Below are 115,343 nucleotides of genomic sequence, written 5' to 3'. Positions count from 1 at the left end.
GCTATTTCAAGCGTCCGGAGCTGACGGATCAGAAATTCGTGACCATAGACACGAAAGACGGCCGGACGCGCTTCTATCTGACAGGCGATGTGGCCTGCCTGAAACCCGACGGCACCGTTACCTTCAAGGGACGGCGCGACAGACAGGTCAAGATCAATGGCAAGCGCATCGAGCTCGACGAGATCGAAGCCGCGCTCAGGCGTGATCCGCGCCTTGCCGACGGCATCGTCCTTTGCCACATACAGGGCGAAAACCTGAAGCGCATCGTCGCCTATCTCTGCCCGAAGGAAAGTCATATCGGAGCGGGCGCCGATCTGGTGCAGGGCGTCATCGCCACGCTGCGCGAAACCCTTCCGACCTACATGATCCCGAGCGCCGCCGTGATCGTCGATGCCCTGCCGCTGACGGCGGCCGGCAAGGTCGACCGTTCGAAGCTGCCGCCGCCGCCGATCGAAGCACAGGTAAGGCCGTCCGACCCGAGGAGCCGGACCGAAGAGCTGCTGACGGGTCTGTGGCAAGAGGCGTTGGGACTGGCCAGCATCGATCTCGACAGGAATTTCTTCGACCTCGGCGGCACCTCCCTTCAACTGATGGAAATTCATGCCGGTCTCGAAGACGCGCTCGGTCGGCCGATCGATGTGGTTGCATTGCTGCGTCACACGACGATCCGGGAACTGGCGCTTTATCTCGACGGCCGGGCGCCTGGCCCGACACGCATCGCCGCCGCCGCTCAGCGCGCGGCGCTGCAGAAAAAGGCAATCTCTCACATCCGCAGGAGCTCCTTATGAAACGGAATCACCCGGAGAATGACGAAGAGCGTGATTTCGAGGACAATGAAGATCAGAGCGAGCAGAATTCCGGTCATATCGCCATTATCGGCATGTCCGGCCGCTTTCCAGGCGCCCCCTCGGTGGGTGAGCTGTGGCAACTGATCCTTGAGGGGAAGAACGCCTTTTCGCGGTTCTCGCCGGATGAGATCGAAGACGCCTTCACCGACGAAGAGCGGGCGCAACCCAACTACGTCGCCGCAAGGCCGCATCTCGAAGGCGCCGATATGTTCGACGCCGAGTTTTTCGGCATGTTTCCGCGCGAGGCTGCCATCACCGATCCGCAACATCGGATCTTCCTGGAAATATGCTGGGAGGCGCTCGAGGACGGCGGTTACGATCCGCAACGCTATGCCGGCCCGATCGGGGTCTTCGCCGGCTCCTCGATGCCGACCTACCTGATCAACAACGTCCTGCACGACCGCGCAAAGGCGGAGGAGTTCACCTCGAACTACCAGATCGGAAGCTTCCATGAACTCGTCGGCGCGCTCAACGACACGCTGTCCACGCGCGTCGCCTATAAGTTCAACTTGAGCGGCCCCGCCTTTACGCTGCAGTCGGCATGCTCAACTTCCCTCCTGGCCGTTTCGCAAGCATGTCAGAACCTGCTCACCTACAGCTGCGACATGGCTCTCGCGGGCGGCGTCTCGATCACGATCCCGCAAAAGAGGGGTTACCTCTATCAGGAAGGCGGAATGGCATCGCCCGATGGCGCCTGCCGGCCGTTCGACGCCGACGCCGCGGGAACGGTCTTTGCCAGCGGAGCCGGTGTCGTTCTCCTGAAGCGCTATGAAGATGCGCTTCAGGATGGCGATCACATCTACGCGATCATTCGCGGCTACGGCATCAACAACGACGGCAGCGACAAGGTGGGCTTCACCGCGCCGAGCGTGGAGGGGCAGGCGGAAGCGATTGCGGCGGCGATTGCCAATGCCGACATCGACCCTTCGTCGATCGGCTATATCGAATGCCACGGCACCGCCACGCCGCTCGGCGATCCCATCGAGTTCAACGGACTGACGAGAGCATTCACACATGATGCGCCGGGAACGGCAAGCTGTGCGCTTGGATCGGTCAAGGGCACCATCGGCCATACCGACTGCGCCGCCGGCGTCACAGGTCTCATCAAGACGGCGCTGGCGCTGAGTAGCGCAAAGATTCCGCCGATGCCGAACTATCGCCAACCCAATCCACACATCGTGCTTGAAGGCAGTCCCTTCTACATTCCGACAACAACGATCGACTGGCCGAAGGGCCCGGCACCACGAAGAGCCGGTGTCAGCGCTTTCGGCGTAGGCGGCACGAATGTCCATATCGTTTTGGAGGAACCTCCTCGTCCCTCGACTACGTCGAAAGAGGTAAAGGGTCATTACATCCTCCCCCTTTCGGCGCGCAGCAGGCCCGCCCTTGAGAGGATGCGGGTCAATCTGAGTGATTATCTCACCTGGAACCCGAAGCTCTCGGTCGCTGAGCTCGCCCATACGCTTCAAACGGGACGACGCGAATTCGGCCATCGGCTGGCAGTTGCCGCGGGAAGCCTCGATGAGGCGGTCGTCAAGCTGACGACGGACAACTATCAACCGTTCGCCGCCGCCGATCAGCCACCCGTCGCATTCATGTTTCCCGGCCAGGGCGCGCAATATGTCGGCATGGGCGCCGGCCTCTACAGCTCCGAACCGGAATTTGCCCGCTGGATCGACCGTGGCGCCGAGCTCCTGAAAATGACCCTTGGGCTCGATCTGCGTGACTACATCTGCCACACCGGCTCCGCCACGCAGGCCATTGCCGATGAGCAGCGCGAAACCCGGATTGCCCAGCCCTGTCTCTACCTGGTCGAATATGCGCTTGCCCGGCTCTGGCTCAGCCGCGGCGTGAAGCCGTATGCCATGATCGGTCATAGCGTCGGCGAGTTTGTTGCCGCCACGCTCGCCAATGTCATTTCATTCGAAGACGGCCTGCGTCTCGTCGCCAATCGCGGGCGACTGATGCAGCATCAGCCACAGGGCGCGATGGTATCGGTACGCGCCGACGCGAGCACGACGGCTTCCTATCTGCAAGGCGAGGTCGAGATTGCCGCGATCAACGCCCCGAAGCTCTGCGTCATCTCCGGCCCGTTTGGCGACATCGACAAGGTTTGCGCGGCGCTGTCCGCTGCCGATATCGCCTTCAGCCGGCTGCATACGTCACACGCCTTCCATTCCGCGATGATGACGGATGCCGCTCTGGCGCTGCGCCAGGAGACGGAGAAAGTCACCTACGGCACGGCTACCATACCCTTCATCTCGAGCGTCACCGGCGATTGGCAGACCAACGAGCTGGCGACCTCTCCCGGCTATTGGGCCATGCATTGCCGCGATACCGTCCGTTTTGCCGATGGGCTCGCCACGCTGTGTCGCGATCGCAAACCCGTTCTTCTGGAAGTCGGGCCGGGGCGCACCTTGTCGGTCTTCGCCGCTCAAACCATCGCCCGCGACAATCTTGCGGCTGTCATACAATCCCTGCCCGAACACGACCGGGCCTCTGCTGCCGCCGAAACTCTGGCGGAAGCCCACGGCAAGCTGTGGATGACGGGCTGCCGGCTTGGTTGGCCGGCTCTCCCGGCCGCAGCCCGGCAGCGATTGTCCCTGCCGACCTATCCATTCCAGAGACAGCGCCACTGGATCGATGCCCCCCCTTCCGCACGTCGCGCATCGACGCGGAACGGCGGCATCAACGCGGAGAGTCGCCCGGCAAGCGATTCCCTAGTCTCTGACGTCAACCTCACCGAGGAGAATCGAGCGATGAACGTTGCAGCACCAATTCTCATATCCAGCCGCCTGCCGCAGTTGGAAACCGCCCTTCTGACCTTGCTGAGCGACATGTCGGGCGAAACGCTGGGACCGGACGAGCGGACGGCGACATTCCTGGAACTTGGCTTCGACTCGCTTTTCGTCGGTCAGTTTGCCCAGCGCATCGAGAAGGACTTCAAGGTCAAGATCTCCTTCCGGGAGCTGCTGAGTGACATCCCTTCCGTTGCCGATCTGGCTGTTTATCTCGATCGGCAAATGCCACCCGAAGCGGTCAAGGCGGTTGAGCCCATGCCGGCCGCCTCTCCCGTCGCTGCCGCGCCGATGCCGGCTATGCCCATGCAGATAGCGCCCGCAACCATGCCGCCGGCCGCCCAGATCGCATCGATGCCGGCTGCGGCATCGGATCTCGCCACGGTGATGCAATCCCAGATCCAGATGGCGCAAGCCCTGTTTGCCCAACAGCTGGTGATGCTGCAGACCATGCAGGGCAACCCCCAGGCTGCATTGACCCCGGCGGCCCCGGGCGCGACGCCGACAGCGGCCACTGTGCCGCCGCCGCAGGCCGCGGCAAGCGCACCGGCTCCCGTTGCAGCCGCCGAAAGCGATTTCGGCACCGAACGCATCAAGCTCTACCGCCCGAATGCGAAGAGCGTGGCATCGGAGATTTCCACAGCCAAGCAGGATTTCATAGCCAGCCTCACCAAGGCCTATGAAACCAAGAACGCCAGGTCCAAGAGCTTTACACAGGAGCATCGCGGGCATCTCGCCGACCCCCGTTCCGCGTCGGGCTTCCGGGTGGATTGGAAGGAGATGGTCTTCCCGATCGTCTGCGACCATTCCAAGGGCGCCTATATCTGGGATGTCGACGGCAATAAATATGTCGACCTGGTCAATGGCTTCGGGCAGACCGCCTTCGGCCACGCACCCGATTTCGTCATCGACGCCGTCAAGGCTCAGGCCGACCGTGGATTTGCCATCGGCCCGCAGACGCCGCTTGCCGGCGACGTTGCAAGGATGATCGCCCAAATCACCGGTCATGAGCGCGTCACCTTCTGCAATACCGGCTCGGAGGCTGTCATGGCGGCGATGCGGCTTGCCCGCGCAGTCACCGGCCGCGACCGCGTCGTGGTCTTTGCCAACGACTATCATGGCCAGTTCGACGAGGTTCTGGTCAAGGGCCGCAACCGCGCCGACAAGCCGATCGCGCTTCCGGTCGCATCCGGCATCCCGATGGCATCCGTGTCCAACATGACGGTGTTGCGCTACGGCGCTCCGGAAAGTCTCGATTTCATCCGCGCCAACGCCGAAGATATCGCCGCGGTCATCATCGAGCCGATCCAGAGCCGGCATCCGGAACTGCAGCCGCGAGACTTCGTGCTGGAACTGCGCGACATCGCCACCAGATCCGAATTCGCGCTGGTCTTCGACGAGGTCGTCACCGGCTTCCGCGTCGATCCGGGCGGCATGCAGGCGATCTGGGGCATCAAGGGCGACATGGCGACCTATGGCAAGGTCGTCGGCGGCGGAATGCCGATCGGCGTGCTTGTCGGCAGCCCGCGCTTCATGGACGCGCTCGACGGCGGCCACTGGGCCTATGGCGACAGTTCCGTTCCGATGACGGCCCCGACATTCTTTGCCGGCACCTTCGTCCGCCATCCGCTGACGCTTGCCGCCGCAAACGCCGTGCTGCACCACATCAAGGGAGAGGGATCCGCTCTCTACGACCGTGTCGCCGAGCGGACGCAGGCGATGGTTGCCGAGATCAAGGCCGATCTTGCCCGGCGCGGCATTGCCGATGTCGTTCACGGCTACAAGAGCTGGTTCGCGACCGACTTTTCCAGCCAGGATCCGCTCGGAGCCCTGTTCTATGCCCAGATGCGGCTGAATGGGGTCCATATCCAGGACGGTTATCCCTGCTTCCTGACGACAGCCCACAGCGAGGATGACTTCGACTTCATTGCGAAAGCATTCCGCGACAGCCTCGATGCCATGCAGGCCGTGGGGATATTCACGGCAAGAGAGGAGCTATCCGCCCCTCCGAAGCAGGCGTTGGCATCCGTTGCAAAGCCTCTGTCCGCGCCGTTGACGGAAGCCCAGACAGAAATATGGCTTGCGGCGCAGGCGGGTGACGAGGCGTCCTGCTCATTCAACGAGTCCTTCTCGCTGACGCTGGAAGGGATCCTGAACGAGGCGGCCATCAAGAGCGCCTTCGACACGGTCATTGCGCGCCACGACGCCTTTCATATTCGTTTCGACCGCGGTGGCGAGCATTTCCAGTTCATTCCGGACTTCAAGCTCGATCTGCCGATCCTCGAAGGCTTCGACATGAAGGACCTGGCCGACTTCGTGGACGACGAGGCCCATACGCCATTCGATCTCATCAACGGCCCGCTTGTTCGCGCGAGCATCGCCAAGCTGGCGCCTGAAAAACATGTGCTGGTCTTCACGGCCCATCACATCATCTGCGACGGCTGGTCGATCAACACGTTCGTCGAAGAGCTGTCGGCGGCTTATGAAGCCTTCAAGGCGGGCAATGCTCCGCACTTTGAGCCGGCGCTCTCCTTCGCGACCTATTCGACGGATCTTTCTCCCAGGCCGGAAAAATCCCAGGCAACCGAGCAGTTCTGGCTGGATCAGTTCAAGACCGTTCCGGACCTGCCCGACCTGCCGCTCGACCGGCCGCGTCCGGAATATCGCAGCTTCGCAGGCGGAACCTGCACCGGCTATATCGACGCGGACGTCTACAAGGCTCTGAAGAAGAAAGGCGCCAAATCGGGGGCCACGCTGTTTTCGACCCTGCTGGCCACGCTGCAGGTAATGATATCGCGCTTGTCCGGTCAGGACGATATCGTCATCGCCATTCCATCGGCCGGACAAAGCCTGCTGGATGGCCGGACCCTGGTCGGGCATTGCGTCAATCTGCTGCCGCTGCGTCAATCGGTATTGCGGGCAGAGGCGTTCGCCGCCCATCTGAAGGCAACGCAGCAACTGGTCTTCCAGGCCTTCGAGCATCAGGACTACACATACGGCACCCTGGTGCGCAAGCTGGATACAAAACGCGATCCAAGGCGGCTGCCGCTCACTGAAATCCAGTTCAACCTCGAACGCGTGGCCGGCGGCTCGACGTTCGGCGACCTGAAATCGACGATGGAGCCGAACGCGAAAGCCTTCTCCAACTTCGATCTCTTCTTCAACATGATCGAGGCGTCCGACCATATCCGCATCGACGTCGACTACAACGCCGATGTCTTCGATCGCGCGACGGTCGAACGATGGATTGGCCACTTCTCGACGCTGGCCGCCGCACTGGCAAACGACATGGAGCGCAAGGTCGGCGAACTGCCGTTGCTGTCCGCGCAGGAGAAGTCATGGCTGATCGACGATCTCAATCGGACAGCCGCGCCTTACGATCATGATCAGTTCGTCTTCTCGCTCTTCACCAAGCGGGCGGCCGAACATCCGAATGCCGTCGCTGCGCAGCATGATGGCGAGACGATCAGCTACGGTGAGCTGGAAATGCGCTCAAACCAGCTCGCCCTCTACCTCCAGATGGCAATTCCCGATCCTGGTCAGCGCATCGCCATACTGGTCGAACGCTCGCTGAACATGATCGTCGCGCTCCTCGCGGTCATGAAGGCAGGGCATACCTATGTGCCGATGGATCCGGCTCATCCAGAGCCACGCCTGCGGCAGACGCTGGATGTCGCGCGCATCGGCGGCCTGCTTTGCGACAGCGACGACACGGCCCGGCTCGCCGCCGCGCAGACTCCCGTCATCCGGCTCGACAAGGACGCCAAGGCGATCAGCTCGATGACCGGCCTTCCCCTGAAGACCTTGCCGGTGGATACGACGGCATCCGCCTATATCATCTTCACCTCGGGTTCGACCGGCATGCCGAAAGGCGTCGAGGTCTCGCATCGGTCCCTGACGAACTTCCTTCTCTCCATGGCCAGGGAGCCTGGATTCGATGCGAGCGATACGCTCGTCGCGGTCACGACCATTTCCTTCGATATCGCCGGCCTGGAACTTTACCTGCCGCTGATCACGGGCGGGAAAGTCGTCATCGCCAGCCGTAGCCAGGTTCAGGACGGGTTTGCTCTGGTCAAGCTCATTGGCGAACACGAAGCCACGGTGCTGCAGGCTACGCCGACGCTATGGCAGATGCTGGTCGAGGCTGGCCTGAAGGAGCGGCGGACGCTGAAGATGCTGTGCGGCGGGGAGCCCCTGCCCAAGGAACTGGCGCGCTCCCTGCTGGCGATCGGCGGCGAACTCTGGAACATGTACGGGCCGACGGAAACGACGATCTGGTCGTCGTTGCAACGCGTCACGGATGCCGATCAGCCGATCACGATCGGCCATCCGATAGCAAACACGCAGCTCTACATCCTCGATCAGAGCGAGAATATCGCGCCCATCGGCGTCATCGGCGAGCTGCACATCGGCGGCGACGGGCTGGCGGAAGGCTATTTCGATCGCCTCGATCTGACCGAAAAGGCCTTCATCCCGCATTGCTTTGCCGTCGGCAGGCCGATGCGCCTCTACAAGACCGGCGACGTCGGGCGGCGGCTTGCGGACGGTTCGTTGCAATTGCTCGGGCGCCGCGACCAGCAGATCAAGTTGCGCGGCTTCCGCATCGAACTCGGCGACATAGAGGCCGTCATTTCCAAGGCCGAAGGTGTACGCCAATGCGCCGTCGTGGTCGCAGAAAACGCCAAGGGCGATCGCTCTCTGGTCTGCTACATCGTGCCGAACGCAAATGGCAACGAGACGTCCGCGGCCAATATCGCGGCCCACGCCAAAGCCAACCTGCCGGCGCATATGGTGCCGAGCTTCTGGGTGATGGAAGAGGAGCTGCCGCATACCGCCAACGGAAAGCTCGATCGCAAAACCTTGCAGCAACGCGGCATACCGCAGCGTGAGGCCGCACCGGTCAAGGTCCAGGCGAAAACCGAGATGGAACAGCGGCTGCTGACGATATGGCAGGATGTTCTGAACCTCAGCGATATCGGCATCGACGACAATCTCTATGCGCTCGGTGCGGATTCGCTGACCATCTTCCGTATCGCCGCCCGCATGCGCGACAACGGCTTGCCGCTGGAAGCAAAACATCTGCTGCGCCATCCGACGGTTGCCGCGCTGGCGGCCTTCGCCGACAGCCAGGGGGAGGTTCTGTCCGATCCCGTCCAGCTACACACACCATCCTTGCGTGATTTTCGTAACGGCGCACGCCGCGGCCTGGGGGCAGCTCTATGAGTACGGTTGACAATAGTCCAAGCGGTTCGGTTGCCGCACCAAGCATCATCGGTGAATTTCCGTGCACGCAGACGCAGTTGCGCTGCTGGATCCTCGATCAGCTCAATCCCGGCAATCCGGCGCTGAATGTCGCGGTTCGGTGGGAGATCCGCGGCTCCTTCAAGGTTGCGACCCTTGAAGCGGCCTTTCGAAAGGTCATTCAACGCCACGAAATACTGAGAACGCGGTTCATCGAAAAGGGAGGCCAGCCCTTCCAGCAGGCCTTCAGCGACGTCAACTTCAAGATGTCGGTGATCGATCTCCGCGGCATGCCGCCGGAACAGCGCCAGTCAAGAATCCTGTCGATCGGCGAGGAGACGGCGCAAGCGCCCTTCGACCTTTCCATACCGGGTCTATTGCGCGTGACCCTGCTGATGGCTGAAAACGAGCGCGGCTTTCTGCTGATTACCGCGCATCAAAGCTGCTTCGACGGCTGGTCCATCCGCGTTCTCGGGCGCGAAGTCGGTGAAATAGCGGCGGCGATCGACGCAGGGCGGCCGCCGGTCCTGCCCGAGCTACCGTTGCAGTATGGCGATTACGCCCTCTGGCAGCAGGAATACCTGCAAAGCTACGGCTTCGAGACGGAGAAGACCTTCTGGCGCGAGACGCTGCTGGGTGCCCCCTATTTCGAAGTCGCACCCGATCTGCCGCGCGGGCAGGTCAAAACCAATCGCGGCGATATTCTTTCCATCGCGCAGCCGCCGGCATTCACGGATCGCATGGACGCGGCCGCGCGCGCGCACCGCGTCTCGCAATACAGCTTCGGAGCGGCCGTTTTGAGCGCAGCCCTCCATCGGTTGACGCAGGCCCCGACGGTCCTGTTCGGTTCGCAGATCGCCGGGCGCGAACATAGCGATCTGGAAGACATGATCGGCGTCTTCATCAACAATCTGGTCCTGCGTTTCGATTTCAGTTCCGACGTCAGCTTTGCCGACCATATTCGTCGCGTCAGCACCACGATCGAAGGCGCGCTGAACCATCAGCGCATGCCGTTCAACAAGCTCGTCGAACTCATCAACCCGGTGCGCGATCCGGCCCGCAACCCGCTGATCTCCGTCAACTTCAACCTGCAGAAGGCCTTTCTCGAGGATCGCCGCTATGGCGGTTTCGAGCTGATCAGCTCGCCCTCGCAGTCACCCGGCGTCATCTACGATCTTAGCTTCATCATGATCGGCCGGCCGACCGGCTGGCGCATGTCGATCGAGTACAATGCCGACCTGTTCGAAGCCGCCACGATCGAAAGCCTCCTGCAGCTATGGAAGGACGCTTATGAAATCGCTCTCGAACACCCTGAGGCGCCGCTTTCTTCGCTCGTTGCGCCGGAACGGGGGACGCCGGCTTCCGCCAAGGCTGCGCCGATGGATGGCGCCATCGCAAGCGCGACGCCGGTCGATACGCGAATGGACGCGCTTGCTGGGCTTTGGAAAGAGGTCCTACAGGTTCCGCAAATACGCCCGGATGATGATTTCTTCGCACTCGGCGGCCACTCGCTTCTCGCGCTACGGCTCCTATCGGAAATACGCGCAAGATTCGATGCTGCACCGACATTGCAGCTTCTATTCAAGCAGCCGACGTTTGCAGGCTTTGCAGCTGCGATCTTTGATGTCGGTGAAGCGTCGGCACCCCCGGCGAAAGCGGTAAATCCGTGGGAGCTGATCGCCTGCAAGCATGGCACGGGGATCGGCGCGGTCTATACGCTCAACCATCCGTTTCTGTATTACCGCCTAGCCAATGCGATGCCGGACGAGGTTTCGGTACATAACGTCAACATGTTCCACGCGGATCTGGCAAAGGGGCTGGATCGGCTGCGCATCGAGGATATCGCCAGCCAGGCGATAGATGCCATGCAGATCGGCAAGACCGTTGGGCGTGTCGCCATCGTCGGGCTCTGCGTCAATGGCGTCCTTGCGATGGAGGTCAGCCGGCAATTGCGGGAAAGAGGCACGGACGTCGGCGTGACGGCAATCATCGATGCATGGGCTCCGGGATATTTCGCCTCCCTGCCGAAGCGTGAGCAGAAGCAGTGGAACCGGGAGCGGCGGCGCAAGCGCCTTGCCTACTTCACCAGAAAGCTCCTGTCCCGCCGCATACGGCTGATCGACTATCTCAAGGAGTTCGAGGTTTCGCTGTCGCTTCTGCGGATATTCGGCGTCAAGGCCGGGCAGTATTCGCCTGAGGAGGAAGCGAACGAAGCCGTGACCAAGCTGCTGGTCGCGGCAGCACGTCACTACAAGCCGCCGCAAACAAAGGATCCCAGCGTCGTCCTGCTGCGAAGCAGCGCAACGCATGCGCGCGCGCGCCAGTTGCGGTTCGGCTGGGGCGATGCGATCGGCGACGATTGCCCGGTGGTCGATATCGATGGCTGGCATGAGGATTCGCTCACCAGCACCGGTATCCGTGACCTGGCGTCGGCCCTCTCCGGAAAACTTGCCGGCGGCTAGATCGATGCAATGGCCTGTGACCAAGCCATAAGGGGAAGCAGTCATGAACGAGACCAAGCCATTGAGGGTCGGCATTCTCGTCGCTCGCGGACGCGCGCTCGAGAATTGGGAACTTATGATCCTGGACCGGATTCTGGCGGCTCCCTGGCTGGAGCTCGCCGCGGTCTTCACCCATCCCCATCCGTTCGAGGAAGACAGGACCTCGAGGCTGTTGTCCTGGAGCTCGCGGCTGGAGGCCCGGGCACTTGCCCGTCAACCCGCCTATTCGCCGAAGTATTTCAACAGCCACCGCCATTTCATCGATTGCTATGATATCGAGGCGGACGCCTCGTCCACCGCCGACAGCATCACCGGATCGTTCCTGAGCCGCCTGAAGCTCGATCTCGTCATCCGCACGACGCCGAAGGGCATAGCGGACGATGCGATCGCCGCATTGCCTTTTGGAGAATGGGCTTTCAATTTCTCCGACCGGCGCTCGGCCGAGGCGGACTGGTTCGGATATGCGGAGGTGCTTGCTCACGCTCCGACCGCCGATCTGGTCCTCTATGCGAAATGCGGCGGCACGGGCAGGGTGGAGATCGCAAGAGCGGCATTCAATATCAAGCCAAGCGCAACGAGATTGAGCGCTTTCGTGCGGGAACGAAGCGTTACGCTTCTGATGCGTGAACTGGCGCGACTGGCGGACACGCGGCGGTTCGACCTGCCCGCCAGCGCCGATGCCGCACATGGGCACGCGCCGTCTTTCGGCGAGCTTCTGCGCTACGGCTGCATTGTCGCGGGCTCGGTTTCGGCCGTAGCGCTCAAGGCGATCAAGTCGAGGCTCCACGCCGATTCCGCCATATGGACCCTTTATACGGGACACGGCGAGATCGACGACTTCGATCCGAGCGAGGCGACTGAGATCCCTCCCTCCAGCAGCAGCATCAAGGCCGATCCGTTTCTCTTCCAGCACGATGGCAAATGCTATCTGTTCTACGAGGCCTATGCCCGTGGCGACCGCAAGGCGCATATCGCCGTCGGCTGTTTTGACGGCGATGCACTCCAGCCTGTCGGGGTGGCGCTGGAGCGCCCCTATCATCTGTCCTATCCATTCGTGTTTCGTGACGGCGACCAAATCTTCATGATACCGGAAACGCATCAGGCCCGACGATTGGAGATCTGGCGCTGCTGCGAGTTTCCGCTGAAATGGGAGCTTCATGCCACCGCCTTCGAGGGTCAGTCGCCCGCCGACAGCATTCTGATCCGCCATGACGGCAGATGGTGGCTGTTCACCAACCTTTCGGATTTCCACGCTTACGAAGATCACTGCAGCGAGCTCTATCTGTTCGAGGTCGATGGCCCGGCGCTGACCGGGATCAAGCCGCACAAGCGAAATCCGGTTGTCATCGGCAGCACAGGGGCCAGAGGCGCCGGACGCATCTTCGCGCAAGGAGGGCGGCTCCTGCGGCCCTCGCAGCACAATTCCCACGGCGTCTATGGTTACGGACTCAACATCATGGAGATCGAGACGCTGACGCACGACGATTATCGCGAGCGCTGTATCCGGACGATAACACCCTCCTTCAAGGCGGGGCTTCGCGGTTGCCACCATTTCGACGCCACGGACGGGCGCTATATCGTGGATGCCAGGCTGACCATCTGACCGAAGTCGTCGTCGCGATAGCGCAGGCGTACATCGTGCCCTCCGGTCGCGGCAACGACCGCGCCGGCGAAGTTGACCGGCGTCGCAAGATCCAGAACGATCCAGTGCCCGGATGGGTCAGGATCTCCCTCCAACCGCTCCAATCGCGATTCGCCCGCCTTGTCGAAGGCGACGTCGAAGCTGTCCAGCGGTAGCGACAGCCCCGCCCCATGCGCCTTGATGAACGCCTCCTTGCGTGTCCAGCAACGATAGAAGCCATCCAGATAGCAATCGGCCGGCAGGGATCGCAGCGTTTCATATTCCCTGCGGGAGAAGAACCACTTTGCAATATCTTCCTTCAGGAAGCGTATTTCCTCTATATCGATGCCGAGTTCGTAGCGATCGGAAATGGCAAGCACGGCAAGATCGGCGCTGTGGCTGAGATTGAAGCGGATCGAACAGGCGCCGCATGCCGCTACGGAGGGTTTTCCGTTGGCCCCATAGTCGAAAGAGATCGATTGCGGTGACAGCCCGAGATAGCCTGCCAGGATCAGGCGCAACCCGCTCCTTGCGGCGACAAAGCGATACCGGTCCCGGTCGTAAACGAAGCGGCTTGCCCGGGCGCGTTCGTCGGCGGACAGAAATTCCGTGGAGGCGCCGAGATCCGGCGGCGGCATATCGAGCTTCCAGCTCCAGACATCGATGACGTCAGGGCCGATCGTCTCCATGCTAGATCGTGGCGTAGAAGAGGCCGGTGGGCTTGGATTTGGCCTGCCGTGACATTTTCCGGGCGATATGGGCAACCAGCGCGACGGGATAGTTCTCGCCAAGGCTGATGCGGCAGGTGCGCTTCAGGATATCCAACGTTTGCGCGCAGAGTTCCGGCGTGTATTCGATCTTGCGATCCGTCCAGTGAAACGGATTCATCGCCGGATGGCCGGTGCGCTGCTGCAGTATCGGCTGCCAGTTGGTATAGACATGGCGGCTGGAATCGAAGAGCCGGTAGACGCCACGCCTGTTTTCCTCGGCAAATCTCTTAGCCTCTTCCGACGTCTCGAAAATGACGTGAAGGCCGGCGGCATTGGCGACATCGTTGTGAGGCCCCACCATGAGCCGGCCGTTCTTGGAGAAGATCTCGCTTATCACATCGTAGCGTTCGCGCATGCGGGCAATCATCGGGTCCAGCTTCTTCAACTGGACGTTCAGCATTGCGCCCTGGATCTGGTTCGCCTTGAAGTTCACTCCCAGCATGGGCGGCTCGTTGGCATTGTCGAGGTGACCGCGAAACATGGAGCCGATATCGTGGTACATGCGGGCGCGTGCGAAAAGCCGCGCATCGTTGGTCGCGATCGCGCCGCCTTCGCCGCAATTTATGTTCTTGAACTGGTTGAAGCTGAACGCCCCGAAATCGCCGATCGTGCCGACCCGCTTGGTCTTGTAGCGCAATCCGACGGCCTGACAAGCGTCCTCGATGACCACCAGGTTGTTCTCGCGGGCGATGCGCATGATACTATCCATGTCGCACACCATGTTCGACATATGGACGGGAATGATTGCCCTTGTCTGCGGGGTGATCTTGCGCAGTATGTCCTGCGGATCCATGGTGAGCGTATCGTCTATATCGACGAGAACCGGTACGGCGCCGGCCGCCAGAGGCGCGGCTGCGGTCGCGATCCAGGTGTAGGCCGGCACCAGCACTTCATCGCCCGGCCCGACGCCGGCGGCGACCAGTGCCGAAACCAGGGCGCCTGTTCCGCTACTCATGGTAAGCGCGTGCCTGACGCCGAACTTAGCACAGAAATCGGCCTCGAAACGCCCCAGCGGGCCGCCGGTCTCGTCGCTGTATCGCGCCAGCTTTCCAGAGGCAAACACCGGCGCGAGCGCCAACCACTCCCGTAACCCCACTTTGGCCATACTCTTTGCTCCCCAGGAAATGCGGCATTTGCGTAGGAGCCTAACGTGTGGACACGCGATTTTCAGCATGGCCATCCGACTGAAAACAATATCGGAACGATCACAACACCTATCCGAAATCGGTAGATATCGAGCCCGCCTATGCCAATCGAACAGTTATCCGCGCGCACGCGATGCTGGTAAAAATGCGGAAAAGCGGATGGAAAACGACCATGATGAACCACGACTTGAGATCGATGCCGGAAGCCATTGAAATGCATCCCGATATTGCCATCATCGGGGGTGGCCCCGCAGGAATTGCGATTGCGCGCGAACTCGCGGGTACGCAGATGCGCGTTCTGGTCATCGAAAGCGGCGGCAGCGATTACGAGGCCGAGATTCAGGCATTGAATTCCGTCGAAAGCATCGGGCAACCTTTCGTCTCGACAGCGGCCACGCCTGAAGGACGGGGCTATACCGGCGCCTTGGCATGGCTGAACGATATCCCGGCATTCGAGCTGCGAAATCGCATGCTGGGCGGCAGCAGCCATACCTGGATCGGCAAATGCGCCGCCTTTGCCGAAATCGATTTTCTGAGCCGGCCGTGGCTGCCGCTTTCCGGTTGGCCGATCGAGCGTAGCCAGCTGCTACCGGCCATTGATCGCGCTGGCAAACTGCTCAACCTCGGGCCTAATCTTTACGACGAAAGCCTCTTTACACTCTTGCATTCGCCGCCGGAGGATCTCGGTTTGAACAAGCGGCTCCTGCAGCCGTTCTTCTGGCAGTTCAGTCACATGCGTCATCCGCGTGCCGAACCGACACGGTTCAGCCGCCTCGCGCGCGATATCACGGCCGGGAACATAGACTTTCTGACCCATGCCACGGTGACCCGGATCAATGTCGACGGAGAGGGCCGGACGGTAACCTCGCTGGAACTCAAGGGGCCGGACGGCCGCAGCGCAAGCGTCCACGCAAACACGGTCGTTCTTTGCGGCGGCGGCATCGAAAATGCACGCCTTCTGCTTGCATCGAATTCCGTGCAGCCGGTAGGTCTCGGCAACGGTCATGACATCGTGGGGCGCTACCTCTGCGACCATCCGCGCACCTCGCTCTGCCGCTTTACCGGTCGCGATATCGATGCCGTTGCAAAACACTTCAACTTCTATGGCGTGAACCATGGCGGACGGACGCATTTCTATCTTCGAGGACTGTCCCTGAGCCCGGAGATCCAGGCGTGGGAAAGCCTCACGAACTGCGCCGCCTATCCCGTCCAGATCCATGCCCAGGACGACCCCTGGGCGGCGCTCAAGCGCTTGACGAAGGGAGCGAGCAAGACGGTGAAGGAAGACCTTCTGGCCGTCGCGAAATCGACGGACATGGTTACGTCAGGACTTTATGACCGCATCATCCGTAAGCGAGGACTTCCCCACCGCTCGATCGAACTGCGTTTCGACGTGATGGCGGAACAGCAACTCGATTCCGAAAGCCGCGTCACGCTCACGGATCGACGCGACAGGTTCGGCCAGCCATTGCCGCGCATCAACTGGAAGATCGGCAGGCGTGAAACAGACAGCGTCAAACGGCTTGCGCTGACCATCGCCGACGAGTTTGCGCGCATCGGCCTGCCGAAACCACAACTTCCGGATTGGATCGCCGCTGACGACAATACCGGCGCCACGTTCATGGACATGGCTCACCCGTCCTGCACCACCCGCATGGGCACAGATCCGCGAACGAGCGTCGTCGATACCAATGCCATGGTTCATGGCATCGATGGGCTGTTCGTTGCCGGCAGTTCCGTATTTCCGACGCCGGGTCATGCCAATCCGACATTGATGCTGCTTGCCTTGTCGATCCGGCTCGCCGACCACCTCAAGCAGCGGCACGCGACCGCACGGTCGCACACGCTACAGGCGAGCGAACCGGACCTGTTGCTTCACCGAGGCTAGCCGAGCCGGAAATAGAAGCCGGCGCTCTCGCTGCGGCCCAGTTCGGGGTGGGTGTCGATGACGTGCGACAGGGACGGGATGGACCAGCGATCGACCTGCGTGTAGCCGAGCCTTGCAATATCGCCGATGAATTCGGCCTCGTTACGCATCTGGTAAGGGACATATGACTTGCCGATACGTTCAAGCGTGACGATTGCGCCATCCTTGCGGAGAGCGACCTTGTTGAGGATCAGATGTCGCGGCAGGTGCGGCATGCGCGCCAGAAGACCGGACAGGGGCATATCGAGATATTGCATCAGCCCCGATCCAAGGAAGAGCGGCATCGCGCCGGCATCCTCGATCCGTTCGACGAAGCTCAGCCCCGTCAAGCCTTCCTTTTCCGCAAGGCTTTGCCCGGCGCGGACGATGGCCGATAGATCATACACGGTCCAGCGAAACGAATCGTCCAACTGCAACAATGGACGAAAGGCGCGATATTTCGTTCCCATATGCCCACCCGCATCGACGAGGCCGTCGACCTCGGGCAGCAGGCTGCGCATCCAGAACAGCACGGAATAATCCCACGGCGCCACCTCGCACATCTTGGTGAAGGCGACGCTTGCGATCTCCGCATGGTCGTAGCCGGCCATTGTCCGCCTGCGGGCAGCCGCCATGGCGGCGTCATAGGAGGCATAGGCACCGGTAAATCGTCGCGGAAACGGGGAAAGATAGTTCAGCCGCCCTCCGGCCAGACGCAGAGGCGAGAAGCCCTGCGCGGCGGCTTGCACCGCGCCCTTTAGAGCTGATCGCGCATGACTGGACCACGGCGAACCGGACCACAACGAGGCTGTCATCTTCTATCTCCTTATCCATGCACGCCGGCGGCCGCCATCAGTGCCTGACCGACAGGACCGCGGCCGTATCTCCAATCATCTTCTCCAGCGCGAGAAGCGTGCAGATGTAGATCGCTCCCCCCGTGACGACCTGAAGCAGGACCGTCGGCACGCGCTGCATGCTGAATGTTTCGGCGAAATGGCCGAGCCCGTAGACAGCGATGGCCATCAAGGCGATGGCGACCGCAACATAGCCGCTCTTGCGTATGACCTGGCCCCACCCGAGGCCACCGTAGTTTTGCTGCAAATGCATCGAGGTCAGGAAAGAGATCAGCGATGCAACACATTGGCCCCAGGCCGCAGCTGCGACACCGAAGGGCGCGGTGACCAGGACGAGCGACACCGAAACCAACGCGTTGAGCAACAGGGTTCGCGGCATGCGCCTGATATTGCCCGACAGGGACAGAAGCGCCTCGGTGACGTAACCCGGGGTCAAAAGGACCTGCTTCATGGACAGGATAGCCACAAGGGCTGCGGCAGGCGCCCATTTTTCACCGAGCACGATACCGATCAGCTCGGACGATATCAGCGACAAACCGAGATAGATCGGCGCGGAAATCGCCATGAGGACGGTCATGAAGACGGTCGCGGATGAACCGGCGTCGCGAACCGACCTCCCGTCGGCGCCGATCACCATGGCCGACCGGCGAAACAGCGTCCAGGCAAGCATGCGCGCCGGCTCGCCGATGAGTTCGGAAAATGCCGCCACGATGCGTTCCGCGACGCGATAATACCCCGCCTCCGTAAGACCGAGAAAACTGCCGATCGCCAACGTTCCCGAATAGGAACGCAGAAAGAGGATCAGCCGGTTCGACAGGATATGACGCGAAAATTCGAGAACCTCGCGTGCAAAGGGCCAGGTCAGGTACAGATTGGGAAACCAGCCGAGCAGGATTGCAGAAGCCCCAAGACAGACCAGCTGCGATACGAGCCTGCCGGCCACAAGCGAAAACACATTCCACCCGAGCCACAGTCCCAGAAGGGTCGCGCAAAGTCCCGCTACCTCGCTCGCTATGCGGATGGCGGCCTGCTTGCGCAGAAGGCCACGGGCAACCAATAGCCCGTCATAAACGGCATAAAGAGACGATGGCAGGAACCAGCAGCTGAAGAGAACCAGAAGCAGCGCCTCGTGCGACCGGCCGAAATGGAGCCAGGCGACGGCGGCTGCAAGCAGGCCAGCGACGGTCACGAGCATGCCGGCAATAATCGAAATCGTGCCGATCTGGTCGAGCTCGCGCTCGCCGCATTCGGCCTTCATGACGAACTCGCCCCACCCGCCTTCCGCAATCACGACCAGCATGACCACGATGGCGGAGCTGAAGGCATAGAGACCGAATTCGGCCGATTCCAGCACACGGGCCGCAACGAGGAATATCAGAAGCTGAACGGCCTGCGAGACGATTTTCGAAACCAGCGTCGACGCTCCGTCGCCGACGACCGACGGCATGCGGGAGCGAAGCCAATGTCTCAGCGCGGCCCAACGGGTCCTTTTGGGATGAAGCGGGAGGCTGTCCATCAGCGCACCATCACGACAGGCTGAGGTGGGCGAAAACCAGAATTCACGATGCCTTGTCGGGTAGTCCTGGCGAAATATGCTGTGAACTTGGACAATGGCTTCAAGCTTTGCACCAGATAAAATGTATAGTGTTCCCATTCAGGACATGATTCCGTGCAATGAAGCGCTGCCTGTAAGCGGGAAAAGCTGGAAATATACGATATCATTTCACAAAGACTTCTCCCTTGGACACCGGGGTCCGATCGAAATTCTCGGCAACAGAAGAGGAGCTTGCCGGCCATCGTCATGAAACACCACGCAGAGCCGCTTATGAAAGACGACAACCATGACCATATCGCCTCAGGACAAACGGGCAGGTCGACCCAGAAATACCTCCTTCGATGGATGCTGGTGATCTTTTGCCTTGTCGTATGGGTCGCTGTAGCCGCGTTCTTCATTTGGTAAGACGTTCTTTTTCATTGCGCGCGAGCAGCACGACACCGACGGTTTTGACGAGAATGGCAAGATCGGCACGCATCGAACGGCTGTGGAAGTAATCCAGGTCGAATTGAATGCGCTCTTCATAGGTGGTGTCGGCCCGACGATTGACCTGCCAGAGGCCCGTGATGCCCGGCCGTAGCCCCAGATAGCAATAGAGGTTGGATCCGTAGCGCTCGAGTTCGGAGGCGACGACGGGACGAGGCCCGACAAGGCTCATCTCGCCGCGCTGGACGTTCAGCAGCTGCGGCAGCTCGTCGGCACTGCTCATGCGCAGATATTTTCCGAGCCAATGCACGCGTGGATCATTCGTCAGTTTCTGCGTCGACAGCCATTCCAGCTTTCGCTTCTCGTCGCGGGCAAGCAGCTCCGCCAGATACCGATCCGCATCCTTGCGCATCGTGCGGAACTTGAGGCATTCGAACGGCCGTCCGTCACGGCCGATGCGGGTATGGCGGTAGATGATGGGGCGGCCATCGACCAGAAGCAACGCGATCGCGATGACAAGCAGCGCCGGCGCCATGAACAACAATCCTGCACCGGAAAGAAGTAGGTCGACAACGCGTTTCGAGCGGCCGAACCGTTCCGCCCTTTTCACTTCGCGGCGAGTTCGCTCGCGGTGGGCAACGTCGTCAAAAGTCGATAACATATCTCAGACCCCTCACCACTCTTAGCTTCTCCCAAGAGGCTGCCAGCTGCCCCCATCCTTGACAATTGACCCTGCGGGCATCGGGCTAGTCCCATTGGCGTAGGGGGTCGAACAGGCGTCTAACCACAAGCGTCAGCTCCTCTCATCGATCAGCCGACCCACGACCGAAAAGTCGCCGATTGTCGTTGTCTTCGCGGCCAGGCTACCCGCATTTGCGCGTTCCAGAACGTCATCGTAGAACGCCAGCAACGCGTCCAGCCATGATGCCGGCGTGTGTGCGAGGTCACCCGATCGGCGGATGCAGTTCACGCTCATCGTCCGCAGCAGCATATCGTCGCCGGCAAGCCGGCGCATTCCGCTCGCCAGCGTTTCCACCTTGCCGCTTTGAAACGTCAGCCCGCATCCAAGGGTCACGAGCTCGTCGCTCAGGAGCGCCGTATCCGGTAAAATCACGGGTATGCCGCTTGTCACGGCCTCGAGCGCCGCCAGCCCGAACGGTTCGGGCACGCGCGACGAAACGACGAGGGCGCGCGCGTGGCAAAGTATGCTTCGCATCTCTTCCTTGGATTTCCATCCGTGGATGGCGACATCCGGAAAATCCCGCTCCAGGCGAGCCCGGCCTGCGCCGTCGCCTATGACGGAAAGCTTCACGCCGGCAAGCCGCGCCGCCATCGCGGCATCTTCAAATCCCTTTTCCGGTTCAAGCCGGCCGACAAAGAAGAAATCGCGGTTTTTCCACGGATCGGAAGGACCGCTAAGAAAAGGTTCGACCGGATTGCGGATGATTTCGATATTGGCCGGCTGGATCTGCCCTCGCGCGAAATAATCGAGCATGCGATGATGTACGACCACAATGTTGGCCGCAACCTGCCGGATGGGATAGTAGTGCTCCCGCAGCAGGTGGCGCGCCGAACGCCAGAGCTTCTCGTGATAGCCGCGTTTGTCGCAATTCGTCGTCAGACAACCGATCGACATTGGCGTAAGGGGGCAGACCTGGTTCTTGCGATAATTGGCAAATCCCCCGTTGGGACAGGAGAGAAAATAGTCGTGGGCGTGCAGGACGACCCGTTCGCGCACCGGCCATAGGGCGCGGAAGATCGAAGGGGACAGGATCTTCGACCAGCCATGGACGTGATAGACGGTGCCCTCCGTATCGGCTTCCGAAATAAGATCGCTCAGGCAAGTGTAGGCTTGGCGATTGTAGAGACCGTTGGCAAATGCATTCAGACGGCTCTGCTGCATCAATGGTTGTGCTGCCAGATTGATGGTTTCGGACGCTGGCCGATCGGAGCCGGCGGTATCGCCGGCAAAATAGGTTACGGCGATCCCCGCATCCTGCAGCAGGGCGGCCGAAAGGATGGCCAGATTCGATGCGCCGCCTATTCTCGCGGAACGATCGTTGATGACGACGACACGATCAAGACCTGATGAGCGCGCCACTGGACTATTCCAACGCTTCGATATTTTGCGGCGCCAGCCTGCCCTTCAGCAGATCGCGAAACGCGATGACGTTGCCTTTGAGCCGCCCCTTGCGGTCGACCCATGGCTCCGGCCGCCAGACCTTGACGAGATTGGCCGCGAGATTGCGGACGATCTGCATCGTGGCCTGCGGCACGCTCATGGTCCGTTTGCGCATGAGATAGAGCGGGTTTGCAATCTGCGAGTAGCCAAGGCGGAGACCACCCGATCGGCCGCCTTTGGTCCCGAGGTGAACGCCCTCGAGCTGCCTGGCGCTGACGACCTGACCGTAATGGGCGACCAGCCGGCTGAAATCGACGTCCTCGAGCCATCCGTAGAACGGCAGGTTCTCGTCGAAGCGCAAGGCGGCGGCCCTGACGATCGCCATACGGATCGCCATGTTGCAGCCATAGGCATTGTAGATCGGCCGAATCTGCATGGCATGCTCCGATCTGCGGCCTCGCTTGACATTGACCAAACGTAAGCCGTCGCGAACGGAGATACCCGGCCCGGTGATGCCATCGGCCAATACCGTGCCGGTGCACATGGCGACATCGGGCTGAAGCTGAAACAGCCGCTCCGCCTCTTCGACATAGGTCGGCGTCATCAGGAAGTCGTCATCGAGGAAAAGAACGACGTCGGCATCCTGAACGCTATCGAGGATCCGATTGCGCTGGCGGCAAAGTCCACGCTCGGAAATGAGCACTCGGACAGGAAAGTCGAGATTTCGCAGGCAGCTTGGATCGATATCTTCCGGCGACGAAAGGCAGACGATAACCTCGTCCGGCTTGCGGGTCTGGCTGGCGATATGCGGTAGCATGGACGACAGGATATCGCGCCGGCCGGTGCTTGCGACACCGACGATGACCTTCAGGCGACGCCCTGCGGCATGGCCCGTGAGGCGCCTTGCGGATGCCCGTATCTGGCGATTTTCCGATCTGCGTCGCAAAAAGCGGGTGTGCTGGCGCTGGCGCTTCTCGTGGCTGCGATTGGCAATGATGCCGAGGATATTGATGGTCGTCGTGCCGAAGCTGGCAAGCGCGTCCGACAATCGCTCGACGGTCATCTTGTTCGTTTGCCCGACGACGACGACGATGCCTTCGAGATAGGTGCAGATAACACGCGTATCGGCCGAGTCTTCGAACGCCGACATGTCGACGATGACGACCTTGTATTGCCGCCTCAGCAGGTCGATCTCGGCCTTCAGCGCAGGGAGATGCCCATAGCGCTGGAAAGTGGCGACGGATTTTTCCGTCTCGTCGACGGTGACGACCGGAACACCACCATGGGCCTGCCCGATCTCGGCCGAAGGCTCGTGATCGGCCTTCGCGACCAGCTGGCCGGCCTCATGAGCGACGGCGTAGCGGCGCGGCACGTCATTGATGCTCAGCGCCTCCATGCCGAATTCCGTGCCGGACTCCGTCACCACGCAGCTCAGCCTTGCATTGAGGAAGTCGGCATCGACCAGCACGACCGAGGCGCCCTCGTGCTGGTAGAGCTGCGCGAGATTGGTCGCGATCGTCGTCTTGCCCTCGCCGGTGCCGACCGAGGTGATGCCGACCACCATGGGGGCGTTCGGCGGGAACGCGGAGTCGATCGAATGCTTGACGCCGCGCAGCGCCTCGGAAAACTGCGAGTAAGGCGTGTCGAGAACGGATCTCAATGGCAGCATGGTTCGTCGCCAGGTGGAATTTGCCACCACCATGTTCCCAGGCAGGAACGACGGGCTGGAATAGACGGGGACATGACCCAGCGAGGTGATCCCCAGTTCCCGCCGCAGCTTTTCGCTGGAACTGACGCGGCGATCCAGGCCATCCCTCAAAAGGGCGGCCATCACCCCGGCGGCAAGGCCGAGCATGGCGGTGAACGGCACTACGAACGAGGATTTCGGCCATGTCTTTGCCAGCGGCACCGCTGCGGCCGTGACGACGCGGACGTTGCCGAGCGGGAACGATTCCTTTTGCAGTGCCCCTATCAACTGCTGCAGGATGCTTTCATACATCCGGCGATAGGTTGTTGCCCGGCTTTCCATCTCCGACAGCTCCACCCGTGCCAGATTCTTGTCCGCTCCGGCTTCCTTCAGCGAGGACAGTTCATCCCCGAGAAGTTTTTCGCGGGTCTGGGCGACCTCAAGATTTGACTTGTAGACGGCCTGGATGCGGTCGAATTCCTTGCGCATGTCACCCTTCAGCCGATCGATTTCCTGCTGCGCGGCGACGATGGCGGGATTATCGGCATCATATCTGCCGGCAAGATTGTTGAGCTTGATGGTAGCGGCTCCGAGATCCTCCTGCAGCTTCTGGATGCGCGGGTTGTTCATCGTCTCGTCGACATCGCCTTCGACCTTGCCACCTGCCATCAACTGGTTGAGGGTGGCAAGCTTGGCTGTCTCTGCCGCGGTTTGCGCCTTTGCAGCAACTGCCTGACTGCTGATCTCCGACAATTGCTGCTGATCGAGAGACGAGGACGTGCTGATTTCCATGATACCGTTCTTGGCACGGAACGCTTCGACGTTCATGGCTGCCTCGCGAGCCTGCCGGCCGACTTCGATCAGCCGCGTTTCCAGCCAATTGGCGCCGCTCTGCGCTGCGGAGGCGCGCTCGGAGAGACCTGTGCTGATATAGGCTTCCGCAATCGCGTTGGCTGCCTGCGCCGCCTTGTACGGATCGACCGAACTATAGCCGATCTCGAGGATATAGGATTGGCCGACGCGATTGACCGAAACCCGGGAGAGGAAGGAGGCCATGGTGCGGCGCATCAGGTCGTCCTCGCTGACCTCGGCCTTGGCGCCATCGCTCTCTTCATGCTTGAAGTGGCTGATGATCGCGCGCAGCTTGTCGTGCAACGCGGCCTGCCACGACACGCCCCCGACGATTTCAGGATCTTCGGTGAGGTTGAGCTTCTCGACGACGGCGCGCGCTATCGCCTCGGATTTGACGATTTCGACCTGGCTTGCAATTTCGGCGGCTTCAATGATGACCGTGCCGGTGAATGCATCCTGCGAGACGATGCGTCCCTGGTCGGGATCCATGACGAGCCGTGTGGTCGCCAGATAAACCGGCTGCGTCGTCGCCATATACAGGCCGCCGATGCCGATACCTGCGCCGGTGAACAGAGTGAAGATCAACCAGTGACGCTGCAGGAAGCGCCAGACATCGCGAAACGAGATATATTCGCTGTCCCCCGCGCCTTTGCTATCCGATGGAGTGCCCCGCAAACTATTGCCGATTTCGTGAATTGCCATGTTCGTCGCCCCACTCTTGCTCGCTTATCGTTATTGGGATTGACCGGCATCGGCTGACGAGAGCGTCGCACCGTCCAGACTTCCGGAAATGTCGTAGCGCACATCGAGAACATCTCCCGGCTGCAGCTCGGTCGCCTCCGATGCCTTGATGGCGTCGGCTTCGCTGCCGCTTCGGGTAATCCAGTATTCAAGCGGCTGAAGGTCGAGCGCCTTCGTGGTTTGGCTCCGCGAAAGTGACGCTCCGGAAATCTGCAGCAGTTGCAGCGTCGTGTTTCGCTTCAGCTTCGTATCTTCGATTTCCGCCTCGGTGGTCTGCAGCTGTTGCCCGGCCTCCGTCTTGCGCTGCCCCTGGAGATTGAGAGCGTCGCGCTCGGTCTCGCTCAGCTTCTGTTTTGCCTGCATCGATGCGACGACAAGGTCCAGCTTGCCGGCCTGCATCTCGGCGACGATCCTTTCCAGCGAGGTCTTGCGCGACGTCGTCAAGATCTTGGTGTCGACCAGCTTGGAAATGTCGCTCAATTCGTCCTGCGCGATCTTCACCTGCTCGTCCTGCGACGACATCTTCTCATCGAGGATGTTGATTTCGTTGCGCAGCAGCGTTTCAAGATCGCCGGCGGCGTCTAGCTGCTGGCGCAATGCCGCTGCTCTCGCATTGAACAGATCGACCTCGCTCGTCATGATCAAAGCCACCGCCGATCCTTCGGGAGCGGCCTTGATCTCCGGCGGGAAGACGATCGCCGTCTGATCGTTGAGTTCGGCCATCAGACGCGCCTTGCGGGCGCCGAGCTGTTTCAGCTGCAGCTCCATGCGGCTGACTTCGCCGGCGTAGCTGATCTGCTGGGCCTCCGAAGAGTCGCCCGTCTGATTGGCGCGGCGCTCCCGCCCGCCGGCCATGGCGATTGCCTGCTTCACGGTCAGGCCGGGCTTGAATTCCAGCTCGCTCGGCTTCTCGACCGCGCCGGACACATAGATCATCGGATACTTGACGACTTCGACCGACGCCGTCGGCGCCACGGCCAGGCCGGTAATCTGCTTCAGCTTTTCGCCGATATCGGCGCTGATATCGTCGACCGTCTTGTCGCCGACCTGCATCTCCCCGATCATCGGGATCGAGATGGAGCCCGATTGCGACACGACATATTCGCCGTTCAGGGCGGTCCATTCCTTGTATTCGCCTGTCGCGGCAATCCATTCGACGATGGCGACCTTGATCCGGGTCTGAGGCACGACATGATACACGCCGCCCGTTGCCGCATGGACGTTGCCGGACAAACCTGTCCCGGCAAGCAGCAATGCCAGGACGCAAGGCACGAGAAGCCGAGACGGCCTCGAGGCAGGATGGTGAGGCAAAGCGGAAACTCCCAACATGAACCAAACTCTCGCTTCTGTGTCGCTTGCGCGATCAAACTGGCGAAGACGCCATCGGACGAGATCAGCAGCTGAACGCATAGCGTGTAAATCCCCTGCCGCAGCAACAGGGATTATCATTTGTGAGAGGGGGGTAGGCGATCCTGCGATCTCTTGGTCGTGCGGGCATATCCTTGTGTGCAGGCCGCGATCGGCAGCTAAATCTTTTGGTTACTCCCTTCGACCATTTGGATGCCGTGGTGAACCGATGTGGGCCCTGTCGCAAAAGTTGCCACCTGCCCAATGTTGTTTGAACCCATGGAGGGAAGAGCAATGCGGGTAGCGATCGTGCATTACTGGCTGGTGTCGATGCGGGGCGGCGAAAAAGTGGTCGAGGCCCTCTGCGACATGTATCCGGACGCCGACATCTTCACTCTTGTCTACGATGAAAACCGCGTCTCGGAAAAAATCCGCAAGCACAAGATCTACACATCCTTTCTGCAGCGCATTCCCGGCGCCGTCAGATCCTATCAATCGCTTCTGCCGCTCATGCCGTTTGCGCTGGAGAGCTTCGATCTCAGCGATTACGATCTGATCATTTCCAGTGAGTCCGGTCCGGCCAAAGGCATCATTCCGTCGCCGCGGGCGACGCATGTCTGCTACTGTCACTCGCCCATGCGCTATCTTTGGGATCACTACCACGTCTACCGCTCCCACGCGGGCCTGGCATCGCGGCTGATGATGCCGATGCTGGCGCCGCTGCTGCGCTCCTGGGACGTCAATACGAGCCTGCGCGTCGATCGTTTCGTGGCCAATTCGCATCATGTTTGCGATCGGATCAGCAAATATTACCGGCGTTCCGCAACCGTCCTATATCCGCCGGTCAATGTCGACGATTTCACGCCGGCGACGTCGATCGAGGACTTCTACCTCTGCGCCGGCCAATTGGTTCCCTACAAGCGGGTCGATTTGGCGGTGGCGGCCTTTACGCGGATGAATCGCAAATTGCTTGTTATCGGCGAAGGCAAGCAAATGGAGGAGCTGAAGCGCGCAGCCGGCCCCACCGTCACCTTCCTGGGCAGGGTTCCGTTTCCGGTGCTCAAGGAGAAGCTGGCCCGTTGTCGCGCCCTGATATTTCCCGGCGAGGAAGATTTCGGCATCGTTCCGGTGGAAGCCATGGCAAGCGGCAGGCCAGTCATCGCCTATGGCAGCGGCGGCGCGCTGGAGACGGTCATTCCGGACCTGAGCGGGGTCCTCTTCGGCAAGCAGTCGGTAGACTCGCTCATCGAGGCCGTGCTCGATTTCGAGGCCACGGAACATCGCTTCCATTCCGACGAACTGCAGGCACACGCGGAGCAATTCAGTCTTCATAAGTTCACGGCGGGCATGCAGACCATCATCAACGAGGAGCTGCTGATCCGCAGGACCGACCGGTCTCGCAGCCATCGTCCCATCGCGGCCATGCAACGCGGGCTCGAAACGCAATTGCCCGTGCTTGCCACAAAGCCGCACAGCACCACGCTCCAATAGGCCGGACCGACATCTGAACCCAAAGCACACTGGCGATGGCCACGCGGGAAAAAGCGGGGCCACGTCTTGGAGCCATGAAACGTGAGGGACGATCACTTTCCTGCGGAGCAACCTGGGACGCTCTTGGCAGCAGGCGGGCGGCCTCTCATCCTGTGTCGACGCAAAATATCCCGCGTTTCACCCGTCCAAGCATGACCAATCGGCAACCGCAGCTTTCACCCGGCCGCCGCCCACCACTTCTCTTTGCCTGAAACGAAACAAGTCGTAACCGGAACGCGTCTTTTAGTCAGCATATGTCCCGACAATCATTGCTAAATCATGATCCAGTAATATATTCGCTTATAGCGGTTGCCACGTTCTGGTAAGTTATGTCCTGCGCCTGCACGCTCGATCAGACCTGCGACTTTCGATCCGCAGGGTCCGATGCGAACGGGCCAGTTCAAACTGAACACGGCCAGATATTGCGCAGCCGGGTTGGGAGGACTAGGCCTTATGCCCGAAAACCGAGTGGATCGGTCGCAGAAAATTCCCGAACCTGACAACGGCTTTGAGGCGGCGATCTCACTTTGGAACCTCGATCTCAAGCTGATCGATTCCTCCGAAGCATTTAACGACCATATCGGTGTTGCATCTCGGAAAGACATGGCACTGTGGGAGGCCTATCCCATGCTTGCGGAGCCGGCGCTTGCCGCGCTCGTCCGGCAGGTGATCGATACCGGTGAACCCCGGACGATCGCGCTCGCCGCGCGCAAGCCCGGAAATCGCGACCTGCTGCTATCCCGCATTCAGAAAGGGCTCCTGATCGTTGAGAGCAGGAGAAAAGCCGATGAGAGCCTGTCGTCAGAAGACAGCGAAAGAGAAAGGCTCATCCATCAGGCGACGCATGACGTCCTGACCGGATTGCCCAACCGCCGCCAGTTCAGCGCAGCGCTGGCGCAACTGCTCCCGGCCAACGGGAAGCTGGGGCCTGCGCTCATGCAGCTCGATCTCGATGACTTCAAGCCCGTCAACGATACCCTCGGCCACGGCGCTGGCGATGTCGTATTGCAGCTGGCCGCCGCCCGGATCAAGGAAACGCTTGGCCGGGCCGGGACGGTCTACCGGCTTGCCGGCGACGAGTTCGCCATCATCCAGGTGGGATCGCAAAGGGCGTTCGAGCCCGAAAGGCTGGCAGACGAGCTGATCGCCGAATTCAGGAAGCCTTTCACGGTCAATGGAATTTCCCTCTTCGTCGGCGTCAGCGTGGGAATTGCGATTGCTCCGCGCGACGGCAACGAAGGAGAGCAGTTGATGAAAGCTGCCGACGTCGCCCTTTACGCAGCGAAGAAAGAGGGACGACGCCGGGCGCGAACCTTCGACCCCGGCATGCTCATCGTGGTCGAACAGCGGGAATTGCTGCGGCGCAGCCTGCGCGTGGCGCTCCAGCGCGATGAATTCTTCATCGAATATCAGCCTCTGGTGAAGCCGCCCTCCAGCGTGGTGGGCTTCGAGGCGCTGCTGCGCTGGCGGCATCCCACCCTGGGGATCATTCCGCCGGCAGCCTTCATTCCCATGGCGGAGGCCGATGGCCTCATGCGTGAAATCGGCCAATGGATGCTCGAGGAGGCTTGCCGCGAAGCCCTTGCGTGGCCGGCGCATTATACGCTCGCCGTCAATCTTTCGCCGGCCGAATTCCTGACGCCGGGTCTTACCGATCGTATCTCGCAAACGCTCGACGTCGTCGGCTTTCCGGCGGAGCGTCTGGAACTGGAAATCACGGAAGGGGTGCTGCTGGAGCGCACCATCAACAATCTGGATACGCTGAACACCCTCAACGTGCTCGGCATACAGATTTCGCTCGACGACTTCGGCACCGAGTATTCCTCCCTCAGCTACCTCAAGAACTTCCCCTTCGATACCATCAAAATCGACCGCTATTTTATCAAGGATCTCTTGCAGGATACGAAGAGCCAAACGATAGTTCGCTCGGTGATCAGCCTGGCCCACGGTCTGGATATGCGCGTAACCGCCGAGGGTGTCGAGACACCGCAGCAGGCGGCGTGGCTCCAGCAAGAGGGCTGCGACCGGTTGCAGGGCTTTTGCATCAGTGCGCCGCTTCGCGCCGACAGACTTGAGGAGTTCATAAAGCAGGGCACACGTATCCAATCGACTGCACCTTTTGACGAATTTCGCGCCGGCCCCTGACTTTCTTGAAACGCGTTTCATCCAGGAGTTTCTCAAGTGGATACCATGGGAATGCAAGCGGACGCGGCCTCGGAGCCATTGCTTGAGCTGAAGATGGAAATGACGATCTTCGTAGCGGATTGGCTGCATTGCGATCAATGCGCTGCGTATGTGGCCCGCATGGTCAGCCACGACCGCCCCGATCCCATCCGCCATGCCAATCTGCTTTCGGCCGCCCTGAACGAGCTCTTCGAGATGTCGTTCCATGCGAGAGAGTGCAACGGCGCGCTGACGTGCCGCTTCTATCGAAGAGGGCCGACCGAGCGGATCGAACTGATCTTCCCTTGCTCGGCAGACCAGCGCGTCTTCTACGAGACAATCCTTCATCACATAAAAAGCGGCCGGGCACTTGCGGACTATCTGGATGTCATCACCAACGACGACGTTCGTGCCGAGCACGCGATCCTTCTCGGCCTGGCGCTCAACTATGACGCCGACATAACCCTGGACGAACAGGAGGCGGGAATGCTGACTCTTGTGGTGGATCTTGCACTCGAAAGGCTACTCAATTGAGCGACCCTTCGTCCGACCGTTTCACGGCGCAATTCGATGTCAACAACCAGGAATTTTCCCTGTCCGGGGTGATCCGGCCACATTCCGTTTCAGAGCTTGCCGATGACCTGGCGCTGCTGCGCAGCGGCATCGAAACGGTGAACGGCATCTGCTACATCAATCTGAAGCGCGTCACCCACATGAACAACACGGCGTTCCGCGCTCTGACCCATGTCCTTCTCGACGCTACCCGCTCGCGGCCGGATCTCAAGCTGACGGTCGTCGCTTCGAGCGTCGTTGCATGGGCATCCCGGCTGTTTCGCCATTTGAGCGATCTCTCGCCCAACATCACCGTCGATATCTACGATTCCGCCTTTTATCCGGGCCAGACCTTCGTGGAGAACCAGAGCTTCATACCGATCCTCAGGACGCAGACGAAAATGACGTGGCGGCACGAGCGTGAGATATTGCCGCGCCACGGACTTCGCGAGGGAATGCACCTCGCCGATATCTGCTGCGGCATCGGCGATTTTGCGATGCTGTTGCGGAAGGATTTCAAGCCTGCGCGGATCGTCGCGCTCGATCACTCGATCCCGAGCCTGGACTATGCCCGCAAGGTCGCGGACGACTTCGACGTCCGGGACATCGAATATACCTATGGCGACGCCTCTCAAATGCTGTTCGAGAGCGATCAGTTCGATTTCGTGACCTGCAGGCATTCTTTGCAGATCTTCGACCGCCCGGACGTCCTGCTGCGGGAACTCTATCGCATATGCAAGCCAGGCGGCAGGGTCTACATCACCAACGAGAAGAACTCCCATTGTCTCGGGGAGCCCAGGGCCGACAGCATCCAATGGACCTACACCGAGGTAGCCAAATTGTTCGCGCATTTCGATATGGATGTCGAGATGGGGCCGAAGGGTCGCCGCATGCTGCTCGACGCCGGCTTCACGGATGTGAGAATGGAAAGCTTCATGGTCACCAATCTCGATGGCGATCCCCAGGATTTCGCCGATATCATCACCGCATGGCAGAATGTCTATGCCGATGAAATGGCGGTCAGAAGAGGCGATCCGCCTGAATTCATAGAGCGCTTCAAGCAGGGCTTTGCCGATCATATTTTCGCGGCGCTCCACCCGAGAGGCTATGCCGGCTGGCCGATCTGGGCCTCATCGGGGCAGAAACCGCTATGACGGAAACAGCGATTGCCAGGAAAAGGCTCGGACTGCGCTCCTTTCGCGCCAAATTTCTGCTCGTTGTCGGAGGCGCCGTTCTTTTCGACCTGCTGGTCAGCGGTGGTCTTGCCCTGTGGAACGTGCAGCGCCTGTCGCGCAACGCCACGACCGAGGTCGGCCAGGGCCTGGAAAAGGCAAGCCAGGACTATATCCGCTCCTATGCGGATTCCACCGCCGCGCAGGTTGGCCTCCTTATCGATCAGGTCCATTCCGATGTGAAGGCGCTCGCCGGCGTGCTGCAGGGGCAGATCGACAATCCCACCCGGAACGGAAACGTCGGGGAAGCCATGGCCAAGGCGTCGCCGGGCGCCGTAACGGTAACCTACGACCCGGCCGGCCAGTGGGCGCAAAATCCACCCGGAACGCCCTCGGTCGTCAGCGTCTGGGGCTATCTGCTGGACAAGGACCACCGTCCGCTGCCGCAGGTGCAGGCCGACATAGAATGGAGTGCCGTGCTGGATCTGGTGGCTCCTTCGTTGCTCCACAACGGCGCGTCGAAGCTGCAGATGTACTATATCGGCCCGAGAGAGCGCCCGATCTTCCGGACCGCGCCCTACACGACGCAGGCCCAGACATTCGACCGGCTCTACCCCGGCCACAACAGCTCCGACTTCTGGACCTTCTTCTTCCCAGGCCTCTACGAGTCCTGGCAGCAATGGGCCGCGACCCCTTCGTCCCGGCCGGTTGCGGATTACATCACCCAGACCGCCCCCTATACCGATGCGATCACCGGGAAGCTGATCGTCAGCTTCTTCCACCCGCTCTGGACGCCCGACCGGCATGGCGTCGCAGGTGCGGCCGGAACCGATATTACCCTTACCCAGCTTGCCGAGATCGTCGAGAACGTGAAAGTCGCGCAAAGCGGCTTCGGTTTCCTGGCGATGTCGAATGGAAACGTCGTCGCGATCAATCCCGTCGGCGAAAACATCATTGGCCTGCGCGCCTCGAACGACGCTGCCGCCAAGGGTGTCACCGGCCTTGACCGATCGCTACGCAACAGCGTGCAAAAGGCCATCACAACGCTGCCGCTCGACGCGGACGGCGTGATCCAGCACATATCGCTGAGCGAACAGGGGGAAGACGTTCCCTATCTTGCAGTCGTCAAGCAACTGCGCCCGACCAATCTGTGGGTGGATGGCCCGGTGCGGCGCGAAGTCATGTCGCTTGGAATAGTGGTACCCGAACGCGAGATCTATGCGTCGCTCATTGCCGCCAAGGAGGAGATTTCGCGCGCCACCAACCGCATCCTGCTCTATCAGATCATGGCGGTTCTGGTTTCGCTGATGATCGTCACGGCCGCGGTCTTTGCCGCTTCGAAGCGCGTGACGAGCGGCATCAGCGCGCTGGCGAGCGCCGCCAAGCGCATACAGGCGAAGGACTACTCCGTCAGGGTCGATATCCCGACGAAGGACGAGGTCGGGGAAGCCGGCGTCGCCTTCAACAGGATGGCCGAAGACATCAGCTTCCACACCGAGAACCTCGAAAAACTCGTTTCGGACCGGACAAAGGAAATCGAAGACGCCAAGGAGGAGATTTCCGCTCTCAACGGCCAGTTGAAAAGCGAAAACCTACGGCTGGGCGCCGAGCTCAACGTCGCTCGGCAAATCCAGCTCATGGTCCTGCCGCGCGCCAAGGAGCTTACGGCGATCAAGCATCTCGAAATCGCCGCCTACATGCGGCCGGCCGACGAAGTGGGCGGCGACTATTACGATGTGCTGCAGAACGGAAACAATCTGAAGATCGGCATCGGCGACGTGACCGGACACGGGCTGGAAAGCGGCGTGCTGATGCTGATGGTGCAATCGATCGCGCGCGCGTTGCAGGAAGCCGGTGAAATGGACCCTGCAAAATTCCTGACCGATCTCAATCGCACGATCTTCAAGAACATCGAACGGACGAGGACGGACAAGCATCTGACCCTGTCGTTTCTCGATTATGACGGCAAGCGATTGACGATATCCGGCCAGCACGAAGACATGATCATCATCCGCCAGGATGGCCAGGTAGAGCGGATTGACACCGGAGATCTCGGTCTGCCGGTCGGTCTGGAACCCGATATAGCTCCCTTCATCGATACGCGGGAAGTCTCCTTCGAAAAGGGCGACATGGTCGTCCTGCATACGGACGGCGTGACCGAGGCGGAGAATTCGAAGGGGGAACTGTTCGGCTTCGAAAGGCTTCTGGAAGATGCGCGCCGGCTACACGGCGGAACCGCGGAAGAGGTGGTCAAGGGCATCCTCGACGACCTGATGGCCTATATCGGTACACAGAAGATCCATGACGATATCACCCTCGTGGTAATGCGGCACAGGTGAGAGCATGACAACTGCAATATACGGCACGGAACATCTGGTTTCCTTCAACGCACCCAATGCCCTGCGGATCTGCCTGTTCGATGGGCCGCTTCATCTCGCCTGGCGCCATTCGGCCATGACCTCGGATTTCATCGCCGAGACGATGGCTCTCAGCTTCCGCTCGTCCGAGCGCCACTATAAGACAGCGCGGCATGACATCGGCTACCTGACGAACGAGCTCATCGAAAACGCCATCAAGTTTCGCGTCGCCGGCGAGATCGTCATCGAAGCCGTGATGGACACTCATGATTTCAGGATGCGGATCGTCAATCTGATCGACCACGAGGCGACGACACGCTTTCAGCAGCTATTGCTGAAGGTGACGGATGGCGACCCCGGCGATCTCCTCATAGAACAGATCGAAGCAAGCGTTCTTGCGGGCGGCAATGCATCCGGGTTAGGACTGTTGACTCTGATGAGCGACTATCAGGTACAATTGGCCTGGCGTTTCGATGAAGACGGTCCGCATAAGCGGACGAAACTGCAAACCTATGCCGCGATGGCAATTTCACCGTCGTGAACCCCGCAAGAGGCCTCCCTATGGAAATTAAAGAAGAAGCGTTCCGCGTCTGGTCCGAAGGGAGCATCTTGTATTTTGATGGAACCATGCGGCTCGCCGGTCCCGACGCCTATGCGCCGGTCTATGATCTCGCAAGGTCGGTCCTTCATGGAGACGGCGGCAAGGCGACTTTCGATCTGACCGGCCTTCAGTTCCTGAACTCTTCAGGCATCAACCTGCTCGCCAAACTGACGATCGAGGCACGCAAGCATCCCGATATCCACCTCACCGTATGCGGTTCCTCGCAGATCCCCTGGCAAATGAAGTCGCTGCCGAATCTGAAGAAGCTCCATCCGCGCCTGGATTTACGATTGACGTGACGATAGCCGCTCATGGCCCGCATGGATGAAAGATCGATGCTGGATGACACGCGGCCATATCCCGCGTGAGTAAGACTCACGCGGCCGATCAAGACAGGCGGATGCCGAAAGGATCCGTCTCTTCATCGCAGAGCCGATGATCGAACTACCGAAAGCGCCCGGGCTTCCAAACAGGAATGCGAAAAGCCGGGTAGGTTGGCGGCACTGCGGGGCGCCATCTCTTCGTTCGGGCTTATTCCGTCAGTCTTGACTTACGATATCTATCCTCGTCCCGCGACCCTGCGTCGAAAGTTCCAGCATATATGTCTGTACGCGATAGAGATCGAAGTAAGCCCAATCGATATATTTCGCCATCGGCGCCACATTCGCGCCATTGCAGTATAAATCTTGAAAAGCGATTTCACTGCACTTCAGTCCAAAAAATGGACAGAAGGTAAAATTTCCGCACACGCTGATAACGACAGCATAGTTAAATATTAGTAAACTGTAATCAGAAATTGCAGCAATAATTCACAGTTGTATACGCCACATCGGAGGGGTGAAACATAGTTTCTCTCTGCCTATGCGGTTGCGTTCCCGAATTCCTGGAGGGTTTGATGGGCATTGCGTTCAAATCTACGAGCATATCTCCGAAAAATACTAGAAAAAACACAGTTCTTGTTGCGGGAGGGGCGGGATTTCTCGGTTCACATCTTTGCGACCGGCTCTTGCAGGAAGGTCAGGAGGTTATCTGCGTGGATGATTTCTCCACCGGGCGGATGGAAAACCTATGGCATCTGCTCCGCTATGATACATTCAGCTTTATCCGTCACGACATCATCGCCTCGCTCGATATACCCGTCCACGAGATCTACAATCTGGCCTGTCCGGCCTCTCCGCCGCATTACCAGGCCGATCCGATCCATACGATGAAGACATGTGTCTTCGGGTCGCTCAATCTTCTGGAACTTGCCACGCATCATCAGGCACGCATCTTCCAGGCGTCCACCTCGGAGATCTACGGCGATCCCCAGGTGCATCCGCAGCCGGAGACCTATTGGGGCAACGTCAACTCCTTCGGCCCCCGCTCGTGCTATGATGAAGGCAAGCGCTCCGCCGAAACGCTTTTCCGCGATTTCCACATCCAGCACGGCGTCGACATCAGGATTGCCCGCATCTTCAATACCTATGGCCCGCGCATGCGCCCCGATGACGGCCGTGTCGTTTCCAATTTCATCGTCCAGGCCCTCAAGGGACATGACATTACGGTCTATGGCGACGGTTCCCAGACCCGCTCCTTCTGTTACGTCGCCGATTTGATCGAAGGTTTCATCCGCCTGATGGGCAGCCAATCGGCAGTCCACACGCCGATCAATCTCGGCAATCCGGCCGAATTTACCGTGCGCGAGCTTGCCGAGCAGGTCGTCGCCCTGACCGGGTCGTCGTCAAAAATCGTCTACAAGCCGCTGCCGGTCGACGATCCCCGCCAGCGCCGACCCGATATCACGGTCGCAAAGCGAGAGCTGGGATGGGAGCCGTCGGTCGCCCTGACGGACGGTCTGAAGTCCACGATCGCCTATTTCGAACGCCAGCTGGTTCGGGCAAGCAGCGAGCTTTTCGAGGTTGCGTGATGGCCGGGCGAACAATACTCGTCGTGGGTGGCGCCGGTTTCATCGGCAGCCACACCGCGAAACTCCTCCACAAACAGGGCTTCGTGCCGGTCGTCTATGACAACCTGTCGACCGGTCACCGGACGTCCGTGCGCTGGGGGCCGTTGGTGGAAGGGGATATCCTCGATACGCAGCGCCTTGCCGAAGCGATCGAAAACCACAAGCCAGCGGCGATCATCCATTTCGCCGCCTCGGCCTATGTCGGCGAATCGGTCGGGAATCCGGCAAAATACTATGCCAACAACGTAAATGGCACACTGTCGGTATTGGAAGCATCGCGCCGGACGGGAGCGGACAAGCTCATCTTTTCGTCAAGCTGCGCCATCTATGGAATTCCCTCTCACCTGCCGATCCGCGAATCCGAGACGCCGCATCCGATCAATCCCTACGGCAGGACGAAGCTGATCGCCGAACATATGCTCGCCGACTATTCGGCCGCCTACGGGCTCACTTATGCGGCGCTGCGCTATTTCAATGCCTCGGGGGCCGATCCGGAGCGCGAACTCGGCGAATGGCACGATCCGGAAACGCATCTCATTCCGCGGGCGTTGCTGGCGACCGGAGGTTCGATCGAGACGCTCGACGTCTATGGTGACGATTACGACACGCCGGACGGAACATGCGTCCGCGACTATATTCATGTGATGGACCTTGCCCGGGCACATGTTCTGGCGGTGGAATATCTGCTGGCGGGCGGCGACAATCTTGCCGTCAATCTCGGCACCGGACGCGGCACCTCCATCAAGGAGATCGTGAATGCGATCGAGCGCGTCTGCGGCCGTCCCGTTCCTGTCGCCATGCGTACGCGTCGGCCCGGCGACCCGCCTGCCCTCTATGCGGCCTCGGACCTTGCCGCCGAAAAACTGGGCTTCCGTGCCCTTCATTCGGACATCGATACGATCATACGCACTGCCGCTCCGTTTTTCGGGCTGGAGGTGCGGGGATGAGTTCGATCCGGACACAGTCCCAGGTCGTGCAGGACGAGCCTTTGATGACGCCGGTTCTGCAGAGTCGCCAGCGCGCCGAATATATCGCCTGTGCCGCCTTGTGGCTTGCCGCGCTCGCCTATTTCTGGAGCTGGTGGTTCACACCCTCGCATCATGTCGATCCCATGGGGTCCGTGCTGCTGACCCTGGTGCTGGCATGGGTGACGATCATTCCGGCCTATTTCATAATCGTCTTCTTTCGCGCGCAAAGACCGGCCGGGCGGCTGCGGCTGCCGGCGGGCAGCCGCGTCGCGATGGTGGTCACGAAGGCGCCGCCGGAGCCCTTTGCGGTGGTGTCCAGGACTTTGAGCGCCATGCTCGCGCAGGACGTTCCGCACGATACCTGGCTTGCAGACGAGGATCCGTCGCCCTCGACGCTGGATTGGTGCCGCATACATGGCGTCCAGGTGTCCACCCGCAAGGGGCGTGAAGATTATCATCGCCAGACCTGGCCGCGGCGCACGCGCTGCAAGGAAGGCAACCTTGCCTTCTTCTACGATCATTACGGCTATGAAGCCTATGATTTCGTCGTGCAGCTCGACGCCGATCATGTGCCCGAACAAGGATATCTTTTCCAGATGCTCCGCCCCTTCGCCGACCCGGCGGTCGGCTATGTATCCGCGCCAAGCATCTGCGATCAGAATGCGAGAGAGAGCTGGTCGGCGCGCGGCCGACTTTACGCGGAAGCCAGCATGCACGGGTCGCTTCAGGCGGGATTCAATCGCGGACTGGCGCCGCTTTGCATCGGCTCGCACTATGCCGTTCGCACCACGGCCCTCAGGAGCATCCGCGGGCTGGGCCCCGAGTTGGCGGAGGATCACTCTACGACCCTCATGATGAACGCGCACGGCTGGCGCGGCATTCATGCGCTCGATGCCATCGCCCATGGCGACGGTCCCCGCACGTTTGCCGATCTCATCACGCAGGAATTCCAATGGTCGCGCAGCCTGATGATGATCCTGCTGCGGTATTCGCCCGGTTTGATCAGACGATTGCCGTGGCGTCTCAAGATGCAGTTCCTGTTTTCGCAGGTCTGGTACTCGCTCTTCTCGCTCTTCATGGCCGTGATGTTCATCTTGCCTGTGATCGCGCTTAGCCGGGGAAAGACCTTTGTTGACGTCTCCTATCCGGACTTTCTGCTTCATTTCCTGCCGCAATCGATCCTGCTAGTTCTGTTTGCCTATCGGTGGCGCAGCACACATACGTTCAGGCCGTTCGATGCCGGGATCTTGAGCTGGGAGATGACCTTGTTCCTGTTTGCCCGGTGGCCATGGGCGCTCGTTGGGGCATTGGCGGCTGTTCGCGATTGGGCGACTGGATCCTTCGTGGATTTCCGCGTTACCCCGAAAGGGACGTCGGACGTCGATCCGATACCGTTTCGAGTGCTTGCGCCCTATGCCATGCTCTCTCTGGTTTCCATCCTGCCGGTGCTGTTTGTCACTGCCGGCGAAGAAACCGGCGGCTTCTACATCTTTGCAATCATGAATGCCGCCATCTACACGACATTGCTGCTGGTCATCCTCCTCCAGCACGCTCGCGAGAACACGGTCAGCACCAACAAGCGCTTTTACCGTCCGGCGCTCGCCAGCGGCCTGCTCGCGCTCACTGCCCTGCCCTTTGCCGGCATCATCGAGCACGGCCGCGAAGGTGTTCAATCGCTGGCCTGGAACACCAACGGCTACGCGTTGTTCGACGATCGCTTTTCGGTGGCGGGAGCCGGCATCGGCGGACGCGGCTTGCATAGGCTGGTGCTCAATCCGCACTGGCGCGCGAGCAACACGAGCAACTAGGGGCTCATGACGGAAAGGGCGCTACTGGCGGGAACGCACATGAAAATAGCTGTTATCGGAACCGGATATGTCGATCTGGTGGTCAGCGGCGCAAACTTTGCCGAATGGGACAGCCATGTCGTTTGCGTGGATAAGAACGCCCATGGCGACCCAAAAGAATGCGCAGCGCAGCGAAACCGACGGCGAGCCGTGAAAGCAACAACGGCAAGGCACGCCTCAATCACCATGCGGGAGAGATAAGATGACGCCATCAGGGAACACGACCTCCTTTGTCGCTGCCGGGGCAATAGCACTCACGCTCGTCCTCGGGTTTGCCACGCAGGGCAATGCGGCCATTGCCGCGGCGACCACCAAAGTGCCCGATGGCGCAAGGCCGATGACGGCCGCCGAGCTCTACATGCTTTATCATGGCAAGAGCTGGCGCTGGCCCGATGGCGCGGGGCGGATGCAGAACAACGACCGGCGGTTTTCCGCCTGGGTCGATGGAACGGGCGGGCAATCCTGGGCCGAGGGTCGCTGGACCGTGTCCGACGCGGGGCGTCTCTGTTTCGATGCGACCTGGCACGCGACGAACGGCCAGTTTCCGGCCAAGACCTGCTTCGTCCACCGCATCTATGACGGAACGATCTATCAGAAGCGCGAAACAGGCGGAGAGTGGTTCGTATTCCGCCATCCCGTGACCAAGGAAACCGACGAGGCGGCCAAGTTGATCGCCGACGATCTGGTCTCGCAGCGACTGGAGGCCATGAAAGCCTCCCTGAGCGTCCGCAAGACCGAATAGGGGAAGGAGACAATCCGATGAAAACCCTGTCAAAGCTGACGAGCGCTTTGCTTGCGACATGCATCCTGTGCGGCGGTGTATACGCAGCCAGCAGCGGCCTGGACGCGAAGGCCGAAAACCGACCTCTCTTTCATGACAAGCGGCCGATCATCACCGCGGAATCGCTACCGGCCGGTGCCTACGATCCGAACGGAGACTTTTCCAACGACCCCAATCCGAAGATCGAGCATCTCTTCCTGCCGTGGGAGGACGTCGATCTGTCGACCTTGAGTACGGCAAACGACTATGCCCGCAAGCGTGGACGGTCTCTGCTGATTACGATCGAGCCCTGGTCGTGGGCCCGCGACTGGCGCGTCACGCCGACCGATCTTCTGAGCGGAATTCTCGCCGGCCATTACGATTCCAACATGACTGCGATCTGTTCTGCGGCAGCCAAGCTCGACAGGCCGGTCACCATTCGCTGGGCCCAGGAAATGGACGAGAAAAACGGGCAGTTCACATGGGCCTACTGGAAGCCGGAGGACTACGTGAAAGCGTACAGGCACGCCATCACCGTATGCCGCAAGAGCCTGCCCTCGGCGAAATACATGTGGTCGCCGATGGGGAAGGAAGGGCTCGAGGCCTACTATCCCGGCGATCAGTTTGTGGATGTGATCGGGCTGTCGGTCTTCGGCTACCAGCCTTTCGATCAACGCAAACTGGGACGGGACTCGACCTTTGTGGAAGCGACCAAGCCCGGCTACGACCGCGTCAAGCGCTTCAAGAAGCCCATCGTCATCGCCGAATTGGGTTATCAGGGAAATGAGGCCTATGTTCACGCATGGGCCGAGGAGGCCAACAAACCCCATGCAGAATTTCCCGATCTGACGGCAGTCGTCTATTTCAACGACCGTGAGATCTATCCCTGGCCGGACGGTCTGGGCCGACCGGACTGGCGCGTTGCCAGCCCGCTGTTGAACTGACTGCCGTCACGGAAGTTCGAGGAGAAACACATGCCTTCGTTCCGCTTCACTATCTTGAGCGCCATGGTCCTGATGCTGGCCCTGGCCGGCACCGCGAGCGCGGCGACGCAGCATCAACTCGACCGAACGACGGCGCGCGCAGCCCATCAAGCCGCTCCGATGAGCGCCGCGGCGCTTAAAAAGCTCTACGCGGGTCGTTCCTGGATATGGAAGGACGGTGCTGGCTTTTTCTCGCGTCATCATGGCCGCTTTACCGCCTGGTCGCATACGGGCGCTCAGAGATCCTATGCAAGGGGTACCTGGTACGCGACCGATCGGGGGAAGCTCTGCATGAGCGCCATCTGGTACAGCCGGAAGAGCGCGGCACCCAACGTTTCCTGCTTTCTGCATCGTCAGCGAAGCGGGATCATCTATCAGAAGCGCGCATCAGGCGGAAAATGGTATATATTCCGTCATAATCCGATCAAGCATGATGACGAGGTTCTGAAGCTCCGGCCGGGCGACTATGTCCGCAAACACCTGCCCGGTTGAAGTCGAATACCTATAGGGGCCAATGCGAGGATGACGGCGAGATTTTCGTCCCACCTGTTCGTCGAACCGCCATCCGAGAAATGCCCCTATTTTTCATCGGGAGCAACGGGCGACAATCGCCGGCTCAATCAAAATATCCCGCGGTTGTGGCAATGCGACGTTCTTCCGAACCCGCTTGGCGTACAGATATAGGGCGACCCCTTGAAATAGGCTTCGGAAGAGACCTTCGTCGTCCTGGCAAGCGACCTGCCGCTATAGAAGACGACATTGTTCTTCTCATACTTCTTCATATACAGCTGAATGGTCTTGCCCCTGGTGCCCGCACTCTCGGCGGCATTGGCATTTGTATATGCGACGGAAGACGATGCAATCACGAGTATTGCCGATACAAGGGTCCGAAACCGCCGAACAGGGAGACCGCGATCCCGAGAGTTTCCATCAAACCCCATAAGCCTATTCTCCTCGAGAAAACTACTTTTCGATTCTATCGGGAAAATATTTAAGCTGTTCCTAAAGGCATCTTGAAAACATTAACGAAACCGCTTGCTTCCGGCTCGGCTTTGCAGCGATGCCGTTCGTAGGAGCATTCAGGTGGCGCGAGACCCGACAGCAGCCCGGAACTTTCGATCAGGCATCCATAGCCCTCTTTCGTTCGTCCACAGAGGTGCTGTTGCCGGTTGGGATCCTTTTCCGAAGAGATTAAGAATCGCGCACGCGCCGAGGCCATACCTCTCTGGTTCCACCAGCCTCGCGCCACAGCGAGGGCCTCCCGCATGACTACGCCATAGCCCGAGTGAGGTGCGCAAGATGATTCTCCCCGCCGCAAGGGCGGAGGCGACAGCCTTCGCTGGCTGGCTCAACACGGCCCAGCCTTTGATTGTCGAAGGAGTCTTCTAGGGAGACTGCTTTGTCACCTGGCGCTATCGGAAAATCGATGGGACGCTTCAGTTCCGCAGGTTTGAAGCAACTTTGGCGCCCACGGAAAAATTGCCGCGCTGCGCCTCTTTCAGCTCACTCCGTCATCCGCCGGCGTAAGCGGCCTGCTGGTCGGACTCGGGAACTCCGGCAAGCGGCGAAATGCTGTCATCGGCGGTTTTGCGGATCGTAATTTCAACACCTCCGATGCTCACGCCATCGTCGGTGATATCCGGGACACGAATGTAAAGAATCTCCGAATACTCACGAAACGTGCGGGCTATCAGCTCATAGACCGCGAGTGCTGTATTCTCCGGCAATTCGTCAATCGACACGGTTTTGCTCGGCTGCATAGGAATCCCTTTGCACAAATCGAACGCCTTGAACTGGTTCAACGATCGGCTGCATTATAGCCGGTATGTGTCGCAAAGATACCCCAGAAAGTTCACCAGATTGTCGCAAACTGTCACAAGCCCGATCGTGGATCTTCGGCTATCGATAGCTCAATTCGGATAACCAGGACTATGGCGCGGCTTCTCGCATGGGACAATGTCGGACCACGGCCGGGAAAAGCGTCATGACGGCTTCATTCGCTGTTCCCGGGTGCCGGCAGCGCGGTGGGTCGCCGCAATACGCGCGGCCTGGTCATAGATGCCCGTCAATAGTTCGAGGGTGTGAGCCGCGTCCTGAAGCCGGGTCATCAGATCCGGCACCCGCTTGACAGCCTCGATCAGCAAATCCGAGCGCACGTCGGCATAGGCGTCGGTCACCTCGCGGCCATAAGCCGTCACCTCGTAAACGACACCCGAACGCCCGCTGCCGCTTTTGCGGACGAGCCCCCCCTTGATCAGCTTTCGCAGGCTGTACTGGATGTTGGGAATGTCGTCGCGATTGCCCATATGCGCGAGGTCCCTGATGCTTTTGGGCCGGTCGTTCATGCGGATCATGTGCAGCAGCGCGTTTTCGGGGCCGCTGGCTGCGAAATCGGCAACGGCCGAAAGGCACTGCATCTGCCAGTGACCGAACCCCTCGAAACTGCGGATCAAGGCATATTCCAGCTCGGCGACGTCGAGTTCGTCCGGGGTGCGGGCCAGATGCCAGGAACGATTGACCGCTGGCCGCGAATGCTTCGCCGACACCGTTGGATGCTTGGACATTTTCCCCCTCCCATTTCGAACAGAACGAGCTGTTGTTTTCAGATTGAATTTATAATAGACTTTCTATCATAAAATCGAAAGCGTATCCATACCAGGAGGAGGAACCTGCAATGAAAACGCCACCAAATTCCATGTTCGATGGGGATAATTTCCTGCTCGGAACATTCGCTTCCAACTGTTCGGGAGGGATGTCGGTCACCAAGATTCCGGAGCGCTGGGATGCGTCCTGGGCGAACAATCTCAAGCTCGCCGAATTGCTCGACGACGCCGGCATCGACTTCATGCTGCCGATCGCCCGCTGGATCGGTTATGGCGGCAAGACCAATTTCCACGGCGGCGTTCTGGAGACGATGACCTGGGCGGCCGGCCTGCTGGCGAGAACGAAGAACATCACCGTTTTCGCGACGACGCACACCGCCGCTAATCATCCGGTCGTCGTTGCAAAGCAGCTCGCGACCATAGACCAGATCAGCAACGGCCGGATCGGCCTCAATATCGTCGCCGGCTGGAACAAGCCCGAATACGAGGCGCTCGGCCTGAGCCTGCCGGATGACCATGAAACGCGCTACGGCTATGCCCAGGAATGGTACGACATCGTCAGGATGCTTTGGACGAGCGAAGAGGCATTCGACTGGGATGGCAAATATTTCAAGCTGAAGAACGTTCTCGGCGACCCGCGGCCGGCCCGTCCGATGCCGGTCCTCAACGCCGCCGGCTCGGATCAGGGGCGCAAGTTCGCCATCCGCAACGCGGACTTTCTCTTCACGCCGGCGATCGATCTGGAAAGGTCCAAGGATGAGATCGCCGCCCTCAAGGAGCTGGGGCGGCAGGCGGGTCGCGACGTCAATGTCCTGACATTCTCGCATGTGGTCTGCCGCCCCACGGAGAAGGAAGCGACGGATTATTGGGACTACTTCGTTCGGCAGAACGGCGACTGGGGTGCGGTCGATAATCTCGTCCGCCTCCAGTTCGCCCATGCGCAATCCTTCCCGCATGATCTCCTGGCCATGATCCGCGACCGCATGGCGGCCGGCCACGGCGGCTATCCGCTGACGGGCACGCCCGAACAGGTCGCGGACGGCATAGCGGCACTCCATGCGGCGGGCTTCAAGGGAACGACATTGTCCTTCGTCGATTATGTCGAGGAGTTCCCCTACTTCCGCGACAACGTCCTGCCGCTTCTGGCACAGCGCGGCGTTCCGACAAACGCCGTGCGCACCATGGCAGCGTCGGGCTAAGCCCGGCGCCGCCGAAGACCGGTCACTTCGGGGTTACGTCGAAGCCGAACCATTTCTGTGACAGCTTTGCGATCGTGCCGTCAGCCTTTGCCGCCGCGATCGCATCGTTGAACATGGCCTTCAACTGCGTATCGTCCTTGCGCAGGCCGACGGAGCTGCCGCGCCCGAGAAGACCGCCCTGGAAACGCGGGCCGGTGACGGTCATATCCTCGTTGCCCGGCTTTGCCGCTGCCGTCGACAGATAGGCCATGGACGCCATGATGAGATCGACACGGCCGGCCTTCAGATCGAGATCGTGCTGCTCGGTCGTCTTGTATTCGCGAATGTCGGCGACACCCTTCAGATATTTGTCGAGGAAGGTTGCGGCGATCGACGCCGTCTGCACGCCGATCGTCTTGCCCTTGAGCATCGGCTCGAGCTCCTTCACCGCCTTGGCGGCGCCGGCCTCGTCCGTTGCCAGCGAAAACACCTCGCCCTTCAAGGGAAGGCCGGCGAGCGGAGAATCCTTGAGCGTCGCGAAGGTCTGGCCGGTCGTGCCGTAGGAATCGCTGAAGGCAATGACTTCCTCGCGCTTGGCCGTTGCCGACATGCCGGAAATGATCGCATCGAACTTGCCGGCATTCAGCGCCGGGATCATGCCGTCGAACGGCTGAATGACGGTCGTGCATTCGACCTTCATATGGTCGCAGAGATATTTGATCAGCTCGATTTCATAGCCGTCCAGACTTCCGTCCGCCTTGGTGAAATTCCATGGGCGGAACGCACCCTCGGTTGCGATCGTCACATGCGTCCATTTCTTCTCTTCAGCACGCACGACGCTCGCCGTGGCGAGCGCGGCGACCATCATGATCGCGGTCAAAAATCCGGTCAGGTATTTCATGATCGAGTTCCCCATTTTGATTGAGCTTGAGATTATTGGCTGATGAACTGGCGGAAGCGTTCGGAGCGCGATCCGGCAAAGACCTCCTGCGGCTTGCCGTCTTCCTCGACGACGCCCTTGTGCAGGAAGATCACGCGGCTGGAGACGTCGCGGGCAAAGCCCATCTCATGCGTCACGACGAGCATGGTGCGCCCTTCTTCGGCAAGGGCCCGCATGACCCGCAGCACCTCGCCGACAAGTTCGGGGTCGAGCGCCGATGTCGGCTCATCGAACAGCATGACCTTCGGATGCATGGCGAGCGCCCGCGCGATGGCGGCTCGCTGTTGCTGTCCGCCGGAAAGGTGAGCCGGGTAAAAATTACGCTTGTCGGCGATGCCGACCTTGGCGAGCAGGGCTTCCGCCTCTTCGATGCATTCGGCCCGCCCACGACCCTGAACATAGACGGGCGCCTCGATGACGTTTTCGAGCACGGTCTTATGGGACCAGAGATTGAAGCTCTGAAACACCATGCCGAGCTGCGAGCGGATACGATCCACCTGTCTTCCATCTGCAGGCCGGTGTGCCCCGCGGGCGTTGCGCTGCATGCGGATCGTTTCACCCGCAACCGTCACCTCTCCGGAATCGGGCATTTCGAGCAGATTGATGCAGCGCAGGAACGTCGATTTCCCCGAGCCGGACGAACCGAGAATCGAGACGACGTCACCTTCGAGAGCGTCGAGCGATATCCCCTTGAGCACTTCGACCGGACCGAAGCTTTTGTGCATGTCACGCACGCTGAGTGCGACTGGCGTGGCCGTCATTGCGGTTCTCCTGCTGGGGCCGCTGCAGCGGCAATGTCGCGCGTCACCGGGAGAGGCGGGCGCAAATGCGGGCTCAGCCTGTATTCGGCAAGCTGGATGAGGCGTGTCAGCACGAAGTTGATCGCGAGATAGATCGCGCCCGAAACAGCAAAGACCTCGATGGCGCGGTAGGTCTCCGAAATGATCTTGGCGGCGACACCCGTCACCTCCATCAGCGTGATGATCGAGGCAAGGGATGTCGCCTTGACCATCGAGATCATCTCATTGCCATAGCCCGGCAGGGCCTGGCGGATGGCAAGCGGCAGCACGATGCGCCGAAACATCATGAGCCGATGCATGCCGCAGGCCCGCGCCGCCTCCACCTGCCCATGCGGCACGGAGAGCAGGCCGCCGCGAATGATCTCGCTGGCATAGGCGGCCGTGTTCAAGGTCAGCGCCAGGACGGCGCACCAATAGGGATCGCGCAGGAGCGGCCAGAAAATGCTGTGGCGTATGGCGGGAAACTGGCCAAGTCCGTAATAGATCAGGAAGATCTGGACGAGGAGCGGCGTGCCGCGGAAGACGAAGACATAGAGCCGAGCGAACCAGTCCAGCACGATGACGCCGGAAAGGCGTGCAAGCGCCAGCAGCAAGGCGAGGATGGCGCCGAGGCAGATCGAGGTCACGGCAAGCTCGATCGTCAGCGGGATGGCGGCGACGAGGCTTACGAAGGTCTCTTCCAGGAATTGCCAATCCATCAGCGTTGCCTCACACCGCGCGACAGTTGCCGCTCGGCCTGCTGGATGATGAAGCTGGAAAGGGTCGATATCATCAGATAGATCACCCCGGCGATCAGGTAGAAATCGAATGGAAGTCCCGTCGAGCCGGCGCCGACCTGCGCCTGCCGCAAGAGTTCGGCGACGCCGGTGATCGATACCAGAGCGGACTCCTTCAGCACGACCTGCCAGACATTGCCGAGACCCGGCAGCGCGTGGCGCAAGGTCAGCGGCGCGATAATCCGGCGCAGCCGCAGCCAGCGCGGCATTCCGCAGGCGATGGCGGCCTCGATCTCGCCGGGATGCACGGCCTTGAAACCGCCCCGGAGCACCTCGGTAAACTGCGCGCCGGAGGTGACGCCGACCGCAAGGGAACCGGCAAGGAAGCCCGGAAAGCCGAGGAAGCCGTCCGCCCCGAAGAGCTTGCCGATGGCCGTGACGACGGCGCTGCCGCCGAAGTAGAAGAGATAGATGACCAGCAGATCGGGGATGCCGCGAAGAACCGTCGTATAGGCATCCGCCGTTGCGCGTGCGAAGCGGTTGCCGGCGATCTTTCCCCATGCGCCAAGGGTTCCGATGCAGGCGCCGACCGCATAGCCGGCGATCGCGACAAGAATGGTCATCCACGCCCCTGCCAAGAGAGCATGTCCCCAGCCGTCCGGCCCGAAGCCGGCAAGCTCGAATAGCGTAGGCTGGTTCATGCGCTAGACCCCGAAGAGCGGATTTTGGCAACTGGTGTCATGGTCTTGGCCCCGGCTGGACACGATGCGCCATCATGACGATCAGTTGGTATCGAAGGTCGGCGTCAGGTCGATCTTGCTCCATTTTTCCGAGAGCTGTTTGATCGTCCCGTCCTTGGCGGCCTGCTTGATGGCGTCGTCGAACTTCGCTTTCAGATCGATCTCGCCCTTGCGCATGCCGAGCGCGACTTCGGTTGCCAGCATCGCGCCCTTCACCAGCGGGCCGGACATCGTCAGATCGTCGTTGCCGGGCTTGCCGAGCACGGAAGTCTCATAGACGCCGCTATCGAAAGCTGCGTCGATACGGCCTGCCTTCAGGTCGAGATCGCGTTCGCCGGAACTCTTGTAGGCGCGCACCGTAACGTCGGAGCCGAAATAGCCGGTGATCAACTGCTCCTGGCTGGTCGACTGGACGACGCCAATGGTCTTGCCCTTGATTGCCTTGCCGATTTCCGCCATCACCGGATCGGCCTTGGCCTTGTCGTTGAGGTTCAGCCGCTCGCCCGACATCGGCAACGGCGGCACCGTTCCATCCTTCAGAAGCAGGAAGCTTGCGACACCGCTCGCATAGGGCACGGTGAAATCGACCACCTGCTTGCGCTTCTCGTTGATGCCGAGCGTCATGACCAGATCGAACTTGCCGGCATTGAGGCTCGGGATCATGGCGTTCCATTCGCCGGCGATCAGCTCGCAATCGACCTTGGCGCGCTTGCAGAGGTCATTGATGAGATCGACATCGAAGCCGGCGAGCTTGCCGCTCGAATCCATGAGATTCCAAGGCGGGAAAGCCCCCTCGATGCCGACCTTGACATGCGTCCAGTCCTTGGCGCCGGCGGTCAGGGGCGCGAGGAAGGCAATCGCGCCGAATACGGCGGCAAGCAGATGTCTGTTTTTCATTTTCGTTCCCTTTTTTCAGCCGCTTGGGCGGCCTGTTGTCATATTCGGTTTTCGCCGCGTCAGTCCTCCAGCGCCGCTCGCAAGGCCGCATTGGCCTCCCTCAGCGCATGGGCAACGCGATTTCTCGTCTGACGCGCGTGAACAGCGCAGAACGCCGTGTCCGGCGACCCGGCAGGCAGCGCCGCCAGGGCGCGCAAACCCTCCAGCGATGGCCAGGCCGGGTGGGGAAGTGCGCTGTCATGGTGGAAGCGCTCGCCGCTCGTGTAGTTGAGCGGCACGAGATGGCGGCCGGCTCGCATCAGCGACGCATTGATGCGCCCTGCCTTCTCCGGCGATGAATCTCCCGTTTCCAGTATCGCTTGCGCGCAGACCCTCAATTCCTCAACGGCCCGGGAAAGGCCGGAAATGTCGAGGCGGCCGGCAAGCTCCTCCTGCAGCCTTGCGATCTGTTCGCCAAGGGCGGCCGCATAGACAGAGTAGTCGAGCGGCAGGACGGGCGACGTCAGCAGCCGCCACAGAACCTCAAGAACGATCGCCGTGTCGCGGCTCAGATTGCCCGGATCGATATGGTCTGCCGTGTCGTGCGGCGTGTGCCACCACCAGCCGAGCGCCGTCAGCATCTTGACCGGCCCCGGCGGCTGATGGCTGAGGCTGCCGAACATCGAGGGGATGCCGACACCCCAGAAGGACTGGTCCGCCGCGCGGCCATGCCGCCTGCCGGCATGCTTCTGTCCGGCAACGCGTTCAATCACCTCCGCGGCCAGAGGCCTGAGTTCATCGATGACGCCGGAATTGGTGAGAATGGTCGCACCTTCGCCGCCGGTGGAATCGACATTGACATGGACGGCGCAGCGGCGATCGAGTTCGTCGAAATATTCGTCCGCATACCAGGCAGAGCCGGAATAGCGGCCATGCGAGTGCCCGGACCAGAAGCAGATGCGCAAGCCCCGGCGCCATTCGGCGGCACGAAGAGCAAGCAGGCGCGCAGCCTCCAGCATCGTCGCATTGGCGCCGCCATTGTCCATCACACCGAAATGCCAGGTATCGTGATGGCCGGAAAACAACACGAACGGCGCGTCGTCCCCTGCCGGCTGGAGTTCGGCGACCAGCAGCGGCGTCTTGCGCCAGCCGGTATCGACTTCCGCCGAAAGCGTTGCCGCCACCGCCTCGCCGCGTGCTAGTCTCCCGCGCAACCGATCGCCATCGTCCTTGGCGATCGAGCAGATGACCGTCGCCGGCAGCTTGCCGCGCGTATGTTGCGACGGACTGCCCCAGACCGGCGACACGCACATTTCATAGAGATGCTCGTTCGGGCTGATATGAAGTTCGCCGAGCGCACCGGCGGCACTTGCCAAGGCTGCGACTTCCTCGGTTGCGATGCCATCGACCAGAACGATCTTGCCGGCAACGTCCTTGCCGGCGAAATCCGCTTCGCTGCCCTCACCGACATGGATGAGGTCGCCGATTACGCCTGTTTGCGATGTGGCGGCCGACATGGAATGGGTGATGCAGCGAAGGCTCTCGCCGTCGACCTCGACCCTGGCCGCGCCCGGAAGACTGATGAAGGCGTCGTGGGACAGAAGCGTCGTGCGATAGCCATAGGCATCCATCCGCGCCTGAAGATAGCGGAAGCTTTCCAGCTCCTCGGCCGTTCCCGACAGCTTTACGCGGCGCGCAAACTCGCCGATATGCGCCATCAGGCGCTCGCGGTCGGGCTTTGGAAGCGCCTCAGCCATGGACCTTCTCCGGAAGCGGCGGCTCGACGTCGTCGGGAATCGGATTGACGAAAGGCGTACCCTCGAGGCGTGCCCTGTGGTCCGTCTTGGCCGCCTCGATAAGCGCGGGATTGCGGATCAGTTCGGCGGCCGTGCTCGCCATGACCTTGGCGGCATGTTCGGTTCCCTTGTGGGCGGCAGGCAGCTTGCCTTGCGCGACCAGCTGCCAGGAGTGGCCGGGCGTGCCGATGGCGTAGGTGGCGCCGCGCATCTGCACGGTCGGAACGACCCAGCTGACCGTTCCGACATCGGTGGAGCCGACCAGCGTGCCGTCGCCGGCATTCAGCGGAAAGATCTCTTCGCAGAGCGCCTGCCCCTTTTTCGGCTTCAGGGCAAAGCGGCCATAGGAGGCGGCTATGTCCTCGGCATTGAACGTCTGCTGAAACTTGCGCGCCGTCTCGCGGTCCGCATCATCGAATACGGGAGGCCCGAGCCGTTCCAGCTGGGCGAACATGCATTCCTCGAGGGTCGTGTTGCCGACAAGATTGGCATCGCCGCTGATGATCTCGCTGCGAACGGTGGTCTCGGTCATCAGCGCAGCGCCTTCGGCAACCTTCTTGACGCGGGCGACCAGCAAAAGAAGTTCCGGCAGGGTGCGGGCGCGCACGAGATAGCGCACCGTGGCGCGTGCCTGCACCACGTTGGGCGCTGCACCGCCGGCATCGGTGATGGCGTAGTGGATGCGCGCCGTCGAGGGCATGTGCTCGCGCATGTAGTTGACCCCGACATTCATCAGCTCGACCGCATCGAGCGCGCTGCGCCCGAGATGAGGCGTCGCGGACGCATGTGACGCACGGCCGGAGAAGTGAAAGTTGATCTCGTTGCAGGCAAGCGAGATGGGGTTGTTGACGCCGGCAAAGGCAGCCGGATGCCAGGAAATCGCGATATCGACATCGTCGAAAACGCCCGCGCGAACCATGAAGCCCTTGGAGGAACCGCCCTCCTCGGCCGGGCAGCCATAATAGCGAACCCTGCCCTTCAACCCGTTTTCGGCGAGGAAGTCCTTGACCGCGGCAGCGGCCAGCATCGAGCCGGCGCCCAGCATGTTGTGGCCGCAGCCGTGGCCATTGCCGCCATCGACGAGCGGCCGCTCTTCGGCAATGCCGGCCTCCTGGCTCAGCCCCGGCAGCGCATCGAACTCGCCCAGGATGGCGATGACCGGACCGCCCTCGCCGGCCTCGCCCATGACCGCCGTCGGCAGTCCGGCAATGCCGCGCTCGACCCGAAAGCCCTGGTCTTCCAGCATTTGGGCATGTTCTTCCGAGGACCGGTACTCAAGGTAATTCGTTTCCGGAATCTCCCAGATCCGGTCGCTGAGCGCGAAGAATTCGGCGCGTTTTTTCTCGACGATATCCCAGACCGCATCGGAATTTTGCATGGGCTTGCTATCTGCCTCGCATAATGGATACTAAATTGGTACCAATTTATGTGCCAATTAAAATGGATGCGCAAGAGATGAGCATGAATATTTTTTCGGCAACGATAACGAGCGTCGTTGTTGAAAAATGCGGACCTATGATAGTCATCGCCAAATTGGGAAGGTCTGGGAGAGCTGCATGAACTCGCTGGAAGCTGAAGCGACAGCGCGGACACACGAGGGGGAAACGCCCGACGTGACCGAGCTCATTCTCCAGGACATTCTGGCCGGCAGGCTTCCGCCCGGAACATGGCTGAAGCAGATCGACCTCGAACGACGTTATAACTGTACGCGCCCGCAAGTGCGGCGGGCGCTCGACAGGCTGGTGCAGAAGCGGCTCGTCGAGCATATTCCGAACCGCGGCTATCATGTCCACGAGCAGGACGGACGCCGCGCCCAGGAAGTCAGCGACATCCGCGTCATTCTCGAAGTGGCGGTCAGCGACCGCATCGTCGCAAACGCCGGCAAGGCCGATATTGCGCATTTACGCGCACTTGCCCTGCACTTCGACGATCTCGTGCTCAATGGCACCATGCTCGAGCTTTACGAAGCCAACCTCGCCTTTCATCGACATCTGCTGGCGCTTGCCGGCAATCAGGAGCTCGTCGAGCTGATCACCGAAATCCGGCAGCGCACCTCGTCGGCGCCGGTGTCGCAATGGCGCACGCGCGCCCGCGTCGAGCAGTCCGGCCGCGAGCATCAGCAGATGGTCGATGCGATCGAAAAGCGCGACGTGACCATGCTGCAGGAGCTGACGCGCAAACACATCCTGCAGTCTTAGGGAAGATCAGCCATAAGATACGGTGCGATCGAACCGAGGCCCGCATGACGCAATTGTCCCTGCCAACCTCAGGGATTTGCCGTTGCCGCGACGCGGCCTTGCAGGCGGAGATATCCGGCCGAACCTTGCCGAGAACATGCTTCTTGCCTGTGACGCTGCAGTCGCGGCCGCGCATTTCTCTGCGAGGAAGCCCCGACTCACCTCGCGCCATGCGGCGATTCTCGCCGATGGAATCATGGCAAAGTTAGCCGGATATAGGTCTATCGATTGGCGGTTGCCGAACGATGCTGTTAAATAGTGTGAGTCATTGCGTCGGCCGTTAGCGGCGGCATCTCCGAGAAAAGTCAGAAAAAGCAGTGTATTGAGCGCTGCAACAGAGAGTCCTGACTGTCACACGTTAACCGGGCGTTAACCGTTAATCTCTGGACGCCCTGACAGAATCGTGTTCTATCTTCTGGCGGGCAAAGGTCGGCAAACCGGCGACAGGCCGCCAAGAGGGACAAATGGCGATAGCAAACCGCACGGAGACAATAGCTCCTTCCAAGGAAAACGCAGGCAGCAAAATTGCGCGCCATGCGACGATATTGTCGGGCCAGCTCCAGCAGCTCAGAACGCGCATGTATCCGCCGAAGTCTGAAAAGATGCTCCGTCAGTTCCTGACCAACGAAGTGTCCAAGCTGACGTCCATTCCGGATTCGACCTTGAAGCTGATGTCGAGCGAAGGCAGAGGGCCTGCGCCCAGCCGGCTGGAGAACAACCACCGGGTCTACACCCTCGCCCAGATCAACGAATTGCGGGAGCTGTTTGCCAAACAGAAGCCCGCCGAGGCCCTGCGTTTCCTGCCGCGTCGCCGCCCTGGTGAACATCTTCAAGTTCTCGCCGTCGCCAACTTCAAGGGCGGAAGCGCCAAGACGACCAGTTGCGTTCATCTCGCGCACTATCTCGCCCTACATGGCTACCGCGTCCTTGCCCTCGATCTCGATCCGCAGGCATCGCTTTCGGCGATGTTCGGCGCACAACCGGAAATCGATGTCGGCGCCAACGAGACCATCTATGCGGCATTGCGATATGAGGAGGCCGAACGGCGTCCAATTCGCGACATCATCCGCAAGACCTATTTCGACGGTATCGACCTTATTCCGGGCAATCTGGAAGTGATGGAGTACGAGCACGAGACCCCTCGCGTTCTCGCCCAGAAGTCAGCTTCCGGCGCCATCTTTTTCGAGCGGCTGAAGCTCGTTCTGGCCGAGATAGAAGCAGACTACGACGTCGTCATACTGGACACGCCTCCGTCGCTCGGTTTCCTGACGCTCAGTGCGATCTATGCAGCCACGAGCATGATCATCACGGTCCACCCCGCCATGCTCGACGTGGCGTCGATGAGCCAGTTCCTGCTCATGATGGGCGACCTGATCAGCGTGCTCAACGAGAGCGGCGCCCAGCTCGACCAGGATTTCATTCGCTATCTCGTCACGCGCCACGATCCGAACGATGCGCCTCAGTCGCAAGTCGTGGCGTTGCTGCGCCATCTGTTCGGCTCCGACGTCCTCTTGCCGACGGCGATCGAAAGCACGGCCGTCGAAGCGGCGGGGCTTGCCAAGCGTTCGATTTACGAACTCGAAATGGGGCAGATCGGTCGCGATACGCACAAGCGTGCACGCGAGTCGGTCGACGCTGTCAATGAAGCGATCGTGCAACTCATCAATGCAAGCTGGGGGCGAGGATGAGCAAGAGCCCGAGAAAATCCATCGTTGCCAGTTTTGGTCTGCTTTCAGCCGAACTGGAAAGTGAAGAAGCTACGACCAGCCAACCTTCGCCCGCCCCTGCCCCGGCTCAGCCGGCCCGCGTTGGAGCGGGCGTCATCGGTGCTGCGCACCGTGCGATTGGCGACATTCGTGCCGAGCGCGATCGACTGCGTGCCATCGTCGAAGCCGGCGGCGGCTGGATTGAGGATCTCGATCCAAATCTCATCGATCCCTCCCCCTATCCGGATCGCCTGCCGGACGACAACCCGCATGACTTCGAGCTGTTCAAGCGCTCGATCGAGGAGGAGGGCCAGAAGGTTCCGATCCAGGTTCGGCGGCATCCATCCGCGGGCGATCGATATCAGGTTATCTACGGCCACCGGAGATGGCGCGCCGCACTTGAGCTCGGGCGCACCGTACGCGCTATAGAGGTGCAGATTTCCGATCTCGACCTCGTTTTGGCGCAGGGGATAGAGAACGCCAGCAGGCAGGATCTGACCTGGATCGAACGCGCGCTGTTCGCCGCCCGTATGGACGACGCCGGCATTAAGGCGCGGCATATCTATGCTGCTCTTTCGATCGAGGATGCGGAACTTGCCCGCATGCGCAGCGTCTATCGCGCGATCCCCGCAGATGTGATCGCATCGATCGGCAGGGCCCCGAAGATCGGTCGCCCGCGCTGGCTGGAGCTGGCTAAAATGATTTCAGCCGCGCCGGATGCATTGCAGGCTGTGCGTGCGATCCTGTCAGGCACCCGTGAAGGACAGGAAACATCGGATGAGCGATTCCAGCTGGCGCTGAACGCGATCAAGCCGCGCTCCGGTCCGAACGGCACCACCCAGATCCCGATTGCCGATTCGTCGGGAACGCGGCTTGGTGCCTGTGTGGTCTTACCGAAAGAGGTTCGAATCCTGGGCGAGGGAGCGCGGGGCGTGGACTTCATAAAATTTGTCGAAGGAGAGCTGCCCGGCTTGATCGAGCGCTTCTCCCGTCAGCGAGATAACCGTAACTCCTGACAGCTGTCAGGTTTTTTTGATTGGAAAGGAAGCCAAGCAAAAGAAAAAGGCCCCCAAACGTTGCCGTCGTGGAAGCCTTCTCTTCAATGTAGCAACTGAAGAATCGCATTTCCCCGAATCCTAGTCAAGAGTCTTTAGGCACTGTTTTTGGTGAGCGGATTTCTTTTGCCTTCTTGAAGGTGAGGAAAATGCAGGAAGGACATATAACGACGCCATTCGGGCGGCGATCGTTGGCGCTTGCCTTGGTGCGGCGGCAGATTGCCGCTGCCGAAACGGGCCGAATCAGATCAGCCGACAAATGGAAAATCTTTCGAGATGTCTCCGAGGCAAGAGAACGATTGGGATTACAGGATCGCAGCCTGGCGGTGCTCAGCGCCTTGCTGAGTTTCTATCCCGAGAACGAACTTCGTCGGGATGCTCAGCTTGTCGTCTTTCCCTCGAACGCGCAATTGACGTTGCGTGCCCATGGTATTGCGGGCGCAACGCTCCGCCGGCATCTCGCTCTTCTTATCGAAGCCGGCCTGATCCTTCGAAGGGATAGCGCCAATGGCAAGCGCTATGCCAGGAAAGACCGGGCCGGTGAGATTGAAAGCGCATTCGGCTTCGATATTTCCCCACTTCTCTGGCGCGCCGAGGAATTGGCTTCCGTGGCACAGCAGGTCGTTGCCGATCGTCTTGCCCTTCGTCGCGCAAGGGAGAACCTCACCATATGCCGGCGCGATATTCGCAAGCTGATTGCAGCAGCGATCGAGGAAGGTGCGGCCGGTGATTGGGTCTTCATCGAAGAGTGCTTCTCGCACCTCATCGGGCGCATTCCACGCTCTCCCGCGATGATGGAAATCGCCTCGATCCTCCATGACATGGAGCGTTTGCGGAGCGAAATCGTCAAGCTTCTGGAAACACAGCAAAAAACGCAGAATTATAGCACCAATGATGCTCATGGTGAGCGCCACATACAGAATTCAAATCCAGAATCCATCTCTGAATCTGAAGTCAGTTTTGAAAACGAGCAGGAAGCAAAACCTGAAAACCGAAAGCCGTCCTTTGACGGCGCGATGAAAGTATTTCCACTCGACCTGGTGCTGAAAGCCTGCCCCGAGATAAACGCCTATGGTCCGACGGGCACGATCAACAGCTGGCGAGATATGATGTCCGCCGCCGTTGTGGTGCGATCGATGCTTGGTATCAGCCCGAGAGCCTACCAGGATGCCTGTGACATGATGGGGCCGGAAAACGCGGCCGCGACGATGGCCTGCATCCTCGAACGATCCGGGCATATCAACTCAGCCGGAGCCTACCTGCGAGATCTCTCGACAAAGGCAAAGCGGGGGGCGTTTTCGCTTGGCCCTGTCCTGACCGCGCTGCTTCGAGCCAGTAGCGGAAGAGGTGCTGTTCCAGGCAAAGGTTTTGTCATGAGGTCGTGAGACGACTAACCAAAAGGCACCGATTTCAGCGAGACCGGTATTTCAGGCGGCTGTTCCCAAGATCGAGCTTCCGAGGTTCGGCCAGATCGCATGACGCTATGAAGTTTGCTGCCCTTGAAACGATACGGCCACAGCCGATCCACTCAGCTATGGCCGTCCAGTTTATCGCCGATCACTACCGACGACAGGAATGCGATAATTAACGGCAAACGCGTTCCTTGCGAACGACCCAATGGCCGTGAACCTTGTGCTTTACATTCTTGACGACGCAATCATGGTGATGACGATGGAACGGAGCAGCCTGGGACGGGGCGCTGACGGCGACAACGGATACCAGGGCGATGGCGGAAGCAAGAAACAGGTTTTTCATGTGAGCCTCGTAAGCATTGGGGGTTGATGCTGCGTGTTTACGCATGACTTTGATGCCCCATCGAGACTTAACCGAAAATGAATAGCACCCTTACAATTTCGTAATGCTCCGGTGACATTCGAGACCCAAAGGGCCGGTTGTGCTTCGGGTAAGCGCCGCATTTTCAGGGAGAGGGCAAGAGGTGGCATTTCTGACAAACTCCCTCTGCCTTCGCTTCAAAACGTGGCTGCATCACTAGGCGGAAATCAGGCCGCTATCCCGGATGCGGTTTGCATCCCCTTCGAAAGCTTTTCAGTCAGGAATGGGCCTTTCGGGAGAATAAAGCACGTCGCGGCACTTGCGATCTGCCCGTTTCGAGCCTTCAAAAGAGGTCCAGAATGCGGTGAAAAAGCCGCCATCAGAGCCGATTATGATGGAATTCCGCTCTCGATCAAAGGGCCGAGCATACAGCTGAACAGGCATATCTAGCGACTGTATGGCTGATGGAAGCTAATTGCCAGATAGCTTCACATATAGAAATTTACTCTGAAAAATCAAAAGGCTATCAAGTTTCGAATTTAGCCATCCGGACGATAATCTCGACCGCTATGGGACATATAGCACGATAGTCGCGCCTATAAGTCAAGCAAATTCCCCCTCCAAATCCCACCCAGGATTCCGTTTTTCCTGTGTCGCGGCGACAGTGGCGTCAGCAGGGTTTCGACAGGCATGATCGGACGTTTTGCAGCCGTTCAAATATTGATCGGTGACGGTCGTGACGACATGCTTTTTTTGAGTAGTTCGACGACCTCTGGAACCGTTGGCCCCTTGATGGGTGGTGGTTGGAGACGCTCGCAGAATTCACGCCACACGAACAGCGTCAGCTCGGCACCGTCGGTTGTCTCTTCCGCGGTCCCTTCGGTGAATTGTTGAAGCACTCGGTATCGCTCGTCGAGCCAAAACAGCTCTTCTACCCACGGGTAGATCGGGATGATATGAAAATGGAACGATTGCCCGGGTGCATGTCCATATCGGCCGATATAGACGCGCCGGGCATTCAGCTTCCGGCGGAGAACGGTCTGCGTCAGAGCCAGCAGCGGGCCAAGCTCGCGCAAGGTGTCCTCAGGCAACTCGGACAGATCGTTGGCGAACCGTTTCGAGGCAATGATCAGATAGCCGGGAAGAGACGAGTTCGCTCGATGACTGACGATCCATTCGTCGGTCTCCGTTATGAGGAGCTCAGGGGCAGACGGCAATGATCCATCCTTTCTCAGCGTTCAGCGAGCGCCGCCGGTGGAAACTTGAAGGTAGATTGGCGTCGTATATTTGTTCGAGCATTCACGATGTATCTCTTTCATCAGAGAGATGGGCGCCCTTGCCTGTCAAGCTCGTCGAGGCTGGAGTGGTCAAAGCCCGATAGTCAGGCGGGTGCCGAGACCCTTCAAAGCAAGTAGCGCACGGTGACAGCCAAGATCGGTCCCGCGCATTTTTGCCCTTGGGACATGAGACTTCTGTCCCGGCAGCTATTGTGCGCAGCAGGCCGGCTGCCGGCAGATCGATCACGTTGCACGCTTGACGTTGGATGCCACCGTTAAGCCCCTCGCCGCGATACCTTGGGGTTTGCCCGGCGGCTTCAGCCGCCAAGACCTCCTTACAGTCTGTTCCAGAATCCTGACAGCTGTCAGGGTTTTGGAATGGACTACTGGTTCCACCGCGACTCCACGCCCAAAAGTTCCCTCGAATGAGCCTGCCAAAATTGTCATCCATCCCGTCCACGGCAATGCGTGAACCCTGACAGCTGTCAGGATTTTTGCCGGCTTGGCTCGAATTCCAGCAAGGGCTGTATACTCCCTCGGGTTTGCCGATAGGGTAAATTCAAACACGTTCCCAAACCATCACAGTCGCAAGCGTTCCGATCGAGATGGTCTGCCTCGGGATCCTCGCAAGGGTCAAGGAGGGGTGCCGCTCATGCTTCGTTCCTCTTCCTCCCGCCGAGCATCCCATACGGGAGGAGTTCAATTCCTTCGGAACTGCAGGAGAATGCCTGCGTCTTTCGCGGAGAACGACAGGAGCATGGCGCGATGAGTCAAGATTGAACGTGGCATGATGGTTGGGGGCGTCGATTGCGAGATGCCATAAACGATCCCCGGTCTCTTCCCTCATCGATTCCAATGTATACCTCGTACCGGATCGTTAACCATTAAGGTATTAAATGACCTTCGATCCGGATGCTCAAGCTTGGGAGAGAGTAACTCCGAATATATCGGTTTGCGGCTCGCTGCATCGGCGCTGGATCTGTTGATCTTATCGTTGAAAAGCCGTGGACGGATATTCCTCATTCTTTCGAGGAAGATTGGTGGGGGCCAGATATCCTGGGTGAACGACGTTCGAGGTTCGCCAGGGTCAGGCAAAGGAAGCGCGGCGCGTCCGCATGCTTCCTTCCTCCGGTGAGAATTGATCGAATACACGCATCGATCCTCTCGCCGCCAATGGCCGCCATGATCGAACGGATGCATAGCAGGGCTGGTCGGAGGGAGGGGCAGGGCATTGAGGATTTTTCGTCATCGGCAGGACCATGACTCGGCGGAGGCGGTCGATAGCTTCCCGATGAGCGCTGCGTCGCCGCCACTTACGATCTCCGCGCTCCTGCCTGCCCTCTTCATGGCGCTATTCACCGTCGCATGCCTTCTTGTTGCGGACTACGCGCCGCCATCGACGGGGCAAATGGCTGTCGTGTTCCCCGCTCTCACCGACGAAGTGACAGCCTGGAAAGTCGTTGTGGCCGCCGGCGGGTCAATCGTCGCTCCCTCCCGATTTTCCAACGTGGTCGTCGCTTATGCGCCTGACTCAGAGTTCGCATCGCGCGTCCGCTCCGCAGGTGCACTTTTCACTCTTGCGGCAAGAGGTCTTTGCGAGCCGCTGACACAACAAACTCAACCTGTCTCAAGGTAGTCCGATGACGCTCGATCATGTCCGAAAGCTGTCCAGCATAGCACTCTGTGCAATCGTCGCCTTTCTGGCGGCGACGACCCTCACCGTCGATTGGGCCATTCAGGGTTCCTTCGGCCTTGCATCCGTACTAGCCATTATCGGACTTCTGGGTCTCGGCACGACCTATGTCGCGATGCGCCAGGGTGACGCCCTGCGGCTGATGATCGTGACCGCGCTCATGACGGAGATCGTGGCGCTGCTGATCGCCACGCGAGGGCATCCCTGGCAAACCGACATTCACATGGCGTTTTTCGCAGCATTGGCGATCAGCGCCCTCATGTATGACATCCGCGTCATTCTGTTAGGCGCGGCGCTCGTTGCCGTACATCATCTGGGTCTCGGCTTGAGCCTCGACACTCTCGTTTTCTACGGCGGCGGGAGTCTCGGCCGCGTGATTTTGCACGCGGTGATCCTTGTGCTCGAAACCGTGGCCCTGGTCTGGACGATCGCTCAGACCCACAAGCTGCTTTCCATTGCTCGTTACAATGAGGAACAGGCGCGCACGGAGGCCGACAGAGCCACCGGTCTGGTGGCGGCCGCCCGCGATGCGCAGGGCAAGATTACCGCTATTTCGCGCGCCCAGGCTGTTATCGAGTTCACGCCTGAAGGCGAGATTTTGACCGCCAACGAGAATTTCCTTTCGACGCTCGGCTATCAACTGCCCGAGATCGTCGGGCGCCACCACGGCATGTTCGTCGATCCCGCCTATCAGCATAGCCCGGCTTACGCCGCGTTCTGGCAGCGGTTGCGCAGCGGCGAGTTCGTCGCGGAAGAGTTCAAGCGCTTCGGCAAGGGCGGGCGGGAGGTCTGGATCCAGGCATCCTACAACCCGATCTTCGATGAGGACGGCAAGGTGACAAAGGTGGTGAAGTTCGCCACCGACATTACCGGGCGGGTCCGCGCCGTGAACGAGATCGGCGCGGGGCTGGGTCAGGTTGCCGATGGCAATCTGACATGCAAGATCGTGGAACCCTTCATCCCCGCGCTCGACACGCTTCGGCTCGATTTTAACAATTCGGTGGAGATCCTGCGCAAGGCCCTGCAGTCGGTCGAACAAAACGCCTTGTCGATCGACGGCGCGGCAAGCGAGGTCAGCTCGGCTGCTTATGATCTGTCGAAACGCACGGAACGTCAGGCCGCATCGGTCGAGGAAACTGCCGCCGCCCTTAGTCAGATCACTGCGACAGTGGGGAATGCCGCAAAGCGGGCTGAGGAAGCCGGTGGCGTCGTTGCCCGGACGAGCGCAAGCGCCGAAAAGTCCGGCGCGATCGTTCAACAGGCGGTAAAGACGATGGGCGAGATCGAGCGTTCGTCACGGGCGATCGGATCGATCACCGACATGATGGATGAAATCGCCTTTCAAACAAATCTCCTGGCACTCAATGCCGGTGTCGAAGCCGCCCGCGCTGGAGATGCCGGCAAAGGCTTTGCGGTCGTCGCCCAGGAAGTGCGCGAGCTGGCACAACGATCCGCCAATGCGGCAAAGGAAATCAAGGCGCTTATCGCCAAATCCGACCATGAGGTGAAATCCGGCGTTACGCTGGTCGGTGAAACCGGCACGGCATTGCAGGCCATCATCGCGGATGTGCAGGAGATCAGCGGGCACGTCGTCGCCATAGTCAAGGCGTCACACGAACAGTCCGCTAGTCTGGGTGAGATAAACATCGCGGTCAATTCGATCGACCAGGGGACGCAGCAGAATGCGGCAATGGTTGAGGAAACCTCTGCGGCCAGCGGAAACCTCGCTTCCCAAGCCGAACAATTGAAAGATCTGCTTGCGAATTTCCGCCTCGAACCGGGCCGGGAAGGTTCTCATCAGCGGCAGGGAGGCGAGTTCTCCTCGCGTGCGGCCTGAACATCGGCTGCCAGGGGCTATCCCATGCCTCCCGGCCGCGCACGAGTGGGAGAGCAATGAACGCTATGCAGATGGATCGTGATGCGGAATGACGTTTCAACTACGCCCGCTAGATGGCGGACACCGATGAGTGTTCGTTACTGATGGAGACCATCGCAGTCCGGGATGTCAGGGCGATATGCATGGGATGATCCTCCCGATCGGTATTTTTCAGGCAAGGGAGCTGCGGCGTGGACCCCGCAGCTCCGCATTGGTCGCTCAGGCAGCGCGGGCAGCGATCTCGGCTCTATGGAACGCGACGATCTCGGCTTCGTCGCGCAGCGCCTTGACGGCAGAAGGGCGTGCGTCGATACGGTCCTTCCAGGCGGCGAAGTTCTTGAGGTGGTCGATATTCACGCCGGAACGGCTGCCCCACATGGTCGCCCAGGCATAGGCGTCGGCCACGGTGAACGTGTCGCCAAACAGATACGGGCGCCCGTCAGCAAGGCGATCGTCCAGAACCTTGTAAGCCGTGAGCAGCTTGTTGGTGGTGAACGCGATACCCTCGGCCGTCAGAAGCTTGCGCATGAGCGGAATATGCTTCTGAGCAATTTCCGTGGCCATGAACACGAGCAACTGGTCAAGCTTGGCGCGCTCCAGCGTGCCGCGAACGGGAATCAGTCCCGCCGCCGGATGCTGGTCCGCGAGATAGGAAATGACGACGATCGTTTCCGCCAGTATGTCCTCCTGATTGTCCAGCGACAGCGCCGGGACGTAGAGAAGCGGATTGACCTTGGCGAAATCATCACCATTGGAGGTGCTCTTGCCGAAGACATCGAAGTGGATCAACTCGGGGGAGAGGCCGATTTCGTTGGCAATGAGCTGGACTGCACGGGAGCAGGTGTCGTCGGCGATATAGAGTTTCATAGTCTTGTTTCCTTTTGTGAGAAGCGATGTCGATGGAAGAAGGTTATTGCGTCGATCTTCGCGGATAAATCCGCGAGAATGCGATACTCTGTCTCTTCAGGAGAGATAATGTGGCCCGCAAGGCCGATCATTTGTTCCGAAGGCTCGAAAATGCGGCCCGCAATTCGCTCGTGAAGATCTTCGGCTGTTCGAAGGCGGCGAAATGCCCACCCCGCTCCGCGCGGTTCCAATAGACCAGGTTGCTGAACGTCCGCTCCGCCCATTTTCTGGGAGGCGTGAAGATCTCGCCGGGGAAGACCGAGACGCCGGTCGGGATAGCGACGGGGATCGAATTGAAGGTCAGGTCGGCATTCTCCGCATACATCCGGGCGGAGGATGCGCCGCTGTCGGTGATCCAGTAGAACATGATGTCGTCGAGCATCTGATCATAGGTGAAGATATTTTCGGGATCGCCGTTGCTGTCGCTCCAGGAGGCGAGCTTCTCATAAATCCAGGCTGCCTGACCGGAGGGCGAGTCGGCGAGCGCATAGCCAATGGTCTGCGGGCGCGTGGCGTGGATCTGGAAGTAGGCGGAGCCTTCGCTGAAACGCTTCAGCTGTTCGCTCACGACCTCTTCGTCCGGCGTCCGATCGGAGGGGAAGGGGTTTGGAACGACAAAGGGCAGGTTGATATGCATCGCCTTCAGACCCTTGACCTGCAGCCGACCCATTTCCGTGGTGATGACGCTGCCCCAGTCGCCGCCTTGCGCGACATAGCTGTCATAGCCAAGCCGGTGCATCAGCTCGTCCCAGGCATGAGAGATCCGGGTGCGGTTCCAGCCCTTTTCCGTCGGCTTGTCGCTGAAGCCGTGGCCGGGGATTGATGGCAGGACGACATGGAAGGCATCCTCTGCCTTGCCGCCATGCGCCGTCGGATCGGTCAGCGGGTCGATCACCTCGAGGAATTCAACGATCGAGCCCGGCCAGCCATGCGTCATGATGAGTGGCAGGGCGTTCTCATGCCTTGAGCGGATATGCAGGAAATGGATGCCGAGACCGTCTATCTCGGTCTTGAACTGCGGATAGGCGTTCAGGCGTGCCTCAAGGCGGCGCCAATCGTATGTCGTGCGCCAATAATCGACGAGGGCCTTCACCTTCTCGAGCTGGGCGCCCTGAGAGGCATCCGAAACCGTTTCCCGCTCGGGCCAGCGGGTCCTGGCGAGCCTAAGCTTCAGGTCGTCGAGATCGGCCTGGGGGATATCGATCCTGAAGGGCACGAGCCCGGTAGCGGAGGCTGGAGCGGCGAAGCTCGGCAGAGGCGCGAGCGCGACGCCGATTGCTGCTGCCGCCTGCAGCAATTGTCTGCGGGAAAGCGACAGGTCGCCTTCGTTCCTGGAGCCTATTTTCAAATCGAACATGGTCTCATCCTTTGCTGTCGGAGCCGGCTGCGATGGCCTGCCGTTCGCTCTGGAACAAATGTGGCTGAGGAACATGATGCGATAAACGCTGGAAAATGAGACTCTCTGTATCCTGCATGGCGATAAAGCGGGCGATGCTATTGTGGCGATGAGAGAGACAGTTTGTCCGTAAAAGCCTCCTTTATCACGCGCGCCTGCGCATGGATGATGGGCGCCAACATCCTGTTATTCGAGGACGTCCATGAGCGACCCACGCATGAAAATTCCGGACGACGACCATCCGATCAGGCTGCGGCCGAACCCTTCGCGGGTTGTGGTTCGCGCCGGCGGCAGGATCGTCGCCGACAGCCTGCACGCGTTGACATTGCGGGAGGCGAACCTGCCGCCCGTGCATTACATCCCCCGCGCGGACGTTGCGATGGATTACCTCCGCCGCAACGATCACAGCAGCCATTGCCCCTACAAGGGCGCAGCCAGCTACTTCGATCTTGCCGTCGACGGACGGTACCATGCCAAGGCGGCATGGTCCTATGAGACGTCCTATCCCGCCGTCGCTTCCATTGCCGGCTACATAGCCTTCGTTTCCGGACAGATCGCCTGTATCGAAGAGTGGGAACGCCATGACCGTCAATAACAAGGTCTGCGATCCTGTCTTATGTTCCGGCGAAGAGGTCCTTTCGCGCGACCTGCTGCTGAGTGGCACGTTCGAGGCCTTGATTGCCGGTGATGCTCCGACACTGCGGCTTCTGACCGAAGAGGAGCGCCGGGACTCGCTGGCGTCGATACTTGCCGTGCGACCGGCGGGCGATCTCTGGGTGTTCGCCTATGGATCGCTGATCTGGAATCCTGTCATTCACAGTGTTGAGCAGCGGCCTGCCCGCATCAGCGGCTGGCACAGGTCCTTCTGCGTGGCCACCGTCTCCGGGCGCGGCTCGCCCGATAATCCCGGCCTCGTGCTCGGCCTCGACGAAGGCGGCGCCTGCGATGGCGTCGCATTGCGCTTGGCCGAGGAAGACCTCGCTCATGAACTGGAACTGCTATGGCGGCGGGAGATGGTGGCCCATGCCTACATCCCGCGCTGGGTCGGGTTGCTCGACGAAAGTGGCATGCGCTTTGGCAGCGGTATCGCCTTTACCATGGATCCGCTTGCAAGCGCCTATGCCGGCGGTCTTTCCCATGAGGCGAGGGTGCAGCGGCTTGCGACAGCTTCCGGCAGCATCGGCAGTTCCGCGGACTATCTCTTCCGCACGCGCGATGGGCTGAGAGCGCTCGGCATCATGGACGAGGCGCTGGAAGGGCTGGCCGCCGATGTCGAGGCGGCCCAACTGCAATCTTCCGCAAGACTTCGCTGAGGAGCTTCCAATCGCCAAAGCAGGTACTCCGCCCGGCTTTGCGGAAGGACCAAGCCGGAAGCCTGCGGCTTGCGGCAAATGTCGAGCTGCCATTTCGGGATTTCCAATTGAACAGAAAAGGCTCGTAACCGTTTCCAGCACCTCCAATCGGAATGGTGCGACCGACGGTTACGAGCCTTGTCCATTGCGGCCCTGTTTTGTTATTCCCCCGGCGATACGACCGGGTTTGCTTCCTCCTCAGAGGGCTTCGCATTGTCGAGCAGCCCAAAGACGACTGCAGCGGCAAGCAGTGTGATTGCGATCAGCACATAGATCAGCGCATCGAAAGCCGTGCCATAGGTTGCCGCCAATGTTTCAGGGGAAATTCCTGGCAGCAGATGGGCAGCTCGGGCAAGATCGCCGGTGGCGAGATGCCTGGCGGCCGCGCCGATTTCGTCGCCGTTGAACTTGCCGGAGATCGCCTGCTGCAGGGCTGATGCGGCAAAGGCGGCGAGGATGGCGTTGACCATGGCGAGCGTGATGCCCTCGCCGGCCACTTTCGTGGTGTTGAAGATGCCCGTTGCCATCCCGGCCTGCTCCTTGGGCACGAGGGTGACGGAGAGCCCGTCCATCAGACCCCAGGGCATGCCGGCGCCGATGCCGATCAGCAGAAGCGGCGGAACAAGCGCCATGGTATCGGCGCCGATTTCGATGCGGCTGAGATAGAAAAGGCCGGCGGCGGCGATCAGCAGGCCGGTGCCGGCCAGCATGCCGGCGGCGATGCGTCGGGCAAGGGTGGCTGCAAGCAGCGGCACGACGAGCATGGGGGCGGAGAGAGCGAGCATCAGCAGGCCGGCTTCGATCTCGTCATACCCTTCGATGCCGACGAAGCGCAATGGCAGCAGGATCAGGAGCACGACATAGGAATAGGTCGTGGCGATCGGCAGCACCTGGACGCCGACGAAACGGGCGTAGCGGAACAGCGAAAGATCGAGCAGAGGCTGGCGGACGCGGTTTTCCAGCGCCACGAAACCGATCAGGGCTGCAGCCGCTCCGAAAAGCAGCGTCAGCACGTAAGCACTGGTCCAGCCGTTGGCGGGGCCTTCGATCAATGCGAAAGTCAGCAGCGACAGCATCGCGGTGAATGTCGCCGCACCGAACCAGTCGAACCCGGCTGCATCCGGATTCTTCGATTCCGTCATGCGCGGGATGGCGATCAGCAGCGAGAGGGAGCCGACCAACGTACCTGACAGGAAGATCGATCGCCAACCGAAGCTTTCGATGAGGAAGCCCGACAGGATCGGACCGAAGGCAAGCCCGACGCCGAACGTGGTGCCGATCATGCTGAACGCACGGGTGCGGGCATGCCCCTCGAATTCCTGCGCGAGCGCCGCCGATCCGCCGGCAAGCGCCGCAGCCGCCGCCAGGCCCTGCACTGCGCGCAAGCCATTGAGGATTCCGAGCGACGGCGCGACACTGAGGCCGAGCGAGGCGAGGGCAAAAAGGACGACGCCTGATATGAAGATGCGCTTGCGGCCGAAGACGTCGGAAAGCGCGCCTGCCGTCATCAGGAAGCCGCCGAAGGTCAGCATGAAGGAATTGGTGATCCAGTTCATGGCGGCGGCGGTGCCGCCGAGTTCCTGACCGATGGTGTGGGTTGCCATGGCAGCGCCCGAGAAACTGAGCGGCAGGATGAGCGCCGCAAGGCAGACTGCCAGCAACACCGAAAGCTGTCCCTGCCTTGTTGGAGAATTGGAACCTATTGTCATGACGAAAACCTCGTTGTGGTTTTGCGGTTTGCTCGACCGCTTCGCATGACAAAGTGCAATTTCGCTTCACGGCGATAAACGCCACGCGGCGCGATTGTCTGTCTCTCGTCGGGCGACAAATATCGTCGGGCGATTCCTATCTGCGCCTGCATGGCTCTTCGCCGGTCCATCGCGGCAGTGTTCGAAAGGCGGGTGTCTCTTCCCGGACGAGGCGCGGAGGCATCGCAGTGTTTGCGGCATGCGAGATCATGACCAGACCGAGGCCTGCAAGCAGCAGGAGAGCCGCGAGGTTTTGCCTATGATGAGCTGCCGATGCGAACATGTGCATGCCGAAAGGTTTGGCGAAAAAAGGTATCGCCGCCGGGAGAGGGAACGGCGGCGATACCCGGCCTGCCCCATGCGATGCTGGAACCTGGTCTTGGCATAGCGGCATTGCCGGCTGCGAATATGAGGTGTGGCGGTCGGTGGATAAACCGTCTGCCCGGCGCAGCAGTGTCTCCCTTGGGGAGACAACGCCCTCCATCCAGCAATTCCTTTCCAGTGTCGGGCGTGGCGTGTTAACGAGACGGGAGTGGGTGCTTGTAGAGCAAGGAGCGACAATGGCCCTGACTTCGCCACCGGTACATGACATCGCCACCTTTGTCGCAGTAGCGCAGCATGCGAGTTTCACCCGCGCCGCCGAGCAGCTGGAGACCAGCAAGTCCAATGTCGGCAAGGCGGTTCAGCGCCTCGAGCAGCGGCTCGGGACGAAGCTCTTCCAGCGCACCACGCGGGCGGTGCGGCTGACGGAGGATGGGGAGACCTATCTTGAGGCGGCCCGGGTCGCGCTCGAAGGGCTGAGCGAGGCGGAGATCGCGCTGGCGGCGCGGCGGGAGCAGCCGGCTGGGCGTGTCCGAATGGATGCGCCGGTGGGTTTCGGCGGGCTGCTTATTCCGACATTGCCTGAGATTCGCAGGAAATATCCGCTTGTCAGTATCGAACTCTCTCTGACCGATCGCCAGTCTGACGCGGTGGGCGAGGGGTGGGATATCGTGGTGCGTATTGGCTCTCTGCCGTCGGAGGGCGAGATCACAGTACGCAAGCTTTGCGATCTGAGGCTTGGACTTTACGCGTCTCCCGCCTATCTGGCGGCGCGCGAGCCGATCACCTCCATCCGCGATCTTCTCCTTCAGGAGGCTGTCATTTTCCGCGCCGGTTCGGGCCGGCTTCGGCCCTGGACGATCTATGAGGGGCCGCATACGTCCGAGCTCTCACCGAATGCCAGCATTGTGGTCGGTGACGGACGGTCGATGATCGATGCGGTGAGGAACGGTCTCGGCATCGGTCAAATCTTCGATCGCGTCGCTCATCCGCATGTCCTGTCCGGCGAGATGGTAAAGGTGTTGCCAGAGGTGGATGTCGACGGTCCGCCGGTGCATGCGCTGATCCCGCTCGGCCGCCGGATGCCGCCGAAGACACGCGTCGTGCTCGAGCATCTCGCCGATGTGCTGAAGGCTCCGCTGGAGTAGCGGAGCCCTTGGTTGGCAATATGGGATTGCTACAGGATGGCCATCATCGCGCCCGCGGCGAATGTCACGATGGCTATGCCTGCGGCCATATATTCAAATGGTCTGCAGAAGAAGAGTAGGCGCTCCCTCGCATAGGGCGGCCAGCGTTCGTCGATCTGATATCTGTGTTGCATGTCTTGCTCCTGAATTTGGGGGTATGGAAGATCTGGAGAGCGGAGATGCGAGGCCATTGCCCCGCATCTCTTGGGATCACTCGGCGGCGATGTGCATGACCTGCGCCTGGTTGTCGTTCTGCGGGTGGTGCTGCGGCAGCGGGCGATTGCCCGAGAGCCTGCGAACCAGCACGTAGAAGACCGGCGTCATGAAGATGCCGAAGAAGGTGACGCCGATCATGCCGGAGAAGACGGCGACGCCCATGGCGGCCCGCATTTCGGCGCCGGCGCCCGTCGAAGTGACGAGCGGGACCACACCCATGATGAAGGCCATGGAGGTCATCAGGATCGGGCGAAGACGCAACCGGCTGGCCTCGATTGCCGCCTTGACGGGGGTGCGGCCTTCGAATTCCAGCTCGCGGGCGAATTCCACGATCAGGATCGCGTTCTTCGCCGAGAGGCCGACAAGGACGATGAGGCCGATCTGGGTGAAGATGTTGTTGTCGCCACCCGTCAGCCAGACGCCGGTCAGCGCCGCCAGTACGCCCATCGGCACGATCATGACGATCGCGATTGGCAGGGTGAAGCTCTCATACTGGGCGGCCAGCACCAGGAAGACGAGCAGCAATGCCAGCGGGAAGACCAGGACGCCCGAGTTGCCGGTGATGATCTGCTGGTAGGTGAGGTCGGTCCATTCGAAGCCCATGCCTTTCGGCAGGGTTTCAGCGGCAATCCGATCGATGGCGGCCTGGGCCTGACCGGTCGAATAGCCCTCCGCAGGCGCGCCGTTGATGTCGGCCGACAGGAAGCCGTTGTAGCGGATCGCGCGTTCCGGACCGGTCGCGAAGTCAATCTTCATCAGCGCCGACAACGGGATCATCTGGCCGGAAGCCGAGCGCACCTTCAACTGGCCGATATCGCCGGCATGGGCGCGGAACTTGGCATCGGCCTGCAGACGGACGCTGTAGGTGCGGCCGAAGGCGTTGAAGTCGTTCACGTAGAGCGAGCCGAGATAGATCTGCAGCGTATCGAAGACGTCGGTCACCGAGACGCCGAGCTGCTGGGCCTTGGCGCGATCGAGATCGGCAAAGAGCTGCGGCACGTTGACCTGGTAGCTCGAATAAAGACCCGTCAGCTCAGGAGCCGTTGCGGCCTTTTCAAGGAAAGCCTTCTTGGCATCGTCCAGTGCCCGGTAGCCGAGGCCGGCGCGGTCCTCGATCTGTAGCTTGAAGCCGCCGGTCGTGCCGAGACCCTGGACGGGCGGCGGCGGGAAGATGGCGATGAAGGCATCCTGGATTGTGCCAAGCTTCTTGTTGAGCTCCGCGGCGATGGCATTGCCGGACAGGCCGGCGCCCTTGCGTTCGTCGAAGGATTTCAGCGGGATGAAGATCAGGCCGGCATTGGAAGAGTTGGTGAAGCCGTTGATAGACATGCCGGTGAAGGCGAGCGCATGGCCGACACCCTCCTGATCGCGGATGATCTTGTCCATACGCCCCATGACATCTTCCGTACGTTCCAGCGTCGCGCCGTCGGGAAGCTGGGCGAAGCCGATCAGGAACTGTTTATCCTGCGCCGGAACGAAACCACCCGGAACCTGCTGGAAGAGGCCGTAGGTCGCGCCGATCATGGCGAGATAGACGACCATGATGATGCTCTTGCGCGACAGCAGGCCGCCGACGCCTTTGCCATAGGCACTCGAGCCGCGGCTGAACGCCTTGTTGAAGCCGCGGAAGAACCAGCCGAACAGATGATCCATGCCGCGTGTCAGCAGATCCTTCGGCGCGTGACGATCCTTCAGGAGAAGGGCAGCGAGTGCCGGAGACAGCGTCAGCGAGTTGAAGGCGGAGATGACGGTGGAAATGGCGATCGTCAGCGCGAACTGGCGATAGAACTGACCGGTCAGGCCGGAGATGAAGGCCAGCGGCACGAAGACGGCGACGAGCACGAGTGCGATGGCGATGATCGGACCGGAGACTTCCTTCATGGCCCGATAGGTGGCTTCCCGCGGCGAGAGGCCATGTTCAATGTTGCGCTCGACATTCTCGACCACGACGATCGCGTCGTCGACGACGATGCCGATTGCCAGCACCAGGCCGAAGAGGCTCAGCGCATTGATGGAAAAACCCATCAGGTACATCACGGCGAACGTGCCGATGATCGACACCGGAACGGCGACCAGCGGGATGATGGACGCGCGCCAGGTCTGCAGGAACAGAATGACGACGATCACAACAAGAGCGACGGCTTCCAGAAGTGTATCGACGACTTTCTCGATCGAGGTGCGTACGAACTGGGTGGTGTCATAGACGATGTCGTATCTGACGCCGTCGGGCATCGCCTGCTGCAGCTCGTCCATGGTCTTGCGCACCTCATCGGAGATGGCGATGGCATTGGAGCCCGGTGCCTGGAAGACAGGGATGGCCACGGCCGGCTGTCCATCGAGGCGCGCGCGCAGCGAATAGTCGGCTGCCCCCATCTCGATGCGGGCGACGTCGCGCAGGCGGGTGATTTCGCCATTGGCGCCAGACTTGACGATGATATCGCCGAATTCCTCCGGCGTCGTCAGGCGGCCCTGGGCGTTGACCGAGAACTGCATGTCGAGGCCGGGAACGCTCGGCGAAGCGCCGATGATGCCGGCGGCGGCCTGGACGTTCTGCTGGCGCACGGCGTTCGCGATATCGGTGGCGGAGAGACCACGTTCGGCCGCCCTTTGCGGGTCGATCCAGACACGCATCGAATAGTCTCCGGCGCCATAGAGCATGACCTGACCGACACCGTCGATGCGGGCAAGCCGATCCTTGATGTTCAGGAGGGCGTAGTTGCGCAGGTAGGTGATGTCGTAGCGATCGTCCGGCGACAGCAGGTTCACGACCATCATCAGGTCGGGCGAGCTCTTCACCGTCGTCACGCCGAGATCGCGCACGGCCTGCGGCAGCCGTGGCTCGGCCTGGCTGACACGGTTCTGGACGAGCTGCTGCGCCTTGTCGGCGTCCGTACCGAGCCTGAAGGTGACGGTCAGCGTCAGCAGGCCGTCCGAGGTCGCCTGGCTCGACATGTAGAGCATGTTTTCGACGCCATTGATCTGCTCCTCGATCGGGGTCGCCACGGTTTCGGCGATGACCTTCGGGTTGGCGCCCGGATATTGCGCGGTGACGACGACCGAAGGCGGTACGACCTCCGGATATTCTGAGATCGGCAGGGACCGCATGCCGATCAGGCCTGCGACGACGATGAGGATCGAGAGCACGGCGGCAAAGACCGGCCGATCCACAAAGAAACGGGAGATATTCATTTTGCTCTCCATGGAAAAGGATTGGAAAGGCGGCCGCCGCTACTGCGCGGCCGCGGTGAGATCGGTCGGCCGGGGATCGACGAGGGCGCCGGGTTTCACGCGCTGCAGGCCGCTGACCACGATGCGATCGCCGTCCTGAAGGCCGCTTTGGATGATGCGCATGCCATCGGCGGTCTCGCCGAGTTGGACTGTGCGATAGGCGATCGTGTTGTCCGCGCCGATCGCAAAGACGAACTTCTTGTCCTGGTCGGTGCCGATGGCGCGTTCCGAAATCAGCACATGGCTGTCCGCTTCCGGCTGCCCGATGCGCACGCGCACGAACTGACCGGGTATGAGCCGGCCTTCCGGATTGTCGAAGATAGCGCGGACGACGATGGTGCCGCTGGCGCTATCGACCTCGTTGCCGACGAGCTGGAGTCTTCCCCGGACCGGAGTTCCGTCGTCGGAGAGCGTGCCGATCTCGACGGGGATACGGCCGATGTCGCCATTGCCGCCGAGTTTGGCCAGCGCTTCGGCGATGACCTGTTCCCCGACATTGAAGGTGGCGTAGATCGGATCGACGGAGACGAGCCGTGTCAGCGGTACCGAGGTCGAGCCGGCATCCACCAGGTTCCCGGGCGTCACGTCGATCCTGCCGACGCGCCCGGAGACGGGCGCGCGAACATTGGTAAAATCGAGATTAAGCTGCGCGGTTCGCAGAAGCGCCTGTACTGAGCGAAGATTGGCTTGCGCTTCGCTCGCCGCCGCGGCGCGCTGATCGAGATCGCTTTGCGATATCGCCTTGCTGGTGAGCAACCGCCGACCACGCTCAAGCTCGATCCTTGTTATGTCGAGCCGGGCTTCGGCTCCGATGACCTGCGCTTCAGCCTGTGCCACCAGAGCCTCGTAGGGCGCCGGATCGATGGTCACGAGGATGTCGCCCTGGCGGACCAGTGCGCCTTCGCGAAAATGGATGGACTGTACGGCGCCGGCGACACGGGCGCGAACGTCGACGCGTTCGATCGCTTCGAGGCGCCCCGAAAACTGCTGCCAGGTCACGACATTGCGGGTGTGAACCGTCTCATAGGTGACCGGCACGGCCGTTGCCGCCGGTTTACTCCGCTCGCTGGCAGCGGCGTCGTGCGGAGGATTGAAATAAAGCGCTGCGCCGGAAACGGATGCAGCAAGGCTCATGCCGGCGCCCCACAGGGCCCAGCGCTTCGAAAGCGATCTCATTGGTCTAGCTCCTGGATTCCCTCTCGAACCGGAACGGGAACGGATGGTCGTTCATGGATTTCGGATGAGCCGATGACGGGCGTCATCAACTGGTTCGGGAGGAAATATGTGCTGTCGCTCAGGAGGGATAAACGCAGGAAAATGCTATTGACTGTCGCCAAAGGCGATACAATTCCTGACGATGCGTGGTTTCATGGATTGCCGTACGTACCGGCAAGTGCCGAGATGGCTATAACAACCAAGTTCAAGGCGTGGTGCTCCGGCGGAGGCGGTATGGTCAGATCCGATCTGCTGACCATCCTGTGCCCATGACGCGTTTCACAGCGTACGACACGATCTATCCGCTGATGATTGATACGATCTGCCGTTTCTCATCGGTCGCCGATCCCGCTTCAATTCCCAGCCAAAAGCATCCCGTCGGCGAGCGGTTCGTGTGAAGCCTGTATTCTTCTTTACGGAACCACCTTTTGTAGCCTGAACGGAACATCGGTTTTAGAAGCGGAAAACGTCCGGACAAATGCCGCTTGACTTCATCAGGTCGAGCTTCTATCTAGTTGTAGGCCTAACCCTACAATCTGGAAATCATGTCACAGTCTGATCCAAAACCAACCGCCACATTGTCTCTTGCGGATCTCCCTGGTCCCGAGGTGACCGTGCGTCGCCTGCGGCACCCCGGACGCTGGGTCAGCGGTGGCCTTGTTCTCATCCTCCTGATTGTCATCGGCCATGCGTTCGCCGTCGGGCAAATCCAGTGGACCGTGGTCGGCCAGTTTCTGACGGCGGGTGTCATCGTTACCGGTTTCGGCTGGACCCTGCTGATTTCAGCCTGCGCCCTCGTGCTCGGCGTCTTCCTCGGCTTTGCCTTCGGCATCATGCGACTTTCGGAAAACCCGATCCTGCGCTTTGCCTCCTGGCTCTACGTCTGGATATTCCGTGGCACACCGGTGCTGCTGCAGCTTCTCATCTGGTTCAACATCGCGCTGGTCTTTCCCCGGCTGCATATTCCGGGCCTCGTAGATGCCCGCATGGTCGATGTCGTCACGCCCTTCGTCGCTGCCGTCCTTGGGCTCGGCGTCAACGAGGGCTCCTATCTCACGGAGGTCGTGCGCGGCGGCATTGCTTCCGTCGATCGCGGCCAGAAGGAAGCAGCGCATACGCTCGGCATGACTCCCAGCCAGACCATGCGCCGCATCATCCTGCCGCAGACCTTGCGCTTGATCCTGCCGGTGCTAGGCAACAGCGCCATCGGCATGCTGAAGTTCTCTTCGCTTGCCGCCACCATCGCCATGGGCGAGATGCTGAATGCGGCACAGCGCATCTACTTCATCAACGGCGCAGTCATCGAACTGCTGTTCGTCTGCGCCATCTGGTACCTGGCCGGCACCACGGTTCTTTCGATCTGCCAATACTATCTCGAGCGCCATTTCGGCCGCGACGCGGCCAACGCTACCACCGAGCGCCGCTGGTTCTCGGGCTGGGCACGGCGACCGGTCACCACGAGGGAAGCATGAGTCTCGCAGTCAAGGCGGTCGGAATCCGCAAGAGTTTTGGCAATCACGAGGTTCTGAAGGGCCTCGACCTGGATGTCGCCTATGGCGAGGTGTTGTGCATCCTCGGCCCCTCCGGCAGCGGCAAGAGCACGTTCTTGCGCTGCATCAATCATCTCGAAACGCCCAACGGAGGCTATGTCTGGGTGGACGGAGCCATTATGGGCTACACGCTATCGCACGGCGCCCTGCAGGAATTGTCGTTGCGGCATCTGCGCGCCCAGCAGAGCCAGCTCGGCATGGTGTTTCAGCATTTCAATCTCTTCGCCCATCGCACGGTGCTCGGCAACGTCATCGAGGGGCCGATGGTGGTGCGGGGAATAAAGCGCGCGGAAGCCGAAGCGCGCGCCATGGATCTGCTGGAGCAGGTCGGCATGGCCGCCAAAGCGTCAAGCTATCCTTCGCAGCTCTCTGGCGGTCAGAAGCAACGAGTCGCGATCGCCCGCGCGCTCGCCATGGAGCCGCGCGTCATGCTCTTCGACGAGCCGACGAGCGCCCTCGACCCGGAACTTGTCGGCGAGGTGCTGGAGGTCATGCGCAATCTGGCGCGCGGCGGCACCACGATGATCGTCGTCACCCACGAAATCGGCTTTGCCCGGGAGGTCGCCGACCGGGTCGTGGTGATGATCGACGGCGAGATCCGCGAAATCGGCCCGCCCAGCGAAGTGCTCAGCAACCCCGCCGATCCGCGCGTGCGCTCATTCCTGAGCCGCGTGCTCGCGTGAAAACTTTTCAGTCCAACAATGGGAGAACGGACAATGAAAAAGGGACTTTCAAAGGTACTGGGGCTCGCCTCGGCCGCGCTTATAGGCCTTGCGGCGAGCGGCGCGGCTCATGCCGCCGGCGACGAGAAGCTGGCTGCCGCCCTGCCGCAGGCGGTGCGCTCGGCCGGCAAGCTTAACTTCACCATCAGCCTCGCCTATCCGCCGATGGAATACAGCGATGCCGGTTCGACCGAACTCAAGGGCTTCGACATCGACCTCGCCAAAGCCGTCGCCGAGCGTCTGGGCCTGACGGCGGAGTTCCAGAACGTCGAGTTTCCGCAGCTCATCCCGCAGGTCGTGACCGGCCGCTCCGACATGGTCATCACCGCCTTCTCCGACAAGACCGAACGCCAGAAGCAGCTCGACTTCATCGACTACTTCAAGACAGGCAACGTCTTCTACACGACCACCGACCATCAAAGCGAGATCAAGACCGAAGCCGACCTTTGCGGCAAGACGGTCGCGGTGGCGACGGGAACGAGCTGGGTCACCTGGGCGGAAGATCTCGGCAAGGCTATCTGCCCGGCAGGCAAGCTGATCAACGTCATCCAGATCCCGACCCAGGCCGAGCATATCATGCAGATCCGCCAGGGCCGTGCGCAAGCCTCGGTGATCGGCCTCGAAGGCCTGCTTGATTTGATGAAGCAGGAACCGGGCAAGTTTTACCAGATCGGCCAGGTGGGCGACGTGAATTACTACGGCATCGCCTTTGCAAAGGCGAACGGCGAGCTGCGCGATGCCGTGCGCGCCACGCTCGATAAGCTAAAGGCGGACGGCACTTATGCACAGATCCTCGATCGCTATGGCTTGAAAGAAGCAGGCGTCGAAGAGTTCAAGATAAACGGAGCCAACAAGTAACAAGATTCCGTCGGAGCCTGCCTTGACCCAACCTTCCACATCAGATGCCAAAACAACAGGCGAACGCCTGGACGACAGACTGTCGCGCCTTCGTCTCGACCTCTATTCGAGCGAGCAGCTTTACCGGCAGCTCTATCGGGCTTTACGGGCCGCAATACTCAGCGGGGACTTTTCCGAAGGAGAATCGATCCCATCGGAAAACCAGTTGCGCGACCAGTTCGGCATTGCCCGTACCACGGTGCGCAACGCCATGGCGCTCCTGGTGTCGGAAGGGCTGGTTCAGCAGGTTCGCGGCAGAGGCACGATCGTCTCGCATCGGCCGATCAGCCACAATATCTGGAACTTCGGCAGTTTCACGGAGCTCGCCCGCCGGCAGGGCCAGCGTCCGGTAACGAGGGTGCTGGAGCACCGGGTGGACAATGGCGAACTCCTCCTGGTGCGTGCACGAGGGCTTGCCAACGGCGAAACGATCAGCTGGCTGAACGTCGACACCTCGCAGCTCGATCTTTCCCTCTATCCGGGCATCGATGCCTACGATTTCGGCGAGCAATCGCTCTACGAGGTGCTGCGCCGCGATTATAACCGCCATCCCCTCCGCTCGGAACTGCTGCTCACTGTCGTGCCGCCGTCCGATCGCCTGCGGGAGGTCTTTGCTCCGGCACTTGAAGTGCCGGGCTATCTTTGCGCCAGCGGGGACGTACTTGACGCCGACGACCGGTTGGTCGAGCGCACGTCGATCGTCTACTCGCCGGCCGTCCAGATGAAATTCGCAACGCGCTGGGGGCGCGAGACCGCACCCGTTGACAGCGGTGTGACGCAGGAGAACTGACATGAGCCGCTTCGGCGAGACTTTCACTACCTCGAAACCCATTCTCGGCATGCTGCACCTGTCCGGCGACGGCCCCGCCGCAAAGCGTGCGCAGGCCGAGGAAGAAGCCCGCATCATGGCCGGTGAAGGTGTCGACGGGCTGGTGGTCGAGAACTACTTCGGCGACGCCGACGATGTGGAGCGTGTGCTCGAGCGGCTATGCGTCCTTGATCTCGGCTCGAAGATTGGCGTCAACGTGTTGCGCGACAACGAGCGCGCTTTCGCGCTGGCGGAGCAATATCCGGTCGCCTTCCTCCAGGTCGATTCCGTCGCCGGTCACTTGCCGCCGGAGGCCGACATGACCTTCGCTGCCGATCTCGCTGCAAGGAGAGCCAAAGTCCGGGCGCTGTTGCTCGGCGGCGTGCGCTTCAAATATCAGCCGATCCTTTCGGGCCGGCCGGAAGAAGAGGATGTGCGCATCGGTGCCGCCCGCTGCGACGGTCTCGTCGTCACGTCGGACGCCACCGGTCAACCGACCGATATGGAGAAGGTCGCGCGCTTCCGCTCGGTAACTGGAGCCGGCACGCCGCTTCTCATCGGCGCCGGCCTCACCGAAGCAAATGCCGTCGAGCAGCTCGCTGAAGCTGATGGCGCAATCGTTGGGAGCTGGTTCAAGGACAGCCACAAAGATACCGGCCGCGTCGAGGCCGCACATGTCGCCCGCCTGATGCGCGCCGTTCGCACCGCACGGAGCGCCATATGAGCTCCATCGTCGCACGGCATGTAACGGCCGAGAATTTCGCCCGCTACGGCAAGGTCTATGATCTTATCGGCGATGCCGATCCGGATGTAATCCGGACGACGGGCGAGGGATGGACCGACGGGTTCACCCGCAGGCCGCTGATTGACGGCTCGGGCCATCTCGGCATGACGCGCGGTGGAAGCGCCCCTTGGAACTGCGCGGCCATGGAGCGGCATCCGCAGACGGAAGAGGCGATCTTCTGCGCCGCCGACGCGGTGGTCCTTGCCGTCGCACCGGCCTCGATGGCCAGCGCGCCGCATCGCGACGATATCGAGGCGTTCATCATCGCTCCGGGGCAGGGAGTGGTGATGCACCGCAACGTCTGGCATGATGCCTGCAGAGGCGTCTCCGGCCCGACCTCCTATTATTGGATGGCGATTTGCGGCCTCGGCGAAAGCCCGTGGGTCCCGGTTGCCGCCGGACCGCTGCAAGTCCGCACCAACGAAGGGTCGGGCGCATGACGGCGTTTTTCATCGGCGACGTGGCGCTTGACGAATATTACACCGCCGATCGCTGGCCCGGCCGTGCCGACAAGGGCATGGTCAGGGAACTGCCGGCCGAGATCGGTGGCTCAATCGCAAACGCAGCGGTCGTACATGCGACCCTTGGCGGTGACACCCAGTTCATTTCCTTGCTGAACGATAGCCAGCTATCGCACCGCATGATTGCCGATCTCAGGCAAAACGGTGTCGGGGTCGATCATATGCTGACGGATCCCGCCATTCCGGAATCGCGCAACTTCATCTTCCTGATAGATGGCGAGCACGTCGTCCTTACGGTCGAGATGGGCGAACAGCCGATGTGGCTGGCGCCGGCAACGCTCGCGGCTCTGCGTCAGCCGGGCTTCCTCTACACCACACTTTACCGCGTCCGCCGTCTGCATGCGGAGACCGAGGAAGGTCCGCTTGGGCAGGCCGACCTACTGGCCGATCTGCGCCGTCACGGCCGCCGCGCCATCTTCGACCTTGATGTGGGTGGCTGCGCGCCTGAGGATCTGCCTTATCTCACGGAAGCGGCCGTCGTCATCTTCAACCAGGTCGGCTTCCGAAACGCCTTCGGTCATGATGATCTTTCCCGCATTGGCGGTTGGATACGCGACAATAAGGTCGGTTGGGTCGTGCGCACGTTGGCCGCCGAGGGTGCGGAAGCATTTGACGGGAGCAGCCGCGCATATGTAGCCGGCTACCCAGTTGCCGTGGCAGACGTAACCGGCGCCGGCGATACCTTTGGCGGAGCGCTCACATGGTGTCTCGCCCGCAACCAGCCCCTTGCCGATGCCCTCGATTTCGCCGTCGCCGCCGCCTCGCGTTCGGTCACTGTCCATGGGCCACGCGGCGGCAAGGCACGCGTTGAAGAGGTGGAGCGCTGGCGCGAAGAAAGACGCTGATTGGGCGGCGGCACATTGGCGCGCCTATCGCAATGGCCGGCTGGCCGACTTGGGCATGATGTCAGGTTCCGGGCCAAAGGTGACATCAACGTAAGGAGGAAATCAAACAATGGATACCGAGAAGCTGCGCGCGCTCAGGGAAAAGTATTTGGCTGCGTCGGGGGGAGACATTTTCGACGCGGATTTTGCAAAGGTCGCCAAGTCTCAGTTCAACGGAAGCGACAAGCGCAGGTGGCCATTTGCCGGTGTCCCGACATTCCTTGACGCGCCATACCTGCCAAACGCTCAGGACCTCCCCGATTTTGGAGGGATCGATGTGGCGCTTGCGGGAGTTCCCATGGATCTGGGCGTCACCAACCGGAACGGAAGCAGGTTCGGCCCCCGGGCGTTGAGAACCATCGAACGCATTGGTCCCTACGAGCATGTCCTCAGATGTGCCCCCTTTTCGGAGGCCAAGATTGCCGATATCGGCGATGTGCCGATGGAGAGCAGATATGATCTCGCGCGCTGCCATTCCGATATCGAGGCGTTCTACAAGCGCCTTGTGGCCGCGGGGATAAGGCCGCTCAGCGTGGGTGGCGACCATTCAATCACGTCATCGATCTTGAAGGCCGTTGGTGAAAAGCAGCCCGTTGGCCTGATCCACATCGATGCGCATTGCGACACGGCCGGACCATACGAAGGCGCGAAATTTCAGCACGGTGGGCCGTTTCGCCTTGCCGTATTGGACGGCGTTCTCGACCCCGATCGCACGATCCAAATCGGAATTCGAGGAGGAGCCGAATATCTTTGGGAATTCTCGTATGAATCGGGGATGACGGTCATTCACGCCGAAGAGGTGGCCGGTATCGGCATCGAGGCTCTTGTTGAAAAGGCACGGATGTTGGTCGGCGATCATCCGACCTACATCTCCTTCGACATTGATAGCATCGATCCTGGCTTCGCCCCTGGCACAGGCACTCCCGAAGTGGGCGGTCTGTCGCCTGGACAGGCTCTGGCGCTTCTTCGCGGCCTGAAGGGGGTTAACGTCGTTGGGGCGGATGTCGTGGAAGTCGCGCCGCAATACGACTCCACGACCAATACGGCGCAGATTGCCGCTCAGATGATGTTCACCATCCTTTGCCTGATGGTCGGAAAATTCTGATCGGCGGGCAAAAGCCGCTGGAGAAATGCTTGAATCTGTTGGCCTCCGAAAGCGGGCCGCGGATTTTCAGGGTGACGTGATGTTGTGGGATCTCCGCTGCAGCGCGGCTTCGAACAAATACGGGCAGTCGGGATATGCCATGGCGTTGCAGACAACGGCGTAGCCCGCCGCGGCCGAGATTGGGGAGTGGAATCGCGCAAGAAGCCCGGCACCTCATACAGTATCGGCACTGTGCTTCCGGTTGACTTAGGCGCATCGGCCGTCGCGGGCCGTGCGCGACCTGGCGCTTGAGTGTCAGTCGGGGCGATATCATCGCTCGTTAGCCTGATGGCGTTGCGCGATTGGCTGCGTATGCCGGAGGAGATAGGGGCGGGTCTCAGGGTCGACCTTCTCCGAAAGCTGCGAACGAACCTGTGCGTGATAAGTGTCCAGAAAATCGATTTCCGCCGCCGTCAGGCTGTCGAGCTTGGCCATGCGAAGATCGATGGGTGCCAGCGTCAGACTATCGAAGCGGCAGAAGCCCGGCTTGTCGGCCACGACCTCCACCTGGTTCTCGATCCGAATGCCGAAGGCGCCCGCCTTGTAGTAGCCGGGCTCGACCGTCATGATCGTGCCGGGTTCCAGATTGTGCGGGTTGGGCTTTTTCGCGAAACGGTGCGGATATTCGTGGATCAGTAGATTGTGGCCGACGCCATGCCCCGTCCCATGATCGTAATCCAGCCCCATGTCCCATAGCGGGCGGCGTGCCAGCGCGTCCAGCTGGTGCCCCTGTGTTCCAAGCGGGAAGCGCGCCGTCACCAGTGCGATGAAGCCTTTCAGAACCGCGGTATAGGCCTCCCGCATTTCATCGCTGGCTTCGCCGAACAGGACGGTGCGGGTCACATCCGTCGTCCCGTTGGCGTATTGGCCGCCGGAATCGATCAGATAGAAGCTGTTCTCTTCGATGGCGGCATTCGTATCGGGTTGGGCGTGATAGTGGCACATGGCCGCATTGCCGCCCGCGGCCGAGATCGTGCGGAAGCTCGGTTCGAAATAGCCGGCATGCTTGGCGCGAAAGGCGATCAGTTGCTCCTCTGCGTCCAATTCGGTCAGGAGCAGCTCCGAGGCCTGCCGGCGATGCCATTCTCTGTCGAGCCAGGCCAGGAAATTGGTAAGCGCGATGCCGTCCTCGATGTGGCAGGCGCGAAAGCCTTCCAGCTCCGTGGCATTCTTGGTGGCCTTGGCGCTTGCAAGAAGACTCGTTTGCTCGATCGTCTGGCCCCCAGCCGCCTTGATGCGGGCGCGGACCGCTTGCGGCGCGAAGTCGGGGTCGATCAGCGTCGTCTTGCCTGCTGACGCCTTTCCGACGGCACCGAGAAAATCCTCCGGGTCGGCTATCGTGACATCGGACAATTCGAACTCGGCCCGATCGTTGCCGAGCTTGCGGTGATCGACGAACCATTGAGCGCGATTGTCGGCATCGAGCAGCAGGAAGGAATGCGGCACGGGGTCCATGGCGACATCGGAACCGCGCACGTTCAGCAGCCATGCAATGTTGTCGGGCGACGTCTCCACCAGCTGATCCGCACCCAGCGCCTTCAGCCTGCCCGCGATCCGATCGCGCTTGCTTGCCGACGTTTCTCCGGAAACCGCAGGCGGCATTGCCCGGATGAGACCGACCGGCCGCGGCGGCCGGTCGATCCATATTTCATCGAACGGATCCGCATCGAGCGTTATCAGTTCGACACCCGCCGCCTTGCATCCCGCCAGCAGCTTTTCATAGAGGGCGCCGCTGATGAGCAGGGTGTGAATACCGATCCGCCAGCCCGGCTTTCCGTGATGGCTCAGCCAGAGATCAAGCGGATCGTCATGGAGATGATGAACGGCAAAGGCGGATAGATCCACTTCGTTGCGCACCTGCACCTGATAGCGTCCGTCGACGAAGATCAGCGCCTGCTCCTGCTGCACGAACGCCATGCCGGCGGAGCCGGTGAAGCCGCTTATATATTCCAGGCAATCGTCATGCGCCGCCGTGACTTCGCTCTGGTGGGCGTCCGTTCGCGGGACGATCAACCCATCCAGCTTCGCCCTTGCAAGCCAGGTGCGTACATTGGTCAGCCTGCCGGTATTTTCAGTTTTGCTCATCGTCATCCCCACGATCATTCCGCCGCAAGCGGCCCGCCCTTTTGCGCGACGAACGCGGCAAGCCGTTCGAACACCGATGCCGACTGGCGAATGCCGTCATGCTCGAATTCATTGGTGATCCAGAAATCCAGATTGCCGACTGCGCGCGCGGTTTGCAGCGAAAGGCCGGCGTCTACATACATGTCGTCATGGTAGATCGCGGCGGCGACCGGGATTTCGTTTGCTGCGAGACGATCGCGATCGTAGAGCGCGCTATGATGCGGGCGCTGAGCCAGTGTTTCGGCAGCGGCCCTGAACGGCTTGAGGGAGGAAATCTCCTCGAACATCCAAGGGTAGATCATTTCGCCGGTAAACAGCAAGGGCCGCGCGGCCGGATCGAATTCGGGGAAGTCGGCACGCAGCCGTTCCGCTGACCAGGCCGTCGCGCCGTCGCCCTCTCCATAGATCGCCTCATGGATGGCCGCAAACAGCGGATTGCCGTGATAGGAGGTGAGGTTCATGACCGAAGCCAGGAAGTGATCCGAAAGCCTGTCCTGCTTCCCGTCCGCAAAGGCCTCGTCCACCAGCCAGTGAATGTTCTCGAAGCCGTGCGCCATGCCGAAATCGAGGCCGACGGTCTGGACGCGGCGCACGGTCAGCCGGTCGCCGTCCGGCAGGCGCACGTCGTTTCCGTCGATGAAATCCGCAATCTTGCCGACGAGCGCGACATCGCCCGGATATCGCTTGTAGTAAGCGGCATTCTTGGCCCGCACGCGGGGATAGGTGTGGCGATAGACCTCGTCGGCATCAGGCTGGAGGCTGGGAATGCCGCCGGCGATATAGCAGGCGGACAGGCCTTCGGGCGCCTGGCTGAGATAGGTGAGGGTAAGAAAGCCGCCATAGCTCTGGCCAAGCGTTTGCCAGCGGCGGCCCTCAAGCGCCGTTTTGCGGAAATGCTCCAGATCCTTGACGATGGAATCGGCGCGGAAGCAGGCCAGATAGTCGGCACCCGCTTCGCCATCGAGCTGGCCGATCGTCGCCGCGTCGACCGGAGTCGAGCGCCCCGTGCCGCGCTGGTCCGGCAGAATGACGCGCTGCGTTTTCAGGGCCTCGGCCAGCCATGACGGGCCGCCGCGCGTGGGGCGGGGCGACTTGCCGCCGGGGCCGCCCTGCAGGAAGCAGAGAACCGGCAGCGTTTCGGCCTTGCGGACCGGATCGACGACCTCGCGCGCAAAAAACTCGATGGTCCTGCCGGATGGATCGGACCAGTCGAGTGGCACGGTGAGGAGGTGATCGCGGATATGCATTCCGGGGATGGTGTATTCGGAAACGATCATGATGATGGTCTTTCAGCGTACGCGGGGGTCGAGCAACACGTAGAAGAGGTCGACGACGATATTGGATATGACGATGAACACTCCGCCGAGCAATACGACGCCGATGATGATGGGACGATCCTGATTGGCGACGGCTTGAACCGCAAGCGCGCCCACGCCCTGCAGCCCATAGACCTGTTCGATGATGATGACACCGCCGAGCAGCATGGCGATATCGGCCCCGAGCTGGGTGACAAGCGGCGTCAGCACCGCCCGAAGACCATGTTTCCAGACCACGCGCCGCTCGCTGAGGCCCTTGGCGCGAGCGGTGCGGATATAGTCCTCGCCCATCACGTCGAGCATCTGGCCGCGCGTCAACCGGGCATAGACCGCGGCCATGGTCAAGGCCAGCGTGGTCCACGGCAGCACGAGATGCCATGCCCAAAGCAGCGGCTGGGTCGTCAGCGCCTTGTATCCGCCGGGAGGGAAGAGAGTGAACCCTGCCTGCTTGGGGATGAAGTAAAGGAGATAGAGTGACATCATCCCGAGCACGAAGGTCGGAAAGCTCAAACCCACGAGGATGAAGGCTTGTCCGATGCGGTCCCGCAGGCCGCCGGCGTATCGTGCCGACATGATCCCCATCGGGATGCCAATGGCGAGCCAAAGCAGCGCGCCGCCCAAAACAAGGGACAGGGTCACGGGAATCCGTCGAACGATGATCGGCGCGACCGGCTGCTGGTTGCGGTAGGAAAAGCCGAGGTCGCCTGACAGTGCCTTCTGCATGAAGGCGCCATATTGCACGATGATCGGCCGGTCGACGCCGAGATTCTTGCGGATCTGTTCGAGCTGGCTTTCGGTCGCCTTGTCGCCGGCGATCATGCGGGCGGGGTCGCCGGGCGCAACGAAGAACAGGAAGAACACGAAGGCGGAGAGCATCAGAAGGACGCCCGCGCCGAAGATCAGGCGCTGGGTAAGAAATCGGATCATCGCTTGGACGCTCCCCTGGATTGCAGCCTGAAACGACGGACGGTGCGCGCACTCTTCGGATCGAGCGCGTCGCGCAGACCGTCGCCGAGGATATTGAAGGCAAGCGTCGTCAGCAGCAGCGCCGTGCCGGGCACGAAGACCAGCCACCAGGCGACGAGGTAGAGGGAGTTGGACGATGCGTCCGCCAGCATTCCGCCCCAGCTCGGCGTGGGAGGCACGATTCCCATGCCGAGAAACGACAGGGTCGCCTCGAAGACGATCGAGCTCGGGATCTGCATGGTGGTGTAGACGATGATGGGAGCCGCCAGATTGGGCAGGATGTCGACGACCATGATCGAAAGAGGGCCAGCGCCGAGCGAGCGGCTTGCCTGAACGAAATCCTGCTTGCGCAGCGAGATCACCTGACCGCGGATGACGCGCGCCATTGGAGCCCAGCTGAAGAAGACGATCACGCAGACGCTGAGCGTCAGGCTAGGGCCGAAGGCCGATACGAGCGCAAGGGCGCAGAGCAGGAAAGGGACGCTCATGACGAGGTCCATCAGCCGGCTGAGCACGATATCGGTCAGGCCGCCATGATAACCTGCCGTCGTGCCGACGATCACGGCGATCGTTGATGCCAGCACAGAGGCGAATACTCCCACCAGCAGGGAAATACGGGCGCCGTAGGCGAGCCGCACCAGCACGTCGCGGCCCAGCTGATCGGTGCCGAGCCAGAATTGTTCGCCCGGTCCGACAGGAATGCCGGCCGGCGAAAGACCGGTATCGCGGAACTGCTCGATGGGCGAATGCCCGGTCAACGCGGCGATCCACGGCGCCGTGATCGCGAGCACGACGATGACCAGAATGACGCCGAGGGCGATCATGCTCGCCTTGTCGCGTTGCAGGCGGCGCAGCGTCAGCTCGAGCGAGCCGCGCTGCACCACGTCCGTCTGCGTTGAAGCATCTGGTGTTGCGACGTCGTTCATGCTGTCACCTGTCTCGTCTCGATCAATGACCTCGGGGGCTTTCCATCGTCGGCGACGGAAAGTGTTTTCGATGCGGATAGCAATGTGCGGGTATAGGGGTGCCGCGGATCGGCGAAGAGCTGCTCGGACGCGGCCAGCTCGACGATCTTGCCGCCTTGCATGACGGCGATCCTGTCGCAGATGTGGCGCACGACGGAGAGATCGTGCGAGATGAACAGATAGGTCAGGCCCAGCTCCCGCTGCAATTCCTTGAGCAGATTGAGGACCTGCGCCTGGATCGATACATCCAGTGCCGAGACGGGTTCGTCGCAGATGACGAGCGCCGGATTGAGGGCCAAGGCGCGCGCGATGCCGATCCTCTGGCGCTGGCCGCCGGAGAATTCCGCCGGAAAGCGGTTATAGTGCTCGGGGTTGAGGCCGACCATCTCCATCAGATGCCGCACCTTTTCGCGGCGCTCCTCTCCCGACGCGACACCGTGCAGGCGGAAGGGATCGCCGATAATGGCGCCCACGCGGCGGCGCGGATTGAGCGATCCGAACGGGTCCTGGAAGACGAGCTGGATCTGCCGGCGCATCTCGCGCCATTCGCGGCCCTTGAGATTGCTCATATCGTGGCCAAGCACGTTGATCTTGCCCGACGTCGCCGGCGTCAGTCCGGCGACGATGCGAGCCAGAGTGGACTTTCCGCAACCGCTTTCACCGACGAGGCCGACCGTTTCTCCGCGCGCAATCGTCAGGTCGATGCCTTTCAGGACTTCGAGGGTGCGTTTCTGCCCGAAGAAGCTGCCGACATGATAGGTGAGGCGGACGTCTTCAATCTTCGCGATCTGTTCGGAACGGGCGACCTTGGCCCCGGTTTTCCCGGCGGTTCCGGCAAGCGAAGGCGGCGCGGTCTTCGGTTCCAGCAGACAGAGGGATTCGACGCCGTCGCTGTAGACGCGCAAGGGCGGAACCCGTTTCGTGCAGTCGGCAAGCTGCTCACTGCAGCGCGGCGCGAAGATGCATCCGGCAGGCGTTGCCAGCAGGCTCGGCGGACGCCCCCTGATCGGAACCAGCTGCGTGCCCGGCGCGTAGCTTGCCGGTGTCGATCGCAGCAATCCCGCCGTATAGGGGTGTGCCGGTGATCGGAAAACGCTGCGGGCCGGCCCGTATTCGAGCCGATTGCCGGCATACATGACCATGACATCGTCGGCGACGCTCGACAGCAGGCCGAGATCGTGCGTGATTAAAATGATGGTGGTGCCGAAATCGCGCCGCATGGTGTCGAGCAGATCGATGATCTGAGCTTGAACCGTGACGTCAAGCGCGGTCGTCGGCTCGTCGGCGATGATGAGCGCAGGATTGAGGATGAGCGCCATGGCGATCATCACGCGCTGGCGCATCCCGCCTGAGAACTGATGCGGGTAGCTGTCGAAACGTTCGGCGGGCGAGGGGATGCCAACCTTGCCGAGCATATCGATCACCCGGGCGCGAGCGGCTTCGCGATCGATCGTCTCATGCGTATGCAGGACCTCGGCGATCTGCGAGCCAATGGTGTAGAAGGGATGCAGGCTCGACAATGGGTCCTGAAAGACCATGCCGATGCGCCCGCCTCGCAAGGCGCGCATGCTCGATTGAGGCAGGCTGAGAAGATTCCGGCCCTCGAGCCAGACCTCGCCGCGAACATCGGCATTGGGCAGAAGCCCCATGACGGCCTGTGTCAGCACGCTCTTTCCCGAGCCGGATTCGCCTGCAATGCCGAAAATCGAACCGGGCCTGATCGAAAAGGAGACGTTGCGTACGGCATGTACGACGCCATCCTCGGTCGGAATATCGACCGTCAGTCCCTTTGCCTCCAGAATGGTCAAGGGTAACCTCGCATTTTAACCGAGATTGCGTTCAGGCGCCGCAGCGGAGCTGCGGCGCCATGCATGGGAGCGACGGATCAGCGTTCGATCCAGAGGTTGGTCCAATCGCCTTCCACGCCCAGGGCATAGGGCTGGAAGTTCTTCACCGCTTCGCTGCGATAGCGCGGGTTCTTGTTGGCGATCAGCGGAACCACCGGCGCGTCGGCCATGACCATTTCATCGACCTCAGCCCACAGCTTTCCGGTTTCCTCCGGCGTGGTGGCGTTGATTGCCTTCGCGGCAATCTCGTTTGCCTTCGGATTGTTGTAGTCGGTGTAGTTGTAGGTCTGATGCGTGCCGTCGAAGGTGAACTGCGGCTGGAAGACGGATCGCGCAGCGCCGCCAACCCAGTCCGGTGTCCAGCCCACGGGCGCGATATCCCAGGTGCCGTTCTTCGTGTTCACCGGATTGGTCATGAATTTCGAGTAGTAGTCGGCGGCGGTTACGGGCGCGAGTTCAAGCTTGATGCCGGCGCGCGCCATGCTGGCCTGGATGGTGGCGGCCGTTGCCACCTCCAGATCCTTGTTGCGATAGGGCATCTTCAGTGTGATGCCGTTCGGGAAGCCGGCCGCGGCGAGCAGGGCCTTGGCCTTCTCCGGATCGCCCTTGGATTCCGGCGAGGGATAGAGGTCGAACTTGTGATGCCCGAGCACGCCAAGTCCCAAAATACCCGTGGCGGGTTCGGCAACCTTCGGGCCGCCCCACTGCTGCACGATCGCGGCCTTGTCGATGGCATATTCCAGCGCTTGGCGCACGCGGATGTCCTTCAACGCGCCCTTGTTGTTGTCGGAGACGGTGTTGATGAACAGGAAGTTCGTGTTGCCGGCCGATAGCGCGGTCAGCTTATCGTCGCCATTGGCGGCGAGAGTCGCCAGGATGGCCGTCGGGACATTGATGTCATAGGCAAGATCGGCGTCTCCCGACTGCAGTTGCTGCATGATGGCGTCGGCCTGCAGCCCCATGGTGATTTCGATATCGTCGACATAGGCCTTGCGCAGCGGATCGCTTTCCGCCTTCCAGGCGGGATTGCGCACCAGCTTCAGGCTGGTATCAGGCGTGTATTCGCCGATGGTGTAAGGGCCGCTTCCGACGAAATGCGTGCGGTATTCCGGGCCGTCGGGAAGATAGTCGAGCACTTCAACCGGAGCCGGAGCCGGCATGGGCAGCGAGAGCATGTAGATGAAGTCGCCCGCGCGTTCCTTGAGCTTGAAAATGACCGTCTGGTCGTCGGGCGTTTCGATGCCCTTCACGTCATTTTCTTCTATGTATTTCTTCATGTCGGCGACGGTCGGCGGCACCTTGGCGAAGCCGTCACAGAATTCGCTCAGGCCGGAGATGAGCGCCGTGAAGTAGGTCAGCGTGGAGGCTTGCATGAGCGGATTGCAAAGCCGCTTGAAGCCGCGCTTCACATCCGCCGAGGTAATCTGGCGCGCGCCGGAAGGTGCATTCCACATGGCGCCCTGGCGCAGCTTGAACGTGTAGGTCAGGCCGTTGTCCGTCGGCTGCGGAACCTCCGTCGCGAGATCGCCGACCGGCTTGATGGCAATATCGGGGTCGTTGGAAGCCTGATAGCTGACCAGCTGCCGCGATATGGCGCGCAGCAGGTTGTTGGTGTTTACCATGCCTGCCAGCGCAGGATCGATATGATCAGGCTCGCCGGTCGCAAGAATCCGCAGCGTGCCGCCGGTGACGGGTTCGTCGGCCACGGCGAAGCCCGGCAGCGAAAGAGCGATAAGCAAAGATGCGACCGAAACGGTCGATTTCCACGAAGTACGCAAGGTTATCCTCCCAGTTATTTGCGTTCAGTTCAAATCGCGAGGAAGGCCTTCCTGCGAATGCCGTCCTCCGCGACAGGTTGGCTTTCCTCTAGAGATCCATGGGCCAAGTGTCGGAGAGCCTGTATCCGGCCGGGAAAGGATCATCGGGATCGACCATGAGCTGGTGCGTGCCGACGATCCATGCGCGGCCTGATATGATCGGGCTGATCGCGGCCGTGCCGTCGAGGTCGACGGCGCCGTCGATGCTGCAATGGAATTCCGTGTCGATGAGCGATGTCCCGACGAACCGGTCGCCGACCTTCATCTGACCCTTTGCATGCAGAACGGCCATGCGCGCCGAGCAGCCGGTGCCGGTCGGCGAGCGGTCGATCTTGCCGGGACGAATGGCGACGGCGTTCTTTCCCCAGAGAACGCCGTCCTTCATCTGGACCGGATCGGTGATCTGGCAGAAGGAGATATGGTTCCAGTCGTTGACAGGATGGCGAAAGCCGAGCTGCTCATTGGCGGCTTCGGTAATTCTGACGCCGAGGCGGGCGATGTCGCGCGCCTGGTCGGGCTGGAGGCTGAGGCCGAGCGAGGCGGCATCGACAAGCACGAAGCTGTCGCCGCCATAGGCGGTATCGACGGTGATCGTGCCGATGCCCTCGACCTCCAGCTTTGCGTCGAGCTTGTCGGCAAAGGACGGGACGTTGCGCACATGAATGCGCTCGGCCTTGCCGTTGCGGCATTCGGCCTTCACCTCGATCAGGCCGCCCGGCGCTTCCAGCACCATGCGGGTGATCGGCTCCTGCATCGGGATGATACCGGTGTCGAGCAGGACGGTCGACACGCAGATCGAGTTCGATCCGGACATGGGCGGCGTATCGGCCGGCTCCATGATGATCCAGGCCATCTGTGCCTCGGGGTTCTTCGGCGGAACGAGCAGGTTCACATGCCGGAAGACGCCGCCGCGCGGTTCGTTGAGAACGAAGTTTCGCAAGGTTTCGTCCTTGGCGATCCAGCGTGATTGTTCCCAGACGGTCGCCCCCGGAGGAGGGGCGACGCCGCCGACGATCACGTCGCCAACCTCTCCTTCGGCATGGCAGCTTACGACATGGATGACTTTCGATGTGCGCATTTCCGTCTCAGTTCCTTACGAATACAGCGGTGGCGTAGCCGAGGCACGGCGCCAGAAGAGGTGACATGCAACATTCCTTCCCGGGGCCGTGATCGTATACGTTATCTTAAATTTTCGGATAACGTATACGATTATGCGCGAGCGTCAAGCGGCATCGCGCGGCTTCGAGCAGGGCCGAGACGGTTGCGATGGCCGTGCTTCCTTTCGCCCAACAGCCGAGATGCGCGCTTGCGCGGCGGAAGGAGATCACGATATTGAGGAGACGCCGCGGCCTTGAAACCGTCGGTCGCCTTCCGCCATTTCCAGGGAATAATGATTGAATGCCTCTCAACGTCGATGAGATACCCAATCTGGGAAAGGCGCCGAGCACGTCGGATGTCATCCTGAAGTTCATCCGGGATTCCATCGCCGACGGCTCCCTCGACGAAGGGGAACCGATCCGTCAGGACGACGTCGCCCGTCTTTTCAACGTCAGCAAGATCCCGGTGCGCGAGGCGCTGAAGCGTCTCGAGGCCGAAGGGCTGGTCGAATTCCATCGCAACAGAGGCGCGATCGTCACCAGCGTTTCGGAACCGGAGATCGCGCAGATCTTCGAGGTGCGCGCCATCCTGGAATCGAATGCGCTGCGGCTTTCAATTCCCTTCATGACGGACAGGACCTTCGGGAAGGCGCAGGCCTATTGCGATGAGTTTGCAAGGGAGGCCGATGTCGCGCGCTGGTCGGAGCTCAACTGGCAATTTCACAGCTGCCTCTATGAGGACGCGCAGAGACCCTATCTAGTCAGCACGATCCGCTCGGTCAACGACCGGCTCGAGCGCTATTTGCGGGTGCAGCTCACTCTGTCGCACGGCAAGGAGACGGCCGATCGCGAGCATCGCGAATTGCTGGCGATCTGCAAGACCGGCGATGTGGAACAGGCGGCCGCGTTCCTGACGGATCACATCATGCAGGCGTGCCGCTCGCTGCTGCACCATCTTCCCGCCAGGCGACGCTGACGGGAAGGGCAGGTATATATGTCCGACTTTCGAACGGCAGGCGAGGAGGGTGCCACAATGGAACGTCCTCTGCCTATAGATATCCGGCGGGGCCGGAAACTCACCGTGCCATGGTCAGCGCGAACGGCGCGAAGCCCTTCGCTTTGAGCACGAATGGGACGATCAGCACGAATGCTTCCGTGCCGCGCGCACTCGCGAGCGGTCCGAGATTGACGATCCAATCGTCGGCCCAGCCAAGATCGAGAAGCAACGCCCTGACGGTCTGCTTGGCTGTCGCATCATCGCCCGAGAGAAAGACAGTCGGCGTCTGCGCAAGGGCGTCCGGGGCCGCCATGATCGTAGAAAGCATGGTGTTGAGCGTCTTTACCACGCGCGTCTGCGGTAGTGCCCGTTGCAATTCTTCCGCAAGGCTGGTGTCCGGATAAAGAAGCCCGGCTGGCATTCCGTCAGGCCCGCGTTTTGTTGCATTGGCGACGTCCACGAGAATTCGACCCGACAGGTGTCCGCTCAGGCCAGAAAGCACGTTGAGGCTCGTATCGCCCGGCAGGGCGTTGACGACGACATCGGCGTCTTCGACGGCCTCCGCCATGGCACAGATTCGAAGCTCCGGCCCTTTCCAGTTGTCTTTTGTTCGCGACGGGTCGCGGACGCCGATTGTTACGATATGTCCGTTAGCGGCAAGCTTGGCGGCAAGCACGGTCGAAACCCGGCCTGCGCCGAGGATTGCAAGTCTAGTCATATGGATCTCCAGGTAAATTGATCGAGAAATTCGATCAGGCAATCGGGGAAAGCGTTCGGACGATGTCGCTATGGATGCCGGGCGAGGCGGCAATGAAACCCGTGCTGGCAAGTGTCCACGGGCTGCCACTCATGTCGGTCACGACGCCGCCTGCCTCCCGAACAAGCAAGGCGCCGCCGGCAAGTCCCGACCGTACCTGGCTGTATTGCCAGAAGCCATCCAGGCGGCCGGCCGCGACTTCTACCAGTTCCAACGTCGATGGCACCGACATGCGGACCAGCAGGGCGGCATTCAGCATCGCGGTCACCGCCTGTCCGACGCGCCTGTAGATATCACCATCTTCACCAGGCTTGCCTTGACCGGTGGCGACGATCGCAGCGCCGAGCTCGGTTTTCCTGGAGGCAGACAGCGGAGTGCCGTTCAACCGCGCTCCGCGACCCTGTATGGCTGTGAATGTCTCATTGGTCATCGGCAGGCGGACGACGGTCAGGGCGGGCTCGCCGTCTCGCACCAGCGTCGCGGAGACGCCCCATTGCGGACGGCCGTGAACATGATTGACATTGCCTTCTGCAGGATCGGTGACCCACCAGTCGCCCTGCGGCAGCGGCCCGCCCTCCTCTTCGTCATCGATCCAGCTCGAACCGGGCAGGAGTGCCAGAAGAGATCTGCGCAGACCGTCCGTGACGGCTGCGTCGTTCGCATTGATTTCGCTAAGAAGCGTCGCCATGTCGCCGGGACGGGAGGCGGTCGAGAACCGTTTTTGCAGGGTTCTGCCAGCGGCTTCAACCGCATCTGTCACGGGGGCAAGAAGAAGTTCGAGGTCAGTCATCGGAGTGCCTGTTGAAAACGAATATCGATGGCTTTATGATGTGAGTAAAAGCTCACTTTGGCTACTCGCATTCACCCATGAAAAGCAAAGCTGCTGCCGATCCCCTAAAACCCCGGAAACAGCCGGGTCAGAGGCGCTCCGCCGAAACCGTTTCGGCCATTCTGGAAGCTTCTGCTCGCATTCTCGAGGATGCGGGCTTCGAGGGTTATACGACCAACAGGGTCGCCGAACTTGCAGGGGTTAGCATCGGCTCGCTCTACCAGTATTTTCCGAACAAGGATTCGATCACGCGTGCCTTGATCGTGCGAGAAATGGAACAGGCCCTGAGGGACGTGGAAGGTGCGGCCGCAGGTGCGATCGGGCGTGATTGCCTCGGCCGAATGGTTGCTGCAGCCGTTGCCAATCAGTTGCGGCGCCCGGTTTTGGCGCGATTGCTCGATGTGGAAGAGGCACGCCTTCCGCCGGATGCGGCTGTCGAAAAGATGGGGGACGAGATGGACGGGCTATTCCGGCGCTGCCTCACTGCCGATGATCTGCCGCCTGCGGCCCGCGCCGCCGAAGCGGTGGGCGATCTGATCGCGATCATCCGGGGGATGGTCGATGCCGCCGGAAGGCGCGGCGAGACAGACAGCACGGCACTGCTTGAGCGCGTCAACCGCGCGGTTTTCGGCTACCTGTCCCTCTGAAAACCTTGGAGGAAGCAGATCTTGGATGGTGACGGCCGTCGCTCCGGTCGTATCGGGCCAATGGCCAATGGCCAGTGGCGAGAGGTTCTCATTCACCCTGCTGATCGACAAGGCCAGCCGGCACGGAACAGGTGGCCAACAAGCTTGGTCTTGTTATCGAAGCGGCGCAGGAAAGCAAATCTGCGTCGGCATAGCCGTTCCACCTGTGACCCATGGACATCTGATCGCGTTGAGTAACAAATCACGACGGCGGTATTGTCGAAATCGCGCGAACGGAAGCGGAAAAGAGTGACGCATGCGAAGAAAGTTGGACCACTCCGCAATGGCTGCCGTCGGCTTCGTCGAGCCATGGAGCGTGAAGGCAGGCAGCAATATCGAAGCGTTCATATCATGCTGCGACCCTGGTGCTAGAGTTTCAGTTATGGAACTGGATAGAGATCAGGCCGAAAGCCTGGATTGGCCCCTGGAGAGATTGTCCGACGCATTTGAAGAACGGGCCTACGATCTCGGATCCTGGATCGAACTTCCGACAGTTTTCGACGGCCCGACATGCGAGCTCGCCGTCGAGGTTCTTTTCACGCGCAACGCTGATACGAAGCCGGTCATCACCTGGTCCGGGTTCAACCTAACGATCGATAGTTCCGGAGACATTCATGTCAACGGGCAGAGCATGATGCGTGCGCGAAACGAGCGTTGGTATCGGCTATCGGTTTTGGTCGGGTCCGACGTCGCAAGGGTCAGCATCGTCGAGCCGGCAACTGGTAAAGCGTTTGAACTCACCCTGGGCGGTGTTGCAAAGCCGGACCGGGTTTTTATCGGAGCTGAACCAACCCACCTTTGTGCGACACTCAACGCCCGGATCGGCCGGATATTTTTCCAGTCGGTGAGTTCCAGTTTCGAATGGCGCTTTCCGGCACAAGGAAATATTGGAGAACTTGTCCCCATCGGCGGTCAAGGACCGGCGCTTGCCATTCGCAACGCCCCTACGTTCAGCGTAGCCTCGCCCCGGTTCAATGGCGAGGTTCACGACCCACGGCTTGCCCCGGATCAATTCGATGCCATTCATCTTCATGACGATGACTTTGGCGGATTCCATTGGGAGCCTGATCTCAGGATTGCGGTGCCGCCAGGCAGTAGATCCGGCGTATACGCCGTTGCCATTGAAACGCGAGTTGGCGTCGAGAAAATTTCATTCTTCGTCCGTCCGGCGGTTCCGAAAGCTTCTGTTGCTCTTCTCTTGCCGACGGCGACCTATCTCGCCTACGCTGACGAGCAATTGCCTCCGCAACGATATCCCTGGCATGGCACCGATAGGGCTCACCGCTTCGCGATCGATAATAACTTCCTGAGCCTTTATGATGTTCATGGCGATTTGAGCGGTGTCAGTCTGACGAGTAGCCGCCGCCCGCGGGCGACATTGCGCGAAGACTATCACTATCCGCTTTCCAACTCGCCGCATCTTCTATCCGTCGATCTCGAGCTTCTGAAATTTCTCGCTCGCAGCGCAATCGACGTCGATATTTTAACGGACCATGACCTCGATCGGGAGGGCAAAAACGCGCTTGTCCCATACCGAATGCTTATGACGGGCAGCCACCCGGAATATTGGTCCTCCCGGATGATGAGCGGCCTCAAGGATTATCTGGGCTCCGGCGGCAGCCTCGCCTATCTCGGCGGAAACGGTTTCTATTGGGTTGTTGCATTTCAGGACGATCTGATGGAACTGCGACGGGGAAAGAACGATATCTGGACAGGTCGGCCGGGCGAGAGCCATCTTTCGTTCACCGGAGAACCGGGCGGCAATTGGGAGGATCGCGGTCTTAATCATCCGCAGGCGCTTGTCGGGGTTACCTACGTGATCATGAGCTTCGGACGCTCTCGGCCCTATCGCCGCCTGGAACAAAGTTATTCCGGCGAATATGCGTGGCTTTTCGAGGGTGTCGGATCGGAAGCCATAGGAAGCGAGGGCCGTGTTCTCGGCGCCGCCGCAGGCTATGAGATCGATGCCGTCCTTCAATCGGAAGAAACACCCGACACCCTGGTCAGGCTCGCTGTCGCCGATGATTTTGACGACAGTTTCCAGGTCCGACCTGACCTTTGGATCGCTGGCGGGGAGGCGGAGCGTAATTCCCTACGCCGCGCTGACATGACGGTCTATCGGCACGACGGCGGCGGAATCGTCTTCTCGGTGTCGTCGGTGGCCTGGATCGGCGCACTGCCTGAAGCGGGCCAGGACAACAACGTCGGACGCATCATGCGGAATCTGCTTTCGAGGTTCAGCTGAATATCAGGACTTCGGACCCTGGAAGGCGGCACACGCGGTCCGGTGCCGCCGTGAGCCGATCAATGTTCCATTTCGCCCTGTGATCCGGCGCGTATGGCCGCGAGAACCTCTTTCTGAAGAGCTATGAACTCTGCGGTCGCGATCATATCCTGGTTGCGCGGCCGAGCGAGCCCAACATGAAAGGTCGCATTGATGCGGCCCGGATTGATGCTCATTGCTACGATGCGATCCGAAAGATAGACGGCTTCTTCGACGTCGTGGGTGACGAAGAGAACGGTCAGTCGGTGCTCTTCCCAGATCTGCGTCAGGAGTTCCTGCATTTGATGACGCGTCAGGGCGTCGAGCGCACCGAACGGTTCGTCCATCAGCAGCATTTTCGGGCGGTAGGACAGAGCGCGCGCAATCGCGACGCGCTGCTTCATGCCGCCGGACAGTTGCGACGGAAACGCATCGGCGAACTTGGTGAGTTTGACGAGCTCGATGTGGTGGCGGGCGACATCCCGGCATTCAGCCGTCGGAAGCCCTGCAGCCTGAAGCGCAAACTCGACATTTTGCTGAGCCGTCAACCAAGGCAATAGGGTATAGGACTGGAACACCACGCCGCGATCGAGCCCGGGGCCGACGATCGGTGCGCCGTCCGTCAGCAGGACGCCGTTGTCAAAACCCTGCAGGCCGGCGACGATCGACAGCAACGTGCTCTTGCCGCAGCCCGATGCCCCGACGAGTGAGACGAACTCGTTGTCCGCAAGTTCCAGATCGATGTTGCTCAGCGCATGGACACGGCTCTTCCTGCCGCCGTACCATTTGTTGAGGCCCTCGATTTTGAGTTTGGGTTCACTCATGTCAATGCCTCGAAGCATAGCGGAAGAAGACGCGCTCAAGGGCCTTCATGCTCTGGTCGGTGATCAGACCAAGCAAGCCGAGGAGCAGGATGTATCCGATGATCGTCTGCGTCTGAAAATAACGCTGTGACACGACGATGCGATAGCCCAGACCCGAGGTCGCTGCCACGAGCTCGGCAAGTACGAGCCAGGTCCAGGCCCAGCCGAGACTGATGCGCAACGTGTCCCATATTCCTGGGAGTGCGGACGGCAGCACGATGCGGTGGAGGATCCTGGTTTCCGACATGCCAAGCGTGCGACCGAGACCAACGAAATCGGATGGGACGCGCTTGACGCTATCCATCACCATCAGCACCTGCTGGAAGAAGGTCCCGATGAAGATGATGACGAATTTCTGTATGTCGCTCGTTCCGGCCCACAAAATGGTCAGGGGTACGAATGCCACAACCGGCATATAGCGAACAAAGTCGACGAAAGGCTCGATCGCTGCTTCCCAGGTCTTGAAACAGCCGATCATGATACCGATCGGGATCGCCAACGCAGATGCGATGAGAAAGCCGACAAGCATGCGATAGATGCTGATCGCAGCATCCGTCCAAAGCGTGCCGTCCATGGCAAGCTCGACCATTTTCGTCCACACGGCTGCGGGGGAGGGCAGGAAGATCGGCTTCACCCAGCCGGTGGCGGTGGAAAGCCACCAAATCGCAAACAGAACCAGGAAGACCGCGACAGCGATGAGGAAGAAAGCCTGGCCGCTTATCGGATCACCGATGCGAAAGGCACTTGGTGGCCTGCCGACACCCGCGCGCGAACGCGCGCGGGGTCCTTGTTTTGGTGTTGAAGACAGTTCGGAGCTAGACATTACAGTCCCATTGGAGCCTGAGGTCACTTGTTGGCGGCGTTGACGAAGGATGCGTCGATCATGCTGTCGGCGGAAACATCCTGGGTAACGAGGCCGGCCTGCTTGGCCGCCTTCAGTACATCGGCGAAGGTCTTGGTCTTGAAATCGCCATCGAAAGCCTTGGAGGCTTCCGCGGAACTATAGTACTGAACGCCATCGAATGCCGTCTTCAGATCATCCGGGGTGGCGCCGACTGCCTTGGCGATGACGGCGCGGTCTGCGTCCGTGTTGGCCTTATAGTCGGCAAGGGCCGCGTCCCAGGCTTTGATCATGGCCAGGACCTGCCCCGGCTTCTGTTTCAGGACATCTTCGCGGACGACCAGAACGTCGGATACGAGACCCGGATCCTTGCCGGCTTCAAATAGCAGCTTGATGTCTTTGTTCTGAGCAAGCGCTGTGGAAATATAGGGCTCGTAGGTGACTGCGATCGGAACACGACCGGCGATCAGTGCCGTGCCGGCGTCCGCCGCGGGCATCGGGACCTTGACGATGTCGTTGATGGTCATGCCGTTGCTGGCAAGGGCGTAGTTCAACAGAATGTCGCTGGTCGTTCCTTCCTCGAAGGCGATGTTCTTGCCTTTCAGATCGGCGACGCTCTTGACGTCAGGGCCTGCGAGGATTGCGTCAGCCTTCAGGCTGAAATCGAGGAGGGAGACGATCTTCACGGGCAAACCGGCGGCAACCATGCCCATGGCCGTGTGCGTGGCGATATTGGCCGCATCAAGCTGGCCACTGGCAAGGGCTGCGTTGATGTCCTTATCTTCGCTAAAGTTGACAATCTGGACGTCGTCGAGACCGACCTTCTTGAAGAGGCCCTTGTCCGCGGCGACATGCCACTGGCCATAGCCGAGCCAAGGCTCGATGCCGATCTTGAAGGCGCCTGCCTCGGGCTTCGACGGGATCTGGTCCTGCGCGTTTGCCTGGGGCGCGGCGAGGATGCCGACGATACCGAGTGCGAGTGCTGCGCGGGAAAACTGCTTGCTGATGGATTTGTAGTTCATTGGAACCCCTCTTTTTGATAGTTCAGCGAATGGTTTAGCGTTGCATCATTTCAAGTTTCACGCCCGAACATCAAGCTCTATGGTGGGCGTATCCATACAGGTTAGAGTGTTTCGTGGGCGATCTCCTCTCACGCTGACGGTTTCGTTTTCAAGACAAAGTGCGGGCCTTTGCTTTTGAGTTCGCCGATCGATCCGCACCCCATGAGCGTCAAGGTGATCGAGATTTCTTGGCGAAGGATCTCGATAGCCTGAGCCACCCCCGATTGGCCTGCCGCTGCGAGACCGTAAGTATACGCACGTCCCAGCATGACGCCGTCCGCACCTGATCCAAGCGCCTTGATGATATCGCTTCCCCTTCGGATCCCGCCATCCAGCATCAACGTGAAGTCAGGTCCAACCGCTGCCCGTATCCCGGGCAATGCGGATATGGTGCTCGTCGCGCCATCCAGTTGCCGGCCGCCATGGTTTGAGATCACCGCACCGTCGACACCGATTGCCTTCGCCTTTTCGGCGTCGTCCGGGGACAGGATGCCCTTGATGACGAGCTTCCGTTTCCAACGATCGCGAAGACGGGCGATATCATGCCAGGCCAGGCGTTTGTCGATACGCCGAGAGAGGTTGGCGGCCTGTTCGAGTGCTCCGGATCCGAAATCCGGGCGATGCTCGACCGCCTTTACGGATGGCATCCCGCCTTGGGCGATGTCGAACAACCAGGCTGGCTTCCCGCATAAGCTGGCGAAGAGGCGCGGCGAGACGCGCGTCAGCGATCGGAAACCGTTTCGCACATCCCGTTCGCGAATAGCGGTGATCGCTGTGTCTACGGTCACATAGAGCGCTTCCGCGCCGGCATCCTCCGCCGCGCGCAAAAATTGCTCTCCGAGCTCGTGATCGTCGAGGACATAGAGCTGGAAGTGCAGGATCCCGCTCGACGCCCGACGCACCTCCGCCAGTGAGGCGATCGAAAAAGTCGAAAGGGCGAAGGGAATGCGTGCGGCATCGGCAGCCCGTGCCGCCTTTTGTTCGCCGTTTCGGGAGTAGAGGCCGAGGAAGCCGACCGGGCCGAGCATGAAGGGAAGCGCATGGCGATGACCGAGATAATCGGTGGAAAGATCCGGCTCCGCACTGTCGGCAAGGACTGTCTGGCGCAATGAGAGTTGCGAAAAATCCTCCCGGTTTCGCCGATAGGTCTCCTCGGCGAACGAGCCACCATCGATATAGTCGAAGAACAGCTTCGGCAATCGCCGGCTGGCTGCTTCTCGCAGATCATCGATATTGACGACCGTCATAGTCTCACCTGTCGGGGTCAATAGCGTCGAGGAACCGGGTCATCAGATCCGCTCCCGAAACCGGTTCAGAACCAACCATCGTCGAGATCGACAGGCCGATCAGCGACGAGGTTGGATTATGGTTTGCAGCACCTGCTCTGAGGTTCATGACGAGTGTCGGGCACAGGAAAAGTCCAAGGCGAACGACCCGCCGCCAGTCCGCCGGGAGCAGGCTCTTTTGCTTGAGAGCTGCCAATAGCGGCTTCCACATCGACTGCGCTTTCGTCTCGAGGAGCGCCGCGCGGACCGGGCTCAGCGTCCAGTCGAAATCCACAAGGAGACGTCCGTCGTCGAAGCTCGCTGTCGCGTTGAAGGTCTGTTCGGCAAGGCCGGGATCATAAAGCCAGTACGGATGCGCAAGCATATTGTGGAACGTGGTCTTGACTTCGGCAAGAAGGGTCGGGATGTGCTCGCCCGCAAATGCCGGATCGAAGAAGGAAAGAGTGGCGCCATTGGGCTGCCGTTCAAACCAGACGTTGGCATTGTGCGCATCTCCATGCGCCGTTACGCCGCCGCCATCGGCAAGCCGTGCCGGGGCTAGCCGCTCATGGGAGGCGTCGAATAACTGGCCGAGCGTTTCACGGTATTCGATGCCGTTGATGACGAAACGGGCGCGAGAAAGCTCATCCCAGGAAAGGGCTGCTCCGGGAAACTGGAAGTCCTTGCCGACGTAGTAGCTTGCAAGGCGGCCGCCGGGATAGGATCCCTGCGGCGCGGTCACGAGCCGGTCGTAAAACAGCCTATGAACCGGCTCGCGCATGACCTGTTCGGGCGTGACGGGGTGAAGCGTCTCCAAATATACCGCCAGCACTGCCTCGTTGAGGCGGCGTTCTGCGTCTACGGCCTGACTGATTGCCGATTGATCTCCGAGCCCGTCGAGTTCCCGCAGAACGTCTGAGAAGCGTGGATCTGTCCTGCGGCGGTAGACGAGAATCTGTTCGCCAGGAAGTGTCGACATCATAACCGGCTGATCGACAGGAAGACCGGCCTTGGCAAGAATATCCGCCCGATAATATTCGCCGCTCATTTCCTCCTCGTTTTCCTCCTGGTGGAACTTGAAGAAGTACGGCTTTCCGCCGGCCTCGAAGAAGCCGTTCAGCGAGTTGAGACTGTACTGGTCATGGTTGATCGCCAAATGGCGGGCGTCGACTTGAAAGAGATCCCGCAAGAGATCGGTCAGCAAGGCTTCGGCGCTGCCGTCACGCCGCTTGGCATATTCGCGGATCGCTGCCGTCCGACTGTTTTGTTGGGCCATCGTTTGATCCAATCCAGGCTTGTTATTTTGCCGGCGGCAGATACCTGCTTCCAAGCGTGTAGCGGCTGCCGACATAGGTGAAGGTATTGACGGTTGCCACCGTTTGGCCCGTCCAGGTCTTGCGGTTGAGGACCAGACAACTGTCATGCTCGCGAATGTGCAAAAGCCGAGCATGGCGTTCGGTGGCGGGAACGGCGCTGATCAGGTGTTCTACCTCGGTCAAGGGGGTGCTGTGCTGCAGGTAGTCATATGTCGCGGCCGACGTGAAATCCTGGTCGAGATAGTTCTTGACCAGTTCCGGATTAACGTAACGCTCCTCCAGCTGGACCGGTACGTCGTTTTCGTAGTGAACGATCAGCGAATGCTCTACGGGTTGCGCCTTTTTGAATTCGAAGGAGGCGAGAAGGGCTTGATCGGGTCGCTTTATCCGTTCCAGAGTGATCACCTCCGCGCGATACCTGCTCCCGCGCGCCTTGATCTCGCTGACGATGTTGCTGATCTCAATCAGGGTTGACTGCGCCTTGGGAGGAGAAACGAATGTGCCGACCCCCTGAACGCGGCGCAGGTGACCTTCGGCCGTCAATTCACGAAGCGCGCGGTGGACCGTCATTCGAGAGACGCCGAGCGTTGACATCAACTCGTGCTCAGACGGGACCTTCTCGTTCTGCGGCCAATTGCCATTTCCGATGTTGTCGAGGACGAAGTCCTTGATCTTCTCGTAAAGTGGCAGCGCGGTATTCGAAAGACCGGGCAATTCCTTCTCCGTCTCACGCCGAGGCGTGTGCTTGATCAATCGGCTATCCGGATGATCGTTTTCAGTTTGCTTGAACGACCGTCCATCAAGCGGCGATAGGCGTCAGGAACCTCATCCAGCGAAGTCAGGACCTCGCTAAACTGCAGCAGCGAGGACTGCAGCTTTGGCAATAGCGCGATAGCGTCGGCGAATTCGCTTTCGAAAGCGTGGCAGCCAAGCAAGGCGATCTCCCGCTCGACAAGCACGTTCGGGTCGAGATGGATTTTTTCGTGGCTGATACCCACGAGAGCGAAGGCGCCGCCGCCGTCAAGGAGTTCTATTCCTTTTGCGATGGCTTTCGTGCTCCCGGTAGCGTCCACCGCATAGCGAAGACGTTTCCCGCCGAGAGCCGCCTTGTCCAGCTCTATTGCGGAACCGCCACAAATCTCGGCAACCATCGCGGCGCGATCGGCGTTGAGATCGGAGAACATCAATTTCCCGTCATGAAGGTGCGCAAGCAACAGCCCGCAGAGGCCACCGATCGTTCCGCAACCGATAAGAAGGATCGGCTCGCCAGGCGGCGGATCAAGTCGGCGGACAGCATGAAGCGCGACGGCCAGAGGTTCGGCCATCGCCGCGACCGCCGGTTCCAGCGAAGGCTCGTGCTTGAATACCAGACGGGCAGGCAGGTTCGTCCGTTCCGCAAAGCCACCGTCGCAGACCTCGCCAACGAAACCCAGATGTTCACAGACATTGGTGCGCCCGGATGTGCAGGCGTCGCACTGACCACAGTAGAAACGAGAGTCGGCTGCGACGAGATCGCCGATCGCGAGATTTTCGACACCGGCGCCGACAGCGGAAACACGGCCACAGAACTCGTGGCCGGCTATCGACGGACGCCTGCTGATCCACTGACCGGTCCGGAAGTTGTGAACGTCCGAGCCGCAGATTCCCGCCGCGCGAACATCGATCGTCACGTAGCCCGTCGGCGGCGGGCCTGGAGTTTCGATGTCCTCGACCCTAAGGTCGAGAGCATCGTAAAGCCGCACGGCCCTCATTGGTTCAACTCCGTTTCGGAAGATAGGCGTCTCGCACCGCGGAGACGGCATGGGCATGCGACGAGAAACCTTCGTACTCTGCCAGCTTGTGAGCGCGCTTGGCAAACTCGGGATAGGCCGGTGCCGTCACATATCCGATCGAACTACGCTTGACGAAATCGGTGACCGACAATGGACCATAGGTGCGTGCCCAACGGCTGGTCGGCAGGACCGCGTTCGGGCCAAGGCAGAAGTTGGCAATACTGACGGGCGTATAAGGTCCCAGGAGAATTTCTGCGGCCTCGGTGATGTGGCCGAGATGAGCAAAGGCATCCTGCGACAGGATTTCGAGATGCTCCGGCGCATAGGCGTTGACGAAGTCGTAGCTTTCCTCGATCGACGACGTCAGCACGATGCCGCCCGATTTGCCGGAAAGGACGGCGCTTGAGAACTGGACTCGCTGTTCGGTCATCCGCGACCAATGCTCGGGCAGTGCGGCAAGGGCCTCTTCTGCTACCCGCCGGCTGTGGGTGACAAGGTATGCGGAAGAGTCCGGCCCGTGTTCGGCCTCGATCAGCAGATCAAGGGCTGCCAGCCCGCCATGGACGGTGTCGTCGGCAAAGATCATGGCTTCAGAGGGACCAGCCGGAAGGCCGGTATCGATGATACCGGCCAGACTGCGTTTCGCCGCGACGACCCAGGGGCTTCCGGGTCCGACAATCTTCAGGGCCGGCTTGATCGTTTCCGTTCCATAGGCGACGGCCGCAACGGCCTGCGCGCCGCCAACCTTATAGACAGTTTCGACACCGGCCAGACGTGCCGCCACGAGTGTTGCCGCATCGACGCGACCATCCGGGGCAGGGGGTGTGACAATCGCAAGATTGGGAACCCCTGCGACCACGGCTGGCACCGAGGTCATCATCGTGACCGAGGGAAAGGATCCCTTGCCGCGCGGGACGTAGAGCGCCACCGACTTGATCGGTGTGAAACGGTCGCCCGCGAAAGCGCCCGGCTTGATTTCCTTCAGCCACATCGCCTCGGGCTTCTGCTCCTCGTGAAAGCGACGGATATTGTCAATCCCGAAGGTGATGGCTTCGACAACGTCCTCGCTGACGAGCTTGAACGCCTCGTCGAATTCACTTTCTGTCACCTTCAGGGTCGCTTCCGTGACGTCAGCCTTGTCGAGTTCGCGGCCGAAACGGGCGACAGCACGATCACCTTCCGTGCGCACGGCGTCCAGGATCGGCGCCACCTTCTCCATGAAGCCGGAAATGTCCGTTTCCGATCGTCTCAGCAGCGCGGCCTTTTCGTCCGGTCCGAGCCTGGAATATTCATGAAAGGTGACATTGGTCATTGCTCACATCCCTGTTGGTGCGCAAAGGCGCAGATAGCCGCAACCGTCGTCGCGTTTGCCGCGCAACGATCCATCTTTCCTGCAAGGGATGCCGGGAGGCGGCACAGTTCCTGCTCGCCAACGCATGTCCCTACAGACTATTTGCATCAAGGATACCGGATGGTTATCCGGCCAGATCCCAGGAAGTCTACGACTTCGTTCCCGTTTTTTATTTGTCTATAGATGTCTATACATCTATAGACAATAACATCAAACCCACCCTGTCAAGCCTCATTTGCTTTTTTCAGATGGAAGCCAGAAAGCCACCGTCGACTGGAAGGCATTGACCGGTAATATAGCCAGACGCGCTGCTTGCCAAAAAGACAACCGCACCGCCGATGTCGGATTCCCTGCCAAATCTCTTCTGGGGAATCTTGTCGAGCATTTTCGCTGCCCAGTCCTCGTCCTGGTAAAAGCCCTCTGTCATCGTTGTGCGAAAATAGCCTGGCGCGATTGCGTTGACCCGGATTCCGTATTGCGCCCATTCCGCCGAAAGCGCCCTGGTCATGCCAAGCAAACCGGATTTCGAAGAGCCATAAGGAACGGCGGTTGGAATGCCGACATAGGAGGTCAGCGAGCACAGGTTGATGATGCTACCGCCTTCCGGCTGCGTTGCCATCGTCCGGGCCGCCGCCTGCGACCAAAAGAAAGCTCCCTTGAGATTGGTGCCGATAATTCTATCCCAGAGCTGCTCATCGACGTCGAAGGACGGCGAAACTTCCTCATAGCCGGCGTTGTTGACCAAAATATCGATCGCACCGCTGATGGTCGCGAACCTCGCCAGCGTTGCGTCAATGGAGGAAACGTCTGTCACGTCCTGGGCGCTCGTTACGCAAGACCGGCCGACGGCCTCGATCTTTTGCTTCGTATCGGCCAAGGATTTTTCGTCGCGGGCAGTGATGCAAAGGTCGGCACCCGCCTCCGCAAGCGAAACGGCGATCCACTGCCCCAATCCGCGACTGGCGCCGGTCACCACCGCCACCTTACCTGAAAGATCGAACATTGCTTTTGCCATTGTGATCCCCTTATTTTTTCGCAATCAAAACACGTCCAATCGGTGTTGTCTATACATGTATCGACAAAAGAAGTTTTCCTTCTTATGCTTTCTCTCACCGAAGAAAGGGGCAAACGATGTCGGACAGCAAAAGACACATTCGCGACGAGGTCGCCGAAATACCGCCTTACAATTCCGGACTGACTTTGAACGAGGTGCGCGAGCGCTATCGACCGGCGGTGATCGCTAAACTTGCTTCGAACGAAAACCCGCTCGGCGCATCACCCAACGCATTGTTGTTCCAGCAGGATCTGCAAGATCTGCTCCGCCTTTACCCCGATCCCAAAGGGAGAGCATTATGCGAAGCACTGTCGGAGCGCTTCGGAATCGACGCCTCCCGTATCATCCTCGGCAACGGCTCGGAGGACCTGATTGCAGTCATTTGCAAGGCGGTGGTCCGGCCCAATGATATTGTGACCACTCTTTACCCGTCGTTTCCGCTGCATGAGGACTACACGGCCGTTATGGGCGGAAAGGTGGAGCGGATCGAAATCCTGCCGGATTTATCGATCGATATTGCTGGATTGATCGCTGCCGCTCATCGCAAACCGCGTATGATGTTGTTTGCAAATCCCATGAATCCGGTCGGATCATGGCTCGGGCAGGATGACTTCAAACGATTTCTCGACGCTATCGACGACGACACGCTACTCGTTATCGACGAGGCTTATGCCGAATACGCCTCTGGTGACGACTATCCGGCGACGATGGACATACTGAAATCGAGCAACAAAAGCTGGGTTATCCTGCGCACCTTCTCAAAGGCGTATGGTCTGGCAGGACTGAGGATCGGATTCGGGGTTACCTCGAACGCGGGATTTTGCGATTTTTTGAACCGTGTCAGGACGCCATTCAATACCAATTCGATAGCTCAGGCTGCTGCCATCGCCGCCCTCGGCGACGAAGATCATCTCGCGCGAACGGTCGCACTTGCCATATCGGAAAGGGCACGTCTCAGTTCAGCGTTGATGAAGAGAGGTCTGAAGGTCGCGCCATCCAAAGGAAATTTTGTTTTCTTCGATTGTGAAACGGATGCCTCCATATTCGCGGAGCAGCTTCTGGCGGCCGGGGTTATCGTGAAGCCCTGGAAACAGACTGGATACACCACGTTCATTCGCGTGAGTGTGGGATCCGTCGCGGAAAACGACCAGTTTTTGAACGCGTTGGATATCGTCATAAAGGATTAAGGCATCCGCCGTTACCGAAACAACGGTCCGAGTTGGTTCGAGAACATGCACTCCTGTTAGTTCTAGTGTGTGGTTAGCTCGATGAGGCGGTCTAGTGAAATGACGTCTGCCACCAGTTTCATGTTTTCCAGCGACGATTCGTGCAGGTCGGCGCGGCCGGAGGAGCAGGCGTCGGCGACGACGATGACCTCGTAGCCCATGTCGGCGGCGCAGGCGACGGAGGTGAGGACGACCGAGTTGGTGGCGACGCCCGCCATGATCAGCCGTTCGGCCTTCAAGGTGCGGAGAACCTCTTCGAGCTGCGAGCCGTAGAAGGCATTGACGCGGCTGTGCTTGACGACGAATTCGCCGGCGAGGGGCTCGAGCCCCTCGTGGAATTCGGCCCCCCAGCTGCCGTCCACCATCGCCTTGCCGGCGACGACGTTGCGAAAGATCGGGCAGTTCTGGATGACGTCGGCGTGGTCGGCACGAAAGGCGATGCGCACCGAGACGACGGGAATGCCGTTGTCACGGGCAAAGCCCAGAAGGCGGCCGGCATGGGCGACGACGGCGCTGCGGTTGTCCGCATCCTCGGCCATGCCGACCTTGATCTTGCCGGCCGCATGCAGGACTTCGTTCTGATAGTGCATGGCGACCAATACGGTGCGCATTGTCTTGCTCCTACTGCTGCTGCGCGGCAAAATAGCGGATGGCGAAATCGATCCATTCCGGGAAATGCCAGTCCGCATGCTTGGCCCTGATCTCGGGCGCGAGCGTCTCGACCATTTCGCCTTCGTCTCTCCCGGCCGCCCTGGCCATTGCGACGCGCGCGCCGACGTCGCGGATATAGTCGCGCACGTCGATAAGGATGTCGCTGCCGCGGAGATCGCCGTGGCCAGGCACGACGATGGAGGGATTCCAGGCGATGCAGTCGCCCAAGGCCTGCAGCCAATTGCCCGCATCGATGTCCATGTCGTGCGGCGGAAACCAGGGGAAGATCGGAAAGGTCTTTTCCTCGGCAAGATCGCCGGTGAAGAGAATTTTTTCCGTCGGCAGGAAGACGACCTGATCGGCCTGCGTATGCGCCTGGCCCCAGGTCTTCAGAAGGACCGTGCGGCCGCCGAGATCGACTGTGTGTTCGGTGCCGTCATAGAGCGTGTCGGCTTCGACGAGCCTGGTGTTCTCAAGTGTGGCCGCCACTGCTGGGCCCATGCCTTTGAACATGCCGAGATAAGCCTCGCCCTTGGCCGCGAGTTCTTCAGCCTGCGCCCGATTGTAGACGATCTCGGCTGCCCCCTTGAAAGGCTCCGCGCCATAGCCGTGCTCGGGATGAAAATGAGTGATGGTCAGATAAAGCTTCCGATCGCCGGCGAGCTTTCGGGCGGCGGCAAGCACCGCTTCGCCGTTCGCCCGGCCCATGCCGCTGTCGACCACCATGGCGGAGTGGGTGCCGAGGACGATGCCGATATTGGGTACGAGCGGAATGCGGTGATCCTCGATGATAAAGATGCCGTCGGCGATCTCTTTCGGTGCCGAGGCATCGACGATCGGCGCGGGCGGAATGTTGGCGGTTTCGGTCATGGCCGGTCCTCTTTTTCTTAGGATGCGGGCGGTGCGGGCTTTCGGACGGCCCGGCGCCTTGAAAAGGCAAGGGAAATCTCCCGGCCGGCAGTGATGCCCTGCGGCCGGAAGAGGATGATGAGCAGTGTGAGCGCGGCCAGAATCACGTCGCCCGACCCCGCGGGAGCCGCGATCGTCGTCGCGGTGAAGGGCAGGGACACGCCGGCTTCGGCCAGCCGCAAAAGCTCCGTCAGAACGGAAATCACCAGCGTGCCGACGACGGCGCCGGTCAGGCTGCGCATTCCGCCGACGACAAGCATGGAGATGAACAGGAAGGTCGGGTCGAGATAGAAGCTCTCGACCCTCAGTGTGCCGAGAAAATGGCCGAAGAGGGCGCCGCCGACGCCGGAAACGAAGCTTGCCAGCACGAAAGCTGTCAGCCGCTCGCGCAGCACATGCACGCCGCTGGCGCGCGCGGCCACTTCGTCCTCGCGGGCAGCCCTGAGCGCGATGGCGAAACGTGTCTCCTGGTAAACGAAGGCGACGAGGATGGCGCCGGCGGCAAACAGACCAGCGGTCCACAGCCCGACATAGGCCGGGAGGCCCATGAGAGACTGCTGGCCGCCGGTGACGTCCGTCCAGTTGCCGAGCACGATATAGACGATGATCAGCAACGACAGCGTCGCGATGCCGACGGCAATCCCGGTCAGGCGCATCAGCGGCCAGCCAACGATGAGCGCGACGATGGCGGCGACGCCGCCGCCGGCAAAGGCGCCCGCGAGCGGCGGCACATGCGCCGCCGCCAGCCAAGGCGGCAGGCCGGGCAGGAAGGTGTGCTTCATCGTCGGCAGCATGGTCAGCAGCGCGGACGTATAGGCGCCGATTGCCATGAAGCCGACTGCGCTGAAATTCAGCAATCCGGAATTGCCCATATAGATATAGAGACCCACGACCGCGACCAGGTTGACGAGGCCGAAGGTCACGCGCCGCTGCAGTACGATGCCCGCAAAGCCGGCAAGCCAGGTGATGAGGAGCACGAATGCGATCAATGCGATCAGCGGTCCGATGCGCCGGAGGATATCGCGTATCAGCTCGTTCATCATACGCGCTCCTTCAGGCCGCGTGCCGGAAAAAGCCCCTGCGGACGCACCAGCAACACCAGGATGACCACGACGAACAGGAAGGCCTCGCGGAAGGGCCTGAGTTCCGGCGGCAGGAAGGCCTGCAGCAGGATCGACACGACGCCGACGAGAAAGCCGCCGACGGCCGCGCCGAGCAGATTGCCGAGGCCGCCGATGACCGTCGCGACGAAGGCGATGATGACGAGCTGCACGCCGAAACGCGGCTGCACGAAGCCGGTCTGCGCCGCAAAGAGCAAGGCGACGACCGCCGCCAGGACGCCGCTCAGCGCAAAGGCGGCGGCGATGACGGCATTGGCGCGCACGCCGACGAGCCGGGACATCGTGAAATTCTCCGCCGCCGCGCGCATCTGCAGGCCGAAGCGGGTCTTCTTGAGAAACAGGGTAAGAGCCGCAAGCAGCACGGCGCAGGCGAGAATGGTGACGAGCTTCAGGGAACTGACCTGCACACCGCCGATCGTCACGGCCTGGCCGAGCATCGGCAGGGGATCGAGCGTCTTGATGCGCGAGCCGACCAGGAACACGAGAAGCCGCTGCAGAAACATGCTGACGGAAAAGGAAGAAATCAGCATGGTCGCCGGATCGGCATTGCGCAGCGGCCGGAAGGCGAGCCGCTCGGTCAAAACGGCCAGCGCCAGTGTGACCAGCACCGAAGCGGCGATGCCGATGACGATCGGCTGGCCGGAGAGTGCAAAGAGCACATAGGCGGCGACGGTGACGAATTCCGCATGGGCGAAATTGGCAAGCCGCATCACGCTGAAGATGAGGCCGATGCCGAGTGCGGTGAGGGCGTAGAGGCCGCCGAGGCTGAAGGCATCGACCAGAACCTGGATGATTATCTGCATCAGCGTGCCGCCTCCGTGCGCAGGCCGAAATAGGCGGCTTCGAAATCCGGATCGGCGGCGAGCGCCGCCGACGCGCCGGCAAGCCGGACACGGCCGCCGTTCAGCACATAGGTCCGGTCCGCCGCTTTCAGCGCCCGCGGCGCGTTCTGCTCGACGACAAGAATGGTGACGCCCTGAGCGCGGATTTCCGCCAGCAGTTCGTAGACCCGATCGGTCACCTTCGGCGCCAGGCCGAGCGACGGTTCGTCGAGCATTAGCAGCCGAGGCTTCGCAAGCAGGGCGCGGGCGATGACGAGCATCTGCTGCTCGCCCCCGGACAGCCGCCCGGCGGCTTCGTTGCGGCGTTCGCCGAGGATCGGGAAAATGTCGAAGAAGCGGGCTATCTCCGCCTTGACCTGGTTGTGGTCGCTGCGGACGGTCGCGCCAAGGGTCAGGTTTTCGAGGACGCTCAGGCCGCCGAAGACATGCCGTCCCTCCGGGACCAGCGCGATGCCGCGGCGCACGGTGCGCTCCAGCCCGCGCGGCGTGATTGGCTCACCGGCAAAGGTGATGCTTCCACCGGCCGGCTGGACGAGACCGGCGATGGCGCCGAGCAGCGAGGACTTGCCGGCGCCGTTGGGTCCGACGATCGAAACCACTTCGCCCTCGTCGACATGGAGCCGGACGCCCGAAAGGGCGGCAATACGGCCATAGCGGACAAAAAGATCCTCGATCGCCAGAAGGGGAGAGGAGGTCGCCGTCATGCTGCCCCCGTGCCGAGATAGGCGGACTTGAATTGCGGGTCGGCCAGCACCTCGGCCGGGGTGCCGGTCGCGATGGTGCGGCCGCTTGCCATGACGTGCAGGCGCCGGCAGATGGTCATGACCAAAGTCATGTTGTGCTCGATCAGCAGCACGCCGCAGGAAAAATCGCCCTGGATGCGGCGGATGAGGTCGGCGAGCGATTCCGCCTCGCCGATGTTCAGTCCGGCCGCCGGCTCGTCCAGCAGCAGAAATTTCGGGGCGAGCGCCAGGGCGCGGGCGATGCCGACGCGCCGCTCGTCGCCATAGCTCAACGTTCCGCCGCGACGATCGGCCTTGTCGCCGATGCCCATGTAGTCGAGCATCTCGGCAGCCCTGCGGCGGGCGCGAAAGCGGCTGATGCCAAGGCTGCTGAGGCTGGCCTCGATGTTTTCGCTGATGGTCAGATCCTTAAAGAGCCGCACGGCCTGGAAGGTCCGTACCACGCCGTGGCGCGAGAACCAGGCGGCCGAGCGGCCGGCGCAGTCCACGCTCTCGATCGCAACCCTCCCTTCGCGCGGCTTCTGGAAGCCGCTGAGAACGTTGACCATGGTCGTCTTGCCGGCGCCGTTCGGGCCGATCAGTCCGAGGATTTCGCCGCGGTCGAGTGCCATCGATACCTTGTCGATGGCACTGACGCCGGCAAAACGCACGCTGATGTCAGTTGCGCTGAGTTGCATTGCCTGCCGTCCAGCCTAATCCAGATGCACGGTCGTGGCGGAGAACTTGCCGACGGCGGAGAACTTGCCACCCTGGCTTTGGACGATCGTCATCGGGCGGCTCGTTTCGATGTGGAGTTCCGGCGTGTAGGTCGTCGGGCCGATCACGAGCTTCTCGTCCTTGAACGTGTCGAGGACGGCGGCGACCTTGTCGGCATCGAAGGAGCCTGCCTTCTGCGCCGCCTTTGCCCAAGCCTGGATCAGCGAGTAGCCGCGCAAGGAATAGGAGGCGTCGGAGCGCTGCTTGTATTCGGCCTGATAGCGCTTGAAGAAGTCGTTGACGGTCGGATCGGGATCGTCGCCATAGACCGAGCCGTAGTCGGCGACGTAGAAATTGCTGAGGTTCGGCACGGTGCCGGCCCAGTAGTCGCCGTCCATGGACTCGCCGGTCAGGACCGGCTGGTTCAAGCCTGCTTCGCGTAGCTGGCGAATGGCGCTCGGACCGCCGGGGGCATAGGAGCAGACGACGATGAAGTCCGGCTTGGCGGGCAGGTTGTTGATCCGCGTGGCCTGAGCGGCGATGCTCGGGTCGTTGTTCAGGAAGGTGTCGTCGCCGAGGAGGGCCTTGTCGCCGGCAAGCTCCTTCCAGCGCTGGCTGAAGCTGCCACAGAGCGACTTGGTGAAGGAAATGGTGTTGTCCAGCAGGACATAGGCCGATTTCCAGCCCTGCTTCTGGAAGGCCCACTCGGCCAGGAGCGCGCCCTGGGCCTGCGCTGCATTCGAAATCGAATAGGCGTAGGGACCGATGCCGGTGACGCCGAACTTCGGGTCGGAAGCGCCCGAAAGCGCAATGATATTGTTCTGCTGGGCGATGAAGGCGCCGGGCGCGCCGAAGTCGAAGTCGCTCGGGAAGAGCATCGCCTTGACGCCCTTGCTGACCATCTCGGTCGCGCCGTCGGCGCCGAGTGCCGGCTCGGACTTGTTGTCGAAGGTCTCGACCTGGATCTGACTGCCCAGCACGCCGCCGGCCGCATTGATTTCCTTTACCGCCAGCAGCGCGCCGTTGACGGTGCTGGCGTCGATCGGCTGGAACCAGCCGCTATAGGACATGACGAAGCCGATCTTGATCGGATCGGCGGCGTAGAGACTGGTGCCGCTGAGAACAAGGCCCGCGGCCGCGGATGCCACGAAGCGGAAGATGGATCTCATGATGTCGTTCCCCTTGTCGTCTCGATGGGGAGCCGTCGCCCGATTGCTGCCGCGGACCGTCATGGAAAATGGTGGTCATCACGGGAACAGAAGAAGCACGCCGACCTAGCCAAAAAGACGTTCGTTAATATATGAACGATTTTAAGCTAGCGCGTTTCCGACCGTCCGACAAGATAGTCGGCGCAATTTGTTTAGGTTTAAAATATGTGCCGGCCAGCGGCTTTGCTTGCCTTGGCGAGCAATAGAGTCTAGGCACCAGACAAAAGCGCGATCTGGCAAACCAACGGCCCGGTAGGAGCAAAATGGCGGATAGCAAGCCCAAGGCCACGGAGCAGGACATGTCCGAGATCAAGACGCCGTCGATCCTGCCGATGTCGCAGAGCTTCGGCAACAGCCTGCGCCATGTCAACCGGCTGATCCAGCGCGACCTCGGTGCGCGGATCGCCCCGCTCGGCATCACGCTTGGCCAATGGTATGCCCTGCGCACACTCTGGTACAGCGATGGGTTGACCCAGGTGGAACTCGCCCAGAAATCCGGCATCGCCGGCCCCGCCATGGTCATTGCCGTCCGTGCGCTTCTCGCCATAGGTCTCGTCACCCGCCGCCGGCATTCCAGCGACAAGCGCAAATACATCATTTCGCTGACGGAGAAGGGTCGGCGGATGGAGGAGCCGGCGCTCCAGGCAGCGATCAATGCCAATTGCGACGCCTTGGACGGCGTTAGCAGCGCCGATATCGAGGTTGCCATGCGCGTGCTGGCGAAAGCCTACGACAATCTCACCGCCGTCGGCATTCCGGTCGCCGCCGAAGACGGCGTAGATGCGATGATCGAGTAACCCAGAGCACGTCCATTTCTACTCGATGCCAACGATAGCCGCCGGAGCAGGTTCCGCGTCTGGCAGGATGCAAACCAGAGGTTCCGGCATCTGATGGTTCGGATCGAGCCCAAACCTTTCAGGCTCCTTCGTCGAGCACTTGCACCGGTTCATTCGCTCGACCTTAACCGTTGGTCCGCGGATGTTTTGCTTGCTCCGTGCGGCCTTGCGTAAAAACAAAAGGATAGAGCGTTTTTGCGATTCGAGGAAAAGCGGAAAAGCTCTGGCCGATCTCTCCGGACTGGTGAGAAGGTTGCGCCATCAGATGCGGGAATCAAGCATCTGACCCCTCACATATTCGGATAGACTGGTCCCTCGCCGCCCTGCGGTGGGACCCAGTTGATGTTCTGGTTGGGGTCCTTGATGTCGCAGGTCTTGCAGTGGACGCAGTTCTGGGCGTTGATGACGTAGGTCTCCTTGCCGTCCTTCTCTACCCATTCGTAGACGCCGGCCGGACAGTAGCGCGTCGACGGGCCGGCAAAGA

The 115,343-nt window shown here is 60.7% G+C and carries 92 protein-coding genes and 1 pseudogene (1 of these 93 running past the window's edge); 42 read left to right on the top strand and 51 right to left on the bottom strand.

Features of this window, described 5'->3' with window-relative positions:
- The 4 genes in view from GR212_RS28885 to GR212_RS28870 are tightly spaced (at most 43 nt apart) and all read left to right on the top strand, a layout consistent with a single transcriptional unit that may run on beyond the window.
- Positions 1–788, top strand: partial view of a non-ribosomal peptide synthetase gene (locus tag GR212_RS28885; RefSeq protein ID WP_246726026.1) — the 3' end only. Its footprint begins 1,129 nt before the window's first position; only the last 788 of its 1,917 coding nucleotides appear in the window; its start codon lies off the left edge, out of view; its stop codon occupies positions 786–788.
- Positions 785–8,869, top strand: a complete 8,085-nt coding sequence (locus tag GR212_RS28880; protein ID WP_163992021.1) for a non-ribosomal peptide synthetase/type I polyketide synthase — start codon at positions 785–787, stop codon at positions 8,867–8,869. Before GR212_RS28885 ends, GR212_RS28880 begins: the two co-directional genes overlap by 4 nt.
- Positions 8,866–11,349, top strand: a complete 2,484-nt coding sequence (locus tag GR212_RS28875) for a condensation domain-containing protein (RefSeq protein ID WP_163992019.1) — start codon at positions 8,866–8,868, stop codon at positions 11,347–11,349. Before GR212_RS28880 ends, GR212_RS28875 begins: the two co-directional genes overlap by 4 nt.
- A 43-nt stretch (positions 11,350–11,392) precedes the next feature.
- Positions 11,393–12,991: a glucosamine inositolphosphorylceramide transferase family protein gene (locus GR212_RS28870; protein ID WP_163992017.1), complete on the top strand. Its 1,599-nt coding sequence runs from the start codon at positions 11,393–11,395 to the stop codon at positions 12,989–12,991.
- Here GR212_RS28870 and GR212_RS28865 read toward each other — a convergent pair.
- Positions 12,961–13,698 carry a 4'-phosphopantetheinyl transferase family protein gene (locus GR212_RS28865; protein WP_163992015.1) on the bottom strand — a complete coding sequence of 246 codons (738 nt, stop codon included), beginning with the start codon at positions 13,696–13,698 and terminating at the stop codon, positions 12,961–12,963. The two genes, GR212_RS28870 and GR212_RS28865, sit on opposite strands and share 31 nt — an antisense overlap.
- Before the next feature lies 1 nt (position 13,699).
- Positions 13,700–14,884, bottom strand: coding sequence for a DegT/DnrJ/EryC1/StrS family aminotransferase (locus GR212_RS28860; RefSeq protein WP_163992013.1), 1,185 nt, complete (start codon positions 14,882–14,884; stop codon positions 13,700–13,702).
- Between the two features lie 212 nt (positions 14,885–15,096).
- Here GR212_RS28860 and GR212_RS28855 point away from each other — a divergent pair, with 212 nt between their 5' ends.
- Entirely contained in the window at positions 15,097–16,812 is a 1,716-nt protein-coding gene (locus GR212_RS28855) for a GMC oxidoreductase (RefSeq protein WP_246726024.1), read from the top strand.
- On the opposite strand, the gene GR212_RS28850 is transcribed toward GR212_RS28855, so the two are convergent.
- The 6 genes from GR212_RS28850 to GR212_RS28820 form a co-directional block, all read right to left on the bottom strand.
- The gene (locus GR212_RS28850) at positions 16,809–17,645 is read right to left on the bottom strand and encodes a methyltransferase, TIGR04325 family (protein ID WP_163992009.1); all 837 of its coding nucleotides are present in this window, start codon (positions 17,643–17,645) and stop codon (positions 16,809–16,811) included. The two genes, GR212_RS28855 and GR212_RS28850, sit on opposite strands and share 4 nt — an antisense overlap.
- A gap of 37 nt (positions 17,646–17,682) precedes the next feature.
- Positions 17,683–19,131, bottom strand: coding sequence for an oligosaccharide flippase family protein (locus tag GR212_RS28845; RefSeq protein ID WP_246726023.1), 1,449 nt, complete (start codon positions 19,129–19,131; stop codon positions 17,683–17,685).
- A 502-nt stretch (positions 19,132–19,633) separates the two neighbouring features.
- Positions 19,634–20,326 (bottom strand): sugar transferase, encoded by a 693-nt coding sequence (locus GR212_RS28840; protein WP_163992005.1) that lies wholly within the window; start codon positions 20,324–20,326, stop codon positions 19,634–19,636.
- 132 nt (positions 20,327–20,458) lie between these two features.
- Positions 20,459–21,766, bottom strand: a complete 1,308-nt coding sequence (locus GR212_RS37650; protein ID WP_163992003.1) for a glycosyltransferase — start codon at positions 21,764–21,766, stop codon at positions 20,459–20,461.
- 4 nt (positions 21,767–21,770) lie between these two features.
- Entirely contained in the window at positions 21,771–25,028 is a 3,258-nt protein-coding gene (locus GR212_RS28825) for a GNVR domain-containing protein (protein ID WP_246726021.1), read from the bottom strand.
- 30 nt (positions 25,029–25,058) lie between these two features.
- On the bottom strand, positions 25,059–26,396 hold the full coding sequence (locus GR212_RS28820) for a polysaccharide biosynthesis/export family protein (protein ID WP_163992000.1): 1,338 nt from the start codon (positions 26,394–26,396) through the stop codon (positions 25,059–25,061).
- A gap of 312 nt (positions 26,397–26,708) precedes the next feature.
- On the opposite strand from GR212_RS28820, the gene GR212_RS28815 reads away from it, so the two are divergent.
- The 14 genes and pseudogenes from GR212_RS28815 to GR212_RS28750 all read left to right on the top strand — a co-directional run bounded on the left by GR212_RS28815 (position 26,709) and on the right by GR212_RS28750 (position 41,787).
- Positions 26,709–27,905: a glycosyltransferase gene (locus GR212_RS28815; RefSeq protein ID WP_163991998.1), complete on the top strand. Its 1,197-nt coding sequence runs from the start codon at positions 26,709–26,711 to the stop codon at positions 27,903–27,905.
- A gap of 492 nt (positions 27,906–28,397) precedes the next feature.
- Entirely contained in the window at positions 28,398–30,089 is a 1,692-nt protein-coding gene (locus GR212_RS28810) for a putative bifunctional diguanylate cyclase/phosphodiesterase (RefSeq protein WP_163991996.1), read from the top strand.
- A 45-nt stretch (positions 30,090–30,134) separates the two neighbouring features.
- Complete coding sequence (locus GR212_RS28805; RefSeq protein WP_246726036.1) at positions 30,135–30,641, top strand: ubiquinone biosynthesis methyltransferase UbiE; 507 nt, start codon at positions 30,135–30,137, stop codon at positions 30,639–30,641.
- Positions 30,638–31,813, top strand: coding sequence for a class I SAM-dependent methyltransferase (locus GR212_RS28800; RefSeq protein WP_163991994.1), 1,176 nt, complete (start codon positions 30,638–30,640; stop codon positions 31,811–31,813). The genes GR212_RS28805 and GR212_RS28800 overlap by 4 nt, the downstream gene beginning before the upstream one ends.
- Positions 31,810–34,170, top strand: coding sequence for a SpoIIE family protein phosphatase (locus tag GR212_RS28795; protein ID WP_163991992.1), 2,361 nt, complete (start codon positions 31,810–31,812; stop codon positions 34,168–34,170). The genes GR212_RS28800 and GR212_RS28795 overlap by 4 nt, the downstream gene beginning before the upstream one ends.
- A gap of 4 nt (positions 34,171–34,174) precedes the next feature.
- Positions 34,175–34,729, top strand: coding sequence for a slr1658 superfamily regulator (locus tag GR212_RS28790; RefSeq protein ID WP_163991990.1), 555 nt, complete (start codon positions 34,175–34,177; stop codon positions 34,727–34,729).
- Positions 34,730–34,749: 20 nt separating this feature from the next.
- Positions 34,750–35,088, top strand: a complete 339-nt coding sequence (locus GR212_RS28785; RefSeq protein WP_163991988.1) for a slr1659 superfamily regulator — start codon at positions 34,750–34,752, stop codon at positions 35,086–35,088.
- A gap of 596 nt (positions 35,089–35,684) precedes the next feature.
- Positions 35,685–36,698, top strand: coding sequence for a UDP-glucuronic acid decarboxylase family protein (locus GR212_RS28780; RefSeq protein WP_163991986.1), 1,014 nt, complete (start codon positions 35,685–35,687; stop codon positions 36,696–36,698).
- On the top strand, positions 36,698–37,684 hold the full coding sequence (galE, locus tag GR212_RS28775; RefSeq protein WP_163991984.1) for a UDP-glucose 4-epimerase GalE: 987 nt from the start codon (positions 36,698–36,700) through the stop codon (positions 37,682–37,684). The genes GR212_RS28780 and galE overlap by 1 nt, the downstream gene beginning before the upstream one ends.
- A 44-nt stretch (positions 37,685–37,728) precedes the next feature.
- The gene (locus tag GR212_RS28770) at positions 37,729–39,513 is read left to right on the top strand and encodes a glycosyltransferase family 2 protein (RefSeq protein WP_246726034.1); all 1,785 of its coding nucleotides are present in this window, start codon (positions 37,729–37,731) and stop codon (positions 39,511–39,513) included.
- A 39-nt stretch (positions 39,514–39,552) separates the two neighbouring features.
- A pseudogene (locus GR212_RS28765) lies at positions 39,553–39,654 on the top strand (hypothetical protein); the annotation flags it as partial.
- A 100-nt stretch (positions 39,655–39,754) separates the two neighbouring features.
- Complete coding sequence (locus tag GR212_RS28760) at positions 39,755–40,294, top strand: DUF995 domain-containing protein (RefSeq protein ID WP_163991980.1); 540 nt, start codon at positions 39,755–39,757, stop codon at positions 40,292–40,294.
- 17 nt (positions 40,295–40,311) lie between these two features.
- Complete coding sequence (locus GR212_RS28755; protein ID WP_163991978.1) at positions 40,312–41,256, top strand: glycoside hydrolase family 26 protein; 945 nt, start codon at positions 40,312–40,314, stop codon at positions 41,254–41,256.
- 30 nt (positions 41,257–41,286) lie between these two features.
- Complete coding sequence (locus GR212_RS28750; protein ID WP_163991977.1) at positions 41,287–41,787, top strand: DUF995 domain-containing protein; 501 nt, start codon at positions 41,287–41,289, stop codon at positions 41,785–41,787.
- 1,019 nt (positions 41,788–42,806) lie between these two features.
- Here the strand turns inward: GR212_RS28750 and GR212_RS28745 are convergent.
- Positions 42,807–43,097, bottom strand: a complete 291-nt coding sequence (locus GR212_RS28745; protein ID WP_163991975.1) for a hypothetical protein — start codon at positions 43,095–43,097, stop codon at positions 42,807–42,809.
- Between the two features lie 180 nt (positions 43,098–43,277).
- Positions 43,278–43,859 (bottom strand): winged helix DNA-binding protein, encoded by a 582-nt coding sequence (locus tag GR212_RS28740; RefSeq protein ID WP_163991973.1) that lies wholly within the window; start codon positions 43,857–43,859, stop codon positions 43,278–43,280.
- A 110-nt stretch (positions 43,860–43,969) separates the two neighbouring features.
- Between GR212_RS28740 and GR212_RS28735 the strand changes: the two genes are divergently transcribed.
- Entirely contained in the window at positions 43,970–45,097 is a 1,128-nt protein-coding gene (locus tag GR212_RS28735) for an LLM class flavin-dependent oxidoreductase (protein WP_204326806.1), read from the top strand.
- 22 nt (positions 45,098–45,119) lie between these two features.
- Here the strand turns inward: GR212_RS28735 and GR212_RS28730 are convergent, their stop codons facing one another.
- From GR212_RS28730 to GR212_RS28700, 7 genes are all read right to left on the bottom strand, one after another.
- A complete protein-coding gene (locus GR212_RS28730; RefSeq protein ID WP_163991971.1) occupies positions 45,120–45,977 on the bottom strand; it encodes a transporter substrate-binding domain-containing protein in 858 nt (285 codons plus the stop codon).
- Positions 45,978–46,009: 32 nt separating this feature from the next.
- Complete coding sequence (locus GR212_RS28725; protein ID WP_163991969.1) at positions 46,010–46,777, bottom strand: ABC transporter ATP-binding protein; 768 nt, start codon at positions 46,775–46,777, stop codon at positions 46,010–46,012.
- Positions 46,774–47,514: an ABC transporter permease gene (locus GR212_RS28720; RefSeq protein ID WP_163991967.1), complete on the bottom strand. Its 741-nt coding sequence runs from the start codon at positions 47,512–47,514 to the stop codon at positions 46,774–46,776. Before GR212_RS28720 ends, GR212_RS28725 begins: the two co-directional genes overlap by 4 nt.
- A complete protein-coding gene (locus GR212_RS28715; RefSeq protein ID WP_163991966.1) occupies positions 47,514–48,233 on the bottom strand; it encodes an ABC transporter permease in 720 nt (239 codons plus the stop codon). The genes GR212_RS28720 and GR212_RS28715 overlap by 1 nt, the downstream gene beginning before the upstream one ends.
- An 81-nt stretch (positions 48,234–48,314) precedes the next feature.
- Positions 48,315–49,169, bottom strand: a complete 855-nt coding sequence (locus GR212_RS28710; protein ID WP_163991964.1) for a transporter substrate-binding domain-containing protein — start codon at positions 49,167–49,169, stop codon at positions 48,315–48,317.
- A gap of 59 nt (positions 49,170–49,228) precedes the next feature.
- The gene (locus tag GR212_RS28705; protein WP_163991962.1) at positions 49,229–50,905 is read right to left on the bottom strand and encodes a M28 family peptidase; all 1,677 of its coding nucleotides are present in this window, start codon (positions 50,903–50,905) and stop codon (positions 49,229–49,231) included.
- Entirely contained in the window at positions 50,898–52,322 is a 1,425-nt protein-coding gene (locus tag GR212_RS28700) for a M20 family metallopeptidase (protein ID WP_163991960.1), read from the bottom strand. The genes GR212_RS28705 and GR212_RS28700 overlap by 8 nt, the downstream gene beginning before the upstream one ends.
- A gap of 178 nt (positions 52,323–52,500) precedes the next feature.
- On the opposite strand from GR212_RS28700, the gene GR212_RS28695 reads away from it, so the two are divergent.
- The 4 genes from GR212_RS28695 to repC all read left to right on the top strand — a co-directional run bounded on the left by GR212_RS28695 (position 52,501) and on the right by repC (position 57,327).
- The gene (locus GR212_RS28695) at positions 52,501–53,142 is read left to right on the top strand and encodes a GntR family transcriptional regulator (protein ID WP_163991958.1); all 642 of its coding nucleotides are present in this window, start codon (positions 52,501–52,503) and stop codon (positions 53,140–53,142) included.
- Positions 53,143–53,645: 503 nt separating this feature from the next.
- The gene (gene repA, locus GR212_RS28690) at positions 53,646–54,869 is read left to right on the top strand and encodes a plasmid partitioning protein RepA (protein WP_163991956.1); all 1,224 of its coding nucleotides are present in this window, start codon (positions 53,646–53,648) and stop codon (positions 54,867–54,869) included.
- Positions 54,866–55,903: a plasmid partitioning protein RepB gene (gene repB / locus GR212_RS28685; protein ID WP_163991954.1), complete on the top strand. Its 1,038-nt coding sequence runs from the start codon at positions 54,866–54,868 to the stop codon at positions 55,901–55,903. The genes repA and repB overlap by 4 nt, the downstream gene beginning before the upstream one ends.
- A gap of 188 nt (positions 55,904–56,091) precedes the next feature.
- A complete protein-coding gene (repC, locus tag GR212_RS28680; RefSeq protein WP_163991952.1) occupies positions 56,092–57,327 on the top strand; it encodes a plasmid replication protein RepC in 1,236 nt (411 codons plus the stop codon).
- A gap of 199 nt (positions 57,328–57,526) precedes the next feature.
- Here repC and GR212_RS36975 read toward each other — a convergent pair whose 3' ends face one another.
- Positions 57,527–57,697: a hypothetical protein gene (locus GR212_RS36975; protein ID WP_204326805.1), complete on the bottom strand. Its 171-nt coding sequence runs from the start codon at positions 57,695–57,697 to the stop codon at positions 57,527–57,529.
- 731 nt (positions 57,698–58,428) lie between these two features.
- Positions 58,429–58,932, bottom strand: coding sequence for an HIT family protein (locus tag GR212_RS28675; RefSeq protein ID WP_163991951.1), 504 nt, complete (start codon positions 58,930–58,932; stop codon positions 58,429–58,431).
- Between the two features lie 1,700 nt (positions 58,933–60,632).
- Between GR212_RS28675 and GR212_RS28670 the strand changes: the two genes are divergently transcribed.
- Positions 60,633–62,522 (top strand): methyl-accepting chemotaxis protein, encoded by a 1,890-nt coding sequence (locus tag GR212_RS28670; RefSeq protein ID WP_281411085.1) that lies wholly within the window; start codon positions 60,633–60,635, stop codon positions 62,520–62,522.
- Positions 62,523–62,780: 258 nt separating this feature from the next.
- On the opposite strand, the gene GR212_RS28665 is transcribed toward GR212_RS28670, so the two are convergent.
- Together GR212_RS28665 and GR212_RS28660 are read right to left on the bottom strand one after the other, a co-directional pair.
- Complete coding sequence (locus tag GR212_RS28665; protein ID WP_163991949.1) at positions 62,781–63,428, bottom strand: glutathione S-transferase family protein; 648 nt, start codon at positions 63,426–63,428, stop codon at positions 62,781–62,783.
- Between the two features lie 127 nt (positions 63,429–63,555).
- On the bottom strand, positions 63,556–64,824 hold the full coding sequence (locus tag GR212_RS28660; protein WP_163991947.1) for an epoxide hydrolase family protein: 1,269 nt from the start codon (positions 64,822–64,824) through the stop codon (positions 63,556–63,558).
- A 241-nt stretch (positions 64,825–65,065) separates the two neighbouring features.
- On the opposite strand from GR212_RS28660, the gene GR212_RS28655 reads away from it, so the two are divergent.
- Positions 65,066–65,458, top strand: coding sequence for a DUF427 domain-containing protein (locus GR212_RS28655; RefSeq protein WP_163991945.1), 393 nt, complete (start codon positions 65,066–65,068; stop codon positions 65,456–65,458).
- The gene (locus GR212_RS28650; RefSeq protein ID WP_163991943.1) at positions 65,445–66,176 is read left to right on the top strand and encodes a gamma-glutamylcyclotransferase; all 732 of its coding nucleotides are present in this window, start codon (positions 65,445–65,447) and stop codon (positions 66,174–66,176) included. Before GR212_RS28655 ends, GR212_RS28650 begins: the two co-directional genes overlap by 14 nt.
- Positions 66,177–66,376: 200 nt before the next feature.
- Here the strand turns inward: GR212_RS28650 and GR212_RS28645 are convergent, their stop codons facing one another.
- Positions 66,377–67,924: an MFS transporter gene (locus GR212_RS28645; protein ID WP_163991941.1), complete on the bottom strand. Its 1,548-nt coding sequence runs from the start codon at positions 67,922–67,924 to the stop codon at positions 66,377–66,379.
- Positions 67,925–68,523: 599 nt separating this feature from the next.
- On the opposite strand from GR212_RS28645, the gene GR212_RS28640 reads away from it, so the two are divergent.
- Positions 68,524–69,432: a LysR family transcriptional regulator gene (locus GR212_RS28640; protein WP_163991939.1), complete on the top strand. Its 909-nt coding sequence runs from the start codon at positions 68,524–68,526 to the stop codon at positions 69,430–69,432.
- Positions 69,433–69,461: 29 nt separating this feature from the next.
- Here GR212_RS28640 and GR212_RS28635 read toward each other — a convergent pair whose 3' ends face one another.
- The 3 genes from GR212_RS28635 to GR212_RS28625 all read right to left on the bottom strand — a co-directional run bounded on the left by GR212_RS28635 (position 69,462) and on the right by GR212_RS28625 (position 74,091).
- Complete coding sequence (locus GR212_RS28635; RefSeq protein ID WP_163991938.1) at positions 69,462–69,605, bottom strand: hypothetical protein; 144 nt, start codon at positions 69,603–69,605, stop codon at positions 69,462–69,464.
- A 76-nt stretch (positions 69,606–69,681) separates the two neighbouring features.
- Positions 69,682–72,876, bottom strand: a complete 3,195-nt coding sequence (locus tag GR212_RS28630; RefSeq protein ID WP_163991936.1) for an efflux RND transporter permease subunit — start codon at positions 72,874–72,876, stop codon at positions 69,682–69,684.
- Between the two features lie 39 nt (positions 72,877–72,915).
- Positions 72,916–74,091, bottom strand: coding sequence for an efflux RND transporter periplasmic adaptor subunit (locus tag GR212_RS28625; RefSeq protein WP_163991934.1), 1,176 nt, complete (start codon positions 74,089–74,091; stop codon positions 72,916–72,918).
- 72 nt (positions 74,092–74,163) lie between these two features.
- Between GR212_RS28625 and GR212_RS28620 the strand changes: the two genes are divergently transcribed.
- The 9 genes from GR212_RS28620 to speB all read left to right on the top strand — a co-directional run bounded on the left by GR212_RS28620 (position 74,164) and on the right by speB (position 81,401).
- The gene (locus GR212_RS28620; protein WP_163991932.1) at positions 74,164–74,403 is read left to right on the top strand and encodes a hypothetical protein; all 240 of its coding nucleotides are present in this window, start codon (positions 74,164–74,166) and stop codon (positions 74,401–74,403) included.
- 272 nt (positions 74,404–74,675) lie between these two features.
- Complete coding sequence (locus GR212_RS28615) at positions 74,676–75,602, top strand: amino acid ABC transporter permease (RefSeq protein WP_163991929.1); 927 nt, start codon at positions 74,676–74,678, stop codon at positions 75,600–75,602.
- Complete coding sequence (locus GR212_RS28610; protein ID WP_163991927.1) at positions 75,599–76,363, top strand: amino acid ABC transporter ATP-binding protein; 765 nt, start codon at positions 75,599–75,601, stop codon at positions 76,361–76,363. The genes GR212_RS28615 and GR212_RS28610 overlap by 4 nt, the downstream gene beginning before the upstream one ends.
- 33 nt (positions 76,364–76,396) lie before the next feature.
- Positions 76,397–77,260 carry an ABC transporter substrate-binding protein gene (locus GR212_RS28605; protein WP_163991925.1) on the top strand — a complete coding sequence of 288 codons (864 nt, stop codon included), beginning with the start codon at positions 76,397–76,399 and terminating at the stop codon, positions 77,258–77,260.
- A gap of 22 nt (positions 77,261–77,282) precedes the next feature.
- Entirely contained in the window at positions 77,283–78,089 is an 807-nt protein-coding gene (locus tag GR212_RS28600; RefSeq protein ID WP_163991924.1) for a GntR family transcriptional regulator, read from the top strand.
- Between the two features lies 1 nt (position 78,090).
- A complete protein-coding gene (locus tag GR212_RS28595; RefSeq protein ID WP_163991922.1) occupies positions 78,091–78,831 on the top strand; it encodes a BtpA/SgcQ family protein in 741 nt (246 codons plus the stop codon).
- Positions 78,828–79,331: an ureidoglycolate lyase gene (locus GR212_RS28590; RefSeq protein ID WP_163991920.1), complete on the top strand. Its 504-nt coding sequence runs from the start codon at positions 78,828–78,830 to the stop codon at positions 79,329–79,331. The genes GR212_RS28595 and GR212_RS28590 overlap by 4 nt, the downstream gene beginning before the upstream one ends.
- A complete protein-coding gene (locus GR212_RS28585; protein ID WP_163991918.1) occupies positions 79,328–80,257 on the top strand; it encodes a carbohydrate kinase family protein in 930 nt (309 codons plus the stop codon). The genes GR212_RS28590 and GR212_RS28585 overlap by 4 nt, the downstream gene beginning before the upstream one ends.
- Positions 80,258–80,366: 109 nt before the next feature.
- Entirely contained in the window at positions 80,367–81,401 is a 1,035-nt protein-coding gene (speB, locus tag GR212_RS28580; RefSeq protein WP_163991916.1) for an agmatinase, read from the top strand.
- Between the two features lie 309 nt (positions 81,402–81,710).
- Here speB and GR212_RS28575 read toward each other — a convergent pair whose 3' ends face one another.
- The 7 genes from GR212_RS28575 to GR212_RS28545 all read right to left on the bottom strand — a co-directional run bounded on the left by GR212_RS28575 (position 81,711) and on the right by GR212_RS28545 (position 91,553).
- Positions 81,711–83,525 carry an aminopeptidase P family protein gene (locus GR212_RS28575; RefSeq protein ID WP_246726019.1) on the bottom strand — a complete coding sequence of 605 codons (1,815 nt, stop codon included), beginning with the start codon at positions 83,523–83,525 and terminating at the stop codon, positions 81,711–81,713.
- Positions 83,526–83,539: 14 nt separating this feature from the next.
- On the bottom strand, positions 83,540–84,841 hold the full coding sequence (locus GR212_RS28570) for an alpha/beta fold hydrolase (RefSeq protein WP_163991912.1): 1,302 nt from the start codon (positions 84,839–84,841) through the stop codon (positions 83,540–83,542).
- A gap of 12 nt (positions 84,842–84,853) precedes the next feature.
- Positions 84,854–85,807: an ABC transporter permease gene (locus tag GR212_RS28565; protein ID WP_163991910.1), complete on the bottom strand. Its 954-nt coding sequence runs from the start codon at positions 85,805–85,807 to the stop codon at positions 84,854–84,856.
- Entirely contained in the window at positions 85,804–86,772 is a 969-nt protein-coding gene (locus tag GR212_RS28560) for an ABC transporter permease (protein WP_163991907.1), read from the bottom strand. Before GR212_RS28560 ends, GR212_RS28565 begins: the two co-directional genes overlap by 4 nt.
- Positions 86,769–88,619: an ABC transporter ATP-binding protein gene (locus GR212_RS28555; protein ID WP_163991905.1), complete on the bottom strand. Its 1,851-nt coding sequence runs from the start codon at positions 88,617–88,619 to the stop codon at positions 86,769–86,771. The genes GR212_RS28560 and GR212_RS28555 overlap by 4 nt, the downstream gene beginning before the upstream one ends.
- Positions 88,620–88,696: 77 nt before the next feature.
- Complete coding sequence (locus GR212_RS28550; protein WP_163991903.1) at positions 88,697–90,436, bottom strand: ABC transporter substrate-binding protein; 1,740 nt, start codon at positions 90,434–90,436, stop codon at positions 88,697–88,699.
- Between the two features lie 88 nt (positions 90,437–90,524).
- Positions 90,525–91,553 carry a trans-3-hydroxy-L-proline dehydratase gene (locus GR212_RS28545; RefSeq protein WP_163991900.1) on the bottom strand — a complete coding sequence of 343 codons (1,029 nt, stop codon included), beginning with the start codon at positions 91,551–91,553 and terminating at the stop codon, positions 90,525–90,527.
- Between the two features lie 320 nt (positions 91,554–91,873).
- Between GR212_RS28545 and GR212_RS28540 the strand changes: the two genes are divergently transcribed.
- Positions 91,874–92,548: a GntR family transcriptional regulator gene (locus GR212_RS28540; RefSeq protein ID WP_163991898.1), complete on the top strand. Its 675-nt coding sequence runs from the start codon at positions 91,874–91,876 to the stop codon at positions 92,546–92,548.
- Between the two features lie 100 nt (positions 92,549–92,648).
- Here GR212_RS28540 and GR212_RS28535 read toward each other — a convergent pair whose 3' ends face one another.
- Together GR212_RS28535 and GR212_RS28530 are read right to left on the bottom strand one after the other, a co-directional pair.
- Positions 92,649–93,287, bottom strand: coding sequence for an NADPH-dependent F420 reductase (locus GR212_RS28535; RefSeq protein WP_163991896.1), 639 nt, complete (start codon positions 93,285–93,287; stop codon positions 92,649–92,651).
- A 34-nt stretch (positions 93,288–93,321) separates the two neighbouring features.
- On the bottom strand, positions 93,322–94,116 hold the full coding sequence (locus GR212_RS28530) for an inositol monophosphatase family protein (RefSeq protein WP_163991894.1): 795 nt from the start codon (positions 94,114–94,116) through the stop codon (positions 93,322–93,324).
- Between the two features lie 77 nt (positions 94,117–94,193).
- On the opposite strand from GR212_RS28530, the gene GR212_RS28525 reads away from it, so the two are divergent.
- Positions 94,194–94,802 (top strand): TetR/AcrR family transcriptional regulator, encoded by a 609-nt coding sequence (locus GR212_RS28525; RefSeq protein WP_163991892.1) that lies wholly within the window; start codon positions 94,194–94,196, stop codon positions 94,800–94,802.
- Positions 94,803–95,124: 322 nt separating this feature from the next.
- Complete coding sequence (locus GR212_RS28520) at positions 95,125–97,086, top strand: N,N-dimethylformamidase beta subunit family domain-containing protein (protein WP_163991890.1); 1,962 nt, start codon at positions 95,125–95,127, stop codon at positions 97,084–97,086.
- A gap of 59 nt (positions 97,087–97,145) precedes the next feature.
- Here the strand turns inward: GR212_RS28520 and GR212_RS28515 are convergent, their stop codons facing one another.
- The 9 genes from GR212_RS28515 to GR212_RS28475 all read right to left on the bottom strand — a co-directional run bounded on the left by GR212_RS28515 (position 97,146) and on the right by GR212_RS28475 (position 106,588).
- Complete coding sequence (locus tag GR212_RS28515) at positions 97,146–97,928, bottom strand: ABC transporter ATP-binding protein (RefSeq protein WP_163991888.1); 783 nt, start codon at positions 97,926–97,928, stop codon at positions 97,146–97,148.
- Position 97,929: 1 nt separating this feature from the next.
- Positions 97,930–98,790: an ABC transporter permease gene (locus GR212_RS28510; RefSeq protein WP_163991886.1), complete on the bottom strand. Its 861-nt coding sequence runs from the start codon at positions 98,788–98,790 to the stop codon at positions 97,930–97,932.
- A gap of 23 nt (positions 98,791–98,813) precedes the next feature.
- Positions 98,814–99,830 carry an ABC transporter substrate-binding protein gene (locus GR212_RS28505; RefSeq protein ID WP_163991884.1) on the bottom strand — a complete coding sequence of 339 codons (1,017 nt, stop codon included), beginning with the start codon at positions 99,828–99,830 and terminating at the stop codon, positions 98,814–98,816.
- Positions 99,831–99,958: 128 nt separating this feature from the next.
- Positions 99,959–101,116 carry an alpha-hydroxy acid oxidase gene (locus GR212_RS28500; RefSeq protein WP_163991882.1) on the bottom strand — a complete coding sequence of 386 codons (1,158 nt, stop codon included), beginning with the start codon at positions 101,114–101,116 and terminating at the stop codon, positions 99,959–99,961.
- A gap of 4 nt (positions 101,117–101,120) precedes the next feature.
- Positions 101,121–102,410, bottom strand: coding sequence for a hypothetical protein (locus tag GR212_RS28495; protein ID WP_163991879.1), 1,290 nt, complete (start codon positions 102,408–102,410; stop codon positions 101,121–101,123).
- Between the two features lie 22 nt (positions 102,411–102,432).
- A complete protein-coding gene (hutC, locus tag GR212_RS28490; protein ID WP_163992046.1) occupies positions 102,433–103,164 on the bottom strand; it encodes a histidine utilization repressor in 732 nt (243 codons plus the stop codon).
- A gap of 35 nt (positions 103,165–103,199) precedes the next feature.
- A complete protein-coding gene (locus tag GR212_RS28485; protein ID WP_163991877.1) occupies positions 103,200–104,201 on the bottom strand; it encodes a zinc-dependent alcohol dehydrogenase in 1,002 nt (333 codons plus the stop codon).
- A gap of 4 nt (positions 104,202–104,205) precedes the next feature.
- The gene (gene hisD, locus GR212_RS28480) at positions 104,206–105,534 is read right to left on the bottom strand and encodes a histidinol dehydrogenase (RefSeq protein ID WP_163991875.1); all 1,329 of its coding nucleotides are present in this window, start codon (positions 105,532–105,534) and stop codon (positions 104,206–104,208) included.
- Positions 105,535–105,817: 283 nt separating this feature from the next.
- On the bottom strand, positions 105,818–106,588 hold the full coding sequence (locus tag GR212_RS28475; protein WP_163991874.1) for an SDR family NAD(P)-dependent oxidoreductase: 771 nt from the start codon (positions 106,586–106,588) through the stop codon (positions 105,818–105,820).
- A gap of 116 nt (positions 106,589–106,704) precedes the next feature.
- On the opposite strand from GR212_RS28475, the gene GR212_RS28470 reads away from it, so the two are divergent.
- Positions 106,705–107,814, top strand: a complete 1,110-nt coding sequence (locus tag GR212_RS28470; RefSeq protein WP_163991872.1) for a histidinol-phosphate transaminase — start codon at positions 106,705–106,707, stop codon at positions 107,812–107,814.
- 62 nt (positions 107,815–107,876) lie between these two features.
- On the opposite strand, the gene GR212_RS28465 is transcribed toward GR212_RS28470, so the two are convergent.
- The 7 genes from GR212_RS28465 to GR212_RS28435 are packed head-to-tail and all read right to left on the bottom strand — an operon-like array spanning position 107,877 to position 113,984.
- On the bottom strand, positions 107,877–108,464 hold the full coding sequence (locus GR212_RS28465) for a cysteine hydrolase family protein (protein ID WP_163991870.1): 588 nt from the start codon (positions 108,462–108,464) through the stop codon (positions 107,877–107,879).
- 10 nt (positions 108,465–108,474) lie between these two features.
- Positions 108,475–109,374 carry an MBL fold metallo-hydrolase gene (locus GR212_RS28460; RefSeq protein ID WP_163991867.1) on the bottom strand — a complete coding sequence of 300 codons (900 nt, stop codon included), beginning with the start codon at positions 109,372–109,374 and terminating at the stop codon, positions 108,475–108,477.
- Positions 109,375–109,391: 17 nt separating this feature from the next.
- Positions 109,392–110,456, bottom strand: a complete 1,065-nt coding sequence (locus GR212_RS28455; protein ID WP_163991866.1) for a branched-chain amino acid ABC transporter permease — start codon at positions 110,454–110,456, stop codon at positions 109,392–109,394.
- Complete coding sequence (locus tag GR212_RS28450) at positions 110,453–111,337, bottom strand: branched-chain amino acid ABC transporter permease (protein ID WP_163991864.1); 885 nt, start codon at positions 111,335–111,337, stop codon at positions 110,453–110,455. The genes GR212_RS28455 and GR212_RS28450 overlap by 4 nt, the downstream gene beginning before the upstream one ends.
- Positions 111,337–112,080 carry an ABC transporter ATP-binding protein gene (locus GR212_RS28445; RefSeq protein WP_163991862.1) on the bottom strand — a complete coding sequence of 248 codons (744 nt, stop codon included), beginning with the start codon at positions 112,078–112,080 and terminating at the stop codon, positions 111,337–111,339. The genes GR212_RS28450 and GR212_RS28445 overlap by 1 nt, the downstream gene beginning before the upstream one ends.
- Positions 112,077–112,796 carry an ABC transporter ATP-binding protein gene (locus GR212_RS28440; RefSeq protein WP_163991860.1) on the bottom strand — a complete coding sequence of 240 codons (720 nt, stop codon included), beginning with the start codon at positions 112,794–112,796 and terminating at the stop codon, positions 112,077–112,079. The genes GR212_RS28445 and GR212_RS28440 overlap by 4 nt, the downstream gene beginning before the upstream one ends.
- Positions 112,797–112,811: 15 nt before the next feature.
- A complete protein-coding gene (locus tag GR212_RS28435; RefSeq protein WP_163991858.1) occupies positions 112,812–113,984 on the bottom strand; it encodes an ABC transporter substrate-binding protein in 1,173 nt (390 codons plus the stop codon).
- 302 nt (positions 113,985–114,286) lie between these two features.
- Between GR212_RS28435 and GR212_RS28430 the strand changes: the two genes are divergently transcribed.
- Positions 114,287–114,820, top strand: a complete 534-nt coding sequence (locus GR212_RS28430) for a MarR family winged helix-turn-helix transcriptional regulator (RefSeq protein ID WP_163991856.1) — start codon at positions 114,287–114,289, stop codon at positions 114,818–114,820.
- A 329-nt stretch (positions 114,821–115,149) separates the two neighbouring features.
- On the opposite strand, the gene GR212_RS28425 is transcribed toward GR212_RS28430, so the two are convergent.
- Positions 115,150–115,343, bottom strand: a 194-nt coding sequence (locus tag GR212_RS28425; protein ID WP_204326804.1) for a 4Fe-4S dicluster domain-containing protein, incomplete at its 5' end; no start/stop codon positions are given.

The sequence above is a fragment of the Martinezella lusitana genome, assembly GCF_010668395.1.
Classification (GTDB): domain Bacteria; phylum Pseudomonadota; class Alphaproteobacteria; order Rhizobiales; family Rhizobiaceae; genus Rhizobium; species Rhizobium lusitanum_A.
Note: the sequence above shows the minus strand (reverse complement) of the source record. Positions and strands in the feature narration are given on the sequence as shown.

Excerpts from the sequence above, each read along its gene's own strand:
- GR212_RS28865 (WP_163992015.1), bottom strand. The coding sequence starts at position 13,698 with ATGGAGACGATCGGCCCTGACGTCATCGATGTCTGGAGCTGGAAGCTC.
- GR212_RS28840 (WP_163992005.1), bottom strand. The coding sequence starts at position 20,326 with ATGTTATCGACTTTTGACGACGTTGCCCACCGCGAGCGAACTCGCCGC.
- GR212_RS28810 (WP_163991996.1), top strand. The coding sequence starts at position 28,398 with ATGCCCGAAAACCGAGTGGATCGGTCGCAGAAAATTCCCGAACCTGAC.
- GR212_RS28525 (WP_163991892.1), top strand. The coding sequence starts at position 94,194 with ATGAAAAGCAAAGCTGCTGCCGATCCCCTAAAACCCCGGAAACAGCCG.
- GR212_RS28595 (WP_163991922.1), top strand. The coding sequence starts at position 78,091 with ATGAGCCGCTTCGGCGAGACTTTCACTACCTCGAAACCCATTCTCGGC.
- GR212_RS28440 (WP_163991860.1), bottom strand. The coding sequence starts at position 112,796 with ATGCAACTCAGCGCAACTGACATCAGCGTGCGTTTTGCCGGCGTCAGT.
- GR212_RS28640 (WP_163991939.1), top strand. The coding sequence starts at position 68,524 with ATGGCCCTGACTTCGCCACCGGTACATGACATCGCCACCTTTGTCGCA.
- GR212_RS28540 (WP_163991898.1), top strand. The coding sequence starts at position 91,874 with ATGCCTCTCAACGTCGATGAGATACCCAATCTGGGAAAGGCGCCGAGC.
- GR212_RS28635 (WP_163991938.1), bottom strand. The coding sequence starts at position 69,605 with ATGCAACACAGATATCAGATCGACGAACGCTGGCCGCCCTATGCGAGG.
- GR212_RS28845 (WP_246726023.1), bottom strand. The coding sequence starts at position 19,131 with ATGCCGTCGGTCGTCGGCGACGGAGCGTCGACGCTGGTTTCGAAAATC.
- GR212_RS28760 (WP_163991980.1), top strand. The coding sequence starts at position 39,755 with ATGACGCCATCAGGGAACACGACCTCCTTTGTCGCTGCCGGGGCAATA.
- GR212_RS28630 (WP_163991936.1), bottom strand. The coding sequence starts at position 72,876 with ATGAATATCTCCCGTTTCTTTGTGGATCGGCCGGTCTTTGCCGCCGTG.
- GR212_RS28795 (WP_163991992.1), top strand. The coding sequence starts at position 31,810 with ATGACGGAAACAGCGATTGCCAGGAAAAGGCTCGGACTGCGCTCCTTT.
- speB (WP_163991916.1), top strand. The coding sequence starts at position 80,367 with ATGGATACCGAGAAGCTGCGCGCGCTCAGGGAAAAGTATTTGGCTGCG.
- GR212_RS28650 (WP_163991943.1), top strand. The coding sequence starts at position 65,445 with ATGACCGTCAATAACAAGGTCTGCGATCCTGTCTTATGTTCCGGCGAA.
- GR212_RS28850 (WP_163992009.1), bottom strand. The coding sequence starts at position 17,645 with ATGACAGCCTCGTTGTGGTCCGGTTCGCCGTGGTCCAGTCATGCGCGA.
- GR212_RS28445 (WP_163991862.1), bottom strand. The coding sequence starts at position 112,080 with ATGACGGCGACCTCCTCTCCCCTTCTGGCGATCGAGGATCTTTTTGTC.
- GR212_RS28755 (WP_163991978.1), top strand. The coding sequence starts at position 40,312 with ATGAAAACCCTGTCAAAGCTGACGAGCGCTTTGCTTGCGACATGCATC.
- GR212_RS28725 (WP_163991969.1), bottom strand. The coding sequence starts at position 46,777 with ATGACGGCCACGCCAGTCGCACTCAGCGTGCGTGACATGCACAAAAGC.
- GR212_RS28510 (WP_163991886.1), bottom strand. The coding sequence starts at position 98,790 with ATGTCTAGCTCCGAACTGTCTTCAACACCAAAACAAGGACCCCGCGCG.
- GR212_RS28520 (WP_163991890.1), top strand. The coding sequence starts at position 95,125 with ATGGCTGCCGTCGGCTTCGTCGAGCCATGGAGCGTGAAGGCAGGCAGC.
- GR212_RS28700 (WP_163991960.1), bottom strand. The coding sequence starts at position 52,322 with ATGCAAAATTCCGATGCGGTCTGGGATATCGTCGAGAAAAAACGCGCC.
- GR212_RS28815 (WP_163991998.1), top strand. The coding sequence starts at position 26,709 with ATGCGGGTAGCGATCGTGCATTACTGGCTGGTGTCGATGCGGGGCGGC.
- GR212_RS28730 (WP_163991971.1), bottom strand. The coding sequence starts at position 45,977 with ATGAAATACCTGACCGGATTTTTGACCGCGATCATGATGGTCGCCGCG.
- GR212_RS28720 (WP_163991967.1), bottom strand. The coding sequence starts at position 47,514 with ATGGATTGGCAATTCCTGGAAGAGACCTTCGTAAGCCTCGTCGCCGCC.
- GR212_RS28450 (WP_163991864.1), bottom strand. The coding sequence starts at position 111,337 with ATGCAGATAATCATCCAGGTTCTGGTCGATGCCTTCAGCCTCGGCGGC.
- GR212_RS28470 (WP_163991872.1), top strand. The coding sequence starts at position 106,705 with ATGTCGGACAGCAAAAGACACATTCGCGACGAGGTCGCCGAAATACCG.
- GR212_RS28705 (WP_163991962.1), bottom strand. The coding sequence starts at position 50,905 with ATGGCTGAGGCGCTTCCAAAGCCCGACCGCGAGCGCCTGATGGCGCAT.
- GR212_RS28575 (WP_246726019.1), bottom strand. The coding sequence starts at position 83,525 with ATGAGCAAAACTGAAAATACCGGCAGGCTGACCAATGTACGCACCTGG.
- GR212_RS28500 (WP_163991882.1), bottom strand. The coding sequence starts at position 101,116 with ATGACGGTCGTCAATATCGATGATCTGCGAGAAGCAGCCAGCCGGCGA.
- hisD (WP_163991875.1), bottom strand. The coding sequence starts at position 105,534 with ATGACCAATGTCACCTTTCATGAATATTCCAGGCTCGGACCGGACGAA.
- GR212_RS28455 (WP_163991866.1), bottom strand. The coding sequence starts at position 110,456 with ATGATGAACGAGCTGATACGCGATATCCTCCGGCGCATCGGACCGCTG.
- GR212_RS28605 (WP_163991925.1), top strand. The coding sequence starts at position 76,397 with ATGAAAAAGGGACTTTCAAAGGTACTGGGGCTCGCCTCGGCCGCGCTT.
- GR212_RS28430 (WP_163991856.1), top strand. The coding sequence starts at position 114,287 with ATGGCGGATAGCAAGCCCAAGGCCACGGAGCAGGACATGTCCGAGATC.
- GR212_RS28565 (WP_163991910.1), bottom strand. The coding sequence starts at position 85,807 with ATGATCCGATTTCTTACCCAGCGCCTGATCTTCGGCGCGGGCGTCCTT.
- GR212_RS28710 (WP_163991964.1), bottom strand. The coding sequence starts at position 49,169 with ATGAAAAACAGACATCTGCTTGCCGCCGTATTCGGCGCGATTGCCTTC.
- GR212_RS28735 (WP_204326806.1), top strand. The coding sequence starts at position 43,970 with ATGAAAACGCCACCAAATTCCATGTTCGATGGGGATAATTTCCTGCTC.
- GR212_RS28785 (WP_163991988.1), top strand. The coding sequence starts at position 34,750 with ATGGAAATTAAAGAAGAAGCGTTCCGCGTCTGGTCCGAAGGGAGCATC.
- GR212_RS28515 (WP_163991888.1), bottom strand. The coding sequence starts at position 97,928 with ATGAGTGAACCCAAACTCAAAATCGAGGGCCTCAACAAATGGTACGGC.
- GR212_RS28740 (WP_163991973.1), bottom strand. The coding sequence starts at position 43,859 with ATGTCCAAGCATCCAACGGTGTCGGCGAAGCATTCGCGGCCAGCGGTC.
- GR212_RS28505 (WP_163991884.1), bottom strand. The coding sequence starts at position 99,830 with ATGAACTACAAATCCATCAGCAAGCAGTTTTCCCGCGCAGCACTCGCA.
- GR212_RS28560 (WP_163991907.1), bottom strand. The coding sequence starts at position 86,772 with ATGAACGACGTCGCAACACCAGATGCTTCAACGCAGACGGACGTGGTG.
- GR212_RS28655 (WP_163991945.1), top strand. The coding sequence starts at position 65,066 with ATGAGCGACCCACGCATGAAAATTCCGGACGACGACCATCCGATCAGG.
- GR212_RS28670 (WP_281411085.1), top strand. The coding sequence starts at position 60,633 with ATGACGCTCGATCATGTCCGAAAGCTGTCCAGCATAGCACTCTGTGCA.
- GR212_RS28805 (WP_246726036.1), top strand. The coding sequence starts at position 30,135 with ATGGGAATGCAAGCGGACGCGGCCTCGGAGCCATTGCTTGAGCTGAAG.
- GR212_RS28495 (WP_163991879.1), bottom strand. The coding sequence starts at position 102,410 with ATGGCCCAACAAAACAGTCGGACGGCAGCGATCCGCGAATATGCCAAG.
- GR212_RS28435 (WP_163991858.1), bottom strand. The coding sequence starts at position 113,984 with ATGAGATCCATCTTCCGCTTCGTGGCATCCGCGGCCGCGGGCCTTGTT.
- galE (WP_163991984.1), top strand. The coding sequence starts at position 36,698 with ATGGCCGGGCGAACAATACTCGTCGTGGGTGGCGCCGGTTTCATCGGC.
- repA (WP_163991956.1), top strand. The coding sequence starts at position 53,646 with ATGGCGATAGCAAACCGCACGGAGACAATAGCTCCTTCCAAGGAAAAC.
- GR212_RS28880 (WP_163992021.1), top strand. The coding sequence starts at position 785 with ATGAAACGGAATCACCCGGAGAATGACGAAGAGCGTGATTTCGAGGAC.
- GR212_RS28535 (WP_163991896.1), bottom strand. The coding sequence starts at position 93,287 with ATGACTAGACTTGCAATCCTCGGCGCAGGCCGGGTTTCGACCGTGCTT.
- GR212_RS28825 (WP_246726021.1), bottom strand. The coding sequence starts at position 25,028 with ATGGCAATTCACGAAATCGGCAATAGTTTGCGGGGCACTCCATCGGAT.
- GR212_RS28870 (WP_163992017.1), top strand. The coding sequence starts at position 11,393 with ATGAACGAGACCAAGCCATTGAGGGTCGGCATTCTCGTCGCTCGCGGA.
- repB (WP_163991954.1), top strand. The coding sequence starts at position 54,866 with ATGAGCAAGAGCCCGAGAAAATCCATCGTTGCCAGTTTTGGTCTGCTT.
- GR212_RS28465 (WP_163991870.1), bottom strand. The coding sequence starts at position 108,464 with ATGCGCACCGTATTGGTCGCCATGCACTATCAGAACGAAGTCCTGCAT.
- GR212_RS28590 (WP_163991920.1), top strand. The coding sequence starts at position 78,828 with ATGAGCTCCATCGTCGCACGGCATGTAACGGCCGAGAATTTCGCCCGC.
- GR212_RS28790 (WP_163991990.1), top strand. The coding sequence starts at position 34,175 with ATGACAACTGCAATATACGGCACGGAACATCTGGTTTCCTTCAACGCA.
- GR212_RS28820 (WP_163992000.1), bottom strand. The coding sequence starts at position 26,396 with ATGTTGGGAGTTTCCGCTTTGCCTCACCATCCTGCCTCGAGGCCGTCT.
- GR212_RS28780 (WP_163991986.1), top strand. The coding sequence starts at position 35,685 with ATGGGCATTGCGTTCAAATCTACGAGCATATCTCCGAAAAATACTAGA.
- GR212_RS28665 (WP_163991949.1), bottom strand. The coding sequence starts at position 63,428 with ATGAAACTCTATATCGCCGACGACACCTGCTCCCGTGCAGTCCAGCTC.
- GR212_RS28770 (WP_246726034.1), top strand. The coding sequence starts at position 37,729 with ATGACGCCGGTTCTGCAGAGTCGCCAGCGCGCCGAATATATCGCCTGT.
- GR212_RS28860 (WP_163992013.1), bottom strand. The coding sequence starts at position 14,884 with ATGGCCAAAGTGGGGTTACGGGAGTGGTTGGCGCTCGCGCCGGTGTTT.
- GR212_RS28545 (WP_163991900.1), bottom strand. The coding sequence starts at position 91,553 with ATGCGCACATCGAAAGTCATCCATGTCGTAAGCTGCCATGCCGAAGGA.
- GR212_RS36975 (WP_204326805.1), bottom strand. The coding sequence starts at position 57,697 with ATGAAAAACCTGTTTCTTGCTTCCGCCATCGCCCTGGTATCCGTTGTC.
- GR212_RS28695 (WP_163991958.1), top strand. The coding sequence starts at position 52,501 with ATGAACTCGCTGGAAGCTGAAGCGACAGCGCGGACACACGAGGGGGAA.
- GR212_RS28460 (WP_163991867.1), bottom strand. The coding sequence starts at position 109,374 with ATGACCGAAACCGCCAACATTCCGCCCGCGCCGATCGTCGATGCCTCG.
- GR212_RS28875 (WP_163992019.1), top strand. The coding sequence starts at position 8,866 with ATGAGTACGGTTGACAATAGTCCAAGCGGTTCGGTTGCCGCACCAAGC.
- GR212_RS28660 (WP_163991947.1), bottom strand. The coding sequence starts at position 64,824 with ATGTTCGATTTGAAAATAGGCTCCAGGAACGAAGGCGACCTGTCGCTT.
- GR212_RS28625 (WP_163991934.1), bottom strand. The coding sequence starts at position 74,091 with ATGAGATCGCTTTCGAAGCGCTGGGCCCTGTGGGGCGCCGGCATGAGC.
- GR212_RS28620 (WP_163991932.1), top strand. The coding sequence starts at position 74,164 with ATGACGGGCGTCATCAACTGGTTCGGGAGGAAATATGTGCTGTCGCTC.
- GR212_RS28715 (WP_163991966.1), bottom strand. The coding sequence starts at position 48,233 with ATGAACCAGCCTACGCTATTCGAGCTTGCCGGCTTCGGGCCGGACGGC.
- GR212_RS28610 (WP_163991927.1), top strand. The coding sequence starts at position 75,599 with ATGAGTCTCGCAGTCAAGGCGGTCGGAATCCGCAAGAGTTTTGGCAAT.
- repC (WP_163991952.1), top strand. The coding sequence starts at position 56,092 with ATGCAGGAAGGACATATAACGACGCCATTCGGGCGGCGATCGTTGGCG.
- GR212_RS28485 (WP_163991877.1), bottom strand. The coding sequence starts at position 104,201 with ATGAGGGCCGTGCGGCTTTACGATGCTCTCGACCTTAGGGTCGAGGAC.
- GR212_RS28475 (WP_163991874.1), bottom strand. The coding sequence starts at position 106,588 with ATGGCAAAAGCAATGTTCGATCTTTCAGGTAAGGTGGCGGTGGTGACC.
- GR212_RS28645 (WP_163991941.1), bottom strand. The coding sequence starts at position 67,924 with ATGACAATAGGTTCCAATTCTCCAACAAGGCAGGGACAGCTTTCGGTG.
- GR212_RS28530 (WP_163991894.1), bottom strand. The coding sequence starts at position 94,116 with ATGACTGACCTCGAACTTCTTCTTGCCCCCGTGACAGATGCGGTTGAA.
- GR212_RS28570 (WP_163991912.1), bottom strand. The coding sequence starts at position 84,841 with ATGATCGTTTCCGAATACACCATCCCCGGAATGCATATCCGCGATCAC.
- GR212_RS28585 (WP_163991918.1), top strand. The coding sequence starts at position 79,328 with ATGACGGCGTTTTTCATCGGCGACGTGGCGCTTGACGAATATTACACC.
- GR212_RS28750 (WP_163991977.1), top strand. The coding sequence starts at position 41,287 with ATGCCTTCGTTCCGCTTCACTATCTTGAGCGCCATGGTCCTGATGCTG.
- GR212_RS28855 (WP_246726024.1), top strand. The coding sequence starts at position 15,097 with ATGATGAACCACGACTTGAGATCGATGCCGGAAGCCATTGAAATGCAT.
- GR212_RS28615 (WP_163991929.1), top strand. The coding sequence starts at position 74,676 with ATGTCACAGTCTGATCCAAAACCAACCGCCACATTGTCTCTTGCGGAT.